This window comes from Pseudomonas sp. NFX98, from assembly GCF_047784845.1.
Taxonomy (GTDB): Bacteria; Pseudomonadota; Gammaproteobacteria; order Pseudomonadales; family Pseudomonadaceae; genus Aquipseudomonas.
In genome coordinates, this window is record NZ_JBLNNF010000006.1 from 57,672 (window position 1) to 173,014 (window position 115,343).

Here is a 115,343-nt window from a genome sequence, read left to right on the forward strand (position 1 = left end):
TCATGAGCCAGGCCGAAGAAGCCTTGAGCGTGCTGCATCAGCTCAAGCACCTGGGCGTGCAACTGGCGATCGACGACTTCGGCACCGGCTACTCGTCATTGAGCTACCTCAAGCGCCTGCCGCTGGACATTCTCAAGATCGATCAGTCCTTCGTCCGCGGCCTGCCCGATGACCCGCACGACGTCGCCATCGTGCGCGCCATCATCGCCCTTGGCCGCAGCATGCAATTCACCGTGATTGCCGAAGGCGTCGAAACCCAGGCGCAGCAACAATTCCTGGCCTATGAGGGCTGCGAGCAGATCCAGGGCTACATCGTCAGCCTGCCCCTACCCCCGGACGAATTCGCCGCGACGTTTCTTCGTACAACCGTAATGGATTTTTCGGATAGCACAGCCGCGAAACCGTCGCTATAATCCGCGACCTACTGAGGGCCTATAGCTCAGTTGGTTAGAGCAGAGGACTCATAATCCTTTGGTCCACGGTTCAAGTCCGTGTGGGCCCACCATATGAATCAAGGCCTGCAGCTCAGCTGCAGGTTTTGACGCCCCAATCAGATGTTCCCGAGGTACAGTTTCGGTACAGTCCGTACCGATCTTCCCTCGGAGAACGTATGGCAACTCTCGTAAAAACCCCCTCAGGAACATGGAAAGCGGTCATTCGCAAAAATGGCTGGCCGACGGCTTCCAAAACCTTCCGCACCAAACGTGATGCTGAAGATTGGTCGCGACGCACCGAAGATGAAATGGTCAGGGGCGTCTACATACAACGCAGTGGTTCCGAACGAATGACGCTAGAGGCTGCCCTAAAGCGCTATCTGAGCGATGTCACTCCAACGAAGAAACCCACCACCCAGCGCGGCGAAATCAGCAAAGCCAAAAAGCTCATCGAGCATTTAGGAAAATACTCGCTCGCCGCTTTGTCCGCTGAAATCATCGCTGGCTATCGTGATAAACGCCTCGGTGAGTCCGGCCATAAGGGAAAAATCAGTAACAACACAGTCCGCCTTGAGCTAGCGCTACTCAGCCATCTATTCACAGTTGCAATCCAAGAATGGGGTGTGGGCCTTACATTCAACCCCGTGCTCAACATTCGTAAGCCAAGCCCTGGTGAAGGAAGAGATCGGAGACTGTCATCCGATGAGGAGACCCGACTGATCAATGCGGTGAATTCTCATAGCAATCCAATGCTGGGATGGATCGTTCGCATAGCTCTGGAAACCGGCATGAGGGCTTCTGAGATTTCAGGCTTACGGCGACACCAAGTCGATTTAGAGAAGCGCGTGTTGAGGCTCAAGAATACGAAAAATGACTCATCGCGAAATGTGCCTCTGAACCGATTCGCTACCGAAGCCATTAAGTCAGCGATGAACAACCCCATTCGACCTATAGATTGCGATTTGGTCTTTTTCGGCGAGCCTGGTCGAGACAAAAAACGCCGCCCATATGCATTCACTAAAATTTGGGGAGCCCTGAAAGCGAAATTAAGAATGCGGGACTTCCGCTTTCATGACCTACGGCACGAAGCTGTAAGTCGGCTAGTTGAAGCGGGGCTGTCCGACCAGGAGGTGTCTGCGATCAGCGGCCATAAGTCGATGCAGATGCTCAAGCGGTATACCCATCTTCGCGCAGAGGATTTGGTTGAACGCCTCGATAGCCTACATCGAAGTCGAGGCTAAAGAAGTTTGTGCATGTACAAGTTTATCTTTCCCAAACGACGTGAGTCCGCACTGTAAAAAGTGCGGATTGAGGTACGGAGTTTAGGTGGGCTAAGAGAATTTTAGGGATCAGGGAAAAAAGGACCGTTTTTGGGGGGGCTTTTTGAACTATTGAGACATCAGCCCGAGATATCTCAATGAAGCAGTTCAATCAGCCACCAACCCCTGAGCAGAAAGAGTCGGTAGGAAAAATGGAGCGGGAGTTGACCGAGCGGTTCGGTCCACTCCTTACCGCCGTTCACCTTGCTGAGGTACTTCACCGAAGCGAACAAGGCCTGAGGTGGAGCCTGACCCAACCTGGTGAATTCGCCGACACGATCAACACCACGCGCATCAAGATTGGCCGCCGCAACTATTACCGAGCTGCAGACCTCGCTCTTTTACTCACCGGCGAGGTGACTGCATGAGATCACATATCTGGAGGCCTAAAAAATACGACATAGCGTGAGCCGCGTCGTATGGCCTGCCAACTGGATTTGTTCTGCTCTCGCACCGAAGCAGAACTATTTCATGATCACCAGCAAAGTGGCTTTTTCTCTCTACTGGTGCAGCTTCCAGAGAGGAAGTGCCAGTCGTCTCACTTATTGAGAGACCTACCGAGGGTATTGGACATGATATCCCCCAACCGTGATACCTGGATAAGCCAAGCCGAATTCACACGCCCAAATCGTCGTGTAGTCAATCTGCTCCGCATCGGACTACTGTTTGCCGATTTAGACACCTACCGCATGTCATGGGCTGCTGGCAGGACACCAGAGGAGCTGGCGTCCTCAGTGCTATACCATTGCCTGCAGGAGGGCATACCCGCGCCGTCAATTCTGATCTATAGCGGCCGGGGCATTCAGGCAAAATGGTTGCTTGACGTCGCATTGCCACGTCAAGCTTTGCCACGATGGAACGCATGCCAGAGATATTTAGTTGATCGCTTGACGATGATTGGGGCTGATCCAGCCGCAAAGGATGCCAGTCGCGTGCTGCGCCTCGTCGACACAATCAACAGCAAGAGTGGCGAAATTTGCCGTGTCGTTCACGTTGAAAATGGACACGACAGTACCCCTATTCGATACAACTTTGAGTACCTAGCTGAAACCCTGTTGCCGGCCGCACGATGGGAGATTGAGCAGCAACACAGAGCCCGTGCCGATCGCAGGCAACTTAAGTTAATTCCTGGCACTAAGACCGACAATCTAAGGGGATTCAACGGTCGACAACTTGCGTGGGATCGCCTGGAAGATTTGCGCAAACTGTCTGAGCTACGCGGTGGAGTTCCAGAAGGCGAACGTATGAAGCATTTGTTCTGGCGCCTGAATTTTTTAATGCTGTCAGGTGCCACGCACAGCGGCCAGATGTACCACGAAGCATCCGCCCTCGCCGCCGAGGTAGCGCCGGGCTGGAATTACCGTAGCAGGGAGCTCATGACGCTGTACGCGAAGGCCAAACAGTTCGAAGCCGGGGAGCGAGTGGAATTTGGAGGTAAAGAGTTTCCTCCGCTATACACGCCAAGAAATAACACCATGATCAGTCTGTTCCAGATCACAGATTTGGAACAGAGGGCGCTACGTACGTTAATCAGTGGGGAAACTGCAGCAAAGCGACATGCGGAGCGCGAGAGGATGCGGAGGCGGGCCGCGGGAGCTGTCGACCGAGCAACATATCTGGAGGCTGCAAGCAACAAGCAAATACAGGCCCAATCCCTAAAAAGAAAAGGCTTGAGTGTCCGGGCCATTGCATTGCAAATGGAGGTCTCCGCTATGGCTGTTTCGAGATACCTCAAGCCTCATTGACAAGGTGTACCAGGTCCGTGCGTATTACTAATGGCGAAGCCCTGTTTTTGAACATGGTTCGAAAAAGAGTTTGCGGCCGGCTTTCAAGTCGGCCTGCATCTTCCACATTTTGACTTTGCTGACCGACTTACGAGCCCTACTCAGGCTGCCACTCCAACTCTAGGGATCGGGGTTAAAAAAACTTGGATGGATTGTGGGGGCTACCGCCCCCGCTCTTATTTGTATGGCCCTTGCGCCTCCCAACTGCGCCGCTTGCGTTATGAAGTTTGCTTTCTGCTCGGTTGGCTCTGTCGCGTTCGTTGTCGAGCTGCTGCTGCACATCTTGGTTGTGTGCGAGCCATGCGGCCCGCTCTGCATCCAAGGCGTCTTCACGCTGCTGAATTTCCTGCCCCCGCCTAGTTAGCCGCATTTCACGCTCCGCAAACTCTGTGCGAGCCAGCCGTCGAGCATCCATCTTCGCTTGAATCGCATCATCCAGGTGCTGCTGCAATAACCTTCCACGCGTGCGCTCCCAAAGACCTATTTGTAAAAGTTCAAAAAGTACAAAGCCTATCGCGGTGCCAGCGAGGAAAATCGGCCAGCAGTAAGGCAATAGCGCCCAACCACTCACTACAAGCTGCCATGACTGACCATTTTGAATCGCCCAACCGCTCCGACTAAGTAGCGTTTCGAGGTAGTCACAGCCAACCCAGATGACGCCTCCAACAAGGGTCGGAACCATCCAATCGAATCGATCAAAGATCATCGGAGATAAACCTCTGTGATTTGTGGCCTGAAATGGCCCAGCTCTTGTGAAACGATTTCAAGTGCTTCGGGCCGGCTCAATCCCGAACGTTGGAGTTCACCCATTCGCTCCTGGGCATAACTGTGGCGCAGTCCATGCGCACCAGTTGACCAGCCAAGGACACGAGCCGAAGCCGCGCTGTAGCTACTCGACCAAGGTTGCCCGCCGGCCAGGTTGTAGGACTGCTGATAGTGGATGCCTCGGTCTATAACTAAACGAGCTACATCGAAGCGCAAGGCCTCCAACTGATCCGCCAATCGCTTGGGGATAACGACGTGACGAACAAGCCCGCCTTTGCCATGGACCGTGTAGAGCTCTCCCTGGCGACCAAGGAATTTCTCGCTACGAGTCGGTCTAGAATCGGGAGCACGCTCGTCGGCACGACGCAGCGTTAACAGTTCGTGCGCACGGAGGCCAGCGGCATATGCCAACTCAGTGGACAAAGCATTTCGCTCCTGCTGCGCCTGGGACACAAGGTCAACCTGATCGCGGGTATAGGCGCGAGATCTCAACGCCTCCTCCAGCTCAGACTTCACTACTCGGAGGGTCTGCCCCTCAGATAAGTGGCCAGTGACATGTTGAAACATGGCCTGAATGGCCTGACGCTCCATGTTGAGAGCACTCTGCCCTACTTGCTGAGCTCGCTGCTCAAGATAGTGCAGTGCTTGCTCGGGTGTCAGCCCGCGCAGACCAACAGGTATGCGCGCACCCTGAACCCATTCAGCGACGCGAGTTAGCGCTGATTGGTAATTTCTTGCAGTGCCGACAGAACTGATCACGTTGTCCCGCCCCTGCATTTTTTTAATGACAGAGGCAGACTGTTTTTTTGGGCTAGCGAATTTGGCCAATGCTCGGCTCTCCCACGCTCTGCCGATTTAACCAACGAGCTACCGTGGCATGCACCACAATGACGCGACGCTCACGCAACCAACGCTGGAGTTCTGCGATGGAAGCGCCGGCCTGACGCAATTGCAAAAGCTCACCGGTAAAGCGATCCAAGCGCGATCGCCGATAGGTAGTTTTGCGCCGCGCGCGCGTTACTGCTCGAAGTCTCTCAACCTCTTCGCGCGGGTCAAATAATTTGTCGTGCTCTGCCATGCCCTGATCTCCTGTATGCGATCAAGAAATGCTGGCAAAGCCGGGAATGGGCTGCAATCGATTGGGATGTCAAAACTGGGTTGTGCATGCGCATATGCGTGAAACTTGTAAGAACATCTGGCCAACTGATGTTGGTCTCAGCGGCTCCACCAAGAAGGTTTCACCTGTTCGCCCCCGTTAGCGCTATGCGCTGGCTCGGACTGATCTCGCCAGTGACCATTTTTCGAGTGGCCTCCCGTTGCATTTTTGACAAGTCTGCGTGACTGGCCCCACCTACTTTATTGCAGCCGGTGGAGTGGCTGTGCGTTGAGAATGAGCTCAGCGCGCCTCGTTTTTTACATGGACGGTGCCACGAACTGATTTACGTCAGTTAGCGTTGGAGAGGCCACACGATAACGCCGCATACGCGGAGGCGCTATCTGCGTTTGCAGATGTGCACGAGACATACGCGCTTGATTTTGTGCACACAGGTCGCGGAGAGTTCGTATCCCCGCTATGTGCGAGCCCACGCAGTGGGCCTGACATAGCGGGGGTACGAGCAACATACAACCTTCAGGATAAACGTGACCGCTTACGCATAGAATTCGCACAAATGCGGCATGTCATACGATGGTGACGAGGGTTTCGCCCAATAACGAGCCAATCCCGAAAATAAGTATTCCCCATTCATATGTAGGGTAATGAGTGAGCAACCAACACAAGGGCTCATAAAAAGCGCCTTGCCTCATCCCATAGCGATTGAAAATGACTGACGCATGTACTGCGGTGTGCCAGCCTCAAGGACCAACATCAACTACAGCATCAGCCATCTCTGCGGACGGCCACCTGCGCCGAAGAATCCTACATATAGCGTAAGCGGTAACGCAATGATAAAAACTGTTGTAGCCTGCCACCTCAAATCATGACTGATGTGGCCAACAATGAAGACAAAGCAAACTCCCCCCGAGCGCAGCGCCGTCTCGATTCGTCAGCAACGCTATCGCCAACAGATGGAAGAGGCGGGCTTTCGGCGGGCAACGCTTTGGCTGCACCAAAACAGCAAGCAGCAAGGCTTTGAGCGTGGCCTTCGCGGCGAGAGTTTTTCCCCTGTGCCGGAAGGACTTGATCAACTCAGTTACTGCACTGGGTGGCTCCTTGGTGCCGGGGAGCAGCAGATGCCGATATTTTGTACATGCTGCCAGAATCAGCTTGGCCATGGAGTCGCTCGCGACTACTACGATCTTTTCACCATGCGACCGTATGAGTTGAGCTGCGATGAGTGCGTTCCACTGATCAAGGCGGAAAAAAAATAGGCTTGTGACACACCTGGACCAACAACACGATTCGACCTCCCCTATCACCGCGATTTGGAGGTGTTCTGTGAATCAGAAAGTTCGTGTTTTCGGCCTGTCGTTGACTCCCTGGCGTTTTGTTGTGGTCGCAGCCTGCTTTTTTGCGTTTGCCCTATCGGCCGGTGGTGCCTGGCTTCCAATGGCCAAGCCCAATAGCAACCCGCTCAATTTGCTGTTCAGTGCCCAAGTGGTGTCGTTCGTACTCCTGATCGGCGCAGCTCTGTTTTCTTATGCCGGCGCGCTCAAAGCCCTGCCTGAGTGGAAGCGCGAAGCGATGTTGTTCAACGCGACTGTACTCGGAAGCTACGCAGGACATCAGTTGCTTCCGTTATTTCCAGGATGGAGCTGGTGACACACCCCAACCGACCTGAAGCTACAGGCTACCCATCATTAGGAGAGCCTGTATGTTTATTCACCCTCACATTGTTTCCAGCGAACTGGTGCACGAGCTCGACAGGCAACTGACCCGCCTCGGCGCCGTCGCACATGTCGCAGTGGAGCACTTTGATACCCCGATCTTGGTCGCAATAGGTCGAGGCTTCCTTGCTCCCGTTTCTCTCCATCATCCAACCATCAACTCGTTTGTTGAGGCTGAGCTGATTGCTGCCAGGCTCAACGCCTTGCAAGGGATTGGTGATCGTCAACGCATTAGGATTCTGCAGAGCATCAATGGTGCAGCAGGCCGCTGATGTAATGACTTGAACGATGGGGGAGCTTACTCGGCGAAAAATGCTTAGTCTGCGATCCGCATCGAGCAGGCCAGCTACACATGCGTTCTATGAACGCCTAGGCAACTTATCATTGGGTGATAGAAAAAAGGAAAGGAGTTTAAAGCGATGAACCCAATTAAAGGCTACTGCAACTATATGATGCGCGCAGGACGCATGAATGAACGTATGACACGTAAAGAGTTTTGGCCTTACTTTGTCTTCAATTGGGCGGTGTTGTATGTGCTTGATAAGGCACTTAAGGCGTTGGCCGCTAATAGCGGCGGCTTGCTGTTAAACATCGTGTGTTTTGTGCTGATGTTCTACATCTTTGGCCCAATGATTCAGCGTGTGAACGACGCATATTTGCGCAAAAGATTCCTCTTTGTACTGATTGTACCCTATGTCGGCCCGACGATCGTTTTGCTTATGCTCCTCCGGAAGAGCTATCCGGAGGCCACTGAGTACGGACCTTGCCGTGACTAATTAACCTTTATACCGGATAAAATTGTGGACGGGGCAGTAGCTTACTAGAGGAAATTCCTAATCAACCCAGTTGAGTTGATACATTGGGAGGAGAGAGCAATCACCCTCCCATTTTTCAAAAATTGGTCCCTCTTGCGGCGTTGTGCTTTCTAGCATTGAAATCATTACCGCATTTTGAGTGGATCATTACTAAATAAAAGTAAGCGATTGCTCAGGTGCTAGAATCTATAAAGTAAAATTTTGTTTTTCCAACAGCAGAAAAGGATACTGTTTTATCATTAACAAGTGCCTGTAAAGTGCACAGCACTTGAGTTCTCGTGAGGCCAGTTTTGCTTACAATGCTTTTCAACTGAAACTTTCCTCCACTATTCAAAAGTTCGCATACCAATGTCGCATGCTCTGCGCGAGCTGGAAGCCTATTATAGTAGTCAAGTCTAATCATGATCTTGCTCAGTAATTTGGTACGTGATAAAATGCGGGAATTTATTTTTTTGTTTACATTGCGCGGCGAAGTGATCATGAGTAGTTTAGTTCAAAAACCAACCGTTGTAAGCCTATTTGCTGGGTGTGGCGGGCTTGATGTTGGGTTTAAAGAACTTGATTACGATCTGATTTACGCTTGTGATAATGATCCTGCGGCCGTGGCTGTTTATAAAAAAAATATTGATGAGAGGGCGTACGTTAGAGACGTCACCTCTGATGAATTCCATGCTGAAATGAAAGCTCTTGGGTCGTGCGACATTATTCTTGGAGGATTCCCATGCCAAGGATTCTCGAAGGCTGGACCAAAAAAACATGATGACATTCGAAACCTGTTGTATTTGGAAATGCACTCAGCTGTAAATAGATTAAAGCCGAAACTTTTTCTTGCGGAAAATGTAGACGGATTATCGCAGAATTTTAAAGGTGCGTACCTAGAAGCGATAGTTAAAGATTTTAAAGATATTGGTTATCGCGTTGAGTACCGATTGTTTGATTCAGTTGGATTCGGGGTTCCACAACATAGAAGGAGGATATACTTTATTGGGATTAGGGATGACCTTTTATTTGATAACTTTAAATGGCCAGAATTTACACATTTAAGCCAAAGCCGAAACGGTGAAGCTGCAATTGCAGACCTCGGGGACCTTTTCTCTCAGGAAAGGCAAACCCTGCTACCGGCGAGGACTATTAGAGATTCGATAGGGGATCTAATTCAGCTTAATTCTAAGATTGCGGACCACAGGGTCACATATGCATGGAATGATGCCTGGAGTTCTATTTTTGCGAAGATTGGACCTGGCCAGAAACTTTGTAATGTTAGGCACTCTCCGACGTCTGTTTATACTTGGAATATTCCCGAATACTTTGGCCATATCAACGACACCGAAAGATGCATTCTCGAGACTATTGGAAAGAATAGACGCCATAAAAAATATGGCTCAATTCCAAATGGAAATCCTCTTTCTATCGAAGTCATAAAAGAACTTTCTGGAATAAAATCAGTAACTCGCCATATTGATAGCCTTTTGGCTAAAGGCTATTTAAAAGACGTCGATGGGAAATTTGACTTAAAAGGTGCGATGTTTTGCTCAGGATTGTACAAGCGACCAGACTGGGACACTCCATCATCTACAGTGCTGACAAATTTCCACAATCCGAGATATTTTCTTCACCCGGAGGAAAATCGTCCGTTCTCCTTGAGGGAGTGTGCCCGACTGCAAGGATTCCCTGATGATTTCTTGTTCACTTTTGGAAGTAGTGAGCGAGAACTTGTGGATGGTTATAGGCTTGTAGGTAACGCTGTGTCACCACCTGTGGGGCGCGCATTTGCAAAAGCAATTTTTAAGTACTTGTCCAAGGAAGTGAAAATTGAAGCTGGTATCAGTAGAACTTTCTCTAGAAGAGAAGTTGAGCGAGTTTGAAAGTTGGATTACTGCATCCATACAGCAGGTTAGTGAAACTGCTACCTATCGTAGCGAACTAGAAAAGATCAGCCTAATTCTGGATTCACTCGGAGCCGCCACCAGTGGATTTCAACGTGTAGAAGACTGCAACCCTGAGCAGATGGCAATTTATTGTATTGCCGAAGTAGAGAGAATTATAGCTGAATTTGACACAGTTGAACTATCACTTGCAGCGGCAATTGAGCTACTCGACTCATTGATATCAATGCTTTTTCTGGTAACTGGAAAGTCTGATAACAATATGAAGTGTCAATTTCCGGTATATCTAATTCAAAGCGAAAATAGAACTGTTTTCCCAATGGCGAGCCGCCGTGGAAGTGGACGTGTAAATTTTGAATTCGAAGAGCTAGGGCGAGTAATTAAACAGGATAAAGTTTCTAGGCTAATTGGTGAGGCACTAGTTCTTCGAGCGAGATACCACGGAACAATTGACTTAGAATCTGAAGCAGTATGGCTTCTCAAGGGTTACATTAATAGTATTCTAAATAACGATGGAAGTATTGAACAGCTTTGGGCTTTAGGGTTTAGTTACTTTACCTTAAAGGAAAGGAGTCCTGGCTTTGAAGGCAAACTGCTGGCCCCTATAGTCGCCTTTAAAGTGCGCGGATCAGTCGCAGCTCAAAGCGGACACCTGCCAGAGAAAATTCTCAGGCGCTGCATGACAACGTGGGGCTTAAAATCCGGAGTTGATTTCAATATTGATGACGTTGTAATTAGTGGCCGAGAGCTGGAAAGAGATGATCTTATAGAGGCCGCCGCTGAGCTACAAGAGAATAACAATGGCAGTCGTATTGTTGACGACTTGAGTGCCGACCCGACTAAGACGCGTGCATATGATTTTGTATTGCCTTTTAGAACGCCTGGTTGGTCACCGCGAATTTTCATTCAGGCGCAGTTTTACGCTGGCGACTCAGGCAGTGTTTCCCATAAGGTCGTTGATCAAACACGCTCATCTAGAGTATTGACTAGAGCAAAATACCCAAGCGCAATATTTGTTGAGTATTTAGACGGTGCGGGCTACTACTCGAGCCTTTATCGAGATCTCAAGCACATGCTTGAGATGCCCTCCACCGCGGACTTCATCCAAGTAAGAACAGCTCATGTTAAACTTCGTCGAACTTTACAAAATATTGGTTTTTTAACGCCTCTCGATTTTGTGCATGCACTATTTCGCGCTGAAGGATCTCTGGAACGGGCACGGTTAATCTTGATTGATGAAGGGTACTTGGAGGAGGAGATTTTACGGTGTTATAATTTCTGTATTTCAGAAAGCTTAATGTTGCAAGTATCTGGCCTCATCCAAATTTCACCAAGACTGCTTGTTAATTCAAGACGTATAATGTTATTGGATATCATTGTGGTGGAAGGGGAACGACTCCATAGAAGTGGTGGCTCTGTTGTAGTAATTGCGCCGGGGGTTGGAGCTGATAGAGGAGTTGGATTACCAGCTCTTGGAAGAATCTATGAACGACTTTTAGGCGCCACAGACTCAGGCGCAACTCGATTTAGTCTAGATCTCGGGTGGCTCAACACCAATGGCCTAGTCCAGATAAAAACTATTTGACAGTTAACACACCAAATATGACCTAACCAGTGATCTTCGATGATGCTGTCCGCCGCCGAACATGAGATGTGGGCGGCGAAGCAAATGGGGCACACTAACTGGCCCATGATAGACCGAGTATATGGAAGGTGGAGCCATCAGCAGATGGGGGTGCGAGCAACAGAGCTGAAGGGTTATGGAGTAAGAGAGTTGCCAATAACCCCTCGGCCGAATCTCGTCAGCCCAACTCAGACTGAGCTATTTCTTTTTATCCTTAGGGGACGCTTTTTGTTCAGCCTTCTTGCCGTATAGCCAGTACGCCGCGATACCATACAGACCGAGCACAGTGCCGGTTGTAGAGGTTATGAAGGTAATCAACAAAGTATCAGAGAGCTTGAACGACAGATAAGAATACTCCTTTGGGATGGGAGTAAACCACTGCCCGAACCCTTGCAAAAGCACTACAACAAAAATTACGAATATCCACAAAACGGCAAGCAGCAGCAGCAGATTGCTGTGGGAAAGTCTCATGCCATGGATTTCGTCGGCATGCTTTCGTTTCTGAGCTTGATTATAGTTGTTAGCGAAGGCCTGCATTTCCCCTGCTAACTTCGGATCAAGAAGCGGAGACTGAGCAGATGACGGGGGCGGAAGAAACTCACTATTCAGCTGCTCTTCATTATTAGCAAAAGCATTGGCTTCTTCGAGTGCGGCGGTATCAGAAAGAGGGAAGCCAGAATTTGGAGATGGTGGCAAGAATTCGCTCAATTAATCTTCAGGCGAATACTCGCCACCTCCAACTTAACTTAAAGCATCGAATGAGTTGGTTGAGCCAAGATCCAACGATAGAAACCTTCAATCATATCGTTTGAAATCACAGCATTTTTGCCTTGGTTATTCCAAGTCACACTCCAGGGAGTCCCGGGCTGATGCGTGGCTGCCGAAAGTGTAACGCCATCTGCTCGGCCATAAATCCGAGCAACGTCCTTCATGACAGCCAGCTCGTTCTGATCGAACATGACTGGTGGTGCAGGAACGCTGGTAACCGGAGATGAGCGAAAATCCCTCACGGCCTGGTAAACGCTGCGGACTACCGGACCATACTGCCAAGCTTCAACAGGCTCGTTTATCAAGGGCACGCCGTGCCTCGCAAGCATGTATCCGTGCGCAATATATACAAGCTTCAAAAGCTGCATAGGCGTTACAGCAGGATCCCCAGCCTCACGGCACTCGTTAAGGATTCGCTGGGCAACTGCACGCGCATCTCTACTCATCGTTTTGCCCTCCTTGTGAAACCAGCTAGACATCAAAATGAGGCGCGAGTCTGCCGAAGTCAAGGCCGAATGTCAAATTATCCTTGACACCTACGGCATGGCTCGTTCCTGTAAGAAAATATAACAAACAGCTGTATACATAACCAGTTAATTTGTCGTCGGATTCACGCCTAAATAGAAGTGCGTTAACTGGAATGACTGCAAAATGGCAGCCTGGAAGCTGAAAGCCTTGTGGCGTAAGGCTTAGACGGGGGTTCAAATCCCCAGTCCTCGTAATTACTAACAAAGCGTCTGCCTGGTCCATTCGTTTCAGCATGGTGGTCGCCGCTGCCAGACTATGCCGTGCCCAGCAAATTAAAAGGAGCCAGCGAGATGATGGTTATCACTCTCGGCCCGACTCAGGCATACATGCCCTTGGGTGGGATCTACCACCTCGATGGTATCGACGAAGTGCTAAAGAACGTTTGTCAGTGATTCGGCCGGAGGCAATCTGCTTAGCGAGAGGTACAGCAGCGGTACAGTGCCCAGCTTTATCCTCCTATCCAAAACTAGCCAAACCTACATGTAATCAACTGGTTAAAGGTATTGTACCCTTCCCCTACCTGCCCTAGACTTTACTTACCTCGGTACATCAGTCGGCGACTCATAATCCTTTGGTCCACGGTTCAAGTCCGTGTGGGCCCACCAAACAAGAAAGCCGCGTTTTTACGCGGCTTTTTCGTGTCTGCTCGGTCACCGTTGATACAACCCTATGTTGCTGAATCCTACCTTTCGGGTCTGTCTGAAGATAGAACTGCTAAAAATGCAGTCTGCACCTCTAGGGTTAGAGCTGAACATCAATCCACGTAACGTCATCTTCAACAGCAATAGGGTCGCTATCTGGTGATACCAACAAGCTACTTTGCTGCGATTCCGTTAATTCCGCCCAAAAGCCATCGGTTACGAACACCAGTCGTTCATCGACGACCAATTGATGAAAAACAAAGTCAGGGTCCGGGGCACGATTAGCTTTCAAACATCGAGTTATCCAGTTTCGAGCAGGGTCTCGCGCCAACTCACGGTGTGAACGGTCGCGCCTCCAGTTGGCTTTGCAGTGGGGCGGCGTGATCCACTCGATCGTACCTGCCGGTGTCACCACTCCACACGAACAGTCACCTTCATACGCAAGCGTGAGCTTTCCATGAGCAATGACGCCGAGCAGATAACACGTCGCCCCTGTCTGTTCCGCAAACAAAGTGGGATGAAGCTCGGTCAGTATCGAACAAAGCACCTGCTCCAATGCTCCATGCTCAGTGATATCGCCTCCCTGATCCAAATGCTTTTGGTAGGCTGCCAAAACGCCCCTCACGAAGTACTCAGCCAGTTGCCCACTGCCAGTCTTTGACGTTCCATCTGTGATAACGAACAGCCCTCTTTCACCATCGCAGAGAACTCCAGCACTGTCATTATTGGCTTCCCTGGCCTTTCCTATTACTGACTTGGTGTTGTATCTCATGCGTTGCCCAGGTCCTTCATTCGCATGTGGATGATTCGACCTCTACCCGGATTTGCCTGCACCGAGCCCGAACTCTCAATCACGTAGTCGATACCACTGAGCTCCGTGAGGCCTCGAATTCCAGCAGTAATGAATTCCTTGAGCTCAGAATCAGCTTGGCGAACCTCCTCCAAAAGCTCTGTACGACCATCAATCAAGATAATGATGTCTTCGACATCCTTGTGGTAAGGATCGCCCTCACCACGACCGCAAAAGGCCTCTAGTTACGTCGCAAGAAAGTAGGTCGGTTTAAATATCTGGATGACGATACCGCTGGGCAACGTAAATTTGTCAGCCTTGGCCAACCCCTCCACAAACCAACGATTGGCATATCCGAGAACCGCGGGATCAGAGGGCATCACGTCAACAACGACGTCGTTGAAGCGGAAACGACAGTTGACCTCATCCTCTCCGGTGATCTTGAAGTTCTTAGCCGCCAGGCGTTCCGTAATGTGTTGCCAAGCGCTAATACCTGCAAGTTCGATCACCAGGTCAACATCATCGGTGAAGCGAATGTCGTCCAGCACAGCAACATCAGTCACCAGCATGGCTGTTGTGCAACCACCGACAAAGGCAACTTCAGCGAGAAACGCCTCACCCAAGCCATCTGCAACAAATTCTATGAGCTCATAGTTGTGATTAGCGCTTGATGACATGTTACTTCAGCCCCATTCCTGCCTTTAGAATGTTAACCGCCACACCACACTCTCGCGGACCACCAAGACGGATCGCATCGGCAAGCGCAAGATAGTGATAAAGGGTTCTGTCCTTCTTTACCGCTTCTGGCACCGTTTTGTAGAGCGGTTCTATCGCTTGACCACGCTCATTTCCCAAGGGATCAGGCCAAACCGGAATCAGCCCGCCAGCACTCTTGATGCTTTTAGAGAGCGCTGGTGCTGCGAAACCCGTTGGGATACCACGAACCATTGCGCCCGGCTTCACAGGGAAGAAATATTTCAGAGCGTGCTCGGTGATTTTCAGCAGCTCTCGCCGATTAACTTTTGGAAGCCCGGTGTCGTAATCATTGGTAAGCATTCCGGATTCGCGACACCTCGCAATGGAGTTTGAAACCTCGCTTTTGCTTAGCCCCAAAGACGCAGACAGTGCACGCAACGAGTAGCCTTCACTCCAACTCGCCAGCGGCGCAGAAGACACTGGCTCTGACCAACCTTCCCATTCATCTTCGTCGCTGAAAGACGAGTCGAACTCTTGACGATGAAATTCAGTTTCTTCACCAGCAGAAGGGTAGGTGACTAGTGGCTGCCCCACTCGCCCCCCTGCCGTCATAAATATCGGCTGAGGTTTTAACAAGTCCTCAACGGTGTTCGAATTCGACTCAGACTCCATCACCCCATAAAGATTTTCCTCTTGGGCGTGCAGGCTGGCCATCTTGAACAGAAGCAAAATATCTTGACTCTTCATAAAGTCAAAAACTCCAAGCGTCCACATTCCATAAAACGTGGACACTTTTCTCATTTGAAATATTTCACTGTCAAGATCTTTTGAACCAGGCACGATGGGGGCGCTTCGTGACCTTACAAAAAGCCCTTCCGCAACAATCGTGAAGACCGCAGGCGCTGTGGCCGAGTGAACTCGGCGTTAGTTTTGTTTACTCAAAGTCTCGCTTTATCGGATGACGCCGTAGGACCTTGTAGGCAAACTCCGAATCTTCTATTTGGGCACTTTGATGCCTTGTTGCGCTTTTCTTTGACGGGATAGTCTCTGGACGTCGCTGACCATTCAGCGATCGGGCTTGGAAACCCGACGAAATTAAACGCAACAGATTTGCCCTTCTCATTTTTGAGTTATGGCGGCTGTGCGCGGGACGTCCTCGGACGTGCCGGTTTCCTAATTTCCCGGTTTTCCAACCTGCGCGCAGCTGCCTCCCACTCGCTTGGAAACGAATGTGGCAGCGTCTTAAAAAATTAGGAGTTTGAACATGAGTACAACAAGTACGCCCGAATCCTCAGAACTCAAAACCATCGGCTTCACCCCCTTCATCTACTGCAAAAACCAGGCGCTATTCCACGTCAGTCGCGGCGTTCCGCTGGCCGATGCATTAGCTCAAGCCTCCGATCTGTTGCATCTCGCCAAAGAACTAACCCTGGACGCCGCCTACGCCAAAGACACCGACCGCCATGCCTGGGCCGCGCATTACCTGACGGCGATGAGCAAGGCGGTGATTGATGATGTGGCGAAGGTGCTGGATCGCAGGCCAGTTCAAACGAGAAAAGAAGCGGGCTCGACAAACGCATAATCACGGCAAGGTGAAGATTCCCAAAAAGGGACCGAGCATTCCCTTTTTGGGACCGATAGCGCCAGACTCTTCGCCCCGTGATTACTTGCAGCGCTGAACAACACCACTGCAACTGTCAGTCCAAACAGGTAACGAAGGGATGACCTGCACCGCCCGCAACCGTTCCAGCATTGGCCCGGTGAGCACGACCTCATATGTATCCGCCGCCCGCCCCCACTGCTCCACGATGACCATGCCGTCCACCAGCGCTCCGGCCAATTCGGCAACCGTCTGCGCCTGATCCTCGATGATTTCTTGAGTCCGATCCCACAACCGATCGGTCATCGCTTTGAGCTCGGCGGCTATACGCTCACCCGACGTTGGAGCAGTATCCGGGTAGGCGATGTTGCGCAGCAGATACTGAAGCTCCCGGATTTTTGCGTAATCCTGTTCAGCACCCTGCTCACCTTTGAGGATGGTTGTGGCTTTTGGCTTGTCGACGCGTTTGGCGGCTGAAGGTTTTGAGGGGAGTGTCTGCGCCATTGCGCCGGCCAGGAGCACCATGATCCGGGCTTCCAAATGTTCTTTCATGGCTTCTAGCGATGAAATGGGGCGCACCAACGTAATGGAAGCTCCGCCTTGGTGACGAAAATCCTTGGTCACTGTCAGGGTCACACCGCCCGTTTCAAATCCCAGCGCACGGGCCACGACGTAGTGGCCCATTTCGTGATGGGCGATTTGCAATGCACGGCCGCGTACTGCGGTCGGTAGCTTTGTTGTCATGTCCTTCGCCTCGCACCCTCGACTGCCTCAATCCTAGCCGATTTCCACACACGCTTTTCCGCCCAAGAAAAAGCCGCGCAATAGCGCGGCTTTTCCGACTCAAGCTTCAGCCCTTATTTGGGCAAAGCGTAGGCAATCACATAATCCCCACGATCCGTCGACTGACGCGCACCGCCCACCGTCAGCAGGATGTACTGCTTGCCGGTTTTCGGTGAAACGTAGGTCATCGGCCCGGACTGGCTGCCCACTGGCAAACGCGACTTCCAGATTTCGTTGCCGTTGCCGGTATCGAAGGCGCGCAGGTAGAAGTCCTGGGTGCCGGCGAAGAACAGCAGGCCCGACTGGGTGGCGAGCGATGCGCCGAGTGTCGGCATGCCGATCGGGATTGGCAGGTGCATGCGGATGCCCAGTGGTCCGGTGTCCTGCACGGTGCCGACTGGGACTTGCCACATCAGTTTGTGGGTCTTGAGGTCGATGGCCGACATGGTGCCGAACGGTGGTTTCTGGCATGGGATGCCGACCGCGGAGAGGAAGCGTTCGCGCATGGCGCCGAACGGCGTGCCTTCCTGTGGCACCACGCCCATTTCGATGCCGCTGGCCCCGGCGCCGATCTTGTCGCGCGGGATCATGTAGTTGGCGAGGCCCAGGCGCATGTCGTTGACAAACATGTAGTGGGTGTTCGGATCGACCGAGACGCTGCCCCAGTTCATACCGCCCAGCGAACCCGGGAATTGCAGGGCTCGGTCCATGCCCGGCGGGGTGTAGACGCCTTCGTGGCGCATGCCTTTGAACTGGATGCGGCACATCAACTGGTCAAACGGCGTGGCGCCCCACATGTCGGATTCGGTCAGGGTCTTGTTGCCGATTGACGGCATGTCCACCGAGAACGGCTGGGTTGGCGAGTAGTGTTCGCCAGGCACATGGCCCTGCGGCACCGGACGCTCTTCAACGCGGGCAATCGGCACACCGGTTTCACGATTGAGCAGGAAAATCTCACCCTGTTTGGTGACTTGCGCCAGCGCTGGCTGGGTGCCGCCCTTGTCGTCCGGTACGTCGTACAGCAACGGTTGCGCCGGCAGGTCGAAGTCCCACAGATCGTTGTGGGTAGTCTGGAAATGCCAGCGTACCTGACCGGTTTTCACGTCGATGGCGACGATGGACGAGTTCCACTTGTTGTCCATCGCGGTGCGTTGACCGCCGAAGAAATCTGGCGTCGCGTTGCCGGTTGGCAGGTAAACCAGACCGAGTTTGGCGTCGTAGGACATGGCCGACCACACGTTCGGCGTACCACGGGTATAAGTCTCACCGACTGGCGGACGCTTGGTGGTGTTCGGGTTGCCCGGATCCCACGCCCAGACCAGTTCACCGCTGCGTACGTCATAGGCACGAACCACGCCCGGCGGTTCGCCAGTGGAATAGTTATCGGCCACGCGGCCACCGACGATCACCACGTCACCCGCGACCAACGGGGTCGAGGTTTGCTGGTAGTAACCGGGCTTCACTTCGCCCATGTCGGTGGTCAGGTCAACGGTGCCCTTGTTACCGAATTCTTCGCAGGGCTTGCCGGTGTCGGCATTGATGGCGATCAGGCGTGCATCGCCGGTCGGCAGAAACAGACGTTTCGTACAGGCGCTTGGCTGATTGTCCGAAGATGCCGGGGTTTCGGAATAGCCCAGGCCACGGCAACGCTGCCAGTTCGGCGCGGTGCCTTGCGGGTCAAACTTCCAGCGCTGGGCGCCAGTGTCGGCATCGAGGGCGAAGACTTTGCCGTAGGCGGTGCAGGTGTAGACCGTATCACCGATTTGCAGCGGGGTGTTCTGGTCTTCAGCGCCAGCGCCGGTGCTTTGCGGGATGTCGCCGGTGCGGAAGGTCCACGCAACCTGCAACTTGTCGATGTTGCCCTTGTTGATCTGGTCCAGCGCGGCAAAGCGGTTGCCGGCGGTGGTGTTACCCCAGTGCGCCCAGTCTTTTTGCTCGGTGCCCGGGGTGACCGGCGTTACCGCAGGCACAGTAGGGTTTTCGACGACGTGGGTCGGGACGAACATGTAGGCCATTGTCGCTACGACGCCAACACCGAGAATGCCAGCCAAACCGTAGGCGCCACGCCCGCCGGTCGCGCCCGAAGCGCGGACCAGGGTCGGATAGATCAACGCGACGACCAGACCGATCACGGCAAACGTCAGCACCCGTGAAACCAGCGGCCAATATTCGAGACCAGCATCCCAAACGGCCCAGATCGCGGTGAGGATCAGCGCTACGCCATACAGCCAGGCGCCCAGCGGCTTGCGACGAGCAATCATCAGCCCGGACGCCAGCATCGCCAGCCCCATCAGCAGGAAATACCAGCTGCCACCCAGCGCGATCAAATAGCCTCCGCCACCGACCAGACCGAGCCCGATCAGTGCAATCAGCACGCCCAGCCCTGCCAGCAACCACTTGCTGCCGGCGGCAGCCCCAGAATTATTCATGTCGAACACTTTCCCCATTTGTGACAAGGGGCGGAATAATGTACTACCTAGTTACTTATGGCAATTTGTCGCAGGTATAAATCTCCCGAACGGTACGAAGATCAGTTCGAATATCAGCCGCAAGCGTCCCTTCGAATGTGCCTGTAACATGCTGGACCATTGATCCGCGCCAATGGAGATGCCACTTTGCCTGATACCCGCCAGCCCGTTCTCGACGAAATCGACCGTCAGTTGATCGCAGCCTTGCAGATCAACGCCCGCGAGAGTGTGGCCATGCTCGCCCGGCAACTGGGCATCGCCCGCACCACGGTCACCTCTCGCCTGGCCCGGCTGGAAAAAGCCAAAGTGATTACCGGCTACGGCGTGCGGCTCGGGCAGCGCGTGGTGGATGGCGGATTGCAGGCATATGTCGGGATTACCGTGCAGCCGCGTTCTGGCAAAGAGGTTTTGCGCCGGCTGAGTGCCATGGCGCAGGTGCAGCAGTTGTGTGCCGTGAGTGGCGAATTTGATTATGTGGCGTGGTTGCGCACCGAATCGCCGGAGCAGCTGGATCAGTTGCTGGATCAGATTGGCAGTGTGGATGGGGTGGAGAAGACTACGACATCGATCATCTTGAGTAGCAAGATTGATCGGGGGCAGCCGGTTTGACAATCCAATTCAGGTTTCATGGGTGCTTGAGCTGACGCTATCGCGAGCAAGCTCGCTCCCACAGTGGTCAGTGTGCACACCATAATCGTCATATCGACCAATAAAACAGCAAAACGACGACACTTTGCGTCTTATTAACGTGTTCTGTGCTCTCTAGAATGGCTGGCATCTTTTCCTATACTCAGATGCGCATTCCGCGTCGGGTCGCCAGCAAGGTCAGCCATGAACAAGAACAATCGCCATCCTGCAGACGGTAAAAAACCAGTCACCATTTTCGGCCCGGACTTTCCTTTCGCCTTTGACGACTGGATCGAACACCCGGCCGGCCTGGGCAGCATTCCCGAGCACAATCACGGGGCCGAAGTGGCGATTGTCGGGGCAGGTATCGCTGGGTTGGTGGCTGCTTACGAGCTGATGAAGCTCGGCCTCAAGCCTGTCGTCTACGAAGCTTCGAAAATGGGTGGCCGTCTGCGTTCCCAGGCGTTCAACGGTACCGATGGCATCGTTGCCGAGTTGGGTGGCATGCGTTTTCCGGTGTCATCCACAGCGTTCTATCACTATGTCGACAAGCTGGGTCTTGAGACAAAACCCTTCCCCAACCCGCTGACACCTGCCTCTGGCAGCACCGTCATCGACCTGGAAGGTAAAACCCATTACGCACAGAAACTGGCGGATCTTCCTGCACTATTCCAGGAAGTGGCTGACGCCTGGGCCGATGCCCTGGAAGCCGGCTCGCAGTTCTCGGATATCCAGCAAGCCATCCGCGACCGTGACGTGCCACGTCTCAAAGAGCTGTGGAACACACTGGTTCCACTGTGGGATGACCGCACCTTCTACGATTTCGTCGCCACGTCCAAGGCATTCGCCAAGCTGTCGTTCCATCACCGCGAAGTGTTTGGCCAGGTCGGTTTCGGTACCGGCGGCTGGGATTCTGACTTCCCCAACTCGATGCTGGAAATCTTCCGCGTTGTCATGACCAACTGCGACGATCACCAGCACTTGGTGGTCGGCGGTGTGGAACAAGTGCCACAGGGTATTTGGCGCCATGTACCGGAACGCTGCGTGCACTGGCCGCAAGGTACCAGCCTCAAGTCGCTGCACCGAGGTGCGCCACGTTCCGGCGTGAAGAAAATCGCTCATGCACCCGATGGCCGTTTTGCGGTCACCGACAACAACGGCGACACCCGCGAATATGCGGCCGTGCTGACCACCTGCCAGAGCTGGCTGCTGACCACCCAGATCGAATGCGATGAAACCTTGTTCTCGCAAAAGATGTGGATGGCTTTGGACCGCACCCGCTACATGCAATCGTCGAAAACCTTCGTGATGGTCGACCGTCCGTTCTGGAAGGACAAGGATCCGGAAACCGGCCGTGACCTGATGAGCATGACCCTCACCGATCGCCTGACCCGTGGCACCTACCTGTTCGACAACGGCGACGACAAACCCGGTGTGATTTGCCTGTCGTACTCGTGGATGAGCGACGCGCTGAAAATGCTCCCGCACCCGGTGGAAAAGCGCGTGAAGCTGGCGCTGGATGCGTTGAAGAAGATCTACCCGAAAGTCGACATTGCCGCGCGAATCATCGGCGATCCGATCACCGTGTCCTGGGAAGCCGACCCGCATTTCCTCGGTGCATTCAAAGGCGCCCTGCCCGGCCACTACCGCTACAACCAACGGATGTACGCGCACTTCATGCAGGACGACATGCCAGCGGAACAACGCGGAATTTTCATCGCCGGTGACGATGTTTCGTGGACGCCGGCCTGGGTTGAGGGCGCGGTGCAAACTTCGCTCAACGCGGTGTGGGGCATCATGAAACACTTCGGCGGTGCAACTCACGCCGAGAATCCGGGTCCAGGAGATGTGTTCAACGAGATCGGACCGATCGCCCTGCCCGAGTAAGAGGAATCCGAAATGCGCGTAGCCCTTTACCAATGTCCACCGTTGCCGCTGGATGTCGCCGGCAACCTGCAACGCCTGCAGCAACTGGCGCTGGAGGCCAAAGGTGCCGATCTGCTGGTGCTGCCGGAAATGTTCCTGACCGGCTACAACATCGGCGTCGATGCCGTCAGCGTGCTGGCGGAGGTGCATAACGGTGAGTCGGCACAACAGGTTTCGCGTATTGCCCGAACTGCCGGAATCGCCATTTTGTATGGTTATCCCGAACGCACCGAGGACGGGCAGATCTACAACGCCGTGCAGTTGATCGACGCCAACGGCGAGCGTGTCTGCAACTACCGCAAGACGCATCTGTTCGGCGATCTGGATCACTCGATGTTCAGCGCAGGTTCCGACGAGTTTCCCATTGTTGAGCTCAACGGCTGGAAGCTCGGTTTCCTGATCTGCTACGACCTGGAGTTTCCGGAGAACGCCCGACGCCTGGCCTTGGCCGGTGCCGAGCTGATCCTGGTGCCGACCGCGAACATGATTCCGTTCGATTTCGTCGCCGATGTCACCGTGCGCTCCCGCGCCTTCGAAAACCAGTGCTATGTGGCTTATGCCAACTACTGCGGAAACGAAGGCGATATCCACTACTGCGGCCAAAGCAGCATCGCCGCGCCGGATGGCAGCCGTATCGCTCAGGCCGGCCTCGATGAAGCATTGATCGTCGGGGAGCTCGATCGTCAGTTAATGGTCGATTCCCGAGCTGCTAACCGCTACCTGCTTGACCGCCGCCCAGAGCTTTACGGCGTGCTGAACAAGCGCTGATCCACTAGCATTGGCACTTCACTGTTCTGGAAGTGCCCATGCCTGCGCTGAATCACCCTCGCCCCCAAACTGAAACCCTGGCCAACGGTCTGCGGGTGACGCTGCGTCATGTCCCGAATTTGAAGCGTTGCGCGGCAGCGTTGCGGGTCGCCGCGGGCAGCCATGATGCGCCGCTGGCGTGGCCGGGCCTGGCGCACTTTCTTGAGCATTTGTTGTTTCTCGGTACAGAGCGTTTTCCTGCGAGCCAAGGGTTGATGGCCTACGTCCAGCGCCATGGCGGCCAGGTAAACGCACGAACCAGCGAACGCACTACGGATTACTTTTTCGAATTGCCAACCCAGGCATTTGCCGGTGGGCTGGAGCGTCTGTCAGACATGCTCGCCCATCCGCGTATGAATCCGGACGATCAGCAGCGGGAACGGGAAGTGTTGCACGCGGAGTTTGTCGCGTGGTCGCAAGATCCGGTAGCGCAACAGAAGCAGGCGTTATTTGATGGGCTTTCAGAGGCTCATCCGCTGCGGGGTTTCCATGCCGGCAATCGCGATAGCCTCCCGGTGCCGCAATCCGAATTTCAGCAGGCATTGCAGGATTTTTTTCAGCGGTTTTACAAGACCGGACAGATGTCCTTGAGCTTGGCCGGTCCTCAGAACCTTGATGAACTAAGAGCGATGGCCGAAGCCTTTGGCAGCGTCATTACCGACGGCAAAAAAGTCCCACAACAATCCCCCGCACCTCTGATGACGACTTCAGACATAAGTTATCAACAGACTGGCGAGCGTCGGCTGGATTTGCTGTTTGCCCTCGAAGCGTTGCCCGAATCCTCCGCCGAGGCACTGGCGTTCCTGTGCCATTGGCTGAATGCCGAGAAACCGGGCGGCTTGCTTGCGGACTTACGCGAGCGCGGGCTGGCCGAAAAACTCAAGGCCGAGCCACTGTATCAATTCGCTGGACAAGCCTTGCTGCACATCGAATTCACATTGCCCGCCCACTCACCGGCAACCGGGATTCGCGAGCGGCTCACGGATTGGCTGAGTTTCTTCGCCCGGCAAGAATGGAGTCGGTTGCGCGAAGAATACGCCGCCCTGCTCCAGCGCCAGCAACAAGTCAGCAGCGCTCTGCAATTGGCCCGCCTGGACAGCGAACAACGCGAAGTCGGGCTATCCGAACAGGGCGTTATAACCCTCAAGCTCATCCTCGAAAAAATCGGCGCTGTGGATAACTTCAGCGGTGCATGGCAATTGCCCACGCCTAATCCGTTTCTGCATTCCGAAGCACCGGCGCCCAACGCCGGATTGATTCGCGGCCAGACCAGCGCCCACCGTGGCTTGCGCACGTTTGCCCAGGATCGCTCACGCAGCCGTCGCGAACGTTCACCGATGCAATTCACTCAGGCATGGCCGGACAACGGCGCCGAAGGAGCAATTTATCTGCGCTGGCGCCTGGACTCGACGCCCGACAGCAATCTTCAATCACGGCTGGAAAGTAACCTCCAACCGTTACGCGAAGATGCGCGCCAGGCCGGTGTGGATGTTTCCTTCAACGCGTCGGGCAGCGAATGGCTGCTGAAACTGAACGGGCTACAGGAGCCCATGCCCGCTGTCCTGGAGCATGCGCTGAAACAACTGACAGAGCCTGACGCTGCTGTCCCACAATCGGAACCGACGAGCGTTGCGTTGATACCGATTCGACAACTGCTCAAGGCATTGCCCGAACATGTCCTTGAGCACACACCGAATACGGATGACTTGCAGCAACTCTGGTCGAGCGCACGCTGGGATGGCCTGGCGATTGGCCTGTCCGCCCAGACTCAAGCGGCCATGGGTCTGGCCCTTAGCCGCATACCCGGCACGCCGGACAATCAGCTGACGCAGCCACCGTCGATCCGTTCACAACATCTGTGGACCGCCGTCGATACAGGTTCCAGCGAACAGGCGCTGCTGCTGTTCTGTCCGACACCCACTGACGAATTGGCCGACGAAGCGGCGTGGCGTTTGCTGGCACACGTCTGTCAGACGCCGTTCTATCAGCGCCTGCGGGTGGAGTTGCAACTTGGTTATGCGGTGTTCAGCGCCTTGCGCCAGATTCACGGGCAAACCGGGCTGCTGTTCGGCGTGCAATCACCGAACGTGGCAGCGGCGGATCTGCTGCATCACATTGAGCAGTTCCTCGGCGGTTTGCCGGAGTTGATCGAGGCCATTGACGACACCACGTTCATCGCCCAATGCCAAGCCTTGGCCGAGCAGTTTACCGTCGAAGCTTTGCCCACCCTTCAGGCAGCCGAATTGCTTTGGCAGGGCAAGCTGATGGGCCGTTCGTCGGATTATCTAACCCAATTACCCGAAGCCATTGAGCGGATTGACCGCGCGCAATTGCTCGCCGCCGCACAGCGGTTGAATCAGGCTGAGGGCGGCTGGCGCTGCCTGGCCAACAGCCCTGCACCCGGCTCACCTTGGCAAGCGACAAAATGATCATTACCGGGGCTGCAATGAGCTTTCTCAAACTTTCACGGGCAATCCTTTTGAAATTTTGAGTAACATAGCAACCTAACTATCTGGAACATCTCTGACCTGAGGTGGACTATACCTATAGATAGCGCTGTCCTACCCACCTGAAGGAGTTCAATTTATGGCCTGGACCAAACCTGCCTACACCGACCTGCGTATCGGCTTCGAAGTCACCATGTACTTCGCCAGCCGCTGATCTGCCCTGGCAGAAACGCAGCACAACGCCTCGGATATCCGAGGCGTTTTATTTTCAGCGTTGAAATGATGGAGCATCCATGTTCGTCCAGATTCTAGGTTCCGCCGCCGGCGGCGGTTTCCCGCAGTGGAATTGCAACTGCGTGAACTGCGCAGGTTTTCGCGATGGCAGCCTGCGGGCCAAAGCGCGGACCCAGTCGTCAATCGCGATTTCCGATGACGGCGTGAACTGGGTGCTGTGCAACACTTCCCCGGATATCCGCGCCCAGCTTCAGAGCTTCGCCCCGATGCAACCGGGCCGCGCCCTGCGTGATACCGGGATCGGCGCGATCATCCTGATGGACAGCCAGATCGACCACACCACCGGCCTGCTCATGCTGCGTGAGGGTTGCCCGCATCAGGTGTGGTGCACCGACATGGTCCACGAAGACCTGAGCAGCGGCTTCCCGCTGTTCAACATGCTCAAGCACTGGAATGGCGGCTTGAACTGGAACCGCATCGAGCTCGATCAAAGCTTCAGCGTTCCCGCCTGCCCGAACCTGCGCTTCACCCCGCTGCCACTGCGCAGCGCCGCACCGCCCTACTCGCCGCACCGATTCGACCCGCATCCGGGCGACAACATTGGCCTGATCGTTGAAGACCTGAACACCGGCGGCAAGCTGTTCTACGCACCGGGCCTGGGCAAGGTCGATGCGCCGTTGCTGGAGATCATGGCTGGCAGCGATTGCCTGCTGGTGGATGGCACGCTGTGGGACGACGATGAAATGCAGCGTCGCGGTGTCGGTACGCGAACGGGTCGCGAGATGGGCCATCTGGCGCAGAATGGTCCTGGCGGGATGCTCGAAGTGCTTGAGCAACTGCCCAAACAGCGCAAGGTGCTTATCCACATCAACAACACCAATCCGATTCTTGATGAGGATTCGCCGCAGCGCGCGGAGTTGGATCGGCGTGAGGTTGAAGTGGCGTATGACGGGATGAGTATTGTGTTGTAGCCGACGACCCCATCGCTGGCAAGCCAGCTCCCACAAAGATTTGCTTGAACACAAAATTTGTGAACATCCGATAACCCTGTGGGAGCTGGCTTGCCAGCGATGACGTCCGACCAGACACCAAAGAATCCACCGGTCCTACCCGGAGAAAAGAAATGACTGACACCCCAATGTCCCCCGCCGAATTCGAAGCCGCGCTGCGGGCCAAAAGCGCCTACTACCACATCCATCACCCCTACCACGTGGCGATGTACGAAGGCCGGGCCACCCGCGAACAGATCCAGGGCTGGGTCGCCAACCGTTTCTACTATCAGGTGAACATTCCCCTGAAGGACGCGGCGATACTCGCCAACTGCCCGGACCGCGAGATCCGCCGCGAGTGGATTCAACGCCTGCTCGACCACGACGGCGCACCCGGCGAAGACGGTGGCATCGAAGCCTGGCTGCGTCTCGGTCAAGCCGTCGGTCTCGATCCGGATCAACTGCGCTCCCAGGAACTGGTGTTGCCCGGCGTGCGTTTCGCCGTGGACGCCTACGTCAACTTCGCCCGCCGCGCCAGTTGGCAGGAAGCCGCCAGCAGCTCGCTGACCGAACTGTTCGCGCCGCAGATCCACCAGTCGCGCCTCGACAGTTGGCCCCAGCATTACCCGTGGATCGATCCCGCCGGCTATGAGTATTTCCGCACGCGTCTGGGTCAGGCGCGGCGCGATGTCGAGCACGGTCTGGCGATCACACTCGAGCACTACAAATCTCGCGAAGGCCAGGAGCGCATGCTGGAAATTCTCCAGTTCAAACTGGACATTCTTTGGAGCATGCTCGATGCCATGAGCATGGCCTACGAACTGAAACGTCCGCCGTATCACAGTGTCACTAATGAGCGGGTCTGGCACAAAGGAATCACCTTATGAGTTTCAATCGAAGCAAGACCCCGACCTGGCGTCCCGGCTATCGCTTCCAGTACGAACCGGCGCAAAAAGGCCATGTGCTGCTGTACCCGGAAGGCATGATTAAACTCAATGAAAGTGCCGCGTTGATCGGCGGCTTGATTGATGGTGAGCGTGATGTCGCGGCGATCATTGCCGAGCTCGATCGACAGTTCCCCGGCGTGCCCGAGCTGGGTGACGACATCGAGCAATTCATGGAGGTTGCCCGTGCGCAGCACTGGATCGAACTTGCCTGAATCATCAGTGCAAGTACCGCCCAAACCGGAAATCGGCCTGCCGCTGTGGCTGCTGGCCGAGCTGACCTATCGCTGCCCGCTGCAATGCCCGTACTGCTCCAATCCACTGGACTTCGCCGAGCAGGGCAAAGAGCTGAGCACCGAGCAGTGGATCAAAGTGTTTCGCGAAGCGCGGGAGATGGGCGCGGCGCAACTGGGTTTTTCCGGTGGCGAGCCGCTGGTGCGCCAGGACCTCGCCGAGCTGATTGCCCAGGCCCGCAAGCTGGGTTTCTACACCAACCTGATCACCTCCGGCATCGGCCTGACCGAGCAGAAAATCGCCGACTTCAAGAAGGCCGGCCTCGATCATATCCAGATCAGTTTCCAGGCCAGTGACGAACAGGTGAACAACCTGCTGGCCGGTTCGAAAAAGGCTTTCGCACAGAAACTGGAAATGGCCCGCGCAGTGAAAGCCCACGGCTATCCGATGGTGCTGAATTTCGTCACCCATCGGCACAACATCGACAAGATCGACCGCATTATCGAGCTGTGCATCGCCCTTGAGGCGGACTTCGTCGAACTCGCCACTTGCCAGTTTTACGGCTGGGCGCAGCTCAATCGCGTCGGGCTGCTGCCGACCAAAGAACAACTGGTGCGCGCCGAACGCATTACCAACGAATATCGCGCCAAGCTCGAAGCCGAAGGCCATCCGTGCAAACTGATTTTCGTCACGCCGGACTACTACGAAGAGCGACCAAAAGCCTGCATGAATGGCTGGGGCAGTATTTTTCTGACTGTCACACCAGACGGAACCGCGCTGCCGTGTCACGGCGCCCGACAGATGCCGGTAAAATTTCCCAACGTGCGCGACCACAGCATGCAGCACATCTGGTACGACTCGTTCGGCTTCAACCGCTTCCGTGGCTACGACTGGATGCCCGAGCCGTGCCGCTCCTGCGACGAGAAGGAAAAAGACTTCGGCGGCTGTCGCTGCCAAGCGTTCATGCTCACCGGTGACGCGAGCAACGCCGACCCGGTGTGCAGCAAATCCGAACATCATGGCGTGATCCTCAAGGCTCGCGAAGAGGCTGAGCACGCGACCCAGACCATCGAACAACTGGCCTTTCGCAATGAACGAAACTCACGCCTCATCGCCAAAAGCTGAGCCTTTCAGCGCCGCCAAAGCCGTCGCAGCGGGCATCGACTTTGCCGAACTGCAGGCCGGCCAACACGGTCTGTTCTGGAACGAATACCGACCGGAGGATGCCGCATGCCGGATCTGGCATTGGCACGACGGCGCAGCGAAATGTCTGACGCCGCCGGGGTTCAGTGTGCGCAGCCGCGTGTACGAATATGGCGGTGGTGCGTTTTGCCTGACGGATGACGGGGTGGTTTTCGTCAACGAGGCGGACCAGCAGCTGTATCGCCAATCGCTACGGGGCGAGGCGCCGCAAGTGCTGACATCTGGTGCATGTCGCTATGGTGATCTGCAGTTCGCCAATGGCCAGGTGCTGGCGGTTGAGGAAAACCGCAGCGAACACCGTTTGGTGTCGATTGATCTGGCGGATGGCGCGCGGCATTTACTCGCCGAAGGTGCCGACTTTTACGCTGCACCGACACTCAGTCCCGACGCTAGTCGACTGGCCTGGATCGAGTGGAATCGCCCGGATCAGCCGTGGACCGCGACCCGTTTGATGGTTGCCGAGCGCCAAAGTGACGGAGCCTTTGGTCCCGTCCGTTGCGTGGCCGGCGATCAGGCTCAAGAGTCGTTGCAACAACCACGATTTGATAGCACCGGCCGTTTGTTTTGCCTGACTGATCGTGGCGGCTACTGGCAGCCATGGGGGGAGTCGGACAACAATCTGATTCCATTGCCGAGCGCTGCCGCCGATCATGGTCCGGCGCCCTGGCAGCTCGGTGGCTGCACCTGGTTACCGTTGCACGAAGGCACTTATCTGGCGAGCTGGACCGAAGGCGGTTTTGGTCGATTGGGCTTTTGTGGTGATCGCAGTGAAGACTTTACCGGCGACTACAGCCGCTTCCGGCATCTGGCCGTGGATGAGCATTTTATTTACTGCATCGCCGCGTCGCCGGTCAGTTCAACCGCTGTGATCGCTATCGATCGTCAGACCCGCCAAGTAAAAGTGCTGGTTGGCGGTGTTGCCCCATTGCCCGCCGAACAGATGAGCCGCCCACAAACCCTGCGCTACCCAAGCGGTTCGGGTGAAGCCCACGGTTTCTTCTACCCGGCGATGACCGGCGAAGCAAAACCGCCGCTGGTGGTATTCATCCACGGCGGCCCGACTTCGGCGTGCTATCCGATGCTCGACCCGCGCATCCAGTATTGGGCGCAACGCGGATTCGCCGTGGCGGATCTCAACTACCGTGGCAGCAGCGGCTATGGCCGTGACTACCGCCAGGCCCTGCATTTGAGTTGGGGTGATGTCGATGTCGAAGATGCGTGCGCGGTGGTTAGCCATCTCGCCGAACGCGGCTTGATCGACGGCAACAAAGCATTCATTCGCGGCGGCAGTGCCGGTGGTTACACCACGCTGTGCGCGCTGGCTTTCCACAATGTATTCCGAGGCGGAGCGAGCCTGTATGGCGTCAGCGATCCGATCGCATTGGGCCGGGCAACCCACAAGTTCGAGGGCGACTATCTGGATTGGCTGATCGGCGACCCGGTAAAGGACGCCGAGCGCTATGCCGCGCGCACACCATTGCTGCATGCGGGAAATATCCGCGTGCCGATGATCTTCTTTCAAGGGGAACTGGACGCCGTCGTCGTACCGAAGCAGACCCGCGACATGGTCGAGGCCTTGCAGAACAACGGCATCCTGGTGGAAGCGCATTACTACGCCGACGAACGCCACGGTTTCCGCAAGGCCGGCAATCAGGCCCATGCGCTGGAGCAGGAATGGTTGTTTTATCGGCGGGTGATGGACCTGGCGCCGTAAAACTCAGCGTTTGGCGATGATGTACACCGCGTGCACGATCCCGGGAATGTAACCGCACAACGTCAGCAGAATATTCAGCCAGAACGCCCCGCCGAATCCTACTTGCAGAAACACGCCCAGCGGCGGCAACAAGATGGCGATGATGATGCGAATGAAGTCCATGGGCAGCTCCTGATTGAAGTGGGCTCATGCGAGCCCTACAGCTAATCGACCTTTGCCGTTGGTCAGGGTTCAGCCGCGATTCTTCAGGCGAGGATTTCCAGACCATGTTTCTGCACGATGCTCAGCAACTTCAGCGCCATGCCGCTCGGGTGTTTATCACCTGCCTCCCATTGCTTGACCGTCGAGGCGCTAGTGTTCAGGTAACGCGCAAACACCGGCTGGCTGACATTGTTGCGTTCGCGCAATGCCTTGATCTCTTCTGCCGCGATTGCGTCAGGGACTGTCGCGAGACACGACTCATCGAACTCACGCATGGTGGCTTTGCTGATGGCTCCGATGGCATACAAAGCACTGGCAGACTCATGAATAGACTCTGATAGATCACTTTTGAATTTTTTACTCATTCGGTATCTCCACAAACTCTTTCGTATCCCAGCAAGCGCTGAATTTCCATTTCGGTTAGCCCGCCATATGTCTTGGCCAACTCACGCAAGTCGAGCAAATGTCTTGGACTAATATTGCTCTGATTGCCTTGGCGACATTGGCATCCCTTCCCGGAAACATACCACTGAGTGGTATAGAACTCAAAGCCAACGCGACAATGACACGCTGGCATCGACACTCCCTGCCGACGCCCTCTAAAAAGCCATTGATGCGACAAATGCTCAAGCCGAATTTGCCTCTGGCAAAATCCGGCCACACAAAAACGTCCCACGGCAAAAGATCGAGCCTGGGGATGCGTTTTCCGTGAGACAGTTCAGGGATTTTTATCTGAATAAACTGGCCGCGTGAGTGCTTGAACAGCATTTCGGCACGGGATGTAACTGCGCTGATACTTTTTCGCAGGCATAAGAAAACCCCGCCGAAGCGGGGTTTTGCAGACTGTTTCCCTGACATCCATTTCACTCCGCCGTCCTGGCAGAATCCTACGTGTCCGTGTTGTTGCTTTGCGCTTCCTGCGCTACGTCCATGTGAAGTAGATTAGCTGTGGATCCAATCTGCTTCTATGGGAGATAAGCAGCACGTCATGTAAGAGAATGCTTACATGACGTTACATCATCAGAACTGTGCGGCATCCAGCAGGAACAGCGACTCGCTACCGGCTTTAACCGACGCGCTCAACGAGTGAATCCGCGGCAACAGGCGTGCGAAATAGAATCGCGCCGTACCCAGTTTGCTCGCGTAGAAATCGTCCTGCGCGTCCTTGCCGTAAGCGGCCTTGGCCATCAGTGCCCACATGTAAGCGTAAGCGACGTAGCCAAACGCTTGCAGATATTCGACCGATGCCGCGCCGATTTCATTCGGGTTGGATTTGGCCCGATCGAGCAACCACGCGGTCAGTTCATCGAGGGTCGTCACCGCATCGTTCAACGGCTTGGTGAACTCAGCCAGATCGTCGCTGGCAGTGGCCGTGAAGTGACGAATCTCGTCGGCGAACAGGTTGTAGAACGCCCCGCCGCTACCCACGATCTTGCGCCCGACCAAGTCCAGCGCCTGGATGCCATTGGTGCCTTCGTAGATCTGGGTGATGCGCACGTCACGCACCAATTGCTCCTGGCCCCATTCACGGATGTAACCGTGGCCGCCGAAAACCTGCTGGCCGTGTACCGTGGTTTCCAGGCCGAGGTCAGTCAGGAATGCCTTCGCAACTGGCGTCAACAGCGCCACCAGGTCTTCTGCACGCTTGCGGGTCGTGGCGTCTTCGCTGAACTTGGCGGTGTCCAATTGCATCGCCACGTAAGTGGAAAACGCACGGCCGCCTTCGTTCGAGGCTTTCATGGTCAGCAGCATGCGACGCACGTCCGGGTGGACGATGATCGGGTCAGCCACTTTGTCCTTGTTCTGCGCGCCGGTCGGCGAACGGCTTTGCAGGCGGTCGCGGGCGTACTCGACGGCGTTCTGGTAAGAGCGCTCGCCAGTGGCCAGGCCCTGGATACCCACGCCCAGACGCTCGTAATTCATCATGGTGAACATCGCCGCCAGGCCTTTGTTCGGCTCGCCGACCAGATAACCCACGGCTTCGTCGAAGTTCATCACGCAGGTCGCTGACGCCTGGATGCCCATCTTGTGTTCGATCGAACCGCAGTTCGCCGGGTTGCGCGCGCCCAGGCTGCCATCGGCATTGACCATGAACTTCGGTACCAGGAACAGCGAAATGCCTTTCGGACCTGCCGGCGCGTCCGGCAGCTTGGCCAGCACCAGGTGAATGATGTTTTCGGTCAGGTCGTGTTCGCCACCGGTGATGAAGATCTTGGTGCCGCTGACCTTGTAGGAACCGTCGGCCTGAGGTTCGGCCTTGGTGCGAATAATGCCCAGGTCGGTACCGGCGTGCGGCTCGGTCAGACACATGGAACCGGCCCAGACACCGGCGTACATGTTCGGCAGGTACGCGGCTTTCAGTTCTTCGCTGGCGTGGGCGTTGATCGACAGGCAGGCACCGGCGGTCAGCATCGGGTACAGACCGAACGACAGGCTGGCGGAGTTGACCATTTCTTCGACCTGAGCCGAAACAGCCTTGGGCATGCCCAGGCCGCCGTACGCCGGATCACCACCGACGCCGACCCAACCGCCTTCAGCATAAGTCTGGTAAGCCTGTGGGAAACCTGCCGGCGTGGTGACGGCACCGTCCGCCCAGTGGCAACCTTCCTCGTCAGCCGCACGGCTCAGGGGCGCGATGCTTTTGCTAGTGACTTTGCCCGCTTCTTCGAGAATGGCTTCGACCGTTTCAGCATCGACAGAATCAGCCAGTGCCGGCAACTCGGCCCAGAGTTTGGCGACCTCGAAAACTTCATTGAGGACGAAGCGCATATCGCGCAGGGGCGCTTTGTAGTCAGCCATGGCAAACCTCGCAAGATCTATACAGGTGGTTCGTAAGAATGTAGTTTTCGTTGCGTCGGAGTGTACCCCAACAACTTTTGCGACACATAGGGTCAGCTCATGACCTATTTGTTATTTTTAGTCACCAGCAAAAAAGCCCGCGCAAGGCGAGCTTCTTTTGTAACGGATGTAAATGACTAAAGCGCAAACAACTCCGCCGGCAGTTGCATCAGGCAATCGCTACCCGCTTCGATAGCGGTGCGATGCGCGGCAGTGCGTGGCAACAGGCGCTTGAAGTAGAACTCGCTAGTCGCCAGTTTTCCCCGGCAGAAATCGGCATCGCCACTACCGGCATCAAGCTGTGCCTGTGCCACCAACGCCATGCGCAACCACAAATAGCCGAGGATGATGTAGCCGCTGTACATCAGGTAATCCACTGACGCAGCGCCGACTTCATCCGGATTTTTCATCGCCGCCATGCCGACCTGAGTAGTCAATTCCCCCCACTGCCGGTTCAAATCGTTGAGCTGCGCCACGTAAACGGCCAGTTGCGGATGTGCAGCGTTCGCCGCACAGAACTTGTGAACGATTTTGGTGAAGCCGCGCAGCAGCTTGCCCTGGCTGCCGAGAACTTTGCGCCCGAGCAGGTCGAGCGCCTGAATGCCGTTGGTGCCTTCGTAGATCGGCGCGATGCGGCAATCACGAACCAGTTGTTCCATACCCCATTCACGAATGAAACCGTGGCCGCCAAATACCTGCATGCCATGGTTGGTCACTTCTAGGCCAGTGTCGGTCATGAAGGCTTTGCAGATCGGCGTGAGGAACGCCAACAGGTCTTCAGCGTCCTGGCGCGCCGTTTCATCCGCACTCAGATGCGCGACATCCAGCAACTGCGCCGTGAAGTAAGTCAGGGCGCGGTTGCCTTCGTTGAAGGCCTTCATGGTCAGCAACATCCGTCGCACATCGGGGTGCACGATGATGGGGTCCGCAGCTTTCTCCGGCGCTTTCGGGCCGGTCAGGGAACGCATCTGCAAGCGGTCGTTCGCGTATTTGATTGCGCCCTGGAAGCTCGCTTCGCCCAGACACAACCCTTGCATGCCGGTGCCCAGCCGCGCGTGGTTCATCATGGTGAACATGCAGTTCAGGCCCTTGTTCGGCTCGCCGATCAAGAAGCCTTTGGCGCCGTCGAAGTTCAGTACGCAGGTGGCGGACGCCTTGATGCCCATTTTGTGTTCGATCGAGCCGCAGGACACGCCGTTGCGTTCACCGGCGTCACCCGATGCATTGGGCAGGAACTTGGGCACGATAAACAGGGAAATACCTTTGGTCCCGGCCGGTGCGTCCGGCAGTTTCGCCAGTACCAGATGAATGATGTTGTCACTCATGTCGTGCTCACCGGCAGAGATGAAAATCTTGCTGCCGGAGATTGCGTGGCTGCCATCGGCGGCAGGTACGGCGCGGGTCTTGATGATGCCCAGATCGGTGCCGCAATGGGCTTCGGTCAGGCACATGGTGCCGGTCCATTGTCCGGCGGTGAGTTTGCTCAGGTAAGTCTGTTTCTGTTCTGCAGTGCCGTGCGCGTGAATCGCCGACATGGCGCCGTGGGTCAGGCCCGGGTACATGCCCCATGAGGTGTTACTGGAGCCGACCATTTCGCTGATGACCAACCCCAAAGAGTGGGGCAAGCCCTGGCCGCCGTAAGCCGGATCCGCCGCCAGACCATGCCAGCCGCCCTCCACGTATTGTGCGAAAGCCTGCTTGAAGCCTGTAGGCGTGGTGACCACGCCATTGTCGAAATGGCAGCCCTCTTCGTCGCCGCTGCGGTTGAGGGGCGAGAGTACGTTTTCACAGAACTTCGCGCCCTCTTCGAGGATCGCGCTGACCATGTCCGGGCTGGCGTCGGTAGCGCCCAGCGCGGCGTAGTTGCCGTGAAAGTCGAAGACATGGTCGATCAGAAAGCGCATGTCGCGCAGGGGAGCTTTGTACTCGGGCATGGTCATTTCTCCGTCAGCAGATTTCTTCAACCTACTGCCGCCGACCACGCCTCACAATCACAGTCCAGACGCTGAATGCGCCATCATCACTCAACCGTAGCGGCGTCCATGCGCACGGCGCCACGGCGGTTCTGACCAAACGCCATCACGCAGTTACGCCCGGCGCCCTTGGCGCTGTAGAGCGCCTGGTCAGCGGACTTGAGTACTTCTTCCGGGGTACGTTGCTCAAGACGTTCGGCGACGCCGATGCTGACGGTGACCGACACACTTGAAGCCGCGGAGCCCGAACGACGCTGACGGCCCTGACTGTCATCCTGGGGACGGCTGTCCTGATTGCGCAGATGAATGTTGTAGGTAGCAATGGATTCGCGGATCACTTCCAGATGCGGCATACACTCTTCGAGGGTCTTGCCTGCAAAGACCAGGGCAAATTCCTCACCGCCGTAGCGATACGCCTTACCGCCGCCGCCGATTTTTCCCAGTTTGCTGGCAACCAGTCGCAGCACCTGATCGCCGACATCGTGACCGTGGGTGTCGTTGAATTTCTTGAAGTGGTCGACGTCACTCATGGCCAGCACGTAGTTGCGACCCAGGCGTTGCATACGTTCGTTCAGCGCGCGGCGCCCCGGCAACCCGGTCAGCTCGTCGCGGAAGGCCATTTGATAGGCTTCGTGCGCGACAGCCGCAGCAATCATCAGCATCACCTGGCTGCACATGATGTTCAGGGTGAATGGCAGGATGAAAGTTTTCGGCAGCATCCAGAACAGCCCGAGCAACCCCACCAGTTGCGCGGCATGCAGCGGTCGCGGATTGCGCCAATATTGCCAGGCCAGCAGCAGGAACGCGGCGATGAACACCGGGTACGCGAGCTGGATCAGGCTCATCCAGGCACCGTGCAAGACCGGCCAACGGATCTCCGACAGCCACATCAGCAACGCCCGCGGGTAACTTTGCTCCAGCCCCAGCGCCACGCTGCCCACCGCCAGCAACACGGCGAAACGCGCCACCATGTCCTGGAACAGGTGCGTGCGCTCCTGCCACGCGGCGAACACGCCAAACAACAATGGCAGCAGCAGACAACACAAATGGAAGACCACCGCGGCGTCTTCGCGAACCTTGCCGTTGTCGCGGTAATAGTCGGTCTGTGTGTCGAGCAGGAAGTAGGCGATGTACACGGTGACCATCAGAAACAGTTCACGCTGACGTCGGTAAACCGCGCAGTAGGCACCGCCGAGCAACAGCACCAGGGTCGGCAGTACGTTGAATAGCGAAGTGAAGAATACGTTCAGGTCTTTGACGTACGCAGCCGCGAGGCCCGCCAGTAAAAGAAGTAATGACGGTAGGAAATGGCTGAAACGTACAGCGGAAGAACGCGGCAAGGGTAAAGCTCCGACCCGTCATATCAATAGATGGCATTGTGCCCACCACTGTAACGGCAGAAACCCCGACTTGCTGAGTGTTTTACTGAGGTATTTTTAAAAAAACGTCACTGGCAGCCATCGAAACCGCCAGTGACGCAAGGGGAGTCCAATCAAATGTCGTTGTTGAACGGCTGCAACGCCCCTTCCTCAGGTCTGCGACCTTCGGCACCAATCGGCTTGAGCTGAATGTTCGCGTCCAGTGCCTGGCGCGTGGTGATCTTCGGGCTGACCGGTTTTTGCGTGACAGCGTTTTCATCACCCACGTGGCCTTGTGGAAGCACCAGCGACGGATGATCGAACGGCGCCCGTTCCCACGCGACTCTCGGGTCGGTCAAGCCGACTTCCATGAACTTGACAACCGCATCAATCTCATCGGGAGTCAGATTCAGGTTGGTCATGTCCGGATCAAGGTTGGAACCGTTGTGCTGATTGGCCGACGGATGCTCGAAACCGCTGGTGTTGCTCGCATCCTCACCGCGCCGGTCACCGCCACGGTTATAGAACTCCATGACCTGCTTGAGCGTTGAACGGCTGCCATTGTGGAAATACGGCCCGGTCAGCGCGATGTTGCGCAATGTCGGCGTCTTGAAGGCGCCATCGACCGCATCACGGAAACCGACATTCGGCAGCTGCGTTGCATCACAGGGAATCGCTGCACTCAATGGTGCTTCGAAGGTGCACACGTCGACATCCAGCGGATCAGCAATCTTCCCGCCTTGCAGCACGGTGTTGTACTGACGGGTGAAGGACAACGGATTGCCCCAGGCATCCGCGCCACCGAGCGCCAGGTCTTCCGAGGTTGGACGCACGCCGGTGTTGTAGAAACCGTTGTCGTAGAGCGTGGTCAGGTTGTCCGCCATGACCATACGCTCGATGCGCTCGCGGGGATGGAACTGCAAGCGACTGGCGGCGTTGGTCAGCTCTGCGCCACCGTGGCAGTTGACGCATTTGCCCTTGCCCAGGAACAGGTTCATGCCCTGCACTTGCTGTTCGTTCATGGCTGTGTGATCGCCCTGCAAATAGGCGTCGATTGGTGCCTGGTCGGAAACCAGCGTGGCTTCATACATCTGGATCGCCAGGCCGAAGAACAGCGGGAAGTTGGCCTCCATCTGGGTGTACGGAGCGCCGCCCACCGACACCTGTTGTGTGGCGTTCCACAGCCGTGGCTGGAAAGCGTTCTTGATCAGTTCGCGGTAGGTGGGCCTGCGCGCACCGGACACCGGCGCCAGCACAGAGTCGGTGGAGGCAATCCGCTGTTGCTTGAGCATCAGCGTGTCAAGCATGCGCCGGCCGATGTCGGCGAACGTACGCCCGCCGCAGGACATTTCCACTGCGCTGCCGGGAGGCCCGACGGCTTGCGAAGCCGCCGAAGCATCGTTGAGCGCCAGCCGCACCTTGAGGGCCACGCCGCTGTTGTCTTTCGTTACATAGATCCCGGCATCCGGGTCACGGTTGCCGAAGGGCGAGAAGCCGTTGAACACATTGTTGGCCCGGCCATCCCAGAAATTGCGCACGTTGAACGCGGCGTTGATCACCGACGGCGCGTTGCGCCCGGTGCTGCGGCGCACGTTGATGCCACCGACCTGGAAGATTCCGTCCGGTTGCTGCGTGCATTTGTCGAAGCGCGGCTGGTTGGGTTTGACGAAGTTGGCGTCGAACACGCCCTGGGACCCGATCACGTCGTCGGTGGAATAGACAATCGCCGAATTTCGATCCAGCGGATTGGCCAGCACATGAGTCGGGAAGTCGGTTTTCTTCAGCAGGTAGTTCGGCCCGCCCTTGCCCCCGGATTTGGTCGTATAGGACGGCACGTCGCCGGGAATGTCAGAGGCCATGAACGGCTTGTTGAAAATCGATGCGACGTTGGCGTTGGTGTGGGCCTGGCCCGGGTTGATCTGGTTGGTGGTCCGGTGATCGACGCCGGCGTGGTAGTGGCAGGATGCGCAAGCAGTGTTGCTGTCGCTGCCGACCTCCATGTCCCAGAACAGGGCCTTGCCCAGCAGAACCGCTGCCGAGCGATTGAGCACGTAATCGGTCATCAGATCGACCTTGCGCCCGCCTTCGGTACCGGAAGGGTCCGGCGGCATCATGCCGCGCAATGATTGCAGGCTCGGCACTTCGGGGACGGGCGGTTCGACTTCTTCAGGCGTAGCCGCCATTGCAGCGACGGCAGAGAAAATGATGGATAACCAGACGGTCAAACGAACAAGTCGGCAGATGTTCATGTGCTTCACCCTGACTGTTGTTGTTATGAGTTCGCCGGGCGAGAGCGTCATTGAACAAGACAGGATTTCTCGTTAGCGCCGGTTAACCAGCGCAGTGCAATTAATTTGCCATCCACCTAGTAACATTTTGCATCAATAAATTCGGGAGTCAGGTGGCGCATGAACACCCGTTTCTGCTGGGGAATTGCCCCCGTAGTTGGGGTTAAACGCAAAAAAACCGCCGTTCCCGAAAGAGCGGCGGTTTTTGTGAAGAACTGCGTTAGGACTTAGTAGCCCAGTGCGAAGTCTTCTTCTTTCATGTCCATCAGGTTGTTGGCGCCCGACAGCATCGTTGCAACGTGAGTGCGGGTACGCGGCAGGATGCGCTGGAAGTAGAAGCGCGCAGTCTGCAGCTTGGCGGTGTAGAACGCCTCTTCGGTGGTACCGGCAGCCAGCTTCTCGGCAGCCAGGCGCGCCATGTCAGCCCAGAAGTAGGCCAGGCAGGCGTAACCGGAGTACATCAGGTAGTCCACGGAGGCCGCGCCGACTTCTTCGCGATCCTTCATGGCGGCCATACCGACCTTCATGGTCAGTTCGCCCCATTCCTTGTTCAGTGCAGCCAGCGGCGTGACGAACTCTTGAACCGCTTCGTTGCCTTCGTTGGTCTGGCAGAACTTGTGGACGATCTTGGTGAAGCCTTTGAGAGCCTCGCCTTGGGTCATCAGCACTTTACGGCCCAGCAGGTCGAGTGCCTGGATGCCGGTGGTGCCTTCGTACAGCATCGAAATGCGGCTGTCGCGAACGTTCTGCTCCATGCCCCACTCGGCGATGAAACCGTGGCCGCCGTAGATTTGCACGCCGTGGTTGGCCGATTCGAAACCGACTTCGGTCATGAAGGCTTTGGCGATTGGCGTCATGAAGGCCAGCAGTGCGTCGGCTTTCTTTTTCTCTTCTTCGTCCACGCCGTACTTGACGATGTCGACTTGCTTGGCGGTGAAGTAAACCATCGCGCGGTTGCCTTCGGCGAATGCCTTCATGGTCAACAGCATGCGGCGTACGTCTGGGTGCACGATGATCGGGTCAGCGGCTTTGTCCGGCGCTTTCGGGCCAGTCAGCGAGCGCATTTGCAGGCGATCGCGAGCGTATTTCAGGCCACCCTGGAAGCCGATTTCGGCGTGGGCCAGACCTTGCAGCGCGGTGCCCAGACGTGCGGTGTTCATGAAGGTGAACATGCAGTTCAGGCCTTTGTTCGCCGGGCCGATCAGGAAACCGGTCGCGCCGTCAAAGTTCATCACGCAGGTGGCGTTGCCGTGGATGCCCATCTTGTGTTCCAGGGAACCACAGGCCACTGCGTTGCGCTCACCGATCGAACCGTCTGCGTTCGGCATGAACTTCGGCACGATGAACAGGGAAATGCCTTTGGTACCGGCCGGTGCATCCGGCAGGCGGGCCAGCACGATGTGGACAATGTTGTCGGCCATGTCGTGTTCACCGGCCGAGATGAAGATCTTGGTGCCGGAAACCTTGTAGGAACCATCAGCCTGAGGTTCGGCCTTGGTGCGCAGCATGCCCAGGTCGGTGCCGCAGTGCGGTTCGGTCAGACACATGGTGCCGGTCCATTCGCCGGAAACCAGTTTGGTCAGGTAGGCCTCTTGCTGCTCAGGCGTACCGTGCTCGGAGATGGTGTTCATCGCGCCATGGGACAGGCCCGGGTACATGCCCCACGACCAGTTGGACTCGCCAACCATTTCGCTGATGGCCAGACCCAGGGATTCCGGCAGGCCTTGGCCGCCGTGCTCGACGTCGTGGGCCAGGCTTGGCCAGCCGCCTTCGACGAATTGCTTGTAGGCTTCTTTGAAGCCGGTCGGAGTCTTAACGCCGGACTCGCTCCAGGTGCAGCCTTCGAGATCGCCCACGCGGTTCAGCGGAGCCAGTACCTGCTCACAAAACTTGGCGCCTTCTTCGAGAATGGCGGCAACCATGTCCGGAGTTGCGTCTGCGCAAGCCGGAAGGCTCTGATAATGCGCTTCGTAGCCGAGCAGTTCGTCACGTACGAAGCGAATATCACGCAAGGGGGCCTTGTAGTCAGGCATAGCGATAAACCTCTGCTGATGTAACCGGGAATGAGCGACCGTGTTGATTTGTTCTGACGGTCAAACAGTTGTTTGAAACATACGTTTACGCCCAAATCTTGTCAAGCGTCGATCTTTTGCCGTTCGTCATCGCCCAGCGCAATGCGGATGCGCACCGCTACGCCGCGTCGTCGCACAAGCAACACGCAGTGTAGGAAAGAATAGTTTGCAGAGAAGGACTTACGCAGAAAAACGCCGCGAATGATCGCGGCGTCAGCGGTGCGGGTTCAGCGCAGAATCAGGCGAAGGTATCGATCAACGTTCCGAGCACTTCATCGGATGCCTTGGCGACTTTGGCGCCCAGCTCCACCTGAAATTTGCCCTGGGCCATTTCCACCATGTTGCTGGCCACATCCGATTGCTGGCTGCGGTCGACAGAACGCAGGCGATCGGCCTGCATCTCGGAAGACTGGCTGGTGACCGAGCGCTCGATCGTATTGTTGGCGATTTGGCCGGCGGCTTGATCGACACGGTTCTGCCCTGTCTGAATCGTGCTCAGACCGGCATAAAAAGCGGTGTTTCCTGAGATTTCCATGGGAGAACTCGTCCTTCTGAAGGATCAACAGCGGCCATTGAAGCAGACCCGCCGGTAAAACGCCCGTCAAAAACACTAATGGCACAGTGCCTTGTCATAGGCAAACTCTAGTCCAGCAGATCCAGTTGAAGATGCTCTGCCACCGCTTCGGCCGTCACGACCTTGAGTTTCGGCACCCGTCCCAGGCATGGCGCCGGGATGCGTTCGGCCAGCGTTGCCAGGTTTTCCTCAAGGCGCGAGGTCTTCGGTTCGATGATGTTGGCCACCCACCCCGCCAGTTGCAAACCGTCCTGGGCAATCGCCTCGGCCGTGAGCAACGCGTGGTTGATGCAGCCAAGACGCACGCCGACCACGAGAATCACCGGCAGATCCAGCGCCATCGCCAGGTCCGACAGATTGTCCTGATCTGCCAAAGGCACGCGCCAACCTCCAGCCCCCTCGATCAGTGTGAAATCGGCATTCATCGCCAGAATGTCGCGCATCGGCGCCAGCAGTGATTGCACGGTCAACGCCACTCCCGCCTCGCGTGCCGCCAGGTGCGGAGCGATGGGCGGTTCGAAGGCAACAGGATTGACCTGTGCATAAGTCAACGGCACCGAACATTCCGCCAGCAGCGCCAGCGCATCGGCGTTGCGTAAGCCCTTGGGCGTCACATCGCAACCGGAGGCGACCGGTTTACCCGCCGCCGTGCTCAGGCCCGCCGACCGTGCCGCGTGCAGCAAACCGGCGGCCACTGTGGTTTTACCGACATCAGTATCGGTGCCGGTGATGAAATAGGCTGCGCTCATAAGGGTTTCTCCATAACGGCGTACACCACTTGATAAGTCGCCGGCAGGCCTTGGGCCTGTCGAAACTGCTCGTAAGCCTCTATCAAACCCAAAATCCGCGCCCGACCCGTCAGACCGCCCGGCCGCCCCGGATTAAGATTGTGTGCACCCAGCGCCTTCAGTTCATGGGTCAGGCTGCGCACATCCGGGTAATACAGCACATGAGGACGGGTTTGCAGACTGATCGTCTGCAAGCCGCTGGCCGCACAGAGCTGTTGATAAACGGCAAACTCGCGGAAGCGGTTGACGTGCACCATGCCGTCCACCTGCCGCCAGCTATCACGCAGTTCAACCAACGTGCCCACGCACAGACTAGCAAACGCGAAAATTCCGCCAGGTTTCAGCACGCGATGAGCTTCGCTGAGCACCGACGTGAAGTCCGCACACCACTGCACCGCCAGGCTGGAGAAGATCAAGTCGCAGGTTGAGTCGCGCAATGGCAAACGCTCGGCATCACCGGCGACAAAATGCGTGGCGCCGCCCAATGGCCGGGCGTGATTGAGCATGCCTTCGGCGATGTCCAGCGCCACCCCGTGTCCTGTCGGAAACCGCTCAGCCAACTCGCGACTGAAATGCCCGGTGCCGCACCCCAGGTCCAGCCAGCGTCCCGGCACGAAATCATCCGGCAAACGACCAAGCAATTGACTGCCCACATCGCGCTGCAACTCGGCCACGCTGTCGTAGCTCGCTGCCGCGCGAGAAAAAGACGCCGCTACCTGGCGTTTGTCAGGCAAACCGCCGGGCAGGTTGGGGAGAGATAAATCAGTCATCGCCGGACTCATGTAAAAAAACCTGGATCGCCCCCGCCACACCGTGCGGGTCTTCCAGAAGAAACGCGTGGCTGGCCTGTTCGATCAGACCGATTTCGATATCCGGGGTCAATGCGAACAACTCGCCTGCCGCCTCGGCGGGAACCAGTCCATCAAGACCACCGAACAGATGCAGTTGCGGACCGCGAAAGGCCTGCAAGGCGTGCCGGGTATCCAACTTCGCGAGCAATTCCAGGCCGTTCATCAATGCCGGCGCCGCCGTGTGTGGCGCACCACCGAGCAACAACCGCGACAGGCCGCGCGGGTCTTCGGCACCCTGCGCACAAAGCAGCGAAAACCGTTTCAATGTCGTGCGCGGATCGGCAGCGCAACCCGCCAAAAACGCATCAAAGGTTTCCCCGGGCATCGCGCTCGGCCATTGCTCATGACTGACAAAAGAAGGATTGCTCGCAAGCGTCAACAAACCACAGCAACGATCACCACGACGCGCCGCCAACTCGGTTGCAAGCATGCCGCCCAACGACCAACCGCCGAGCCAGGCGTCTTGCGGCACCGTCGAATCGAGCTCATCGAGCCACTCTTCGAGATCGCTCGATTCCAGCTCCGGCAGCGGCTCGATTTCCACACGCAAGTGCTCGTCCAGGCCGCGCAAGGCTGCTGCCAATGGTTCCAGCGGCGAAATTCCGAGGCCCCAACCGGGCAGCAGAATCAGTCGATCACGCATGGCTCGGCTCCGGTCCCAGTTGTTCGAAACAATCGGCCAGTCCTTCTAACAATAGCTGCACCTGCGCCTCGCTGTGCGCGGCGGTCAGGGTGACCCGCAGTCGGGCGCTGCCGGCCGGCACGGTTGGCGGGCGGATCGCCGTCACCATCAAACCGCGTTCACGCAACATCTGCGACAAACGCACCGCTCGCCCGGCGTCACCAATCATGATCGGCTGGATCGGCGTGAAGCTGTCCATCAACTCCAGACCGATCTGCTCGGCGCCGTGGCGGAACTGGCGGATCAACGTTTGCAAATGTTCACGTCGCCAGTGTTCGCTGCGCAGCAACTCCAGGCTTTTGAGTGTTGCGCAGGCAAGCGCCGGTGGTTGGCTGGTGGTGTAAATGTAAGGCCGGGCGAACTGGATCAGGCTCTCGATCAGCTCTTCGCTGCCGGCGACAAACGCGCCCGCCGTGCCGAACGCCTTGCCGAGGGTGCCGACCAGCACCGGCACGTCTTCCATGCTCAGGCCGAAATGCTCGACGATGCCGCCACCGTTGGCGCCCAGCGGACCGAAACCGTGCGCGTCATCGACCATCAACCACGCGCCTTTGGCCTTGGCTTCCCGCGCCAGAGCCGGCAGATCGGCGATGTCGCCGTCCATGCTGAACACGCCATCGGTGACCACCAGCGTATTGCCGATGGCTTTCTCAAACCGTGTGGCCAGACTCGCCGCATCATTGTGCAGATAACGATTGAACCGCGCGCCGGACAGCAGCCCCGCGTCCAGCAGTGATGCGTGATTGAGCCGGTCTTCCAGCACCGTATCGCCCTGCCCCACCAATGCAGTGACTGCGCCGAGGTTGGCCATGTAACCGGTGGTGAACAGCAAGGCGCGTGGGCGACCGGTGAGGTCAGCCAAGGCCTCTTCGAGTGCGTGATGCGGACCGCTATGGCCGATGACCAGATGCGAAGCTCCGCCACCGACACCCCACTTCGAAGCACCGGCGCGCCAGGCTTCGATCACTTGCGGATGATTGGCCAGGCCCAGGTAGTCGTTGTTGCAGAACGCCAGCAACGGCTGGCCGTCGACCACCACCTCGGGGCCTTGCGGGCTTTCGAGCAGCGGACGCTGGCGGTAAAGGTTTTCGGCACGACGGGCAGCCAGGCGTGCGGCGAGATCGAAAGACATGCAGGCCTCGCGAGTAGGAAAGAGAGACAAGCCTCTGTAGGAGCTGCCGCAGGCTGCGATCTTTTGATCTTGCCCTTAAAAACAAAATCAAGAGATCGCAGCCTGCGGCAGCTCCTACAGAAAATCGGTGAAGCGATCAAACAGCCGCGTTATAGAACTGCTCGCTGCTCTTCTGCTCCACCAGCGCCTGCTCAATGGCGGCCTGATGCACCTCGTCGGCGTGCTCTTCGCGAGCTTCCGGCAGGATGCCCAGGCGCGAGAACAGTTGCATGTCCTTGTCGGCCTGCGGGTTGGCGGTGGTCAGCAGTTTTTCGCCGTAGAAAATCGAGTTGGCGCCGGCGAAGAACGCCAGGGCCTGCATCTGTTCGTTCATCGCTTCACGGCCAGCGGACAGGCGCACGTGGGATTGCGGCATCAGGATCCGCGCAACGGCGAGCATGCGGATGAAGTCGAACGGGTCGATGTCCTCGGCATTTTCCAGCGGCGTACCGGCGACCTTCACCAGCATGTTGATCGGCACCGACTCCGGATGCTCCGGCAGGTTGGCCAACTGGATCAGCAGGTTGGCGCGGTCGTCCAGCGACTCGCCCATGCCGAGGATGCCACCGGAACAGATCTTCATCCCCGACTCACGCACGTAGGCCAGGGTTTGCAGACGCTCGCTGTAGGTGCGGGTGGTGATGATGCTGCCGTAGAACTCGGGCGAGGTGTCGAGGTTGTGGTTGTAGTAGTCGAGGCCGGCCTTGGCCAGCGCTTCGGTCTGATCCTGATCCAGGCGACCGAGGGTCATGCAGGTTTCCAGACCCAGCGCTTTCACGCCTTCAACCATCTTCAGCACGTACGGCATGTCTTTGGCCGAGGGATGCTTCCACGCCGCGCCCATGCAGAACCGGGTCGAACCGATGGCCTTGGCGCGAGCGGCCTCTTCGAGGACCTTCTGCACTTCCATCAGTTTTTCTTTTTCCAGGCCGGTGTTGTAGTGACCGGACTGCGGACAATATTTGCAATCTTCCGGGCACGCACCGGTTTTGATCGACAGTAAGGTCGACACCTGAACGCGGTTGGCGTCGAAATGCGCGCGGTGCACGGTCTGCGCCTGGAAAAGCAGGTCGTTGAACGGCTGTACGAAGAGTGCTTTGACCTCGGCCAAAGTCCAGTCATGACGCAAGGTTGCAGTGGTGCTGGCGCTCATGGGCGGTTCCTTGATTTATGCTTGGCAAGCGACCGCAGGGATGGAATACCCACAGGCGCGACACGGATGTTTGGCATGTTTAAGGAAGAGCGATGCGCTGTCAACCTCGTTACACCGGACCGGTTTACATCTGGTCAAAAAACAAACAGCACTGTTTGCTCTGCGATGAAGCCGCCGACGGCTCCACCCCCATCTGCATGGCCTGTGAAACCGACCTGCCCTGGCTCGGCGATCACTGCGAGTGCTGCGCCTTGCCGCTGCCCGCTGCGGGCCTGACGTGCGGTCAATGCCTGAACCAGCCGCCAGCCTTCGAGCGAGTCATCGCACCCTGGACCTACAGCTTCCCGGTCGACAGCCTGATCACCCGCTTCAAACACAGCGCGAAGTGGCCGTTTGGCCACCTGCTCGCCGAACTTCTCAGCCAAGCCCTGCAACATCTTTCGACGATGATCTGCCGCGTCCCGAATTATTGGTGCCCGTGCCACTGGGTAATCGACGACTGCGTCAACGCGGATTCAATCAGGCTGCGATGCTGGCGCGCTGGATCAGCGCGAGCCTCGACATTCCTTGCGATGAACGGCTGTTATTGAGAATTCAGGACACCGATGCACAACAGGATCTCAATGCAGAAGCGCGTAAAAAGAATCTGCGTAACGCCTTCGCCCTCACACCCAAAACTTCGTTGAAGGGCCGTCACCTGGCACTGATCGACGACGTCCTGACCACCGGCGCCACCGCACAAGCACTCGCCCGCCTGCTGATGGACGCCGGCGCGGCACGGGTCGATGTCTATTGCCTGGCCCGCACACCCAAACCTGGCGAGTCCACCTGACTTGACTAGCGCGCCCCGAGCAGCCAACGTCCTTACCACCGTCACAGCCCAAAGCGCCTTGCCATGTCCCTGCCTACGTTGTTATCCCAGCACATTGTCCGCCGCCCGCAGCGCATTGCCCTGCTGCAACACATCGCTGAGCAGGGCTCGATCACCCGCGCCGCAAAAAGCGCGGGGCTGAGTTACAAGGCGGCGTGGGACGCCATCGATGAGCTGAACAACCTCGCGCAAAAACCGCTGGTGGAACGCAGTGTCGGCGGCAAGGGCGGTGGCGGCGCCAAGCTGTCCAGCGAAGGCGAGCGAGTATTGCGCCTGTATCAAAAGCTGCAAGCGTTGCAGGCTCAGGTGCTGGAAGCGGCTGAAGACGCCAGTGACCTGGACCTGCTCGGTCGACTGACGCTGCGCACCAGCGCGCGCAACCAATTGCACGGCAAGGTCGCAGCGATCGAGCCTCAAGGGCGAAACGACCTGATTCGCCTGGAAGTCGCCGAAGGCCTGATCGTCGACGCGCAGATCACCCACGACAGCACCGAGCGACTGGAGCTGCAAATCGGCACCGAAGTCGTGGCCCTGATCAAGGCCGGTTGGCTCGACGTGATGGCGATCGACTCTACAGAGACACCCGGAAACAATTGCTTGAAGGGCATCATCGACAAGATTCTCGACGCCGAAGACGGCCCCAGCGAAGTGCGGATCACACTGCCCAACGGCTTGACCCTGTGCGCTTTGGCCGAGCCGTGGCACCTGCAAGACCTGGGGCTGACCAACGGCAAACCGGTACGCGTCGAATTTTCGCCGTCCAGAGTTCTGCTCGGCACGCCGCTGTAAACGCACTGCAACAAAACCTTCATCGCCCGCCATTAAGGTGACTGCAAAAATCGCAGGGAGCCTGATGTGAGCCTATTAGAAGAAAACCAACGTACCGACCTCGAACAGATGGTCGGCCTCAGCCGTCGTGGCTTTATCAGCGCAGGTGCCCTTTGTGGCGCCGCGATGTTCCTCGGTGGCAACCTGCTCAGCCGCAACGCGCTGGCCGCCAGTGTCAGCGCCGGCAACAGCAAACTGCTCGGCTTTGATAGCATCCCCGCCGCCACCGCGGATAGCATCAGCCTGCCGCCAGGCTACAAATCTTCAGTGCTGATCAGTTGGGGCCAGCCCCTGCACAAAAACGGCCCAGCCTTTGACCCGAGCGGCAATGGCACTGCCGAGCAGCAGGAAGTCCAGTTTGGCGACCACACCGACGGCATGAGCCTGTTCGCCTTCCCCGGCGACAACAATCGCGCGCTGATGGCGATCAACAACGAATACACCAATTACCGCTACCTCTACCCCCACGGCGGCATGCCGCAATCAGCCGAAGAGGTGCACAAGGCACTGGCCTGCGAAGGCGTGTCGGTGATCGAAGTGCAGCGCAAGAATGGCCACTGGCAATTCGCTCAGGACTCGCGCTACAACCGACGCATCCACGGCAATTCACCGATCAACCTGAGCGGCCCGGCCGCCGGTCACGACTTGCTGAAAACCAGCGCCGATGCGCACGGCAAGACAGTCCTCGGCACGTTCCAGAACTGCGCCAACGGCAAGACGCCGTGGGGTACTTATCTGACCTGCGAAGAAAACTTCACCGATTGCTTCGGCAGCAGCAATGCCGAGCAGAAATTCAACGCCGCACAGAAACGCTATGGCGCAGTGGTGACCAGCAAAGAGATCAACTGGCACCAACACGATCCGCGCTTCGACCTGGCGAAGAACCCCAACGAACTCAACCGACACGGCTGGGTGGTGGAGATCGATCCGTTCGATCCGCAATCGACTCCGGTCAAGCGCACTGCACTGGGCCGCTTCAAACATGAAAACGCCGCCCTGGCGGAAACCCGCGACGGCCACGCCGTGGTCTACATGGGCGACGATGAGCGCGGCGAATTCATCTACAAGTTCGTCAGCCGCGACAAGATCAACCACAAAAATCCCAAGGCCAACCGCGACCTGCTCGATCACGGCACTTTGTACGTAGCGATTTTCGACGCAGGCGACGGCAACGCCGACCACCCGAAAGGCCAGGGCGAATGGATCGAGTTGACCCACGGCAAAAACGGCATCGACGCCAGTAGCGGTTTTGCCGATCAGGCTGAAGTGCTGATCAACGTGCGACTGGCGGCCAGCGTGGTGAAAGCCACGCGCATGGATCGCCCGGAATGGATCGTGGTCAGCCCCAAGGATGGTCAGGTTTACTGCACGCTGACCAACAACGCCAAACGCGGCGATGACGGGCAACCGGTGGGGGGGCCGAATCCGCGGGAGAAAAACGTCTACGGGCAGATCCTGCGCTGGCACACCGACCGTGAGGATCACGGGTCGAAAACCTTTGCCTGGGATTTGTTTGTAGTGGCCGGCAACCCGCAAGTGCACGCCGGTACGCCGAAGGGCGGTTCGTCGAACATCACCCCGCAAAACATGTTCAACAGCCCCGATGGCCTGGCGTTCGATGATGCCGGGCGGTTGTGGATTCAAACCGACGGCGACGCCAGCAATGCCGGTGATTTTGCCGGCATGGGCAACAACCAGATGCTCTGCGCAGATCCTGTGACCGGCGAAATTCGCCGCTTCATGGTCGGGCCGATTGGATGCGAAGTGACAGGCATCAGTTTCTCGCCGGATCAGAAGACGTTGTTTATCGGGATTCAGCATCCGGGTGAATTCGGTGGTTCGACCTTCCCCGAGCATTTGCCCAATGGCAAACCGCGTTCTTCGGTGATTGCGATTACCCGGGAGGATGGTGGGATCGTCGGCGCCTGATCGGGCCTCATCGCTAGCAGGCTAGCGCCCACAGGATTGGCGCGATTTCAAAACTGACACATGACCTGTGGGAGCGGGCTTGCCCGCGATGGCGTCAGCACAGTCACCACCTAACTGCGTCCGTCTGCGCTAACATGCCTGGCCGGACGCAGCAGCCTGCTGCGCGCAGGAGTCAGCATGGCCCACCCGTTTGAAACCCTCACCCCAGACCTCGTGCTCGATGCCGTCGAAAGCATCGGATTCCTGAGCGACGCACGCATTCTGGCGCTCAACAGCTACGAGAACCGTGTTTATCAAGTCGGCATCGAAGACTCCGAGCCGCTGATCGCCAAGTTCTATCGTCCGCAGCGCTGGACCAACGAAGCGATTCTGGAAGAACACCAGTTCACCTTCGAACTCACCGAGGTCGAGGTGCCGGTGGTTGCGCCGATGATCCATAACGGTGAAACCCTCCACGAACACAAAGGTTTCCGTTTCACCCTGTTCCCCCGCCGTGGTGGCCGTGCGCCGGAGCCGGGTAATCTCGATCAGCTGTATCGCCTGGGGCAATTGCTCGGTCGCCTGCATGCAGTAGGCTCGACCAAGCCGTTCGAGCACCGCGAAGCATTGGCGGTGAAAAACTTCGGTCATGATTCGCTGACGACCTTGCTCGAAGGCAATTTCATTCCCCGCAGCTTGCTCCCAGCCTACGAGTCTGTTGCCCGTGATCTGCTCAAGCGTGTCGAAGATGCCTACAGCAACACGCCGCACCAGAACATCCGCATGCACGGCGATTGCCACCCCGGCAACATGATGTGTCGCGACGAGATGTTCCACATTGTCGACCTCGACGACTGCCGCATGGGCCCGGCGGTGCAGGACATCTGGATGATGCTGGCCGGTGACCGTCAGGATTGCCTGGGGCAGTTATCGGAACTGATGGACGGCTACAACGAATTCCACGACTTCAATCCGCGGGAACTGGCGTTGATCGAACCGTTGCGCGCCCTGCGCCTGATGCACTACAGCGCCTGGCTCGCCCGCCGCTGGGACGACCCGGCCTTCCCGCGCAGCTTTCCGTGGTTCGGCACCGAGCGTTATTGGGGCGATCAGGTGTTGGCGTTGCGTGAGCAATTGTCGGCGCTGAATGAAGAGCCGCTGAAACTTTTTTAATTCAAGATCAAAAGATCGCAGCCTTCGGCAGCTCCTACAGGTGTACTCCATTCCCCTGTAGGAGCTGCCGAAGGCTGCGATCTTTTAACTTTCAGAAGCGACACTTCTATACAACCGCCCTACAATCCCTTCTTTGTTAGCTGCCTAAGCAAGGATTCTGCATGCAAGCCGCCAACCCGCGCCGCGGGTACATATTGGGCCTGAGTGCCTACATCATCTGGGGACTTTTCCCGCTCTACTTCAAAGCCATCGCCAACGTGCCCGCCGTGGAAATCATCATCCACCGCGTGCTGTGGTCGGCGCTGTTTGGCGCCTTGCTGCTGATGGTCTGGAAGCACCCGGGCTGGTGGCGCGAATTGCGGGATAACCCGAAACGACTGGCGATCCTGGCCTTGAGCGGCACATTGATCGCGGCCAACTGGCTGACCTATGTCTGGTCGGTGAACAACGGGCGAATGCTCGAAGCCAGCCTTGGTTACTACATCAACCCGTTGGTCAACGTGCTGCTGGGGATGCTGATCCTCGGCGAACGGTTGCGGCGCATGCAATGGATTGCGGTGGGCCTGGCAGCCGTCGGCGTAGCGCAACAGGTTTGGCAGGTTGGCAGTCTGCCGTGGGTGTCGCTGGTGCTGGCGCTGACTTTCGGTTTCTACGGGCTGATTCGCAAGCAGGCACCGGTCAAGGCGCTGCCGGGGCTGGTGGTGGAAACCTGGATGCTGGTGCCGATCGCCATTGCCTGGTTGCTGTTCAATCCGACGGCCCACAGTGCCCAGGCCGAATTCTGGACCACGTCCGAAGCCTGGTGGCTGGTGGCGGCCGGGCCGGTCACGCTGGTGCCGCTGGTTTGTTTCAACGCCGCTGCCCGGCATTTGCCCTACACCACGCTCGGATTTCTCCAGTACCTGGCGCCAACGTTGGTGCTGCTGCAAGCCGTGCTGCTGTTTAACGAGCACTTGTCGTCCAGTACGCTGGTGGCCTTCATGTTTATCTGGGCCGGCCTGGCGGTTTACAGCGTCGATGCGTGGATAAGTCTGCGCCGCCGCAGCTGATCAAAAAACGCACAAACCTCTACAAGCCACGTTTCCCGTGGCCTGTAGAGTTCCTTCCAAAGGTTATCCACAGCGTGATCCCCGGCGTTTGTGCGCAAGTTACTGAAACTGCTGGTTTTTTGATCAAATCCTGAAAAGCCCCGGCCGACGTGGCCTGGCGGGCTGTCTCTACAGGTTATCCACAGGCAGGTGCACGTTTAACTTGGATAACCCGATCAGGGTTCACTGCGCAGCACCAACTCCACCATGAGATCATCCGCCAGGGTTTCCAGGCGCGATTGCAAAACGTCCAACGACAGTGTCAGCGGCACCGCGAGAATCGCTTCGGCGTGAAACAGCGGTTCGCTGCTCATCGGCGCCGGGCGCACTTCCGTCACCAGCCGTTCCAGGTTGACGCCCTGCTCACTCAGCAGGCGGGTGATATCGCGCACGATGCCGGGACGATCATTGCCCACCAACTCCATGGCGATTGGTTTCCAGGTGCAGGATTGTTCGATGCCGCTTTCGGCGATCAATACACGAATGCCATGGGCGGACAACGCCTGTAGGGCATCGACAAGTGCGTCGTAGGATTCGGCCGGCACCCCCACCCGAAGAATCCCGGCAAATTGCCCGGCCATGCGCGACATGCGGCTTTCCAGCCAGTTGCCGCCCTGCTCGGCAATGCATTGGGCAATGCGCTCGACCTGCCCTGGCTTGTCCGGTGCGAATACGGTGAGTACGAGGTGGTCCATGGCGCAGCCCTCTGGTCATGACTTTTGTTATAGAAAACCAAGTATAGGCAAGGGGCCGGATTCGGTGCCCATAGCAGCGCCGCGGATTTTATGTGTACAACTTCTTATATTTAACTGGAACAATCTGGTGGTTTTTTGAGAACATCACGCACCCCACCGTGACTGCAATGCGTCATGGGGTCGCAGAACGACGTTATTAGTCTGATTTTCACAAGCGCAATTCATCATGTAGTATGCCGCAGCGCGCACTACATAACGTTGGATCGATGTCTGCCACAGGCGCAGTCGCATCCCTGAAAGCCCCGTCAGCAAGGCCCTCAAGCCGTTGATTGGTCCCCACCCAGCCGTCAGAAATGGCATGTACTGGTCGCAGGGTTTGTGGTTTAAATGGCCAGAGGCTTCATTGTTAAATTGAAGAGCTGAAAAGCGAAATAGCTGAGCAGAGTGAGGCAAGCAATGACTGAACACGTTCAAGTCGGTGGCCTGCAGGTCGCCAAAGTCCTGTTCGACTTCGTGAACAACGAAGCCATTCCCGGTTCCGGCCTCACCGCCGACAAGTTCTGGGCTGGCGCCGACAAGGTCATTCATGACCTGGCGCCGAAGAACAAAGCCCTACTCGCCAAACGCGATGATTTCCAGGCTCGTATCGATGGCTGGCACCAATCCCGTGCCGGTCAGGCGCACGACGCCGTGGCCTATAAAGCCTTCCTGCAAGACATCGGTTATCTGCTGCCAGAAGCGGCCGATTTCCAGGCAACGACGCAAAACGTCGATGAAGAAATCGCCCGCATGGCCGGTCCACAGCTCGTGGTGCCGGTGATGAATGCCCGCTTCGCTCTCAATGCTTCGAACGCCCGCTGGGGTTCGCTGTACGACGCGCTTTACGGCACCGACGCCATCAGCGAAGCTGACGGCGCGGAAAAAGGCAAAGGCTACAACAAGGTTCGCGGCGACAAGGTCATCGCCTTCGCCCGCGCCTTCCTCGACGAAGCGGCGCCATTGGCGGCCGGCTCCCACGTCGACTCCACCAGCTACAAGATCGTCGACGGCAAACTGGTGGTCGCCCTTAAAGGCGGCAGCAACACTGGCCTGCGTAACGACGCGCAACTGATCGGCTTCCAGGGCGATGCTTCGGTACCGACCGCGATCCTGCTGAAAAACAACGGCCTGCATTTCGAAATCCAGGTCGATGCCAGCACCCCGGTCGGCCAGACCGACGCAGCCGGCGTCAAAGACATCCTGATGGAAGCTGCGCTGACCACCATCATGGACTGCGAAGACTCCGTTGCCGCCGTCGATGCCGATGACAAAGTGGTGATCTACCGCAACTGGCTCGGCCTGATGAAGGGCGACCTGTCGGAAGAAGTCGCCAAGGGTGGCAAGACGTTTACCCGCACCATGAACGCCGACCGCACCTACACCGGTGTCGACGGTAACGCGGTGAACCTGCACGGTCGTTCGCTGTTGTTCGTGCGCAACGTCGGTCACCTGATGACCATCGACGCGATCCTCGATAAAGACGGCAACGAAGTGCCGGAAGGCATCCTCGACGGACTGGTGACTTGCCTGGCGGCGCTGCACAACCTCAATGGCAACACCTCGCGCAAAAACACCCGCACCGGTTCCGTCTACATCGTGAAACCGAAGATGCACGGCCCCGAAGAAGCGGCGTTCACCAACGAGTTGTTCGGCCGCATCGAAGACGTGCTGGGCCTACCGCGCAACACGCTGAAAGTCGGGATCATGGACGAGGAGCGCCGCACCACGGTCAACCTCAAGGCCTGCATCAAGGCTGCCAGCGAGCGCGTTGTATTCATTAATACCGGTTTCCTCGACCGCACGGGCGACGAAATCCACACCTCCATGGAAGCCGGCCCGATGGTGCGCAAGGCCGACATGAAGGCGGAAAAATGGATCGGCGCCTACGAGAACTCCAACGTCGACATTGGTTTGAGCACCGGCCTGCAAGGTCGTGCGCAGATCGGTAAAGGCATGTGGGCCATGCCCGACCTGATGGCGGCGATGCTCGAACAGAAAATCGCTCACCCACTGGCCGGCGCCAACACCGCTTGGGTACCTTCGCCAACCGCCGCTGCACTGCACGCGCTGCACTACCACAAGGTTGACGTGTTCGCCCGTCAGGCCGAACTGGCCAAACGTGCTCACGCGTCGGTGGACGACATCCTGACCATCCCGCTGGCGGTAAATCCGCAGTGGACCGCCGAACAGATCAAGAACGAACTTGACAACAACAGCCAGGGCATTCTTGGTTATGTAGTGCGTTGGATCGACCAGGGCGTCGGCTGTTCGAAAGTGCCGGACATCAACGATGTCGGCCTGATGGAAGACCGTGCAACGCTGCGTATTTCCAGCCAGCACATCGCCAACTGGCTGCGTCACGGCATCGTCACCGAAGAGCAAGTGATGGAAAGCCTCAAGCGCATGGCGCCGGTGGTTGACCGTCAGAATGCCAACGACCCGCTGTACCGCCCGCTGGCACCGAACTTCGACAGCAACATCGCCTTCCAGGCAGCCGTCGAACTGGTGGTCGAAGGCACCAAGCAACCGAACGGTTATACCGAGCCGGTCCTGCACCGTCGTCGTCGCGAGTTCAAGGCTGCCAATGGCCTGTAACTGAGCATTTGCGCCGGACATGAAAAAGCCCTGATCGAAAGATCAGGGCTTTTTTTGTGGATCAAAAGATCGCAGCCTTCGGCAGCTCCTACATGGGATTTGCGTTTCCCTCTAGGAGCTGCCGAAGGCTCGGGCCGCGTTCGGACGATCTTTTTAGGGGCTCACAGATCCATCCCCAACTCATGCTTGACCAACCCCAGCAACTTGTCGGTATCGATTGGTTTGAGCAGGAAATCCACCACGCTCAAATGCATCGCGGCAATCGCGTCTTCCAGATCGGCATCGCCGGAAACGATGATGAACGGCATTGCCGCCCGCACTGACTCGCGCACTTGGCGGATCAGGTCCAGGCCATCTACGTTTCGCATCCGCAAATCGGTAATCACCAGGCCAATCGAAGGTTTCTCTGCCAGCATCTTGAGTGCGGTTTCGCCGCTGGCCGCTGTCATGCAACGAATGCCGTCCAGCGCCAGAATTTCCGACAGCAACTCTCGCGCGTCCTTATCGTCGTCGACGATCAGCACCCGCTGCGGCGGCAGGTCGGGTTCCTGCATGACGGCACTCAGCGCTTCGCGCTCGGCGTCACTCAAAATATCGTGGTCGGACATGGCGTTCTCTACATGTTCAATTCAGTTCCCTGGCACAGTGGTGAGACATCGCTGGACAGAGCTTCAATGTGCACTTCGTCGGATATTTTTCCAATAGCAGAATAGAGCGATTTTTCTCTCATTTGCGTCAGGCTTTTCCGACATTCCATCACACTGATTGCCTACCTAGACTTACGTCCAATGGGCACCCTGACCGCAGGGGTCGACCATGGGTGAGTCATCCGACAACAACAAATCCAAAAAGACTGCGGTAATGGTTATGAGTAAAGCGGACGCCTTCACACAGGCAGGGAAAACCGCGGTGTTGCAGAACATCCAGGGCACTTTGCAATTCCTTCAGCGTTTCCCGCCCTTCAATCAGATGGAGCACGCGCACCTGGCGTACCTGGTTGAGCAATGTCAGCTGCGTTTTTATGCGCCCGGCGAGAGCATCATCAAACCTGCCGATGGCCCGGTTGAGCACTTTTACATCGTCAAACAGGGTCGGGTGGTGGGCGAGCGTCCGCATTCGGCCAAGGGCGGCAACGAAACCACTTTCGAAATCACCACCGGCGAATGCTTTCCTCTTGCCGCATTGCTGGGTGAACGGGCGACCCGCACTGAACATCTGGCGGCCGAAGACACCTTTTGCCTACAGCTCAACAAGCTGGCGTTCATCAAGCTATTCGCCATTTCCAACACCTTTCGCGACTTCGCCCTACGTGGCGTGAGCAGCCTGCTGGATCAGGTCAACCAGCAAGTCCAGCAAAAAGCCGTAGAAACCCTCGGCACCCAGTATTCGCTCAACACCCGCCTGGGCGAATTGGCCATGCGTCATCCGGTGATGTGCAGCCCGGCCACGCCCCTGCGTGAAGCCGTGACCCTGATGCATGAGCAGCAGGTCGGCAGCATTGTGGTGGTCGACGAACACCAGGCGCCGCTGGGGATTTTCACCCTGCGCGATTTACGTCATGTGGTGGCCAGCGGCACCGGTGATTTCAAAGAAGCCATCGAGCGGCACATGACCCGGGCGCCGTTTTACCTCACGCCCGATCACAGTGCGTTCGATGCAGCGATCGCCATGACCGAGCGGCACATCGCCCACGTCTGCCTGGTCAAGGATCAGCGCTTGTGCGGCGTGGTCTCCGAACGCGATCTGTTTTCCCTGCAACGGGTGGATCTGGTGCATCTGGCGCGAACTATCCGCAATGCGCCGCGGGTGGAAAACCTGGTGGCGATCCGCGGCGAGATCGGCCAATTGGTCGAACGCATGTTGGCCCACGGTGCGTCCTCGACCCAGATCACTCACATCATCACCCTGCTCAACGACCACACCGTGTGCCGGGTGATCGAACTGACCCTGGCGGAAAAAGGCGACCCTGGCGTGCCGTTCAGTTGGCTGTGTTTCGGCAGCGAAGGTCGCCGCGAACAGACGCTGCACACCGATCAGGACAACGGCATTCTGTTCGAAGCCCGGGACGCGGCACACGCGGCCGAGATTCGCGGCAAATTGCTGCCCATCGCCCACCAGATCAACCACAGCCTGGCGCTGTGCGGCTTCACCCTGTGCAAGGGCAACATCATGGCCGGCAACCCCGAGCTGTGTTTGTCCCGCGTCGAATGGGCCCGTCGTTTTGCCGCGTTCATCCGCGAGGCCACGCCGGAAAATCTGTTGGGCTCGAGCATCTATTTCGATTTGCGCGTGGTCTGGGGCAGCGAGCAAGGCTGTGAACAATTGCGTCGCGGGATTCTCGATCAGGTCAGCGACAACCGTCTTTTCCAGCGCATGTTGGCCGAAAACGCATTGCGCAATCGCCCGCCCGTAGGACGTTTCCGCGAGTTCGTACTGGCGAAGAAAAATGGCGAGAAAGCCACGCTGGATCTGAAGATTCAGGGCCTGACGCCCTTCGTCGACGGCGCCCGGCTGCTCGCCCTCGCCTATGGCATCGAAACCAACAACACTCTGGAGCGCTTTCGCCAACTGGTGGACAAAGAGATCATCGAGCCGCTGGACGGCGCCGCGTACGAAGAGGCGTATCACTTCATCCAGCAAACCCGTATGCAGCAACATCAGCTACAGACCCGGGAGAACTTGCCTTACTCCAACCGCGTCGATCCGGACAGCCTCAATCATCTGGACCGGCGGATCCTGCGTGAATCCCTGCGCCAGGCGCAACGCCTGCAAAGCAGTCTGGCGCTGCGGTATCAATTATGAGCCATCAACTATGAGTCTGTTCTCATGGCTGCGTCCCGCCGGCCCGAGCCTGTCCGGTGAATTGCAACAACGTCTGCAACGCTTGCTACCCGCGAGCGGGCTGAGCGAATGCAGCCTGCGTGAGCAGCGCTGGATCGTGCTTGACCTGGAAACCACCGGGCTGAATTTGAACAAGGACCGGGTGCTGTCGATTGGCGCGGTAGTGATCGAGGATGGCGCCATCGATTTCAGCCAGCAGTTCGAACGGACCCTGCAATGCACCGAAGTCAAACTGGGTCCCAGCGTGTTGATTCACGGCATCGGCCCCAGTGCGATTGCCGCCGGCAGCGATCCTGCCGAGGCGCTGCTCGATTTCATGGAGTTCGTCGGCGACAGTCCGTTGCTGGCGTTTCATGCACCATTCGACCAGCACATGCTTGGCCGGGCGCTGAAAGACCATCTCGGCTACAAACTGCAGCATACCTTTCTGGACGTGGCGGACATCGCCCCGCTGCTCTGCCCGCAGGCGAACATCCGCGAGGCTGGACTGGACGAGTGGATCGACTGGTTCAAGCTGGAAGTCTTCGAGCGCCACAACGCCAGCGCCGATGCCCTGGCCACTGCCGAACTGGCGTTAATCCTGTTCAGCCGTGCACGGCAGCAGCAGATTCATAGCCCGTTGAATCTGCAGCAGCGGTTGAGTCAGTGGAAGCGTAGGCAGCAGACGCCGTCCTTCTAATAGCGATGATGCCTGCGTAGGAGCTGCCGAAGGCTGCGATCTTTTGATCTTAAAAATCAAAGTCAAAAGATCGCAGCCTTCGGCAGCTCCTACAGGGTTCTGCGCCAATCCAAACCACCCGACCAATGCCAATTGCTTTCCCTTCCTCGCCTCTGCCACAATCGCGAACAATTCTCGTTAGTTAACACTTCCCAATCGGTGATGCTGCGTGTCGTCAGTCCCAAGCCCTCAAAGTGAGCTCGTCGGTGCGTTATATCGCGACCATCGCGGTTGGCTATTGGCCTGGCTTCGTCGCAATGTCGCCTGCCCGCAACGGGCCGAGGACCTGAGCCAGGACACCTTCGTGCGCTTGCTGGGCCGTGAAGAACTGAAAGAACCGCGCGAGCCACGGGCATTCCTGGTGGCAATCGCCAAGGGCCTGCTGTTTGACTATTTCCGCCGCGCCGCGCTGGAACAGGCCTATCTCACCGAACTGATGCTGATCCCCGAAGCCGAGCAACCGTCGGTGGAAGAGCAGCAAATGATCCTCGAAGACCTGAAAAACATCGATCGCCTGCTTGGCAAACTGTCGAGCAAGGCGCGAGCGGCGTTTCTCTACAACCGTCTCGATGGCATGGGCCACGCGGAAATCGCCGAACGCCTCGGTGTGTCGGTGCCTCGCGTGCGCCAGTACCTGGCCCAGGGTGTGCGTCAGTGCTACATCGCGTTGTACGGTGAGCCGACATGAGCCCGGTCAGTTCCAAACCGGTGTCGGCGCAAGTGCTGGATGCGGCGATCGCCTGGCAATTGTCTCTGGACGCCGGCAACCCGGTGGAGCGCGAAGAGTTCACCAAATGGCACGCCGCCCACGAAGAACATGCCCGCGCGTGGCGCCAGTTGGGCATGCTCGATCAGCGTTTCAGCGTCGCCAGCGGCCCAGCCCGCACCGCGCTGCTGCAATCGCGCGAAGGCATTCGCCGCCGGGTGCGCAAGCTCGGCAGTGGTCTGGCCAGCGTGGTCGCCGTGATCGGCCTGGCGTTGTTTGCCGGTGAGCACTATTTGCCGGTCGACTATTGGCTGGCCGACCAGCGCACCGCGACCGGCGAACAGCGCACCATTCGCCTGTCCGACGGCACGCTGATCAACCTCAATACCCACAGTGCCGTGGACGTGCGCTTCGACGAAAACCAGCGGCTGGTGGTCCTTCAGGAAGGGGAAATCCTCGTCGAAACCGGTCATGGCGATGCCCGGCCGTTTATCGTCGAGACCCGCGAAGGCAGCATGCGCGCACTGGGCACGCGGTTTTTGGTCAAGCGCGAGGAAGAAGGCACACGCCTGAGCGTGTTGCAGTCGGCGGTGGCCGCCCATCCGCAATCGAGCCCCGACGAACAGATTCTGCGCGAAGGCCAGCAAGTGCTGATTCGCAACGATGGCCTGAGCCAGGTCACGGCGCTCAACCTCGGTGCCGATGCCTGGACACGCGGCATGCTGGTGGTGGACAACGCACGGCTGAAAGATCTGGTGCATGAACTCGGCCGGTATCGCCGCGGGCATCTGGGTGTGGCGCCGGAAGTGGCCGACCTGCGGATCACCGGCAGCTTCCCGCTGCAAAACACCGACCTGGCCCTGAGCGCCCTGCTGCCGACGTTGCCGGTGCAGATTGAACAGCACACGCAGTGGTGGGTGACGGTGGCAGCCAAGACAGACGCCAAGCCCTGAGAGGTGTGGGGTCAATAAACCCGCCATCGCGGGCAAGCCTTGCTCCTACAGGGTTTGTGTTGTTCGTTAATAATGGGAACGACACAAAACCCGTAGGAGCAAGGCTTGCCCGCGATGGGGCCTTTAGCTTCATCGCATTTACTGAATCGAAATTATTTTCATCCAGCCCTATCACTTTTTGATTCTCGTCCGGCACCTAGGCAATTGAGAAGTATTCCCTTTCAGGAGCCGCTGTATGTCCCGTTCGCTAGACACCTTGTTGCGCCCCAGTTTGCTGGCGGTTGCCATTGCCTTTTGCACCCCTTTGGTGAGCAGCCAACTGATCGCCGCTGAACAGGCGTCCAGCGTTCGCGCCTACAACCTGCCGGCCGCGCCATTGGCCAGCACGCTGAACCAGATCGCCAGCCAGGCCGGTCTGGCGCTGTCGTTGAATCCAACATTGGCTGCGGGCAAGACTTCGGCACCGGTCAACGGTCAGTTCGATGCAGCCACCGCCCTGCGCCAGGCCTTGCAAGGCACTGGTTTGCAATTGGAGCAAAGCGGCACCGGCACGTTCAGCCTTGCCCCAGTGCCTGAAGGCGCGATGGCCCTGCCTGCCACTAGCGTGATTGGCACTGAAAACGTCGAAAATGCCTGGGGCCCGGTGGAAGGCTATGTTGCCACTCGCACCGCTGCTGGCACCAAGACCGACACACCGATCGTCGAAGCACCTCGTTCGATGTCGGTAATCACCCGCGCGCAGATGGAAGATCGCGGCGTTCAAAACCTCGATGACGCCGTACGTTACATGCCGGGCGTGATCGCGAGCAGCTACGGCAGCGATTCTCGCGCCGACTGGCTGCGCGTACGTGGCTTCGAACCGACTCAGTTTCTCGATGGCCTGCCGCTGCCAAAGGGCTCCTACGCCAACCCGAAAGTTGAAACCTGGGATCTGGAACGCATCACCCTGCTGCGCGGCCCAGCCTCTTCGGTATACGGCCAGACTCCGCCGGGCGGCATGCTCGACATGGTCAGTCGCCGTCCCGATGCCATTGCCAGCAACGAAGTGCGCGCAGAAGTCGGCAGCAACAACCGCAAGCAGATCAACTTCGACAGCACCGGCAAGCTCGATGATGAAGGTCAGTTCCTGTACCGCGTCGACGGCGTGGTTCGCGACAGCGGCATGCCGGTCGACCATACCGACGACAAACGCTACAACATCGCGCCGAGCCTGACCTGGAACATCGACGACGACACGCACCTGACCTTCCTCTCTCAGTACACCCGCGACGATACCGGGGTCTCCGGTCAGTTCCTGCCGCTGCAAGGCACCAAGACGTATTCGGATGCGGGCAAGATCTCTCACCACAAGAACCTCGGTGATCCGGATTCCGATCACTACGACCGCACTTACTACGCGCTGGGTTACGCTTTCGATCATCGCCTGAACGATGTCTGGCAGTTCAAGCAAAACCTGCGCTATACCAAGAGCGATCTGGAGTTCCAGCAAGCCTATGCGTCGTTCGGCAACTCAGTCTCGCCAGATGGCACCCTGGCTCGTCTGGTCGACAAGGTTGATGAAGACATAAGCCAGTTCGCCGTGGACAACAATTTCCAGGCCGACTTCCAGACCGGACCGCTGAACCATGTCGTGTTATTGGGCCTGGATCACCAGCGCACCAACACCAACTACAAATGGCTGGAAGGCAGTGCACCTCCGAGCAACGTGATCAACCCGATTCGCGGCGTGGATTTCTCCAACGTTGCCTACGCCACCTTCTATGACTACAACCAGAAGACCAACCAGACCGGCCTCTACGCTCAGGATCAAATCTCCCTGGACAAATGGCGCCTGACCTTGGGCGGTCGCGAAGACTGGATCCACACCGCAACGCAGTTCAATAACCAGAACGATGCCACCAACACCCAGCGCGACAAGGCTTTCAGCGGCAACGCCGGCCTGAGCTACGTGTTCGATTCGGGGATCACTCCATACATCTCCTACACCGAATCGTTCCAGCCATCGATGGGTGCTGATGCCAACGCTACCAGCTCGTTCAAACCGACTGAAGGCAAGCAGACCGAAGTGGGCGTGAAGTACATGCCACCGGGCAGCCGTACTTTGTTGACCGCTGCGGCATTTGATCTGCGCCAGCAAAACGTTTCGGTTACGCAAAACAACGTCACCAGCCAGATTGGTGAACTGAAAGTACGCGGCATCGAACTCGAAGCCACATCGGACGTCACCGACAACCTGAAACTGGTGGGTTCCTACACCTACACCGACACCGAAATCCTCAAGGGCGCCGACAAGGGCAACCGGATGAAACTGGTGCCACGCAACCAGGCGTCGTTGTGGTCTGACTACACCTGGCATGCCGGTTTCCTCGACGGCTTTGGCGTAGGTGCAGGCGTCCGTTATGTCGGTGACACCTATGGCAGCACCAGCAACACCGACAACTCGCACGTAGGGTCATACACCGTGTACGACGCCGCCGTGCACTACGACTTGAGCCGTCTCAATTCGGCGCTGGCAGGAGTTTCGGTCGATGTCACGGCGAAGAACCTGCTCGACAAGGACTACATCTCCACTTGCGACGGTTTCTGGTGTTACTACGGTGACGAGCGCAGCGTCATTGCCGGCGTGAACTACAAGTGGTAATGGCTTGATCTGACACGCCCAGTACCCAGGCCGTCCATCAAGGACGGCTTTGGTATTTCTGAGGGTCATGAAATGAAAAGTAAAACAATTCGCCGCTGGTCCTTCGTCCATACCTGGACCAGCCTGATCTGCACAGTCTTCCTGCTGATGCTGGCGCTGACCGGCCTGCCATTGATCTTCCACCACGAGATCGACCATCTGCTGGGCGATGCCGCCGAGTTGAAGGTCATGCCGGCGGACACCCCACAGCTGAACTTGCAGCAACTGGTTCAGGCGGCTGAAAAGCATCGCCCTGGCGAGGTCATGCAGTACTTCGGTTTCGATGAAGACGAACCGAATGCCGCCATTGCAATCATGGCGGCCACGGCGGGCACCGAGCCCAATTCGTCGCACACCTTCATGCTCGACGCCCGCACCGGCGAAGCGCTGGAAATGCCATCGGCCAATGGCGGTTTCATGATGGTCATGCTGCGCCTGCACGTGGACATGTTCGCCGGCCTGCCGGGCAAGCTGCTGCTGGCGTTCATGGGTTTGTTGTTCGTTGTCGCGATCGTGTCCGGCACGGTGTTGTACCTGCCGTTCATGCGGCGCTTGAAGTTCGCCACCGTGCGCCAGGACAAGTCCACCCGCCTGCGCTGGCTCGACCTGCATAACCTGATCGGCGTGGTGACGTTGACCTGGGCCCTGGTGGTCGGCGTGACCGGCGTGATCAGCGCCTGTGCCGACCTGCTGATCGCCGCGTGGCGCAATGACAGCCTGAGCGCGATGGTCGCGCCGTACCGCGATGCACCGCCGCTGACGCAACTGGCGCCGGCCACGCGCTTGCTCGACATTGCCAAGGAAGTTGCGCCGGGCATGCAACCGGACTTCATCGCCTTCCCCGGTACGCGGTTTTCCAGCGAGCACCATTACGCGGTGTTCATGAAAGGCAGTACGCACCTGACCTCGCACCTGCTGACGCCGGTATTGATCGACGCCAGCACCCTGCAAGTCACCGCCGTGGCGGAGCGCCCTTGGTACATGGATGCCATGGGCATGTCGCAGCCGCTGCACTTCGGTGACTACGGCGGCATGCCGATGCAAATTCTCTGGGCGACGCTGGATGTGCTGACCATCATCGTGCTCGGCAGTGGCGTGTATTTGTGGGTGGTGCGGCGCAAGGCCGCCAAACCCGTGCTGGAAAAAGCGGAGAGCGTGGCATGAAGCCTCGGCAGTCGAATTTCTGGAAGGTATTTGCCGCGCCCACTGTGATTGCTTTGCTCAGCGCGGCGGGGTTGTTTGCCGCGTTGCTGGGTGATGGCGTATGGGATTCGCTGAGCTGGTTGGGCCTGGGCATTCCGGCCATCCTCGGGCTGCGCGGCCTCCTGCAACGCCGCTGACCCCTGTAGGAGCTGCCGAAGGCTGCGATCTTTTGACTTTGAGTTTTCAAGATCAAAAGATCGCAGCCTTCGGCAGCTCCTACAGGAACTATCAAAACTCGACGTCATACGATGACCGAACCTCCCCGCCCGTCGCCTCACCTCGCAAAATCTCTGACATATCTGTTGACACTTTCCCCCTTGCACTCCTATAAAGACTCATGTTGTACGACAACCTACAACAACTGCAGCACCAAAAATAAATCCAAGAAAAAAGACGGTGAAGTGATGAAAGTCAAAGGCATCCGCTGGTGGATGGTCGGTCTGGTGACGGCCGGCCTGATGGTCAACTACCTGGCTCGCAATACCCTCTCAGTGGCCGCTCCGACCCTGATGAGCGAAATGAACATCACCACCGAGCAGTACTCGCACATCGTCGTCGCCTGGCAGGTGTGCTATGCGTTGATGCAACCGGTGGCGGGCTACATCATCGATGCCATCGGCACCAAAATGGGCTTCGCCATTTTCGCCTTCGCCTGGTCGATTGCCTGCGCACTCGCGGCATTCGCCAGCGGCTGGCAAGGTCTGGCTTTTTTCCGGGGCCTGCTCGGGCTGACTGAAGCGGCGGGCTTGCCAGCAGCGGTCAAGACTTCCACTGAATGGTTCCCGGCCAAAGAGCGCTCGGTGGCGATCGGCTGGTTCAACATCGGTTCGTCGATTGGCGCGGTGCTGGCGCCGCCGCTGGTGGTCTGGGCGATTCTGCACAGCGGCTGGGAACTGGCCTTCCTGATCGTGGGCGGTCTCGGTGTGGCCTGGACGTTCTTGTGGATGGTGCTCTACAAACACCCGCGCAATCAGAAACTGCTGGGTGACGAAGAGCGCGACTACATCCTCAGCGGTCAAGAAGATCACTTCAAAGACCCGGCCACCAAGAAAGGTAGCTGGAAGAAAATCATCGGCAGCCGCAACTTCTACGCCATTGCCAGCGCCCGGATTCTCTCCGAGCCGGCCTGGCAGACCTTCAACGCGTGGATTCCGCTATATCTGATGACCGAACGGCACATGAACATCAAAGAGATCGCGATGTTCGCCTGGCTGCCGTTCCTCGCCGCCGATCTAGGCTGTGTACTCGGCGGTTACCTCAGCCCGTTCTTCCACAAATACTGCAAAGTGTCGCTGTTCACCTCGCGCAAAATGGTCTTGCTGTTCGGTGCCTCATGCATGATCGGCCCGGCGTGCATCGGTCTGGTCGCCAGCCCGTACACGGCGATTGCGCTGCTGTGCATCGGCGGCTTCGCTCACCAGACGTTGTCCGGCGCGCTGTATGCGATCACCTCGGACTCGTTCGGCAAAAACGAAGTGGCCACCGCCACCGGCATGGGCGGCATGTTCGGCTACCTCGGCGCGGCTGCGTTTACCTTGGTGTTTGGCGTGATGGTGACCAAGATCGGCTACAGCCCGCTGTTCGTGGTGCTGGCGATTTTCGACATCGTGGCGGCGTTCATTGTCTGGACGGTTGCCCGTGAGCTGAAGCCTCAACAGGCCGCCCCGAATCTTCAAGCTGCAGTTCCAGCCAGCTAAACCACAAATCCTGTAGGAGCGAGCCTGCTCGCGATAGCGGTCTGTCAGCCAACGCTGCGCTGAATGTCAGGCCGCCATCGCGAGCAGGCTCACTCCTACAGGGGTGTTTGTGATCTTGAGCTATCGGTTCAACACGCTATGCTGCCCGACACCACCACCGACCGAGTCGTTGCCATGTCCGCCCCGAGCATGACCCTGTACCACAACCCCCTTTCCCCCTTCGTCCGTAAAGTCATGGTGCTGCTGCACGAAACCGGTCAGCAGAACCGCGTGGCCCTGCAGAACTGCGTGCTCACCCCGGTCGATCCGGACCTGGCGCTGATCGATGACAACCCCCTGAGCAAAATCCCCGCCCTGCGCCTGGCCGACGGCAACGTCATCCACGACAGCCGGGTGATCCTCGACTACCTCGATCACCAGCACGTCGGCAACCCGCTGATCCCTCGCGAAGGCTCAGCCCGCTGGCGCCGCCTGACCCTGGCCTCGCTGGCCGACGGGATCATGGACGCGGCGGTACTGGTGCGCTACGAAGTCGCCCTGCGCGCCCCGGAAAAACACTGGGACGCGTACCTCGACGGCCAACGCGACAAGATCCGCCGCGCCCTGGCGCTGTTGGAAAAAGATGCCATCGCCGAGCTGACCAGCCACTTCGACGTGGCCGCGATCAGCGTGGCGTGTGCCTTGGGTTACGTGGACTTGCGCCATCCTGATCTGGACTGGCGCACGGCGAATCCGCAATTGGCGGCGTGGTATTTCGAGGTGAGTCAGCGGCCTTCGATGATCGCGACGATGCCTAAGGTTTGAAGCTCCACTATCAGTTCTGCTAGTAGGCAAACGCTGGAAAAACTCCGATGCTCAAGATCCTGCCATATGGACCTTGCTCGGAGTTCAACCATGCCCAGTTCATCTCGAGAAACCGTACTGTGTCGCTACCACTACGATCCCCTGGATCGCCAGAATGGCTGCACAGTGCCGCAACAGCCTCCCATCCAGCAATTTCACAACAAAGACCGGCTAACCACCGAGATCCATGGCGCGAGCCGATGGAGCTTTTTTCAGCATGACGAACAGTTGCTCGCGCAACGAATGCACCAAGACGCCAACGCCACCACTGTCTTGTTAGCCACCGACCAACAGCGTTCGGTATTGAATGTCCTCGACACCACTCAACCTAATCCCCTCGCCTACACGCCCTACGGCCATCGCCCAGCGGAAAATGGCCTGCTCAGCCTGCTCGGATTTAACGGCGAACGGCCGGATCCGCTGACCGGGCATTATCATTTGGGGAATGGGTATCGACAGTTCAATCCGGTGTTGATGCGGTTTAACAGTCCGGATAGTTGGAGTCCGTTTGGGGAGGGCGGGGTTAATGCGTATGCCTATTGTGAAGGAAACTCTATAACTCGCACCGACCAATCAGGACATGCATGGTACAGTTCAATATTTAGAGCATCTAGAATATTTAGAATATTTAGAATATTTAGAAAAGCACCAAAAACCAAAAAAACGCAACAGAACTTGTTTAAAAAAACAGCGACAGCTGCATCAACACAAACACCAAAAACAGGCTCTCCAAAAATGAGCCGCACACGCATACTTGAAAATATAGAGAACCCCGATAGGCCGAAATGGCAAAAACGTGGATTTAATTCAGAAGACGCATTCGAAAACTCTCGGAAACTAAATTCCAAAAAAAATATCTCAACAATAAATCCCCAGAAAACTTCAGCGCCCCCCCTCAAGCTCAACTAAAAAAGACGTTATCACCTGAATCGAGATTAATCATTGAAAAAGCGCTCAAGAAAACAGAAAAAGAACTAGCCAGGATGCCCACGGGGGGGCGTGCATACCCCGAAATTGATAATATCACGGGCCTTGAAAACGAACGCGACACGCTTCGGGCGATGCTCCGAAATTAAAACACTAGTGACAAATGGGGACGGATCTATAAATAAATCCGTCCCTATGCCTCACGCTATACCCTACCTCTTTTTGATTTCCTGCCAAGCGAAAAACAACTTCCCGACCCGCATCGCCAGCAACCGCCCCTCCCGCTGATCTTCCCGCAACCCTACCGACCGGCTCATTTCACAGCTCCAACATCAAAATCCAACGGTTTCACCGTTTTTTGCCCAAACCCATACCAATCCAACCTACGCGTCAGCACCATAAACACGCCCAGCAACCCAAACAGCAACAACGACCCCATCAACAACGCGTAATCTTCGGCACTCAACAAGCCATAAAGCAGTCCATATAACGCTGCCAATCCCGCAGAAAAACTCAAGCCATGCCGCACGCTGCGCAGCACGTGGCAGACGTAGAACCCGATCAACAACACACAACCACTGGCCGACAATAGATAAGCCAGAGCAAAACCAATGTGCTCGGACAACGACAGCAACAACAGGTAGAAAAACGCCAGGGCCACGCCCACCAACGCATATTGCACCGGGTGTACTGCGAGGCTTTTCAGCACCTCGAAGAGGAAGAAACCGGCGAAGGTCAGGACGATGAACAGCAGCGCGTATTTGATCGCCCGGTCGCTCTTCAGGTACTGGTCCACCGGATCGATGAAGCTCACACCGAAGCTGCGGCCGAACAGTGCTTCACAACCGCCGCGAGACACGCAGCTATTCAGGGTTTCTTGCAGGTTGGTGGAGAAAAACGATGTCTGCCAGTTGGCGGTGAAGCCCTGATCGGTGATTTCGCGCTGGGCCGGCAGGTAATTGCCAATGAAGCTGGGATGCGGCCAGTTGGCGGTCAGCGAGACCTTGCTGGTCTTGCCCACCGGCAGTATTTGCAACTGGCCGGTACCTTGCAGTTTCAGGTCGAAACCGAAGGCCAGTTCCGTGGCTTGTTTGGTGTTTATTGCCGGGAGAGTTACGTGGACGCCCTCGCCCAGCCAGCCGACCTGACTGCCAGGGATGAAGTCCAGACTCTGGTCATTGAGCTCTAGCTTCAACGCGTTTTCGATGCCGCGAATGTCGCTGATGCCGACGGCGAGAAACGGCTGGTCGAACTGATAATCGCCGAAGTCTTCCTTGATACCCAGTTGTGCGGGTAACGAAAAATGGCCGCTGATGCGGTTGTCGGCGTGGAATAGCCGCGCCTGATAAATACCCCGGGAGCGCAGTTCGGTCTGCACCGCACCGTCCAATTCAAAGCGCTCCGGCAGAAAGTATAAACGCCCGCGCTCTTCTCCGATCTCTTGATAGCGCTCGTTGGTTTTTTCGTGGGTCTTCCAGGTGCGCACCACTTTGCGGTACGGCACCACCATCAGCGGCCCGCTCAATTGTTGGCTGTAACTGGAGCTGCGCGCGATGTCTTCGAGCACGCCGTCGCGCAGTTGCTGGCGGTCCTGGATCACGCCGTTGATCATCAGCAACGGGATCAGCAATAACAGAATCAGCAGGGCGATCGCCCCGAGTTTGAGGGTAAGGCTGCGGTTCATGGGACTCTCCCTGTTTTGGATGGGGAAAGTCTGATTGGGCTGTGTGGGGGATTTGTGGGAGGAATGTGGAGAGTTTGTGGAGTTCGGAAAAGATCGCAGCCTTCGGCAGCTCCTACAGAAGTACATCGATCCGAGTAGGAGATGCCGAAGGCTGCGATCTTTAGCGTATTGAAGGCAAATGCAAACTGACCTGCACACCGCCATCGACATTGCCAATGCTCATCGCCCCACCATGCAACTTGACCACTTCCTCGACAAAGTTGAGCCCAAGCCCGGTGCTCTTGCGCCCACTGTCGGGGCGCGGCAATGAGTAAAAGCGCTCGCTCAAACGCGGCAGCGCATAGTCGGGAATGGGCTCGGCCTGATTGAACAGTTTGAACTCGATCTGCTCACCGAGCTGTATGGCGGTGAATCGCAATACACCTTGAACCGGAGTGAAATCCAACGCGTTTTCCAACAGATTGCCCAGCGCCTGACGCAACAGAAACGGCTCGCCGATCAGCGCCAGGTTCGACGCAATGGCTTGCTCTACGCGTAACTTTTTGCCTTCGATCCGCGCCGATTGCGCGTTCAACAGCACATCCACCAATGCCGCTAATGGCACCGCCACGCGCTCCTCAAGCCCTTGGCGCTGTTCGACCTGCGCCAGATTCAACAACCGCTCGATCAACTGCTGCATACGTGCACTTTCGCTGTCGATGTTGCCGACAAACCGCTGCTGTTGCGCCAACGGCATCTCGCTTTGCAGCAACTCCGCCGCACCGCGAATCGCCGCCAACGGACTTTTCAGCTCATGGGTCAAGGTGTGCACGTAACGCTCGACGTAGGCCTTGCCTTCGAGTTGCGTGCGCATCTGTTCCACCGCCGTTGCCAATTGCTCCAGCTCGCCGCCGCGATAGTGCGGCACTTCGACCCGGCGCCCTTCGCTCACAGCCTGGGCATAAGCGGTCAACCGTCGTAGTGCCCGACTCAACCACCACGACAACAACGCGCCAAACAGCAAGCCGAGGCCGATCAGTCCGGCGCCGTAAGCGAGCAATCGTCGTTCAGTGCGATCCACATACGGCTGCAATGAGCTGTTGGGTTTGGCCACGGTGACCACGCCGATGATCCGCCCGTTGTCGCGAATCGGCGCGCCGACGTGCATCACCGAAGACGTCGCATCATTGGGATCGCTGCGGGTCGAGCGGGCGCCATATTCGCCGCGCAGAGTCAGGTAAACGTCGTTCCAGCGTGAGTAATCCTGACCCACCGCCACGCCGCTGGAATCCAGCACCACGATGCCTTTGGCGTCGGTGACGTAGATTCGGTGGTTGACCTGATTCTTCGGCAAACCCCAGATATTCGCCGCCGGTTGTCGCTCACCGTAGGCCTTGAGCAAATCCGGCCAACGATTCTGGTCGAGGGTTCCGGCCTTGAAGTCATCGCGCAGGATTTCCGCCATCAGGTTGGCGGTATCGACCAGGGTTTCTTCGGTGGACTGGCGCACGCCGGGGCGGATTTCTTCCATCACCGTGCTGAGCACGAAGTAGCCGGTCAGGCCGATGAACAGCACGTAGACCAGGAAAATCCGGATCCCCAACGGCATCAGCTGTGTCCCGGACTGTAGCTGTAGCCGAGCCCGCGATGGGTCTGGATCGGCTCGGCGTCCACCTTCACCAACCGCAACTTCGCGCGCACGCTCTTGATGTGGCTGTCGATGCTGCGCTCGTATCCGGCATCGGCGGCCACCCCCAGCGCGTCGAGTAACTGTTCGCGGCTGAAGACGCGCTCGGGTTGTTCGAGCAGACATTGCAACAGACGGAATTCGTGGCGGGTCAGGCTCAAGGCTTGGCCGCGATAGGTGATTTGCACGCGTTCGTGGTCGATACGAAACAGTGCCGGCGCAGTCTCGGCCAGGTTTTTCGGCCCAACACGCTTGAGAATCGCCCGAACCCGCGCCGCCACTTCACGGGGGCTGAACGGCTTGACCACGTAATCGTCGGCACCGATCTCCAGTCCCACGACACGGTCGATTTCGCCATCCCGCGCACTGAGAAACATCACCGGCACTTCGCTGAAACGCCGCAACTGCTTGCAGGTTTCGAAGCCACTGATGTCCGGCAGGCCGATGTCGAGGATGATCAGATCCGCCGGGGTCTGCCGCTGATGTTCCAGCGCAGCCGCACCCAGGGTCAGCCAAGTGGTCGTGAAGCCCTCGCCCTGCAAGGCGAAAATCAGGGTGTCGGCAATCGCCGCTTCGTCTTCGACAATCAGGATATGAGGCATGGCGTCCGGGCGTGGGGGTTGAGTGGGCGAACGGTGACTCAAGCCTTACCTCACGTCAATGAGACCACTTCAGCAGTCCGGCTTATCCGCCGTAAACCTTCTAGCCGGATTCACCGCCGCACCAAACTCACGCAAAGCCTTGGCACCAATCAACAGCGGATAATTAAAGCTGCTCCGGTCAGTCAAATTGACCTCGACCGTGCGCTTGACGTTGCCCAGGCACAACTCCAGATCGACTACCGGGCGCTTGGTGGGTGCGGCGGTGTCTTCATCTTCGTCTTCTTCGGAGCGGGTCTTGATCTTGCTGATCCGCGCGACCTTGTGTTCGTAGACCTTGTTGCTCGCGTCCTTGGTGGCTAGGCGGAAGCGTACCCAGTCTTCGCCGTCACGGGTGAAGGTTTCGATGTCTTTCGCCGACAGCGACGCCGTCAGGGCGCCGGTGTCCATTTTTGCCTTGAGCACTTCACCGCCGATTTCCGGCAGCGCGATGTATTCGTAACGGCCGTACAGGGTCGGCTCGGCGGCCATGACCGGCAGGGCGATGAGGGAAAGCAGTGCAAGGAGGGATTTCACGTAATGGGCTTCCATGAGAAGTGAGCAGCGGGATTTTAGACCGTTGTTCGCATGATCGTTCCCACGAGGTTAGCGGCACCCAGGTGAAACATTCGTCAGCACCGATTTGGCCTGCCGCCCGAAGCTGCTTATCATGGCGCGCCCAAACGCTTTCAAGAGTTGCCTATGCGCCGCCTGCTCACCGGCTGTTTCGTTACCCTGCTGCTGTTGCTCAACACCCTGGCCCTGATTGGGCCCTTGATGGTGTTTGCCCTGCTCAAACTGGTCCTGTCCGGCCGCTTTCGTGATTACGCCTCTACGGCGGTGATGTGGATCGCCGAGACCTGGTCGGAAATCGACAAGCTGATCTTCCGTTTATGCATCCCCACCCAATGGGACATTCGCGGTGGCGACGATCTGCGGCGCGACACGTCGTATCTGGTGATCAGCAACCACCAATCCTGGGTTGATATCCCGGCATTGATCCAGACGCTGAACCGACGCACGCCGTTCTTCAAATTCTTCCTCAAGAAAGAACTGATCTGGGTGCCGTTCCTGGGCCTGGCCTGGTGGGCGCTGGACTACCCGTTCATGAAGCGCTACACCAAGGCGTTCCTGGCGAAGCACCCGGAGCTGGCCGGCAAGGATCTGGAGATCACCAAACAGGCCTGCGAACTGTTCAAGCGGCAGCCGGTGACGGTGGTCAATTATCTGGAAGGCACGCGTTTCACCGCCGCCAAAAGCGCTCAGCAGCAATCACCGTTCACTCACCTGCTCAGGCCAAAGGCTGGCGGCGTGGCGTTTGTGCTGGCGGCGATGGGCGAGCAGCTGGATGCGATTCTCGATGTGACGGTGGTTTACCCGCAGCAGAAAATTCCGGGGTTCTGGGACTTGATCAGCGGCAACGTGCCAAGGGTCATCATCGACATCAAGACCCGCGACCTCGACCCGGCGCTGTGGCAGGGCGATTACGAAAACGATCCGCGGTTTCGTGAAACGGTCCAGAACTGGGTCAATCAGCTCTGGACCGAGAAGGACCAACGCATCGACGCGTTGCGCGCCGAAAGCCGCTGATCAGCTACCGGTGACGCCGGTGCCCCAGATCCCTCCCAGGCTTTGCAGCAGCGAACCGCCAACGCCTTGCTGACCGAGGTATTGCAGGATCACCGGGGCAAACTGGCCGATCATGCCGCTGTCCATGCCCAAGGCGCTGAAGGCATTGTTCAGGTCATTAGTGTCCTTGACGTTGCCCAGGGCATTGTCCAGCCCGGCGGCCTTGCCGCTGGAACCGAGTAAACCAGCCAGTGCGCCCAACTCGCCGCCGCCCGACAACTTGTCGATGCCCGGCACACTCTTGGCCAGTTCCGAATAGTCGGTCGAACTCAACTGATTCTTCGCCAACCCCAGCATTGCCCCTGTGCCGCCAACGGCTTGTTGCGGGGTCACGTTCAGTTGGCTGAGTGCGCCCAACAGGTCCGCTGTTTCCGAGGTTGGTGCCGCGCCGGTCGCCGCGTTGCCACCCTTCATGCCTGCAATGGCATTGGCCGCATCGCCCAAGCTGAACTGGGCAAAGACCGGGCTGGCTGCCAGAGTCATGAGCGATGCCAGTGCAAAACCGCGTGAAATCTTCATCAGACATCCTCTTGTGTCATGAAAAACGCCCGGTTGAGGGCGCAAAGCTGCCGATTTGACCGGGTCGGCGCGGGCATGTTCCTCAGGCCCGCGTGCATTTCCTACCCACTCGTTACAAAGCGGTCCGGAGGATGGCGACCCCATCAGATCTGTTAGTAGGAAACTTTGCCCGGTTGTACCAAAGTAACCCTGAATTGACGAACTCATTCAGGAAGATCGGCCATGCGCCCCAAACGCGAAAAGTTGCTCTGCCGCTACAGCTACGACCCTCTGGATCGATTGGTAAATTGCACTCCCACGGCGCTCGCTACTACCCAGCGTTTTTACCTGAAAGATCGCTTGGCCACTGAGATTGAAGGCGCGGTGCAGCGTTCCATCATGCAGCACGACGATCAACTGCTGGCTCAGCAACACCGTCAGACTGGAGCCATGGAAGCGCGGTTGTTTGCCACTGATCAACAGCGTTCGGTGTTGAATGTACTTGATGCCACTAGGCCACACCCCCTCGCCTACTCACCCTATGGTCATCGCCCGGCAGAAAACGGGTTGATCAGCCTGCTCGGCTTCAACGGTGAAAGGCCAGACCCCGTGACGGGGTGTTATTTGCTGGGGAACGGTTATCGGGCGTTTAACCCGGTGTTGATGCGGTTTAACAGTCCGGACAGTTGGAGTCCGTTTGGGGAGGGTGGGTTGAATGCGTATGGGTATTGCGGCGGGGATCCGGTGAATCAAATGGATTCAACGGGACACGCCCCAGCATTTTTGGTAAAGCTTTTGGGTGTTTCCGATGCTCTCTCCTCTGGAAACTCCAACCCGAATCTTCTCAAAGGCTTTTGGACAACCACGAAACAATCACTGCGGCGAAATTCAACGCCTACAACTGAACCAATCTCATTGGCAAGACAACACGTGGATGACGTAGTCAGTAACGTTATTGACCCTGAACCCTTCGTTCAACGGCTAGCAACTGTTAATGCGAACCTGGCCAGTCATGGAAGTCACACCCTATCTATGAAACATGCAATGCAGTATGAAGAACTCGTCCATCAGGTGAGCTCTAGACAGATCAGTAACACTGCCGCCCATGCTTCATCCGCAAGTATGTGGGCAGAGAAATACGTTCAAGACCGAAGACCCAGCGGCATCGTCGGTGTCGTTTTCAATGGGTTGGGAGGGACTTTATTGAGTGGTGTCCATGATCACTCGCTTCAAAAAACGGGTAAGGCACTACGCCAACAATTACCTTAATGACTGTTTCATCCTATACAAAAAGGGCGACATCAAGTCGCCCTTTCCTTGCAGCAAATACCTTTACGCCGCACTAAACAACTTGTGCGGATCAATCACAAATTTCTTCGGCACGCCCGCATCGAATTCGCCGTAACCTTCCGGCGCCTGATCCAGACTAATGACCTGTACCCCCACCACTTCAGCAATGTTGATGCGGTCCCACATGATCGCCTGCATCAGTTGGCGGTTGTACTTCATGACCGGGGTCTGACCGGTGTGGAAGCTGTGGGATTTGGCCCAGCCCAGACCGAAGCGGATGCTCAGGCTGCCCATTTTCGCAGCAGCGTCGACGGCACCTGGATCTTCGGTAACGTACAAGCCAGGGATACCGATCTTGCCTGCCACACGCACCACGCCCATCAGCGAGTTGAGTACGGTGGCCGGGGCTTCGTGTTTGACGCCGTCATGGCCGTGGCCGCGGGCTTCGAAGCCGACGGCGTCGACGGCGCAATCCACTTCCGGTTCGCCCAGCAGCGCGGCGATTTGCTCGTGCAGCGGGGTGTCGAGGGACAGGTCGGCGATTTCGAAACCCTGGGCCTTGGCGTGTGCCAGGCGGACGGTGTTGACGTCACCGACGATGACCACTGCGGCGCCCAACAGACGAGCGGAAGCGGCAGCCGCCAGACCGACCGGACCGGCACCCGCGATGTACACGGTGCTGCCCGGGCCGACGCCGGCGGTCACGGCGCCGTGGTAGCCGGTTGGCAGGATGTCGGAGAGGCAGGTCAGATCACGGATTTTTTCCATGGCGCGATCGCGATCAGGCAGTTTCAGCAGGTTGAAGTCGGCGTACGGCACCAGCGCGTATTCGGCCTGGCCGCCGGTCCAGTCGCCCATGTCGACGTAACCATAGGCACCGCCCGGACGCGCCGGGTTAACGCTCAGGCACACGCCGGTGTGCATTTCCTTGCAGGAACGGCAGCGCCCGCAAGCCACGTTGAACGGTACGGACACCAGATCGCCGATTTGCAGGTTTTCGACGTCGCGGCCCTTCTCGATGACTTCACCGGTGATTTCGTGACCCAGGACCAGACCGGTTTGAGCGGTGGTACGACCGCGCACCATGTGTTGGTCGGAACCACAGATGTTGGTGGAGACCACACGCAGGATGACGGCGTGCTCGATCTTCCTGCCGCGCGGGTCCTGCATTTTCGGATAGTCGATTTTCTGTACTTCGACCTTGCCAGCGCCGAGATACACCACACCACGATTGCCAGACATGCTTTCACCTCGCTGTTGTTTTTATGGAACCGCGTTGCCCAGGCAGGCAGCGCGTTAAGTGCTCGGGTACAGATGCTGAATCTTGTGTTGCCTGTTAGGGCCTCATCGCGGGCAAGCCTTGCTCCTACAGGATCGAGGTCGGTCGCAGCAATGAGACAACCTCACTCCTGTAGGAGCAAGGCTTGCCCGCGATGGGCCGCGAAGCGACCCCAAAAATCTAAAGAACGACGGTGCGATTGGCGTTCAAAAACACTCTTCTCTCGATGTGATACCCAACCGCCCGCGCCAGAGTCAGGCCTTCAATGTCGCGCCCCTTGGCAATCAGGTCTTCCGGATAATGACTGTGATCCACCACCTCGACGCCTTGGGCAATGATCGGCCCTTCATCGAGGTCGTTGTTGATGTAATGCGCCGTCGCGCCGACCAGTTTCACGCCCTTGTTGTATGCCTGGTGATAAGGCTTGGCGCCCTTGAAACCGGGCAACAGGGAGTGGTGAATGTTGATCGCCTTGCCGTCGAGTTTGCGGCACAACTCCGGTGACAGGACCTGCATGTAGCGGGCAAGAATCACCAGTTCAGCGCCAGCCTCTTCGATCACCTGCAACACTTGACGCTCTTGCGACGGCTTGTCGTTGGGGTCGAGCGGGAAGTGGTAGTACGGAATCTGGTGCCAGTCGGCCAACGGCTTGAGGTCCGGGTGGTTCGAGACCACGGCGGCCACGTCCATCGACAATTGGCCGATGCGCTGGCGGTAAAGCAAATCGTTGAGGCAGTGATCAGCCTTGGAGACCATGATCACCACTTTCGGCCGATAGTGCGGCGGGGTCAGTTCGAAGATCATGCCGAACGATTCACCACGCTCCTGCAAACCGGCGCGGAACGACTGCTCGTCGAAGCCATCCGGTTGGCGAAATTCCACGCGAATGAAGAAACGGCCCGAGAGCCGGTCATCGAACGAGTGGTGTTCGGTGACGTAACAGCCCTGCTCGAACAGAAAGCGGGTCACCGCGTCCACCGTGCCGAGCACGCTGGGGCAGTCGGCGGTCAAGATCCATGTGTCTGGGGCGCGGCTCATAGTGCGGTGACTCCTTTGAAGTCGGTAAATGCCTACTGTAGGAGCGAGCTTGCTCGCGATGGAGGCCAACGATGACGCGTGCTTGCTGATTTAACGCGCCGCTCTTGAGTCCATCGCGAGCAAGCTCGCTCCTACAGGAAGGCGGTGATCAGGCCTGAACGCTGAGGCCGAATTCAGCCGCTGCATCCTGCAACCACAACCACCAGTAATCCGAGAAGCTGCGACGGATCAGCAGTTCCCAGGTGTCTTCGCCGGTATGGCGGATCACCAGTTGCGACTTGGCGAACACCGTGCCGACAGCCTTGCCCACCGGAAAGCTGTTTGGGTGCACGTCGTAGCTGGTGGATTTCATCAGCACCTGGCGCACGTTCGGGCCGCTCAGTTCGAGGATCTGCTGACCGCCGCTGACGTTGACGATCTGGATGTGCAGATCGCCCAGCGCTTCACGCAGTTTTTGCTCGGCGGCGAACTCTTCGCCGGTCGGCACGATCAGCAGCCATTCATCCGGCCCCATCCATTGCAGGCTGGTTTCGCCTTTGACGATGACGGTCAGCGCACCCGGCAATTCGATGCCGAGCGCCTTGTGCACGCCGGCGGCAAACGCGGCATCGTGGCCATCGCCACGAATGGTCAGGTGGCCGAGGAGTTTTTTCTCACGCACGGTCACACCGGCGTTCTTGCGACCCTTGCCCACCAGGCTGGCGAGGTCGGCATGCTGCAGCGACGACTCGGCCTTGGCCCCGGTGGTTGGGCGTTGTTGGTAAACATTGGCTGCGGTCATAAAGCACCTTTCCTGAATTCTGTGTTCCCTGTGGGAGCTGGCTTGCCAGCGATAGCGTTGTATCAGTCACTGTTGTGTTGTCTGGTCTGACGCCATCGCGGGCAAGCCCGCTCCCACAGGTACTGTGGTGTCACACGTTCTGGCGATCACCTTTCGGATCGAAGAACACCGAAGAAACAATCTCCGCCTCGATCACGCTGCCATCCGCCAACGGTGCAAACACGCGTTCGCCCATGCGGTTCAGGCCGCCCTTGACCACGCCCATGGCAAACGAATAGCCGAGGGAGTTGTGGGCGTAGCTGGAGGTCACGTGGCCGACCATGGTCATCGGGATCGCCTGCTTGGTGTTGAACACCAGTTGCGCACCTTCCGGCAGCCATTTGTTCGGATCGATCGGCTTCAGGCCCACCAACTGCTTGCGCTGATCACGCACGCAGTCTTCACGGTTCATGCCGCGCTGACCGATCCACGAGAACGGTTTGGTGCGGCCAACACACCAGCCCATGTTCAGGTCGTCCGGGGTCATCGAGCCGTCAGTGTCCTGGCCGACGATGATGAAGCCCTTCTCGGCCCGCAGGACGTGCATGGTTTCGGTGCCGTATGGGGTCAGGTTGTACTTCTTGCCGGCGTCGACGATTTTCTCGAGCACGCCCATCGCGTAGTCGGCCTGCACGTTGACTTCGTACGACAGCTCACCGGTAAACGAAATCCGGAACACCCGCGCCGGTACGCCGCCGACCAGACCTTCTTTCCAGGTCATGAACGGGAACGCTTCGTTGCTCAGATCGATGTCGGTGACTTCGCTGAGCAGCTTGCGGCTGTTCGGCCCGGACAGGGTCATGGTTGCCCAGTGATCGGTCACGGAGGTGAAGTACACCTTCAGGTCTGGCCATTCAGTCTGCTGGTAGATTTCCAGCCATTGCAGCACGCGTGCAGCGCCGCCAGTGGTGGTGGTCATCACGAAATGGTTGTCGGCCAGGCAGGCGGTCACGCCGTCGTCGAACACCATACCGTCTTCTTTGCACATCAGGCCGTAACGCGCCTTGCCCACGTCGAGCTTGGTCCAGGCGTTGGTGTAGATGCGGTTGAGGAACTCGCGCGCATCCGGGCCCTGAATGTCGATCTTGCCCAAAGTCGAAGCGTCCAGCAGGCCGACGCTATCGCGCACGGCTTTGCATTCGCGCTTCACGGCGGCATGCAGGTCTTCACCGGATTTCGGGAAGTACCACGGACGTTTCCACTGACCGACGTCTTCGAACTCGGCGCCGTTTTTCAGGTGCCAGTGATGCAGTGCAGTGAAACGCACAGGTTCGAAGATGTGCCCACAGTGACGACCGGCCACGGCGCCGAATGTCACCGGCGTGTAGTTCGGGCGGAACATGGTGGTGCCCATCTGCGGGATGGTCACGTTCAGCGAACGGGCGGCGATGGCCAGGCCGTTGACGTTGCCGAGCTTGCCCTGATCAGTGCCGAAGCCCAGCGCGGTGTAGCGTTTTACGTGCTCGACCGACTCGAAGCCTTCGCGGGTCGCCAGTTCGATGGCGGCGGCGGTGACGTCGTTTTGCAGGTCGACGAATTGCTTCGGTGCCCGTGCAGTGTTCTTTTCATGGGGCACCTGGAACAGCGCCAGAGTCGGCTCTTCCAGACGTGCCAGGGCTTTCGGCAAGGTCGCTTCGACCGGACCGAAACCGGCTTCGCTGGCTGCGCGAACGCCGCCTTCAAAACCGTCGGCCAGCGAATCGCCCAGACCGTAGACGCCGTTGATACCACCGACGCACACGCGTTTCTGCGGTGCTTCGCCCGGTACGAAACCGAGGATGTCTTCACGCCAGGTTGGCTTGCCACCCAAGTGCGAAGCCAAGTGAACGACAGGGCTGTAACCACCTGAACTGGCGATCAGATCGCAGTCGAGCCATTCGCCCGGGCTGGTGACTTTGTGTCCTTTCACATCGATGGCAGCGACGCGAGCAGCCGTCACGTGCTTGCTGCCACGGGCCTCGATCACGGCACTGCCGGTGAGGATGCGGATGCCTTTGGCGCGTGCTTCTTCCACCAGCGCACCGCGCGGGTTGCTCCGGGCGTCGGCGATCGCCACCACTTGCAGGCTGGCATCGAGCCAATCCAGCGCAACGCGGTAGGCGTGATCGTTGTTGGTCGACAGCACCAGTTTCTTGCCCGGCGCCACGCCGTAACGGCGCACGTAAGTCGAGACAGCACCGGCCAGCATGTTGCCCGGCACGTCGTTGTTGCCGTAGACCAGTGGACGCTCGTGAGCGCCGGTCGCCAGCACCACACGCTTGGCGCGAACCCGGTGGATGCGCTGACGCACCTGGCCAATCGGTGCGCGGTCGCCGAGGTGATCGGTCAGGCGCTCGTGAATGGTCAGGAAGTTGTGGTCGTGGTAGCCGTTGACCGTGGCGCGCGGCAACAGCAGCACGTCCGGGGTGTTCTTCAGTTCGGCGATGACACTGGCGACCCACTCGGTCGCAGGCTTGCCGTCGAGGCTTTCGCGGGAGTCGAGCAGGCTGCCGCCGAACTCTTCCTGCTCGTCAGCCAGGATCACACGGGCACCGCTGCGCGCAGCCGCCAGTGCAGCGGCCAAACCCGCAGGGCCGGCGCCGACGATCAGCACGTCGCAGTGCTGGTTCATGTAGTCGTAGGTGTCCGGATCGTTCTCGGTCGGCGAACGGCCAAGACCGGCAGCCTTACGAATGTACTTCTCGTAAGTCATCCAGAACGATTGCGGGTACATGAAGGTTTTGTAGTAGAAACCCGGTGGCATCAGCTTGCCGCCGACCTTGCCGAGAATCCCCATCATGTCGTTGTTCACGCTCGGCCAGCCGTTGGTGCTGGTGGCGACCAGACCCTGGTACAGCGCTTGTTGCGTGGCGCGTACGTTCGGAATTTGCGTGGCTTCAGTGGCGCCGATCTGCAGCACCGCGTTCGGCTCTTCAGCGCCGGCGGCGAAGATGCCGCGCGGACGGGAATACTTGAAGCTGCGACCGATGATGTCGACACCGTTGGCCAGCAGTGCAGCGGCCAGCGAGTCGCCTTCAAAGCCTTTGTAGCTCTGGCCGTTGAAGGTGAAGCTCAAGACTTTGTTGCGGTCGATCCGTCCGCCGTTGGACAGGCGATTGATCTGGCTCATACCTTCTCTCCCAGAGCCGTGCTGGCCGCTTTCGGGCTATCGGTCTTGTCGGTGAATTGTGGCTTGGTGCCGATCTTGTAGGTTTCGAGAATCTCGTAGGTCACGGTGTCGCGGGTGGCGTTGAAGTACTGACGGCAACCGGCGGCGTGAATCCACAGTTCATGGTGCAGACCGCGAGGGTTGTCGCGGAAGAACATGTAGTCGCCCCACTCCTCGTCGGTGCAGCTGTTCGGATCCAGTGGACGCGGAATGTGCGCCTGGCCGGATGCGTGGAATTCCTCTTCGGAGCGCAACTCGCCGCAGTGAGGACAGAAGATATGCAACATGGGGATTTCTCCTGTTAGTGGGCAACCGCAGCAGCGCCGTGTTCATCGATCAACGCACCGTTGTGGAAACGGTCGATGGAGAAAGGTGCGGCCAATGGGTGCATTTCACCCTTGGCCAGGCTCGCGGCAAATACGTTGCCCGAGCCAGGTGTCGCCTTGAAGCCGCCGGTGCCCCAACCGCAGTTGAAGAACATGTTCGGCACCGGGGTTTTCGAAATGATCGGGCAGGCATCCGGCGTGGTGTCGACGATGCCGCCCCACTGACGGTTCATGCGTACGCGGGACAACACCGGGAACATCTCGACGATGGCCTGGATGGTGTGCTCGATCACCGGGTACGAACCACGCTGGCCGTAGCCGTTGTAGCCGTCGATACCGGCGCCGATCACCAGGTCGCCCTTGTCGGACTGGCTGATGTAACCGTGCACGGCGTTGGACATGATCACGCTGTCGATAATCGGTTTGATCGGCTCGGACACCAGCGCTTGCAGCGGGTGGGATTCGATCGGCAGACGGAAACCGGCGAGCTTGGCCATGTGCCCGGAGTTACCTGCGGTCACTACGCCGACGCGCTTGGCGCCGATGAAGCCCTTGTTGGTTTCAACGCCGATGCACACGCCGTTTTCCTTGCGGAAACCGATCACTTCGGTCTGCTGGATCAGGTCCACACCGAGGGCGTCGGCCGCACGGGCAAAGCCCCAGGCCACCGCATCGTGACGAGCCACGCCGCCGCGACGCTGGACGGTCGCGCCCATCACCGGGTAGCGAGTGTTCTTCGAGCAGTCGAGGTACGGAATCTCGTCGGCGACTTGCTTGGCATCGAGCAGTTCGCCGTCGACGCCGTTGAGGCGGTTGGCGCTGACCCGACGCTCGGAATCACGGATGTCCTGCAGGGTGTGGCACAGGTTGTAGACGCCGCGCTGGGAGAACATCACGTTGTAGTTCAGATCCTGGGACAGGCCTTCCCACAGTTTCATCGCGTGTTCGTACAGGTGCGCCGATTCGTCCCACAGGTAGTTGGAGCGAACGATGGTGGTGTTGCGCGCGGTGTTACCGCCGCCCAGCCAGCCCTTCTCGACCACGGCCACGTTGGTGATGCCGTGTTCCTTGGCCAGGTAGTAGGCGGTCGCCAGACCGTGCCCGCCACCGCCGACGATGATCACGTCGTAGACCTTTTTCGGGGTCGGCGTGCGCCACATGCGCTGCCAGTTTTCGTGGTGGCTGAGGGAGTGTTTGAAGAGGCCGAAGCCCGAATAGCGTTGCATAGTCATTTACTCCAAAACCGCGCTCAGCGATAAACCGGGAAGTCCGCGCACAGTGCCGACACTTGCTGGGCAACATTGGCCTCGACATCGGCATCGCCGAGGTTGTCGAGGATGTCGCAGATCCAGCCGGCCAGCGTCACGCACTGGCTCACCTTGAAGCCGCGCGTGGTCACCGCCGGGGTGCCGATGCGCAGGCCGGAGGTCACGAACGGCGACTGTGGATCGTTCGGGACAGCGTTCTTGTTCACGGTGATGTGGGCGCGACCGAGTGCTGCGTCCGCCTCTTTGCCAGTGAGGCCCTGACGGATCAGGCTGACCAGGAACAGGTGGTTGTCGGTACCGCCGGACACTACATCGTAGCCGCGTTTGATAAACACGCTGGCCATGGCCTGGGCGTTGTCGATCACTTGTTGTTGGTAAGCCTTGAAGCCTGGCTCCAGCGCCTCTTTGAAGCACACGGCTTTACCGGCGATGACGTGCATCAGCGGGCCGCCCTGGGCACCGGGGAATACTGCTGCGTTGAGCTTCTTCTCGATTTCTTCATTGGCCTTGCACAGGATCAGGCCACCACGTGGACCACGCAGGGTCTTGTGGGTGGTGGTGGTGACCACATCGGCGTACGGGAGCGGATTCGGGTACAGACCCGCGGCGACCAGACCGGCAACGTGGGCCATGTCGACGAACAGCAGCGCGCCAACCTTGTCGGCGATCTGACGGAAACGTGGGAAGTCCAAAGTCTTCGAGTAAGCCGAGAAACCGGCAACGATCATCTTCGGCTTGCACTCGACGGCCAGGCGCTCGACTTCGTCGTAATCGATCAGACCGGTCTTGGTGTCGATGCCGTACTGCACGGCGTTGTACAGCTTGCCCGAGGACGACACTTTGGCGCCGTGGGTCAGGTGACCGCCGTGGGCCAGACTCATGCCCAGGATGGTGTCGCCAGCTTGCAGCAGGGCCAGGTACACGGCGCTGTTGGCCGAGGAACCGGAGTGTGGCTGGACGTTGGCGTAATCGGCGCCGAACAGTTGCTTGGCGCGCTCGATGGCCAGGGCTTCAACCTTGTCGACGTGCTCGCAGCCACCGTAGTAGCGCTTGCCCGGATAGCCTTCGGCGTACTTGTTGGTCAGGCCGCTGCCTTGCGCTTCCATCACGCGCTTGCTGGTGTAGTTCTCCGACGCGATCAGCTCGATGTGATCTTCCTGACGTTGCTCCTCGGCATTCATCGCCGCCAGCAGTGCATCGTCGTAACCCTGGATCTGGTCTTGCTTGCTGAACATCGCGTCTCTCCCAGCGGCATCTGTGCGCCATTCGTCTCGGTAAGGCACCGGTGTTTCGGCAGTGCCCTTTGATAGCGATGGTATGACTGGCTTGGAGAGATCAAATGCCTACGGGCGCCACGCAAAGGTGCGTTTACGACATGGCGGGAAATGGCTTGCCGCACCCAACCCTCAATTCATCGAGAAACCCTGTGGGAGCTGGCTTGCCAGCGATGACGTCACCACATCCGGCATTGATGGCGGCTGGTCCACCGTTATCGCTGGCAAGCCAGCTCCCACAGAGTCATGCAACGATCTGGCGGAGAAGCAACAACATGAGGAAATGCACGGGATACAGCGCATACGCCCACCGCCGCATCGGTGGTGGTTTTACGTCACGCAGGTGTCGCAACAAGAACAGCCCCAGCCATGGCGCAATCAGACAAGTGGCGACTGCCGCCATCGCCACGTGATTGCCTAATCGAACGGAGTAATACAGCACCTGCCATTGATTGGCGGCGAGACAAACCACTCCCGGCAGCAGTGCGAAGTACCACGGACGACGGATCACCAGCAGCGTCACCCACGGCAGCAACACGCCAAAGAAACCGAACATCAATCGCTGAGAGAAAAACGCCGCCAACACCAGAGCACCGACTGCCAGCAATCGCGATTGCATCGCCGGTTGCTGCCAGCCCCGCGCCACCAACAGACCAAGGGCCAGTGTTGGAAACACATTGAGCGTGTCGGGATTGGGAAGGAACATCCGGTAGGGAATTTCGCTGGCCGCACTGAACAGCAACATCCAGCCCAGATAACGCCACTGACCGCTTGTCGCGACTACCGACGCCCGCGCCAGGTTCGCCGCCATCGCCAGGCAAAACCACGGAAACGCCAACCGCCCCGGCACATACAGCCAATCGGCGGAGTAACCGACATATCGCAGGTGATCGAGGACCATGCTCAGCAACGCCAGCCACTTGAGCAGATCCAGTGCACCGTCACGCTGTCTCACGTGCATAATTGGCCGGCATCCTTGTATTTTTCTGACAGCGACATCCCGTGTGCTCCCCGGATGATCTTCGGTAAAGTGCGCACCATCATTGACCACGGGACGCTTCACCATAAGCGCCCCGACCACGGAAGCAGGCCATGACCGATAAGAGCCAACAATTCGCCAGCGACAACTATTCCGGCATTTGCCCTGAAGCCTGGGCCGCCATGGAACAGGCCAACCATGGGCATCAGCGCGCTTACGGCGACGACGAGTGGACCGCCCGCGCGTCCGACGATTTCCGCAAACTGTTCGAAACCGACTGCGAAGTGTTCTTCGCCTTCAACGGCACCGCCGCTAACTCGCTGGCCCTGTCGTCGCTGTGCCAGAGTTACCACAGCGTGATCTGCTCGGAAACCGCCCACGTCGAAACCGACGAATGTGGCGCACCGGAATTCTTCTCCAACGGCTCCAAGCTGCTGATCGCCCGCACTGAAAACGGCAAGCTGACGCCGGAATCGATCCGCGAAGTTGCGCTCAAGCGCCAGGACATCCACTATCCGAAACCGCGCGTCGTGACTCTGACCCAGGCCACCGAAGTCGGCAGCGTCTACACCCCGGACGAAATCCGCGCCATCAGCGCCACCTGCAAAGAGCTGGGCCTGAACCTGCACATGGACGGCGCGCGCTTCTCCAACGCCTGCGCATTCCTCGGCTGCACCCCGGCGGACCTGACCTGGAAGGCCGGCGTCGACGTGCTGTGCTTCGGCGGCACGAAAAACGGCATGGCGGTGGGCGAGGCGATCCTGTTCTTCAACCACAAACTCGCTGAAGACTTCGATTACCGCTGCAAACAGGCCGGGCAACTGGCGTCGAAAATGCGCTTCCTGTCGGCACCATGGGTCGGCATCCTGGAAAACCACGCCTGGCTCAAATACGCCCGCCACGCCAACAACTGCGCGCAATTGCTGGCGGAACTGGTCAGCGACATTCCAGGCGTGGAACTGATGTTCCCGGTACAGGCCAACGGTGTGTTCCTGCAACTCTCGGAACCGGCCATCGCCGCTCTGACCGCCAAGGGCTGGCGCTTCTACACCTTCATCGGCAACGGCGGCGCACGCTTCATGTGCTCGTGGGACACCGAGGAAGAGCGCGTACGGGAATTGGCTCGCGACATCCGTGAAGTGATGACCGCCTGACCCGATCCCGTAGGAGCTGCCGCAGGCTGCGATCTTTTGATTTGGCTTTTTCAAGATCAAAAGATCGCAGCCTTCGGCAGCTCCTACAGGAAACCTTCGCACCTGAAGACTTCGTCTACATTGTTTGTCGAGCCGACCCGCTCACATAACAATCAGGAGCGTACGCATGTCATTGCAAGGCAAAACCCTGTTCATCACCGGCGCCAGCCGTGGCATCGGCCGCGAGATTGCGCTGCGCGCTGCGCGTGATGGGGCGAACATCGTGATCGCCGCCAAAAGTGCCGAACCCCACGCCAAGCTGCCGGGGACGATTTTCAGTGTGGCGCAGGAAGTCGACGCCGCGGGCGGCAAGGCGCTGGCCTTGCAAGTGGACGTGCGTGATGAAGTCGCCGTGCGTGAGGCGCTGGCCCAGGCCAATGAACATTTCGGCGCGATCGATGCGCTGGTCAACAACGCCGGGGCGATCAAGTTGACCGGGGTTCAGCACATCGAACTCAAGCGCTTCGACCTGATGCACCAGATCAACACCCGCGCCGTTTTGCTGTGCAGTCAGGCGGCGTTGCCGTATCTGAAGAACTCCAGTGGACACATCCTCAACCTGTCCCCACCGCTCAACCTCGCCAACAAATGGTTCGCCCAATACAGCCCGTACACCGTGACCAAATACGGCATGAGCATGCTGACCCTGGGCATGAGCGAGGAATTCAAGAATTACGGGATTAGCGTCAACTCGCTGTGGCCGCAGACGATGATTGCCACGGCGGCGATCGAGTTTCAGTTGGGGTCACGGGAGTCGTTCAAGCATGCACGTGCGCCTGCGATCATGGCGGATGCGGCGCATATCATCCTGAGCAGCCACGGGCGCAGCCTGACCGGGCGCTTGTTGATTGATGAGGAAATTTTGCGGGAAAGCGGAGTGACGGCGTTCGAACACTATCGGTTCGCGCCGGACAGCAGCGAAAAACTGATGACCGACTTGTTTATCGACTAAACACCCTCCCCTGTAGGAGCGAGCCTGCTCGCGATGAACCTGAGAACGCCGCGGGGTGTCAGGTTGCCAACGTTATCGTTGACGTCCATCGCGAGCAGGCTCGCTCCTACAGGGGATCGGTGTTGATCAGAACTCGATCCGCACATCGCCCTTCGGCACGCTGCAGCACGACAGAATGTACCCTTCGGCTTCGTCTTCTTCGGTGATCCCGCCGTTGTGTTCCATTTCCACTTCACCGCCCAGCTTCAATACCTTGCAGGTGCCGCAAATGCCCATGCCGCAGGCTTTCGGGATCAGCAAGCCAGCCTTCGCTGCCGCCGCGTGAACGGTTTCACCCGGCGCAATGCGAATGCTTTTCCCCGACGCTGTGAATTCGACCTGATGCAGATCCGCCAAGTCGAGTTCCGGTGCGTCGGCCGCCTGCTCGGCGTGTTCCACTGCATCGGCGCGCGCTTCCGGCGGAGTCGCGCCGAAGGATTCCTCGTGGTAACGCGACATGTCGAAGCCAGCGGCTTCCAGCAAGCGCTTGACCGCATTCATGTACGGCGTCGGGCCGCAGCAGAACACTTCGCGCTCAAGGAAGTCCGGCGCCATCAATTCGAGCATCCGGTGGTTGAGGTAGCCGCGATAACCGGCCCACGGCTCACCCATGCCGTGCTTCTCGCAGATCAGGTGCAGGCTGAAGTTTTCGATCCGCGATGCCATGTGCTCCAGCTCGCGGTGATAAATGATGTCCTTGGGCGAACGGGCGCTGTGGATAAACACCATGTCGACATTGCCGTTGGTGTCGTAGAACCAGCGCGCCATGGACATGACCGGTGTGATACCGACGCCGCCGCTGAGGTAAAGCACCTTAGGCGCGGTGAAGTCCATGGCATTGAACAGCCCGACCGGCCCGTGCACCGCCAGCTCCTGGCCTTCGTGCAGGGTGTCGTGCAACCAGTTGGAAACCTTGCCGCCCGGCACGCGCTTGATGGTCACCGAAAAGCTGTACGGTACCGACGGCGAGCTGGAAATGGTGTACGAGCGCATGATCGGCTGGCCTTCGATTTCCAGCTCCAGGGTGACGAATTGCCCCGGCTTGAAGAAGAACAGGATCGGCTGGTCGGCCATGAAACAGAAGGTGCGCACATCCCAGGTTTCCTGGATGACTTTGACGCAACGGACGATGTGTCGACCATTGGCCCAGGTCTGGGTGGTTACCGGGTTCAGGAAGCTGTTGGACATGCTGATCTCCACGGCCGACTGTCGGCCTTCATGTTGGCGATTCTGCGTATAGCGCGAACCACCCATTTACCTATCTGCGACATTCACATGCTTATCGCGACCAGCCCGCAACTACCGGGGGTTGCGCGTCGGGAACAGATTGCATCATGTCGCCCATGGATAAGGTTCTGGCCAGCGCCGGCCCCACACTCGCCTCAACAGATAACTGCTGTTTTTTGTCTTGCGTCGCACAACCGTAGCCACTTTCGCCGGCCACACAGAATGGCCTTGAGGATTAAACGATGGACGTCACTACTACCCTGAGCCTGGGCGATCCGCTGGAACCCGCACGCAAGGCCACCGCGCAAATGCTGCAAGAGCGCGAGCGCACGTTCTCGCTGCCGCAGCCGTTTTACTCGGACGAGCGCCTGTTTGATATCGACATGCAGGAAATCTTTCAGAAAGAGTGGTTGATCGCCGGCATGACCTGCGAAATCCCGACCAAGGGCAACTACCTGACCCTCCAAGTGGGCAAGAACCCGATCATCGTCATTCGCGGCGCCGAAGGCGTGGTGCATGCGTTCCACAACGTCTGCCGCCACCGTGGCTCGCGCCTGTGCACCAGTGAAAAAGGCAAGGTTGCCAAACTGGTCTGCCACTACCACCAGTGGACGTACGAGCTCGACGGTCGCCTGCTGTTCGCCGGCACCGAGATGGGTGCCGACTTCGACATGAAGCAATACGGCCTGAAACCGGTCAATGTGAAGACTGCCGGCGGCTACATCTTCATCAGCCTGGCGGAGAACCCGCCGGCCATCGATGACTTCCTGTCGACGCTCAGCCATTACATGGAACCGTACGACATGGAAAACACCAAGGTGGCGATCACCACCACCTTGATGGAAAAGGCCAACTGGAAACTGGTGCTGGAAAACAACCGCGAGTGCTACCACTGCAACGCGTCGCACCCGGAACTGCTGAAAACCCTGCTGGAATGGGACGACGTCACCGACCCGCGCGCCGATCAGGCGTTCAAGGACCACGTCGCCGCCTCCGCCGCTGCCTGGGAAGCCGAGAAGATTCCTTACGCCCACGCCAGCTTCGGCCTGCGTAACCGCATCGTGCGCATGCCGCTGCTCAAGGGCACCGTGTCCATGACCCTGGATGGCAAGCAGGGCTGCGCCAAGCTCATGGGCCGCATCAAGAACCCGGACCTGGGCTCGATGCGCATCCTGCACCTGCCGCACTCCTGGAACCACTGCATGGGCGACCACATCATCGTGTTCACCGTGTGGCCGATCAGCGCCCAGGAAACCATGGTCACCACCAAGTGGGTCGTGCACAAGGACGCCGTCGAAGGCGTGGACTACGACGTCGACCGCATGCGCCAGGTCTGGGACGCCACCAACGACCAGGACCGTCGCCTGGCCGAAGAGAACCAGCGCGGGATCAACTCCACCGCTTACCAACCGGGCCCTTACTCCAAGACCTATGAGTTTGGTGTAGTGAACTTTGTGGATTGGTACAGCGAGCGTTTGCTGAGCAACCTGGGCGCCGAGCCTGCGCCGTACCTCAAGGGTGTTCCGGTCCAGGGTTAATCAGAACAAAAGATCGCAGCCTGCGGCAGCTCCTACAGAATCACACGATCCGTGTAGGAGCTGCCGCAGGCTGCGATCTTTTATTCGCGATACCTCGATCAATTAGAACTGTACGAAATATGATCTATTTCGTTCCACGCTATACCCCCCGCGCCTTCCAGCCTTCCGCAAACAAGTTATCCACACCTCCACCCACAGCAAATGGGGACAACTGTGGAAACACGCAAAGTTTTCTGCACAGAAATCAAAGAAAATCCGTGACTTATCCAAATGCATGATTTTCAACGGTGTCTGTTCATTTATTGAGCAATCCCCTGCGAGCCACGTATTACATGGCCTGTAGCGTATGACAAACACCTTATCCACAGATGCGCCAACAGACTTTGGGGGCAACTTTCATAGTGCTGTGGAAAACCGCTGCAAGCCGCGAGTTTTCTGCTTTTGAGCGTGGGATGACGGGTCAAAACGATGTTTTGGTCATTTATTAACCAGAAGCTAGAAAGCCACGGTCTATAAGGCCTTCAGCGGTAAGCGAACATCTTATCCACAGAGGCGCCAACAGAGATTGGGGGCAACTCTTGGTTTCTGTGTGGACTAATTCTCTGAAAAAAGCTTTGTAAAACCGGAAGTTACACTGATTGTTTTTTGATCTAACGGCTACAGCCCCCTATTTCCATGGGCTGCAGCAATGGGCAAACATGTTATCCACAGAAGCGCCAACAGGGATTGTGGGTAAACACGGTCAAACCTTGTTAAAACACGACCGCCCCGCCTCGATATCCAGGTTCAACTCAAAGTCGTCGAATGCACGCCACCCGAGCAAGATCGATGGCACGTAGCGCCCAAGCAACATGGACGCAGGAATGGTGAACCCCGGATAGTATTTGTAAGTGAGCGCCAAGGTGTTGCCCGGCAACTTCAACACGCCTTTGAAGGTTTGGTAATGCTGATCGGCTGTATTGGTCGGTGAGTTGCCCGGGGTCATCGACGTGACGACATTGACCTGGGGCCCGGGCGCAGCCGAGGTCAGGTAATCGACATTGCCGGTATCGACAATCGCAAACGTCGCCCGGTGGTCCAGCCGCGCGGGAATGGTCAGCCGTTGATTGATATCCAGGCGGGTGTAGGTAATCGGCGAATCGCATCGCACGGCGCGCGCGGGGTTGAGCTCCAGAGTTTTTCTGGTGAGTTTCAGCGGCCCGAGCTTGCTGATCAGATCGAGCCCCAGCAAGTTATCGCGATCACTGACGAACACCAGAACGTTCCTGAACTCACTTGTACCGATACTCAAGGAGTCAAGGACGCCAAGTTTGGCAGCCAGGTCGCTCTCGCCATAAAACGTGCTGTAGGCGTAGTGGGAGTCAGTCAGTAGCCTGATCCCCATCAGTTTGGCGGTGGTGTAGTTGATCCGGGTTTGCGGGGCGCCAGTATCGACAATGAATCGTACCGAGTGACCGTTTGCCGCCTTAACGTCGATGAACGGCAGCACCTCGTCGGAGACGAAATGTTCGCTGGAGTACGGGTGAATCGTCAGCACTTCACGCTGCCGGCTTCTTCTCACCGAGAAATCGCCGGTCGCTCTCAGCGTCGACAGCGATTCATTGCCGAACATGGAAAACAGCATTTTCAGCTCGGCATTGGCTTCGATTGCCCGGGCGTGTTTGCGCCGGGTTGCCACGAAGTAGTCGGGAAGCTGATTGGCCGCTTTGAGCTCGAACATCCGGGCAACCACCGACACGGAGCAATTGAGGTTGTTGGCCGCATCCAGTACTTGCTCACAGCGCTGGCGTACCTGCGCCAGCGAGGCCTTCTGCCCCGCCTCTGACGCCAGCCACCGATCAAAATCCTGCTCAGGCGCTTCCGTCCGGGAAGCAGACATCAATCCCGAAGACGCGCACATGGCGCATGCTAAGAGCAGCAAAGACCGACAGACAGCCTTCATATTCAACCCATTCATAAAAACCGAGTTTTATGAGCAAGCGCTGAATGTCTGAAATCCCGGAACCGTGCTGCACCCTTAAACAGCGCACTGAAAACTGTAGCTCACCGACAGGCGAGCCGAGAGATTGTGGATAACGTTGCTTGTTCAATACCTGAAGCAGGATCAGGGCCTGTGCATAAGATAGGCGTCACCCGCGACGCGGATCAATGGATGAGGTGCGACCTGGCAGGTCTTGGCGTACGGCGCCAGTACCGGGTCGGTGGTTGGCACAGCCTCAGGATCGTGGCGCATCACGTAGCTGTGCAGCATGCCGATGACTTGACCGTCAGCCTCGGCAATCAGGCGTTCTGGTAAGAGAAATCCACGTCATCGCGGGCGTATCTAATAGTGCCCACATCCAGCAAGTCCTGGCCGGGTTCCGCCAATTGGCTCCAGATGTAGTCTGAAGCGCCTTCTGATGAGATTTGGAACAGACGCGCGATCTCTCGCGCATCTGTCCGTACTGCCGAGCGAAACACGACACTCATTATTTTTTCTCTGCCAGGTTATACATTCCACCTGTAGGAGCTGCCGCTGGCTGCGATCTTTTGACTTTGATTGTAAAAAACAAGATCAAAAGATCGCAGCCTGCGGCAGCTCCTACACAACGCGTCAGCGAACCACGCCTTCTTCAATCAGCAACTTGAGAATCGCCTCCGCCCCGGCTTGCGCCGTGACGCCTTTGAGCACTTGCCCACCACCGCCACTGGCTTTCGCGGTTGCAGCTTTCATACGATCGGCGCCGCTCTTGGCCTTGATCACCTTCAAGCGTTTTGGCCGTGGCTTGGCAGGTTGCAAGGTGGCGACCGCCAACAGTTCATCGTCGACGACTTCCACGTCATCAGCCTGCAACACCCCGCGCCGAGCCGGGCCGTAAGCACTCTGCCGAGGCTTCGGCGCAGCGTTATCCACAGTCGCCAGAAACGGCAGCCGCACTTTCAAACGACGACGCTGACCACGGGGCAAGGCTTGCAGCACCAGCGCCGAACCACCGTCGATGGACTCGACCTGCGCCAGCCCCACCACCAGCGGCCAACCGAGGCTTTCCGCCAGCAGAAACGGCAACATGCCCGAGCCTTCACCGGTTTCGGCCTGACTGCCGGTCAGCACCACTTGTGCCCCGGCGTCACGCAAATACGCGGTCAACGCCGGCAGCGCGTCGGCGCCTTGCAGTTGCTCCAGCACGTGGAGTTGTTCAAGACCCATGCCCAGATAGGCACGCAGTGCCGGCTCGGCAACATCACCGGCATGCAGCACCTGCAAGTTATCCCCAGCCAGTTGCAGACCCAGTTCCACCGCCCGCGCATCCTGCTCCGCGCGGCGTGGCCGACCGGAAGTCGGGTGGGCGCCGATGGACACCAGGCTGATGATTTTCGTGCTCATAACCCTTTCCTTCCCTTAAGCCGCATCGCGCTTGGCGTCGTTGCGGTAAGCCTCTACCGCCGCGATCAAGGCTCGAAGAATCTCGGCGCTCTCGCCGATCACCGACAGGTCGGCACGTTTGATCATGTCGCAGCCAGGATCGAGGTTGATCGCCACCACCTTGTCGCAGGCACCGATGCCTTGCAGGTGCTGGATCGCCCCGGAAATCCCCACCGCCACGTAGACCCGTGCAGTGACCCAGGTGCCGGATGCACCGACCTGACGGTCGCGGGCCATGAAACCATCGTCCACCGCCACCCGCGACGCACCTTCGGTGGCGCCGAGGGCCGCAGCCGTCTGGTGGAACAACTCCCAATCCTTGACCCCGTTGCCACCGGAGAAGATGAACTCGGCTTCGGCCATCGGAATCGCCGCCGGGTCCACTGCCACTGCGCCCAGATCCTCGATGCGCGAGAGACTGCGCGCCACGGTTGTGGATAACTCCACCGGCAACGCTTCGTGACGGGTTTCACTGACCGGCTCGGCACATTCCACGGCGGCCAGAATCAAGCGCGCAACTGGTCGAGCCAAGTCTTGCAGACCCGCACCGGCGCGGCCGATGCATTCCTGATCCTTGACCTGCCAGACCCGCGTGGCCGGGCGTTCGCCCAGTGCGGCCGCAAAGCGCCGGCCCAATTCGCCGCCACCGCTGCGGCTGTCGGGCAGCAACCAGTGAGGCGGGCTGAACTGGTTATCCACAGCCCGCAAGCCCTGGACACGTTGCTCCGGTGCATAACCGCTGAATTCTTCGCCATCGAGCACCAGCAAGCGATCGACGCCGGCGGTGGCGAATGCACTTTCCTTGTGTTCACCGAAGACCACGGCCAGCACCGCACCGTCCTTGCCGGCCAGTTGATGAGCCAGGCCCAGCAGGTCGCGGTCGTGGCTGCCCAAGCGGCCACCGACCATGTCCGGCACCACGCAGATGTAGAACGCCGGTGCAGGCACTTGATGCAGCGGCAATTGCACTTCAACGGCGGCGGTGCGCTTGGTGGCTCCGCCCTGTTGAGCGCCGCTGCGGTCAATGCGCTTGATGCCGTTGGGGCCGATAAAACCGATGCCGTGCAGGTTCTTGCGGATGACACCGTTCGGCCCCATCCAGCTGTGCTGCGCCGACTGCATGGCCGCGTGAAGCGGATGCAAGCGGTTACGGGCGATCCATTCGGCGCGGGGGTCGCGGCGGATAATATCGCTCATCAATGCACCTCCGCAGGTTCACGTTTGGCCGGTGTAGACGGCTTGGGCATTTCGTCTTCAAGCAATGCATCGGCCACCAGTTCGGCGATGTCCTTGATCAGCGGCCGAGGTTCGACCACGCCTTCGAGCATCGCTGTGCATTGCGGGCAACCCACGGCCACCAGTTCGGCGCCGGTCTCGCGGATGTCTTCCATGCGCATGTCGGGAATCCGCTGCTTGCCCGGAATGTCGGTGATCGGCGCGCCGCCACCACCGCCGCAGCAGCGCGAGCGGAAACCGGAACGTTGCATCTCTTTGACTTCAATCCCCAGCGCGCGCAAGACCTGACGCGGTGCCTCGTATTCGCCGTTGTAGCGGCCGAGGTAGCACGGGTCGTGATAGGTCACGCTATCGCCTTTGTGCTGGCCGAGGTTCAGCGCACCGGCCTCGATAATTTCGGCCATGTAGGTGCTGTGGTGCTGCACCAGGTAGTTGCCGTCGAAGGCGCCGTATTCGTTTTTCAGCACGTGGAAGCTGTGCGGATCGCAAGTGACGATGCGGTTGAAGTTGTACTTGGCCAGGGTCTGGATGTTGCGTTTGGCCAGCAACTGGAAGGTCGCTTCGTCACCCAGGCGTCGCGCCACGTCACCGCTGTCGCGCTCTTCCAGGCCAAGCACGGCGAAGTCGATTTTCGCTGCTTTCAACACTTTGACGAACGCGCGCAAGGTGCGTTGGTTACGCATGTCGAAAGCGCCGTCGCCGACCCAGAACAGCACGTCGGTGGATTTCTTTTCGCTCAACAGATTGAGGTTCAAGTCCGCCGCCCAGTTCATCCGCCCGCCCGGCGCAAAGCCGCCCGGGTTGTCGGTGGCGATCAGGTTTTCCAGGACTTCGGCGCCCTTGTTCGGGGTCGCGCCTTTTTCCAGGGTCAGGTGACGACGCATGTCGACGATGGCATCGACGTGCTCGATCATCATCGGGCATTCCTCGACGCAAGCGCGGCAAGTGGTGCACGACCACAGGGTTTCGGCATCGACCAGACCGTTGACGATCGGTTGATGCGGATTGCCAGCGTGTTCGCCGATGGCCTTGCCTGGATACGGACTGCCAGCGAACTTGGCATCGGTACCGCCAGCGAGGCCGACGACCATGTCCTGAATCAGCTTTTTCGGGTTCAACGGCTGGCCGGCGGCGAATGCCGGGCACGCGGCTTCGCATTTGCCGCACTGCACGCAGGCGTCGAAACCGAGCAACTGGTTCCAGGTGAAATCCTTGGGTTTTTCCACGCCTAACGGCGCGGTCGGGTCGTTGAGGTCCAGCGGTTTCAAACCGGTGGAGCGACCGCCGCCAAAGCGTTCGGCGCGACGGTGCCAAGCCAGGTGCAAGGCACCGGCGAAGGCGTGTTTCATCGGCCCGCCCCAGGTCATGCCGAAGAACAGTTCCGACACGCCCCACAACACGCCAACCCCGAGAATCGCCGCCAACAGCCAGCCACCAAAGTTTTCCGGCAGGATCCCGGCCACCGGCAGAGTCAGCAGGAAAAACGATGCCGAGAACGCCAGCAGGCTTTTCGGCAGGCGCATCCACGGGCCTTTCGACAGCCGTGAAGGCGGGTTGCGTCGACGCAGGTAGACGAAGATCGCGCCGACGAACATCACCGCCGACATCAGCAACAGTGCATAACCGAGGATGCGGTTATGCAAACCGAAACCATGCACCAGAATCGCCAGCACGATGGACGCCACCGCGCCGCCAGCGGTGGCGACGTGGGTGTTGGCGATGTATTTGTCCCGCGCCACCACGTGGTGCAGGTCGACCATGTAACGCTTGGGCATGGCGAACAGGCCGCCGATCAGGTCGACTTTCGAAGCCCGGCCCCGGCGCCACATGGCTGCCCGCCGCAACGCGCCCAGAACCGCAAGGCCCAGGGCAGCGAACAACAGGATTGGAAGAAGGGTGTTCAACATGGTGAAGCTCCCACCAGTACATCTTGGAGAAACACGGTCGGCGTAGGAGCTGCCGCAGGCTGCGATCTTTTGATCTTGATCTTGAAAAGCAAAATCAAAAGATCGCAGCCTTCGGCAGCTCCTACAGGGGGTTTGCCGGACTTAGAAGTCTTTGCATAACCGCAATGCGTCATAGATCGCCGCATGCACGTTCCGCTGCGCCACGCAGTCGCCGATGCGGAACAGCAGGTAGCCGTCGCCGCTCTGCTCCAGGCAAGGTTGCGGCTTGATCGCGAACAAGGCTTCGACGTCGATCTGGCCTTTGTTGCGCGAGTCTTCCTTCAGCGCGTAGTAGATTTCCTCATCCGGGCGCACGCCGTTTTCGATGACCACCTGGTCCACCACCCGCTCCTCTTTGGCGCCGGTGTATTCGTTTTCCAGCACCGCCACCAGCTTGTCGCCTTCGCGGTAGACCTTCTCCAGCATCATGTCGCCGGTCATGATCACTTCTTTCGGGTACATGCTGCGGTAGTAAGTCGGGAACGACGTACCGCCAATGGCCACGCCCGGTTTGATGTCGTCTGTGACGATCTCGACCTGGCTGCCCTTGTCCGCGATGAAGTCGGCGGTCGACATGCCGGTGAATTCGCAAATAGTGTCGTACACCAGCACGTTCTTGCCTGGCGCCACCTTGCCATCGAGCACGTCCCAACTGCTGACCACCAGGCCTTCAGCCGCGCCCCAGTGTTCGTTCTGCTCGATGAACGGATGACCACCGACGGCCAGCACCACCACATCCGGACGCAGGTCCATGATGGTCGGCGCATCCGCCGCAGTGCCCAGCCGCAGGTCGACTTTCAGGCGTGCCAGTTCCAGCTGATACCAGCGGGTGATACCGGCGATCTGGTCCCGTTGTGGCGCTTTCGACGCCGTAGTGATCTGCCCGCCGATGAATTCTTTCTTCTCGAACAGGGTCACGTCGTGGCCACGTTCAGCGGCAACGCGAGCGGCTTCCATCCCCGCAGGGCCGGCGCCGACCACCACAACCTTGCGTTTCACGCCGGTGGTTTTTTCGATGATGTGCGGCAGGCCCATGTATTCACGGGAGGTCGCCGCGTTCTGGATGCACAACACATCCAGGCCCTGATACTGACGGTCGATGCAGTAGTTGGCGCCGACGCACTGCTTGATCTGGTCGATCTGGCCCATCTTGATCTTGGCGATCAGATGCGGGTCAGCGATGTGCGCGCGGGTCATGCCGACCATGTCGACGTAACCGCCTTCCAGAATGCGCGTGGCCTGGTTCGGGTCCTTGATGTTCTGCGCGTGCAGCACCGGAACCTTCACCACTTCCTTGATCCCGGCCGCCAGATGCAGGAACGGCTCCGGTGGATAACTCATGTTCGGAATCACGTTGGCCAGGGTGTTGTGGGTGTCGCAACCCGAGCCGACGACGCCGAGGAAATCGAGCATACCGGTGTCGTCGTAATACTTGGCGATCTGCTTCATGTCTTCATGGGACAGACCGTCCGGGTGGAACTCGTCACCGCAGATGCGCATGCCCACGCAGAAATCGTCACCGACTTCGGCGCGCACGGCCTTCAAGACTTCCAGGCCGAACTTCATGCGGCCTTCAAAAGTGCCGCCCCATTCGTCGGTACGCTTGTTGACCCGCGGGCTCCAGAACTGGTCGATCATGTGCTGGTGCACGGCCGACAATTCCACACCGTCCAGGCCACCGGCCTTGGCGCGGCGTGCTGCTTGCGCGTAGTTGCCGATCACCCGCCAGATTTCTTCCGGCTCGATGGTTTTGCAGGTCGCACGGTGCACCGGCTCACGCACGCCGGACGGCGACATCAGCGTCGGCCAGTTGAAACCGTCCCAACGCGAGCGACGGCCCATGTGGGTAATCTGGATCATGATCTTGGCGCCGTGCTTGTGCATGGCGTCGGCCAGATTCTGGAAATGCGGGATGATGCGGTCGGTGGACAGGTTCACCGAGCTCCACCATTCCTGCGGGCTGTCGATCGCCACGACGGACGAACCGCCGCAGATCGCCAGGCCGATCCCGCCCTTGGCCTTCTCTTCGTAATACTTGACGTACCGGTCGGTGGTCATGCCGCCGTCGGTCGCATAGACCTCGGCGTGCGCGGTGCTGAGCACGCGGTTGCGGATGGTCAGTTTGCCGATCTGGATCGGCTGGAACATTGCTTCGAAAGCCATGGCGGGTTCCTCGACTTACAACGGCTTGACGGTGAACAAGCCGTCTTCATGGCCCTCTTCGGAGCCACCGTAGACTTGCTCGGCCACGGTGCGGATCTTGCTGCCGCGAGCGGCGAGGATCTGATCCATCGCACCGGCAAACCAGCCGGTGAACATGTAATCGACCTTGCGCCCGACCTTGCCGTACACGTAGACGAATGCCGAGTGTTCGAGCTTGACGCTGGCGGTGCCTTTGTCGAGGTCGATGTCCTGGATCTTGAATAGGCCCCAGCCGCGCTGCGACAGGCGCTTCATGTAGTGCTCGAACACCGCGACGCCTTCCAGGCCGTGGCATTCGGCTTCTTTTTCACACCAGTGCCAGGCGGACTTGTAGCCGGCCTTGTAGAGGATCTCGGCATAGGCGTCGGCGCCCAGAACCTCTTCGATGCCCATGTGGTTGTTGACGAAGAAATGGCGCGGTACGTACAGCATCGGCAGGGCGTCGGAGGTCCAGACACCAGTTTCGCTGTCGACTTCGATAGGCAATTGCGGGGCGATCTTGGCCATGGAAACTTAACTCCAGAAAATTCGTTGTGTTGTCGTGTCGTCCTGTAGCAGCTGCCGAGGCACGAGGCTGCGTTGTGGTCCGCAGGACCGCCCTCGGGGGCCGCTTCGCAGCCCATCGCAGCCTCGTGCCTCGGCAGCTGCTACAGGTTTCGTTTTGTGGAAGTCGGGTTACTCGCCCCAAACATCCTTGAGGACGTTCACCCAGTTCTCGCCCATGATCTTGCGCACCACGCGCTCGGAGTGGCCGCGCTTGAGCAAGGTTTCGGTCAGGTTCGGGAACTCGCCGACGGTGCGGATGCCCAGCGGGTTGATGATCTTCCCGAAGCTGGTCAGACGACGGGCGTAGCCCTTGTCGTGGGTCAGGTATTCGAAGAAGTCCTGGCCGTGACCCTGGGTGAAGTCGGTGCCGATGCCGATGGCGTCTTCGCCGACGATGTTCATGGTGTATTCGATGGCTTCGGCGTAGTCGTCGATGGTCGAATCGATACCTTTGGCCAGGAACGGCGCGAACATGGTCACACCGACGAAACCGCCGTGGTCGGCGATGAACTTCAGTTCTTCATCGGATTTGTTGCGCGGGTGAATTTTCAGGCCCGACGGCAGGCAGTGGGAGTAGCACACCGGTTTTTTCGATTCGAGGATGACTTCTTCGGAAGTCTTGGAGCCGACGTGGGACAGGTCGCACATCACGCCAACGCGGTTCATCTCGGCAACGATTTCGCGACCGAAGCCCGACAGGCCGCCGTCACGCTCGTAGCAACCGGTGCCGACCAGGTTCTGGGTGTTGTAGCACATCTGCACGATACCGACGCCAAGCTGCTTGAAGACTTCGACATAGCCGATCTGGTCTTCAAAGGCGTGGGCATTCTGGAAGCCGAAGAGGATGCCGGTCTTGCCCTGCTCCTTGGCTTTACGGATGTCAGCGGTGGTGCGCACCGGAATGACCAGGTCGCTGTTCTCGCGGATCAGCTTCTGGCTGGCGGCGATGTTGTTGACGGTGGCCTGAAAGCCCTCCCACACCGACACGGTGCAGTTGGCCGCGGTCAAACCGCCCTTGCGCATGTCTTCGAACAGCTCGCGGTTCCATTTGGCAATGATCAGACCGTCGATAACGATGCTGTCGGCGTGTAATTCGGCTGGGCTCATCAGGCGTCCCCTTATTGGCGATTCATGCGCCGAATCGTCTGCCGGCGCTTTGGGGCCAGCATATGCCTCGGTGCAGGGGCAGCCGGGTGCAAAAACGACAGGGGAATTGCCGAAAGCGTCAATCCGCGACAAAGGGTCGTCGCCAGGCACTATTGGCGACCTGTTCAAGCCCGTCCGCTTGGGCCAGAATTCGCCCCATCACTGGAATAGAGCGGCGACCTGAATGAAATCCATCCTTCTGGCTTTGGCACTGATTGCGACCGGCGTACACGCAGCGGACGAGTCCGACGACAACCCCTGCGACAAAGTCGAAAACGACATCCAGACCCTGGAATGCTCGGCCTTCAGCAAAACCACCGCCGAAGACCTGCTGAGCGAAAACCTCAAAAGCCTCAACGAGCGCATGCAGTCGCTCTACGGCAAGAACCCGACGCAATTGGCCGACATCAGCGCCAAAATCAAAGCCGCCCAAGCCCAATGGCTGAAAACCCGCGACGCCGACTGCGCCGTGGAAGCCTTCCCGGCTACAACCGGCAGCAAGGCGTTCACCATGGCGCAGAACGATTGCGTAGCACGGATGAGTGATGAGCGGTCGGAGTTTTTGGAGTCGATTGGGCAGGAGTAATGCAATGGTCAGTCAACTTGAGCTGTAAGCTGCACGCAATCAGCCAGTCAAGGGATTCAACATGAAAGTCTGCGGCATCGAAATCAAAGGCAGTGAAGCGATCATCGCCGTGGCGTCCCTCGACGGTACGGCCCTGAGTCACGCCGCCCTCAATACCAAGAAAATCGCCCTCGACGATGATGACGAGGCGGCTAACGTCAAACTGTTCGCCGCGCAGGTTGCGTCGTTCGTGCGTGAGAACTCCATCGACCGCATCGCGATCAAGAAGCGCGGCAAGAAAGGTGAATTCGCCGGTGGGCCGACCACGTTCAAGATCGAGGGTGTGTTCCAGTTGCTGGAGAATTGCGAGGTGACGTTGTTGTCGCCGCAGACGATTACGGCGCAGTGCAAGAAATTCAGTGTCGAGCTGCCGGAGACGCTGAACAAGTATCAGCATGAGGCGTACAAGGCGGCGTGTTCGGCGTTGGTGAAGAGGTAAGTTTAGGCACCGCTGTAAAACTGTAGGAGTGAGCGTGCTCGCGATAGCGGTCTATCAGTCGACATGAATGTGTTTGACAGACCGCTATAGCGAGCAGGCTCACTCCTACAAGGTTTTCGGGTATTTCATGCTTTTGCGGTCCGTCGGTCCTCCCGCGGGCAGCGCTCATACTTCGCCCTATAACTGCGGGTGAAATACGACGGCGATTCAAAGCCGCAGGCGATGCTCACCTCCAGCACGCTCATGTCGGTCTGCCGCAGCAATTGCCGGGCTTTTTCCAGCCTTAGTCGCAAATAGAAATTGCTCGGTGTGTCGTTCAGGTGCAAACGGAACAGGCGCTCCAGTTGCCGTCGCGTCACCTTGATCGATTCCGCCAGTGCCAGCGTGCTCAGCGGCGGCTCGCTGTGTTGCTCCATTTCCCCGATCACATGAACAAGCTTCTTGTTGCTGATGCCATAACGCGTGGCAACCTCCATGCGTTGGTGGTCTTTACGCGGGCGGATGCGGCCGAGCACGAATTGTTCGCTGACCTGGATCGCCAGCTCCGGACCGTGGCCCTGGGCGATCAGATCCAGCATCAAATCGATGGACGCGGTGCCGCCGGCGGAGGTGATGCGCCGACGGTCGATCTCGAACAGTTCCTGGGTGACGCTGAGCTGTGGATAGGATTCCTTGAAGGCGTCGATGGCTTCCCAATGCAGGGTCAGGCGATGGCCGTCGAGCAGGCCCGCTTCGGCGAGAATGAAGCTGCCGGTGTCGATGGCGCCGAGGGTCACGCCTTCATTGTCCAGTCGGCGCAGCCAGTGCTCCAGCGCCGGGGTGGCGAACTTCAGCGGCTCGAAGCCGGCGACCACCAACAGCGTCGCGCCTTTTTTCAGCGGCTCCAGCGCCGCATCGGCGTTGACCGACATGCCATTGCTGGCCAGCACCGCCCCGCCATCCGCGCTCAATACATGCCAGCGATAGAGCTCGCCGCGAAAGCGATTGGCGACCCGCAACGGCTCGATGGCCGAGATAAATCCAATGGCCGAAAAACCCGGCATCAACAAGAAATAGAAATCCTGAGACATGGAGCGCACTCGATGGCTGGTAGCGAGAGGACGGGTAGCGTGAGGATGTAGATACGCCACTTGCAACAGGCATTCAAGAGGTCAGGTCGCTGCAGTGCAAGAGCTGGTCGCCGCAGTGCGCTTTCATGGCGGCTTAGCTGCGTAACTTGGCATCACCGGCGCACAAAGATGTCCGGACCCACAATAATGAAACTGCCGAGGAACCTGAGAATGAAACGACTGATCAGCAGCTGTGTTCTTGCACTCAGTGGTACCGCTTTGCTGAGCGCCAGCGTCATGGCCGCCGAACCCGCCTCTTGCCAGAATGTGCGCATGGGCGTGGTGAACTGGACCGACGTAATCGCTACCAGCGCGATGACCCAGGTATTGCTCGACGGCCTCGGCTATAGCACCAAACAAACCAGCGCCTCCCAGCAAATCATCTTCGCCGGGATCCGCGATCAGCGCCTGGACCTGTTCCTGGGTTACTGGAACCCGCTGATGACCCAGACCATTACCCCATTCGTCGACGCCAACCAGGTCAAGGTGCTTGAAGCGCCGAGCCTGAAAGATGCCCGCGCCACCCTGGCCGTGCCGACCTACCTCGCCGACAAAGGCCTGAAGACTTTCGCCGACATCGCCAAGTTCGAAAAAGAGCTGGGCGGCAAGATCTACGGCATCGAGCCTGGCTCGGGCGCCAACACCCAGATCAAGGCGATGATCGCCAAGAATCAGTTCGGCCTTGGCAAATTCCAACTGGTCGAATCCAGCGAAGCCGGCATGCTCGCCGCCGTCGATCGCGCCGTGCGCCGCAAAGAGGCCGTGGTGTTCTTCGGCTGGGCGCCGCACCCGATGAACGTCAACGTGCAGATGACCTACCTCACCGGCAGCGACGACGCCCTCGGCCCGAACGAAGGCATGGCGACTGTCTGGACCGTCACCGCGCCGAAGTACGCCGATCAATGCCCGAACATCGGTCGCCTGCTGAGCAACCTGACGTTCACCGCCGAAGACGAGAGCCGGATGATGCAGCCGTTGCTGGATCACAAGGACGCTTTCGAATCGGCCAAGCAATGGCTCAAGGATCACCCGCAAGACAAGCAGCGCTGGCTTGAAGGTGTGACCACTTTCGACGGCAAACCGGCTGCTGAAAACCTGAAACTGACCAGTAAGTAATCCGCTCTTTTTTCTGAACCGAACCACCGATTCGCAGCCCGACAGGGCTGCGGACGGCACCACTACGCCTGCAATCTCCCCTGTAAGGAACCGCCAAATGAACCACGACGTCATCATCACCTGCGCACTCACCGGTGCTGGCGACACGACCGCCAGGAGCCCACACGTTCCGGTCACCCCGAAACAAATTGCCGCTGCCGCCGTGGAAGCCGCCAAGGCCGGTGCCACCGTGGTTCACTGCCACGTTCGCGACCCGCAAACCGGCAAGTTCAGCCGTGACGTGGCGCTGTACCGCGAAGTGATGGAGCGCATCCGCGAAGCGGACGTCGACATCATCGTCAATCTCACCGCCGGCATGGGTGGTGATCTGGAAATCGGCGCCGGTGAGAACCCGATGGAGTTCGGTCCGAACACTGACCTGGTCGGCCCGCTGACCCGTCTGGCCCACGTTGAAGAGTTGCTGCCGGAAATCTGTACCCTCGATTGCGGCACCCTGAACTTCGGCGACGGCGACACCATTTACGTGTCCACCCCGGCCCAGCTGCGTGCTGGTGCCAAACGCATTCAAGAGCTGGGTGTGAAGGCCGAGCTGGAAATCTTCGACACCGGTCACCTGTGGTTCGCCAAGCAGATGATCAAGGAAGGCCTGCTCGACAACCCGCTGTTCCAGCTGTGTCTGGGCATCCCGTGGGGCGCCCCGGCTGACACCACCACCATGAAAGCCATGGTCGACAACCTGCCGGCCGATGCGGTCTGGGCTGGCTTCGGCATCGGTCGCATGCAAATGCCGATGGCCGCGCAAGCGGTGCTGCTGGGCGGCAACGTGCGGGTCGGTCTGGAAGACAACCTGTGGCTGGACAAGGGCGTACTGGCCACCAATGGCCAACTGGTCGAACGCGCCAGCGAAATCCTCAGCCGCCTCGGTGCCCGCGTGCTGACCCCGGCGGAAGGTCGGGCAAAAATGGGCCTGACCAAGCGCGGTTGAGATCAAACAAAAAACCTGTAGGAGCTGCCGCAGGCTGCGATCTTTTGATGTTGCTCTAAAAACAAGATCAAAAGATCGCAGCCTGCGGCAGCTCCTACAGGGATCATCGAACTCTTCAGGAAGTCACCATGAGCTTTATCACCGAAATCAAAACCTTCGCCGCGCTGGGTAGCGGTGTCATCGGCAGCGGTTGGGTATCCCGCGCCCTCGCCCACGGCCTCGACGTAGTGGCCTGGGACCCGGCGCCCGGTGCCGAAGCCGCGCTGCGCAAACGCGTCGCCAATGCCTGGGGCGCACTGGAGAAACAAGGCCTGGCACCCGGTGCCTCGCAGGATCGTTTGCGCTTCGTCGCCACCATCGAAGAATGCGTTCGCGATGCTGACTTCATCCAGGAAAGTGCTCCGGAACGCCTTGAGCTGAAACTGGAACTGCACAGCAAAATCAGCGCGGCGGCCAAGCCCAATGCACTGATCGGCTCCAGCACTTCCGGCCTGTTGCCGAGCGAGTTCTACGAGAGCTCGACCCACCCGGAACGCTGCGTGGTCGGTCACCCGTTCAACCCGGTTTACCTGCTGCCTTTGGTGGAAGTGGTCGGCGGTAAAAACACTGCGCCCGAAGCCGTGCAAGCGGCGATGAAAGTCTACGAATCCCTCGGCATGCGCCCGCTGCACGTGCGCAAGGAAGTGCCTGGGTTCATCGCTGACCGCTTGCTTGAAGCGCTGTGGCGTGAGGCGTTGCACCTGGTCAACGACGGTGTGGCAACCACTGGTGAAATCGACGACGCGATCCGTTTTGGCGCCGGTCTGCGCTGGTCGTTCATGGGCACGTTCCTGACCTACACTCTGGCCGGCGGTGATGCCGGTATGCGCCACTTCATGGCCCAGTTCGGTCCGGCATTGCAGTTGCCATGGACCTATCTGCCGGCGCCGGAACTGACCGACAAACTGATCGACGATGTGGTGGACGGCACCAGCGATCAACTGGGCAAACACAGCATTTCGGCGCTGGAACGCTATCGTGATGACTGCCTGCTGGCGGTGCTAGAGGCGGTGAAGACCACCAAAGAGAAGCATGGGATGGCGTTCAGCGAGTAATCGACTATCAGGACTGGCCCCATCGCGAGCAAGCTCGCTCCCACAAGGGATCTGCTGAGTGACATAGATTGTGTTACTACTGCAAATCACTGTGGGAGCGAGCTTGCTCGCAATAGCGGCAGTCCAGTCACCCTACAAATCGGATCAGAAATCATGCCCACCCTCACCACTTACCAAACCAGAATCATCCCCGACTGGGTCGACTACAACGGCCACCTGCGCGACGCCTTCTACCTGCTGATTTTCAGCTACGCCACCGACGCCCTGATGGATCGCCTTGGCATGGACAGCAACAACCGCGAAGCCAGCGGCAATTCGCTGTTCACCCTGGAGCTGCACCTGAATTACCTGCACGAAGTGAAGCTCGACGCCGACGTTGAAGTGCACACACAAATCATCGCCCACGACAGCAAGCGCCTGCACCTCTATCACAGCCTGCATCTGGTCGGTGACGACAAGGAACTGGCAGGCAACGAGCAAATGCTGCTGCACGTGGATCTGGCCGGTCCTCGTTCCGCACCGTTCAGCGAAGCAACCCTGGGCAAACTGCAAGCCATCGTCGCCGAACAAACCGACCTGCCAACCCCCGAATACATCGGCCGAGTGATCGCGTTACCACCAAAAAAATAACAAGGAGATCGCCATGAACACCGCCGCCGCTTTTGCCGACTTCCGTACTTATCCGTTGATCAGCGCGCTGACAGGCGTGCAGGCCTTGGCGGATCGTGTTCTGGTGAAGTGGGCCGATAACCGCGTCAGCCCTTTCCACCATCAATGGCTGCGGGACAACTGCCCGTGCCCGCAATGCGTCTACACGGTGACCCGCGAACAAGTTCTGGAAATCGTCGACGTACCTGAGAACCTGCTGCCCGCCGAGACCAGTGTCGACGCAGAGGGTTGCCTGTGCGTTCAATGGCAGGACGGCCACCTCAGCCGCTTCGATCCAGGTTGGCTGAGGGCGCACGCCTATGACGACGATTCCCGCGCCGAGCGTCTGGCAGGCAAACCCAAAGCCAGGCTTTGGCACAGCGATTTGCAGTTGCCGGTATTCGAATATCACGCACTGATGAACGACAACGACGCCTTGCTGCAATGGCTGCTGGCCGTGCGCGATACCGGTTTGACCCAGGTCCGTGGCGTGCCCACCGAACCCGGTTCGTTGAAGCTGATCGCCCAGCGGATTTCCTTCATCCGCGAGAGCAATTTCGGCGTGCTGTTCAACGTGCAATCCAAGGCTGACGCCGACAGCAACGCCTACACCGCGTTCAACCTGCCGCTGCACAGCGACCTGCCGACCCGGGAGTTGCAACCGGGGCTGCAATTTCTGCATTGCCTGGTGAACGACGCCGAGGGTGGCGAGAGCATTTTCGTCGACGGTTTCGCGATTGCCGATGCGTTGCGTCGGGAAGATCCGGAGTCGTTCAACAGCCTCTGTGAAATCCCCGTGGAGTTCCGCAACAAGGACCGCCACAGCGACTATCGCTGCCTCGCGCCGATCATCGCTTTGAATGCCTTGGGGCAAGTGTCGGAAATCCGCATGGCGAACTTTCTGCGCGGTCCGTTCGATGCGTCGGTGGAGCAGATGCCCAAGCTCTATCACGCCTATCGTCGGTTCATTGCGATGACCCGCGAGCCCCGCTTCAGGCTGATGCAGCGGCTCAATCCGGGTGAGCTTTGGTGCTTCGACAACCGCCGCACCCTGCATGCGCGCAATGCGTTTGATCCCGCCACGGGGGCACGGCATTTCCAGGGTTGTTATGTCGACCGGGATGAGTTGTTGTCGCGCATTCTGGTGTTGCAACGTTAAACCGCTAAAAGATCGCAGCCTTCGGCGGCTCCTACAAAAGCGTGATGGTACGCGCCCCCGTAGGAGCTGCCGAAGGCTGCGATCTTTTGCTTTCCACCAGCCAAAAAAAGCCCCGATCAAGCCGTGACAGGATCGAGGCAGAGGGTACTGTTGAGGAGCTGCCGAGCGAGGGTGACCAAACCTTCGTGAAGCGAGCTGGGTCCAGTGTGCCCACTCCTCCTCGCGGCAAGTTAGCCGAAAACGACCTGTTCATAGCCATTGCGGCCATTGCGACAAATCGCCCTTGCCGACACCCGGCACCCCCACCAGAATCGAGTCACGACACCGTTCCCTGAAGAAGGATTGCGTCATGATGTACGCCGATTTGATAGACCAGGAAGACCTGTTGGGCCAGCTCAAGGCATTGGGATTTCAAGTGCCCGTTGGCGCCACCGCCGAGCAGGCGTGCGAGTGCGCCGTAAGAGGCCTGGACGATGCCCGGGCGTATGAACTGCGCAAGATGGTCAAGGAGATGTACACCAGCAGCGCGACGATCCTGCCGGCCGTGCGCCAGGCCATCGACAAGCAATTATTGCCAGCGTTGTCGGATTACCAGCAAAGCCATACCACCCGTTAAATCCAACCGCGGGCAAGCCCGCTCCCACAGGTTTTCAGGTTGGATTGCAGATTTGTGATCCAACCAGGGTCCCTGTGGGAGCGGGCTTGCCCGCGATGAATGCAACTCGGTTTTAGAGCCTTACGCTAGCGAACGTCGACTCATTACGCGCCTGACTCAGCGCCGACAACGGCCCGGACAACGGCGACAGCACCAAGGCTTGCGGCAACGGCATCATCGCCACTTGCTGCGTGGTGTTGGACCCTACGCGTTCGTCACGCGGCGGAATACCGAAGTATTCGCGGTAGCACTTGGAAAAGTGCGGCGTGGACACGAAGCCACACACCGACGCCACTTCGATGATCGACATCGGCGTTTGCTTGAGCAACTGCCGCGCACGGATCAGGCGCAGCTTCAGGTAGTAACGCGACGGCGAACAATGCAGGTACTTCTGGAACAGCCGCTCCAGCTGACGACGGGACACAGCGACATACACCGCCAGTTCGTCGAGGTCGATCGGCTCTTCCAGGTTGGCTTCCATCAGTGCAACGATTTCCTGCAACTTCGGCTGATTGGTGCCGAGCATGTGCTTGAGCGGCACGCGCTGGTGATCCTGCTCGTTGCGGATGCGCTCGTAGACAAACATCTCCGAGATTGCGGCGGACAGTTCGCGACCGTGATCACGGCTGATCAAGTGCAGCATCATGTCCAGCGGCGCGGTGCCACCGGAACTGGTGAAACGGTTACGGTCGAGGGTGAACAGGCGAGTGCTCATGGCCACACGCGGAAACGCTTCCTGCATCGCCGCCAGGCATTCCCAGTGCACGCTGCAATCGAAACCGTCCAGCAGGCCCGCACAGGCCAGGGCCCAGCTGCCGGTGCAGACCGCACCGAGGCGACGGGACTGACGCGCCTGGCTTTGCAGCCAAGACACGTGTTCGCGGGTAACCGTACGTTGAATACCGATACCGCCGCAGACAATCACGGTGTCCAGAGGTGGCGCTTTGTGCATGGAGGCGTCAGGGGTGATTTGCAGACCATCACTGGCCCAGACTTGACCGCCATCGACGGTGAGGGTGGTCCAGCGATACAGCTCACGACCGGACAACTGGTTGGCCATGCGCAGTGGTTCCACTGCGGACGCCAGGGAAATCAGCGTGAAATTGTCCAGCAGCAGAAAGCCGATGGATTGAGGCGCACGGTTCTGGGGTTGGGCCCCGGAGTTGAACGACGTCATCGCGGTATCTCCTCACACAAAGCGGGTGATGGCCTCAGGCGGAGGCTCTTGTTATTGCCATCGTTCTCGCGTGGGAGACGGGCTTTGTAATGACAGAGCAATTGCCGTGCCTAAATTTGAATGCGCGTTCAATAACTCCTAAAAACGACGTCGGAATGTGTCTGTATATGACACGCAGTGAGTAAGGATTTAAATGGCCATCAGGACTGGCAAGTGCCCGGCCCACAAGCGGTGAGCAAATCGGTAGCACTTGTGGGAACAGGGCTGCGAGCAGCCGGGGAAGAGTGTCACCGCAAGCACGGGTGACGGACGGTCGGCCCTTGGATGGGAGCCGACCATCGGTGAGACGAGTTATCTGTTAGCGACGCGCCAAAAGGTGGCGCGGTCTAAACCGGGTGTTCACTTAGCGCGCAGTTTTGACTGGTCTGGCGCAATCGCTGGCAAGCCAGCTCCCACAGGGATCGAGGCGAACAAAATTTTTGTGATCGACACAAAACCTGTGGGAGCTGGCTTGCCAGCGATTGGGGTTGACTCAGTCTCAACACTCAACCGCACTAACCGCCAACCCACCCCGCGATGTCTCCTTATATTTGTCATGCATGTCGGCACCCGTATCGCGCATCGTGCGAATCACCCGATCCAGCGAAATGAAGTGCTGCCCATCACCGCGCAAAGCCATCTGCGCCGCGTTGATCGCTTTCACTGCTGCAATGGCGTTGCGCTCGATGCAAGGCACTTGCACCAGGCCACCCACCGGGTCGCACGTCAGGCCGAGGTTGTGTTCCAGGCCGATTTCCGCCGCGTTGCACAACTGCTCCGGCGAAGCACCGAGGATTTCCGCCAGCCCCGCCGCTGCCATCGCGCAAGCCGAGCCGACTTCACCCTGGCAACCGACTTCGGCACCGGAGATCGAAGCGTTCTTTTTACACAAAATCCCGACTGAAGCAGCACCCAGGAAGTAGTCGACGACATTGGCGTCGGTTACGTCTTCGCTGAATTTCATAAAGTAGTGCAATACCGCCGGAATGATCCCCGCCGCACCATTGGTCGGTGCCGTGACCATGCGCCCGCCGGCCGCGTTTTCTTCGTTGACCGCCAGGGCGAACAGGTTGACCCATTCCATTGCGCTCAGTGTCGAGCCGATCACGTTGGGCTTGTTCAGCTCCTGCAAACTGCGATGCAGCTTGGCCGCACGCCGGCGCACATTCAGGCCACCGGGCAAGATGCCTTCGTGCTTGAGGCCTTGCTCGACGCAATCCTGCATGGCGCGCCAGAGCGTCATCAGGCCGCTGCGGATTTCTTCTTCGCTGCGCCAGACCTTCTCGTTGGCCAGCATCAATTCAGCGACGCGCAAGTTGTGTTTTTTGCACAGCGCCAGCAGCTCCGCCGCGCTGGAGAAATCGTACGGCAACACCGTGCGATCCAGGTCGACCACGCCGCTGGAGGCTTGCGACTCATCGACGACAAAACCGCCGCCGACCGAATAGTAGGTGTCGCGATGAAGTTCGCCGTCATCGCCTTCGACAATCAGGGTCATGGCATTCGGATGGAATGGCAGGTTTTCGTCGATCAGACGCATGTCCCTGTTCCAAACGAACGGCACCGACAAACGACCATCAAGCAGCAGGGTGTGGGTTTCACGCAGGGTGGCGATGCGAATGCCGATTTGCGACGGATCGATCGCATCCGGCCACTCGCCCATCAAGCCCATGATCACCGCGTTGTCGCTGCCGTGACCGATGCCGGTGGCCGACAACGAACCATAGAGCTGTACTTCGACGCGCCGCACTTGCTCAAGCAATCCGCGCTCACGCAAACCCTGTACGAACAGCGCCGCCGCCCGCATAGGCCCTACGGTGTGCGAACTGGAAGGGCCGATGCCGATTTTGAACAGGTCGAAAACACTGATAGCCATTACTGCCGAACTCCTGGATGAGCCAACTCCAGACGCAAAAGCGCCCGGTGGCGGAGCTGCTACGCTCAAGCTGCAATCCGCCGAGATGGCCGCATCATCAGCCTTTTGTCATGTCGTTCGACGTCTCACACCGACGCACTCATGCCCAGTAACGCCGTGTGCGTTTTGCGCCATGTTTTCGCCGTTTTTTTGCGGCGCAGAGGGGAAAAAGGGACTGAAAAAATCTGTAAACGACGTCACTGACACTGGATGCGACCATCCCTGTACTGGTTACGACGCACCCTGTAGGCGTCAGATTTTCACTGGTACATGATCATATCGACTCGATTGCAAGGCGCCGTGGTAGAGCTGTCTCCAAAACGCCATCCAACCGCAACCTATAAGTGCGGTGGTCCAGTCGGAACACTGCCAAAAAAAACACCAAGGAGTCCATCCATGAAAGGTTCCCCGTCGTTGTTGTTGGCCGCCATGCTTAGTCTGCCGGTTCTGGCGCAAGCCGCCGAACCGGCCCAATGCAGCACCGTAAACTTCTCCGATGTCGGCTGGACCGATATCACCGCGACTACCGCGACCACCAGCGTTGTCCTCAATGCCCTCGGCTACAAGACCAAGACCACCATGATTTCCGTTCCCGTGACCTACAAGTCCCTGGCCGACGGCAAGAACATGGACGTGTTCCTGGGTAACTGGATGCCGACCATGGAAAACGACATCAAGGCGTATCGCGATGCCGGCACCGTGGAAACCGTGCGCACCAACCTCAAGGGTGCCAAGTACACCCTCGCCGTGCCACAAGCGCTGTACGACAAGGGGCTGCATGACTTCGCCGACATCGCCAAATTCAAGAAAGAACTCGACGGCAAGATCTATGGCATCGAGCCTGGCAACGACGGTAATCGCCTGATCCAGAGTATGATCGACAAGAACGCCTTCGGCCTTAAAGACGCCGGTTTCAAAGTGGTCGAGTCCAGCGAAGCCGGCATGCTGTCGCAGGTCGACCGCGCCCAGAAACGCGACACCGCCGTGGTCTTCCTGGGCTGGGCCCCCCACCCGATGAACAAGCGCTTCAAGATTCAGTACTTGACCGGTGGTGACGATTTCTTCGGCCCGGACTTCGGTGCCGCCACCGTGGCGACCAACACCCGCAAGGGTTACGCCGAGGAGTGCAGCAACGTCGGCCAGTTGCTGAAGAACCTGGAGTTCACCGTCGACATGGAAAGTGAACTGATGGGCAACATCCTGGACGACAAGATGAAGCCTGACGCGGCCGCCAAGGCCTGGCTGAAAAAGAATCCACAGGTGCTCGATACCTGGCTCGCTGGCGTGACCACCATTGACGGTAAACCAGGCCTGGAGGCCGTGAAAGCCAAACTGACGCCTTGAATTAGGGAGCATCGCTTATGCCGGACGGCTCACGCCGTCCGGGCTGTTTATTTCCTTGCATGCGGACGTTCACTACCATGCTGATTGATCAGAAAATACCTTTAGGCCAGTACATCGCAGGCTTCGTTGAATGGTTGACGCAACACGGCGCCAACACCTTCGACGCAATTGCCGTGTCACTGGAAACGATGATCCACGGCGTGACGTTTGCGCTGACCTGGTTCAACCCGCTGGTCTTGATCGGCCTGATCGCAATACTGGCGCACTTCATCCAGCGCAAATGGGGACTGACCGTCTTCGTTATCGCTTCCTTTCTGCTGATCCTCAACCTGGGGTACTGGCAGGAAACCATGGAAACCCTCGCCCAGGTGTTGTTCGCCACCCTGGTCTGCGTGGTCATCGGCGTACCGTTGGGTATCGTCGCCGCGCACAAACCGATGTTCTACACCATGATGCGTCCGGTGCTCGATCTGATGCAGACCGTACCGACCTTCGTATACCTCATTCCTACCCTGACCCTCTTCGGTCTGGGTGTGGTCCCGGGTCTGATCTCGACGGTGGTGTTCGCGATTGCCGCGCCCATCCGCCTGACCTACCTGGGCATCCGCGATGTCCCGCAAGAATTGATGGACGCCGGCAAGGCCTTCGGCTGCTCGCGCCGTCAGCTGCTCTCACGCATCGAACTGCCCCACGCCATGCCAAGCATCGCGGCGGGCATCACCCAGTGCATAATGCTGTCGTTGTCGATGGTGGTGATCGCGGCACTGGTAGGCGCCGATGGACTCGGCAAACCGGTGGTCAACGCACTGAACACTGCTGATATCGCCCTGGGCTTCGAAGCGGGCCTGGCGATCGTACTGCTGGCGATCATGCTCGACCGTATCTGCAAACAACCCGACGCCAAAGTAGGGGGTGACGCATGAGCATTATTCGCTTTGAAGACGTCGATGTGATCTTCACCAGGGATCCGCGCGAAGCCCTGAAGCTTCTCGATCAAGGTTTGACCCGCAGCGAGATCCTGAAAAAGACCGGGCAGATCGTTGGCGTGGAAAAGGCCAGCCTGGATGTCGAGAAAGGTGAAATCTGCGTACTGATGGGCTTGTCCGGCTCGGGCAAATCCAGCCTGCTGCGCTGCATCAACGGCCTCAACACCGTCAGCCGCGGCAAGCTGTTCGTCGAGCACGAAGGCAAGCAGATCAACATTGCTTCCTGTACCCCGGCCGAACTGAAAATGATGCGCACCAAGCGCATCGCGATGGTGTTCCAGAAGTTCGCCCTGATGCCTTGGCTGACGGTGCGCGAAAACATCAGTTTCGGTCTGGAAATGCAGGGTCGTCCGGAGAAGGAACGCAAGAAACTGGTCGATGAAAAACTCGAACTGGTGGGCCTGACCCAATGGCGCAACAAGAAACCCGATGAGTTGTCCGGCGGCATGCAGCAGCGTGTAGGCCTGGCCCGTGCGCTGGCGATGGACGCCGACATTTTGCTGATGGACGAACCGTTCTCG

100 protein-coding genes, 1 tRNA gene and 3 pseudogenes (2 of these 104 cut by a window edge) are annotated in these 115,343 nt (G+C 58.3%); 54 read left to right on the forward strand and 50 right to left on the reverse strand.

The genetic code is table 11. The features are described 5' to 3' along the window. The 5 genes from ACM110_RS09445 to ACM110_RS09465 form a co-directional block, all read left to right on the forward strand. On the forward strand, positions 1 to 413 hold the 3' end of the coding sequence (locus ACM110_RS09445) for a bifunctional diguanylate cyclase/phosphodiesterase (protein WP_416127554.1). It extends 3,334 nt beyond the left edge of the window; only the last 413 of its 3,747 coding nucleotides appear in the window; its start codon lies off the left edge, out of view; its stop codon occupies positions 411 to 413. 15 nt (positions 414 to 428) lie between these two features. Next, a tRNA-Ile gene (locus tag ACM110_RS09450) sits at positions 429 to 505 on the forward strand. A gap of 105 nt (positions 506 to 610) precedes the next feature. Then, positions 611 to 1,675, forward strand: a complete 1,065-nt coding sequence (locus ACM110_RS09455; protein ID WP_416127555.1) for a tyrosine-type recombinase/integrase — start codon at positions 611 to 613, stop codon at positions 1,673 to 1,675. A 176-nt stretch (positions 1,676 to 1,851) separates the two neighbouring features. Further along, positions 1,852 to 2,121 (forward strand): hypothetical protein, encoded by a 270-nt coding sequence (locus tag ACM110_RS09460; protein ID WP_416127556.1) that lies wholly within the window; start codon positions 1,852 to 1,854, stop codon positions 2,119 to 2,121. A 51-nt stretch (positions 2,122 to 2,172) separates the two neighbouring features. Further along, the gene (locus ACM110_RS09465) at positions 2,173 to 3,498 is read left to right on the forward strand and encodes a replication protein (RefSeq protein WP_416127557.1); all 1,326 of its coding nucleotides are present in this window, start codon (positions 2,173 to 2,175) and stop codon (positions 3,496 to 3,498) included. Between the two features lie 172 nt (positions 3,499 to 3,670). Here ACM110_RS09465 and ACM110_RS09470 read toward each other — a convergent pair whose 3' ends face one another. The 3 genes from ACM110_RS09470 to ACM110_RS09480 are packed head-to-tail and all read right to left on the reverse strand — an operon-like array spanning position 3,671 to position 5,380. After that, positions 3,671 to 4,243 (reverse strand): hypothetical protein, encoded by a 573-nt coding sequence (locus tag ACM110_RS09470; RefSeq protein WP_416127558.1) that lies wholly within the window; start codon positions 4,241 to 4,243, stop codon positions 3,671 to 3,673. Beyond that, positions 4,240 to 5,130 carry a site-specific integrase gene (locus ACM110_RS09475; RefSeq protein ID WP_416127559.1) on the reverse strand — a complete coding sequence of 297 codons (891 nt, stop codon included), beginning with the start codon at positions 5,128 to 5,130 and terminating at the stop codon, positions 4,240 to 4,242. Before ACM110_RS09475 ends, ACM110_RS09470 begins: the two co-directional genes overlap by 4 nt. Beyond that, the gene (locus tag ACM110_RS09480; protein ID WP_416127560.1) at positions 5,114 to 5,380 is read right to left on the reverse strand and encodes a hypothetical protein; all 267 of its coding nucleotides are present in this window, start codon (positions 5,378 to 5,380) and stop codon (positions 5,114 to 5,116) included. Before ACM110_RS09480 ends, ACM110_RS09475 begins: the two co-directional genes overlap by 17 nt. Before the next feature lie 920 nt (positions 5,381 to 6,300). Here ACM110_RS09480 and ACM110_RS09485 point away from each other — a divergent pair. From ACM110_RS09485 to ACM110_RS09510, 6 genes are all read left to right on the forward strand, one after another. Beyond that, the gene (locus ACM110_RS09485; RefSeq protein WP_416127561.1) at positions 6,301 to 6,672 is read left to right on the forward strand and encodes a hypothetical protein; all 372 of its coding nucleotides are present in this window, start codon (positions 6,301 to 6,303) and stop codon (positions 6,670 to 6,672) included. Between the two features lie 67 nt (positions 6,673 to 6,739). After that, positions 6,740 to 7,063, forward strand: coding sequence for a hypothetical protein (locus ACM110_RS09490; protein ID WP_416127562.1), 324 nt, complete (start codon positions 6,740 to 6,742; stop codon positions 7,061 to 7,063). Between the two features lie 52 nt (positions 7,064 to 7,115). Beyond that, complete coding sequence (locus tag ACM110_RS09495; RefSeq protein WP_416127563.1) at positions 7,116 to 7,400, forward strand: hypothetical protein; 285 nt, start codon at positions 7,116 to 7,118, stop codon at positions 7,398 to 7,400. A 147-nt stretch (positions 7,401 to 7,547) separates the two neighbouring features. After that, positions 7,548 to 7,904, forward strand: coding sequence for a DUF805 domain-containing protein (locus tag ACM110_RS09500; RefSeq protein ID WP_416127564.1), 357 nt, complete (start codon positions 7,548 to 7,550; stop codon positions 7,902 to 7,904). 518 nt (positions 7,905 to 8,422) lie between these two features. After that, complete coding sequence (locus ACM110_RS09505) at positions 8,423 to 9,808, forward strand: DNA cytosine methyltransferase (protein ID WP_416127565.1); 1,386 nt, start codon at positions 8,423 to 8,425, stop codon at positions 9,806 to 9,808. Then, positions 9,756 to 11,414 (forward strand): hypothetical protein, encoded by a 1,659-nt coding sequence (locus tag ACM110_RS09510; RefSeq protein WP_416127566.1) that lies wholly within the window; start codon positions 9,756 to 9,758, stop codon positions 11,412 to 11,414. The genes ACM110_RS09505 and ACM110_RS09510 overlap by 53 nt, the downstream gene beginning before the upstream one ends. A gap of 237 nt (positions 11,415 to 11,651) precedes the next feature. Here ACM110_RS09510 and ACM110_RS09515 read toward each other — a convergent pair whose 3' ends face one another. From ACM110_RS09515 to ACM110_RS09535, 5 genes and pseudogenes are all read right to left on the reverse strand, one after another. Continuing rightward, complete coding sequence (locus tag ACM110_RS09515; RefSeq protein WP_416127567.1) at positions 11,652 to 12,161, reverse strand: hypothetical protein; 510 nt, start codon at positions 12,159 to 12,161, stop codon at positions 11,652 to 11,654. A 38-nt stretch (positions 12,162 to 12,199) separates the two neighbouring features. Further along, a complete protein-coding gene (locus tag ACM110_RS09520) occupies positions 12,200 to 12,667 on the reverse strand; it encodes a Panacea domain-containing protein (protein WP_416127568.1) in 468 nt (155 codons plus the stop codon). Positions 12,668 to 13,490: 823 nt separating this feature from the next. Next, the gene (locus ACM110_RS09525) at positions 13,491 to 14,162 is read right to left on the reverse strand and encodes a PP2C family protein-serine/threonine phosphatase (RefSeq protein ID WP_416127569.1); all 672 of its coding nucleotides are present in this window, start codon (positions 14,160 to 14,162) and stop codon (positions 13,491 to 13,493) included. Continuing rightward, positions 14,159 to 14,857 (reverse strand): annotated as a pseudogene (locus ACM110_RS09530) (hypothetical protein). The gene ACM110_RS09525 and the pseudogene ACM110_RS09530 overlap by 4 nt, the downstream one beginning before the upstream one ends. Position 14,858: 1 nt before the next feature. After that, positions 14,859 to 15,623 (reverse strand): MarR family transcriptional regulator, encoded by a 765-nt coding sequence (locus ACM110_RS09535; protein WP_416127736.1) that lies wholly within the window; start codon positions 15,621 to 15,623, stop codon positions 14,859 to 14,861. A 517-nt stretch (positions 15,624 to 16,140) separates the two neighbouring features. On the opposite strand from ACM110_RS09535, the gene ACM110_RS09540 reads away from it, so the two are divergent. Beyond that, on the forward strand, positions 16,141 to 16,458 hold the full coding sequence (locus ACM110_RS09540; protein ID WP_416127570.1) for a DUF3077 domain-containing protein: 318 nt from the start codon (positions 16,141 to 16,143) through the stop codon (positions 16,456 to 16,458). A gap of 81 nt (positions 16,459 to 16,539) precedes the next feature. Here ACM110_RS09540 and ACM110_RS09545 read toward each other — a convergent pair whose 3' ends face one another. Together ACM110_RS09545 and ACM110_RS09550 are read right to left on the reverse strand one after the other, a co-directional pair. Then, complete coding sequence (locus tag ACM110_RS09545; RefSeq protein ID WP_416127571.1) at positions 16,540 to 17,220, reverse strand: peptidase M41; 681 nt, start codon at positions 17,218 to 17,220, stop codon at positions 16,540 to 16,542. Positions 17,221 to 17,333: 113 nt separating this feature from the next. Beyond that, positions 17,334 to 19,688, reverse strand: coding sequence for a glucose/quinate/shikimate family membrane-bound PQQ-dependent dehydrogenase (locus tag ACM110_RS09550; RefSeq protein WP_416127572.1), 2,355 nt, complete (start codon positions 19,686 to 19,688; stop codon positions 17,334 to 17,336). A 186-nt stretch (positions 19,689 to 19,874) separates the two neighbouring features. On the opposite strand from ACM110_RS09550, the gene ACM110_RS09555 reads away from it, so the two are divergent. The 10 genes from ACM110_RS09555 to ACM110_RS09600 all read left to right on the forward strand — a co-directional run bounded on the left by ACM110_RS09555 (position 19,875) and on the right by ACM110_RS09600 (position 30,852). Further along, entirely contained in the window at positions 19,875 to 20,336 is a 462-nt protein-coding gene (locus ACM110_RS09555) for an Lrp/AsnC family transcriptional regulator (protein ID WP_416127573.1), read from the forward strand. Positions 20,337 to 20,558: 222 nt separating this feature from the next. After that, on the forward strand, positions 20,559 to 22,241 hold the full coding sequence (locus ACM110_RS09560) for a flavin monoamine oxidase family protein (protein WP_416127574.1): 1,683 nt from the start codon (positions 20,559 to 20,561) through the stop codon (positions 22,239 to 22,241). Between the two features lie 12 nt (positions 22,242 to 22,253). Beyond that, positions 22,254 to 23,048, forward strand: a complete 795-nt coding sequence (locus ACM110_RS09565; protein WP_416127575.1) for a carbon-nitrogen hydrolase family protein — start codon at positions 22,254 to 22,256, stop codon at positions 23,046 to 23,048. Between the two features lie 38 nt (positions 23,049 to 23,086). Next, positions 23,087 to 25,516, forward strand: coding sequence for a pyrroloquinoline quinone biosynthesis protein PqqF (pqqF, locus tag ACM110_RS09570; RefSeq protein WP_416127576.1), 2,430 nt, complete (start codon positions 23,087 to 23,089; stop codon positions 25,514 to 25,516). A 157-nt stretch (positions 25,517 to 25,673) separates the two neighbouring features. After that, complete coding sequence (gene pqqA / locus ACM110_RS09575) at positions 25,674 to 25,748, forward strand: pyrroloquinoline quinone precursor peptide PqqA (RefSeq protein ID WP_003444522.1); 75 nt, start codon at positions 25,674 to 25,676, stop codon at positions 25,746 to 25,748. Between the two features lie 79 nt (positions 25,749 to 25,827). After that, positions 25,828 to 26,739 (forward strand): pyrroloquinoline quinone biosynthesis protein PqqB, encoded by a 912-nt coding sequence (gene pqqB, locus ACM110_RS09580; RefSeq protein ID WP_416127577.1) that lies wholly within the window; start codon positions 25,828 to 25,830, stop codon positions 26,737 to 26,739. Positions 26,740 to 26,891: 152 nt separating this feature from the next. Continuing rightward, positions 26,892 to 27,644, forward strand: coding sequence for a pyrroloquinoline-quinone synthase PqqC (gene pqqC / locus ACM110_RS09585; RefSeq protein ID WP_416127578.1), 753 nt, complete (start codon positions 26,892 to 26,894; stop codon positions 27,642 to 27,644). Continuing rightward, a complete protein-coding gene (gene pqqD / locus ACM110_RS09590; RefSeq protein ID WP_416127579.1) occupies positions 27,641 to 27,916 on the forward strand; it encodes a pyrroloquinoline quinone biosynthesis peptide chaperone PqqD in 276 nt (91 codons plus the stop codon). Before pqqC ends, pqqD begins: the two co-directional genes overlap by 4 nt. A 7-nt stretch (positions 27,917 to 27,923) precedes the next feature. Continuing rightward, the gene (pqqE, locus tag ACM110_RS09595) at positions 27,924 to 29,060 is read left to right on the forward strand and encodes a pyrroloquinoline quinone biosynthesis protein PqqE (RefSeq protein ID WP_416127737.1); all 1,137 of its coding nucleotides are present in this window, start codon (positions 27,924 to 27,926) and stop codon (positions 29,058 to 29,060) included. Continuing rightward, entirely contained in the window at positions 29,026 to 30,852 is a 1,827-nt protein-coding gene (locus ACM110_RS09600) for a S9 family peptidase (protein WP_416127580.1), read from the forward strand. The genes pqqE and ACM110_RS09600 overlap by 35 nt, the downstream gene beginning before the upstream one ends. Positions 30,853 to 30,855: 3 nt before the next feature. On the opposite strand, the gene ACM110_RS09605 is transcribed toward ACM110_RS09600, so the two are convergent. The 13 genes from ACM110_RS09605 to bioB all read right to left on the reverse strand — a co-directional run bounded on the left by ACM110_RS09605 (position 30,856) and on the right by bioB (position 46,801). Then, positions 30,856 to 31,014: a YqaE/Pmp3 family membrane protein gene (locus ACM110_RS09605; protein ID WP_003228885.1), complete on the reverse strand. Its 159-nt coding sequence runs from the start codon at positions 31,012 to 31,014 to the stop codon at positions 30,856 to 30,858. A gap of 83 nt (positions 31,015 to 31,097) precedes the next feature. Continuing rightward, a complete protein-coding gene (locus ACM110_RS09610; RefSeq protein ID WP_416127581.1) occupies positions 31,098 to 31,418 on the reverse strand; it encodes a helix-turn-helix domain-containing protein in 321 nt (106 codons plus the stop codon). Positions 31,419 to 32,073: 655 nt separating this feature from the next. Continuing rightward, the gene (locus ACM110_RS09615; RefSeq protein ID WP_416127582.1) at positions 32,074 to 33,852 is read right to left on the reverse strand and encodes an acyl-CoA dehydrogenase C-terminal domain-containing protein; all 1,779 of its coding nucleotides are present in this window, start codon (positions 33,850 to 33,852) and stop codon (positions 32,074 to 32,076) included. A 176-nt stretch (positions 33,853 to 34,028) separates the two neighbouring features. Continuing rightward, the gene (locus ACM110_RS09620) at positions 34,029 to 35,825 is read right to left on the reverse strand and encodes an acyl-CoA dehydrogenase C-terminal domain-containing protein (protein ID WP_416127583.1); all 1,797 of its coding nucleotides are present in this window, start codon (positions 35,823 to 35,825) and stop codon (positions 34,029 to 34,031) included. A gap of 86 nt (positions 35,826 to 35,911) precedes the next feature. Further along, positions 35,912 to 37,204 carry a GGDEF domain-containing protein gene (locus ACM110_RS09625; protein WP_416127584.1) on the reverse strand — a complete coding sequence of 431 codons (1,293 nt, stop codon included), beginning with the start codon at positions 37,202 to 37,204 and terminating at the stop codon, positions 35,912 to 35,914. Between the two features lie 152 nt (positions 37,205 to 37,356). After that, on the reverse strand, positions 37,357 to 39,471 hold the full coding sequence (locus ACM110_RS09630; protein ID WP_416127585.1) for a cytochrome-c peroxidase: 2,115 nt from the start codon (positions 39,469 to 39,471) through the stop codon (positions 37,357 to 37,359). Between the two features lie 266 nt (positions 39,472 to 39,737). Continuing rightward, complete coding sequence (locus ACM110_RS09635) at positions 39,738 to 41,543, reverse strand: phenylacyl-CoA dehydrogenase (RefSeq protein ID WP_416127586.1); 1,806 nt, start codon at positions 41,541 to 41,543, stop codon at positions 39,738 to 39,740. 277 nt (positions 41,544 to 41,820) lie between these two features. Beyond that, entirely contained in the window at positions 41,821 to 42,117 is a 297-nt protein-coding gene (locus ACM110_RS09640) for a pyrroloquinoline quinone biosynthesis protein PqqE (protein ID WP_416127587.1), read from the reverse strand. A 107-nt stretch (positions 42,118 to 42,224) separates the two neighbouring features. Beyond that, the gene (gene bioD, locus ACM110_RS09645) at positions 42,225 to 42,905 is read right to left on the reverse strand and encodes a dethiobiotin synthase (RefSeq protein ID WP_416127588.1); all 681 of its coding nucleotides are present in this window, start codon (positions 42,903 to 42,905) and stop codon (positions 42,225 to 42,227) included. Continuing rightward, positions 42,902 to 43,714, reverse strand: coding sequence for a malonyl-ACP O-methyltransferase BioC (gene bioC / locus ACM110_RS09650; RefSeq protein WP_416127589.1), 813 nt, complete (start codon positions 43,712 to 43,714; stop codon positions 42,902 to 42,904). Before bioC ends, bioD begins: the two co-directional genes overlap by 4 nt. After that, positions 43,707 to 44,438: an alpha/beta fold hydrolase gene (locus tag ACM110_RS09655; protein WP_416127590.1), complete on the reverse strand. Its 732-nt coding sequence runs from the start codon at positions 44,436 to 44,438 to the stop codon at positions 43,707 to 43,709. The genes bioC and ACM110_RS09655 overlap by 8 nt, the downstream gene beginning before the upstream one ends. Beyond that, positions 44,431 to 45,609 carry an 8-amino-7-oxononanoate synthase gene (gene bioF / locus ACM110_RS09660; RefSeq protein WP_416127591.1) on the reverse strand — a complete coding sequence of 393 codons (1,179 nt, stop codon included), beginning with the start codon at positions 45,607 to 45,609 and terminating at the stop codon, positions 44,431 to 44,433. The genes ACM110_RS09655 and bioF overlap by 8 nt, the downstream gene beginning before the upstream one ends. A gap of 136 nt (positions 45,610 to 45,745) precedes the next feature. Continuing rightward, positions 45,746 to 46,801: a biotin synthase BioB gene (bioB, locus tag ACM110_RS09665; protein ID WP_150703870.1), complete on the reverse strand. Its 1,056-nt coding sequence runs from the start codon at positions 46,799 to 46,801 to the stop codon at positions 45,746 to 45,748. A gap of 92 nt (positions 46,802 to 46,893) precedes the next feature. Between bioB and ACM110_RS09670 the strand changes: the two are divergent. From ACM110_RS09670 to rarD, 5 genes and pseudogenes are all read left to right on the forward strand, one after another. Further along, positions 46,894 to 47,633 (forward strand): annotated as a pseudogene (locus ACM110_RS09670) (ComF family protein). Positions 47,634 to 47,696: 63 nt separating this feature from the next. Continuing rightward, positions 47,697 to 48,461 carry a TOBE domain-containing protein gene (locus ACM110_RS09675; RefSeq protein WP_416127592.1) on the forward strand — a complete coding sequence of 255 codons (765 nt, stop codon included), beginning with the start codon at positions 47,697 to 47,699 and terminating at the stop codon, positions 48,459 to 48,461. A 66-nt stretch (positions 48,462 to 48,527) separates the two neighbouring features. Further along, positions 48,528 to 50,429, forward strand: a complete 1,902-nt coding sequence (locus ACM110_RS09680; RefSeq protein WP_416127593.1) for a PhoX family protein — start codon at positions 48,528 to 48,530, stop codon at positions 50,427 to 50,429. Positions 50,430 to 50,606: 177 nt separating this feature from the next. Then, positions 50,607 to 51,581 (forward strand): serine/threonine protein kinase, encoded by a 975-nt coding sequence (locus ACM110_RS09685; RefSeq protein ID WP_338583555.1) that lies wholly within the window; start codon positions 50,607 to 50,609, stop codon positions 51,579 to 51,581. Positions 51,582 to 51,742: 161 nt separating this feature from the next. Continuing rightward, positions 51,743 to 52,630 (forward strand): EamA family transporter RarD, encoded by an 888-nt coding sequence (gene rarD / locus ACM110_RS09690; RefSeq protein ID WP_416127594.1) that lies wholly within the window; start codon positions 51,743 to 51,745, stop codon positions 52,628 to 52,630. 215 nt (positions 52,631 to 52,845) lie between these two features. Here the strand turns inward: rarD and ACM110_RS09695 are convergent, their stop codons facing one another. Beyond that, on the reverse strand, positions 52,846 to 53,364 hold the full coding sequence (locus tag ACM110_RS09695) for a glycine cleavage system protein R (protein WP_075946199.1): 519 nt from the start codon (positions 53,362 to 53,364) through the stop codon (positions 52,846 to 52,848). A gap of 456 nt (positions 53,365 to 53,820) precedes the next feature. Between ACM110_RS09695 and ACM110_RS09700 the strand changes: the two genes are divergently transcribed. Then, positions 53,821 to 55,998: a malate synthase G gene (locus tag ACM110_RS09700; protein WP_416127595.1), complete on the forward strand. Its 2,178-nt coding sequence runs from the start codon at positions 53,821 to 53,823 to the stop codon at positions 55,996 to 55,998. Between the two features lie 161 nt (positions 55,999 to 56,159). Here the strand turns inward: ACM110_RS09700 and ACM110_RS09705 are convergent, their stop codons facing one another. Continuing rightward, positions 56,160 to 56,606, reverse strand: a complete 447-nt coding sequence (locus tag ACM110_RS09705) for a response regulator (RefSeq protein ID WP_416127596.1) — start codon at positions 56,604 to 56,606, stop codon at positions 56,160 to 56,162. Positions 56,607 to 56,859: 253 nt separating this feature from the next. On the opposite strand from ACM110_RS09705, the gene ACM110_RS09710 reads away from it, so the two are divergent. The 10 genes from ACM110_RS09710 to ACM110_RS09755 all read left to right on the forward strand — a co-directional run bounded on the left by ACM110_RS09710 (position 56,860) and on the right by ACM110_RS09755 (position 68,548). Beyond that, positions 56,860 to 58,800 carry a putative nucleotidyltransferase substrate binding domain-containing protein gene (locus ACM110_RS09710; RefSeq protein WP_416127738.1) on the forward strand — a complete coding sequence of 647 codons (1,941 nt, stop codon included), beginning with the start codon at positions 56,860 to 56,862 and terminating at the stop codon, positions 58,798 to 58,800. A 10-nt stretch (positions 58,801 to 58,810) separates the two neighbouring features. Beyond that, positions 58,811 to 59,518, forward strand: coding sequence for a PolC-type DNA polymerase III (locus ACM110_RS09715; protein WP_416127597.1), 708 nt, complete (start codon positions 58,811 to 58,813; stop codon positions 59,516 to 59,518). A gap of 208 nt (positions 59,519 to 59,726) precedes the next feature. After that, positions 59,727 to 60,245 carry an RNA polymerase sigma factor gene (locus ACM110_RS09720; protein ID WP_416127598.1) on the forward strand — a complete coding sequence of 173 codons (519 nt, stop codon included), beginning with the start codon at positions 59,727 to 59,729 and terminating at the stop codon, positions 60,243 to 60,245. Further along, the gene (locus ACM110_RS09725) at positions 60,242 to 61,216 is read left to right on the forward strand and encodes a FecR domain-containing protein (protein ID WP_416127599.1); all 975 of its coding nucleotides are present in this window, start codon (positions 60,242 to 60,244) and stop codon (positions 61,214 to 61,216) included. The genes ACM110_RS09720 and ACM110_RS09725 overlap by 4 nt, the downstream gene beginning before the upstream one ends. 235 nt (positions 61,217 to 61,451) lie before the next feature. Continuing rightward, complete coding sequence (locus ACM110_RS09730; RefSeq protein ID WP_416127600.1) at positions 61,452 to 63,857, forward strand: TonB-dependent siderophore receptor; 2,406 nt, start codon at positions 61,452 to 61,454, stop codon at positions 63,855 to 63,857. A gap of 72 nt (positions 63,858 to 63,929) precedes the next feature. Then, positions 63,930 to 65,060 (forward strand): PepSY-associated TM helix domain-containing protein, encoded by a 1,131-nt coding sequence (locus tag ACM110_RS09735; RefSeq protein ID WP_416127601.1) that lies wholly within the window; start codon positions 63,930 to 63,932, stop codon positions 65,058 to 65,060. After that, complete coding sequence (locus tag ACM110_RS09740) at positions 65,057 to 65,236, forward strand: hypothetical protein (RefSeq protein ID WP_416127602.1); 180 nt, start codon at positions 65,057 to 65,059, stop codon at positions 65,234 to 65,236. Before ACM110_RS09735 ends, ACM110_RS09740 begins: the two co-directional genes overlap by 4 nt. A gap of 267 nt (positions 65,237 to 65,503) precedes the next feature. Continuing rightward, positions 65,504 to 66,796 carry an MFS transporter gene (locus tag ACM110_RS09745; RefSeq protein WP_416127603.1) on the forward strand — a complete coding sequence of 431 codons (1,293 nt, stop codon included), beginning with the start codon at positions 65,504 to 65,506 and terminating at the stop codon, positions 66,794 to 66,796. A gap of 174 nt (positions 66,797 to 66,970) precedes the next feature. Further along, entirely contained in the window at positions 66,971 to 67,600 is a 630-nt protein-coding gene (locus ACM110_RS09750; protein ID WP_338583571.1) for a glutathione S-transferase, read from the forward strand. 90 nt (positions 67,601 to 67,690) lie between these two features. Then, complete coding sequence (locus tag ACM110_RS09755; RefSeq protein ID WP_416127604.1) at positions 67,691 to 68,548, forward strand: RHS repeat-associated core domain-containing protein; 858 nt, start codon at positions 67,691 to 67,693, stop codon at positions 68,546 to 68,548. Positions 68,549 to 68,879: 331 nt separating this feature from the next. Here the strand turns inward: ACM110_RS09755 and creD are convergent, their stop codons facing one another. From creD to ACM110_RS09775, 4 genes are all read right to left on the reverse strand, one after another. Further along, positions 68,880 to 70,250 carry a cell envelope integrity protein CreD gene (gene creD / locus ACM110_RS09760; RefSeq protein WP_416127605.1) on the reverse strand — a complete coding sequence of 457 codons (1,371 nt, stop codon included), beginning with the start codon at positions 70,248 to 70,250 and terminating at the stop codon, positions 68,880 to 68,882. Between the two features lie 160 nt (positions 70,251 to 70,410). Next, on the reverse strand, positions 70,411 to 71,838 hold the full coding sequence (gene creC / locus ACM110_RS09765) for a two-component system sensor histidine kinase CreC (RefSeq protein WP_416127606.1): 1,428 nt from the start codon (positions 71,836 to 71,838) through the stop codon (positions 70,411 to 70,413). Further along, positions 71,838 to 72,518 carry a two-component system response regulator CreB gene (creB, locus tag ACM110_RS09770; protein WP_416127607.1) on the reverse strand — a complete coding sequence of 227 codons (681 nt, stop codon included), beginning with the start codon at positions 72,516 to 72,518 and terminating at the stop codon, positions 71,838 to 71,840. Before creB ends, creC begins: the two co-directional genes overlap by 1 nt. Before the next feature lie 69 nt (positions 72,519 to 72,587). Then, complete coding sequence (locus tag ACM110_RS09775) at positions 72,588 to 73,091, reverse strand: ATP-dependent zinc protease (protein ID WP_150705254.1); 504 nt, start codon at positions 73,089 to 73,091, stop codon at positions 72,588 to 72,590. Between the two features lie 165 nt (positions 73,092 to 73,256). On the opposite strand from ACM110_RS09775, the gene ACM110_RS09780 reads away from it, so the two are divergent. Further along, a complete protein-coding gene (locus tag ACM110_RS09780; protein ID WP_416127608.1) occupies positions 73,257 to 74,144 on the forward strand; it encodes an acyltransferase in 888 nt (295 codons plus the stop codon). On the opposite strand, the gene ACM110_RS09785 is transcribed toward ACM110_RS09780, so the two are convergent. Beyond that, positions 74,145 to 74,702, reverse strand: a complete 558-nt coding sequence (locus ACM110_RS09785) for a DUF2780 domain-containing protein (protein ID WP_416127609.1) — start codon at positions 74,700 to 74,702, stop codon at positions 74,145 to 74,147. Between the two features lie 222 nt (positions 74,703 to 74,924). On the opposite strand from ACM110_RS09785, the gene ACM110_RS09790 reads away from it, so the two are divergent. Next, complete coding sequence (locus tag ACM110_RS09790) at positions 74,925 to 75,950, forward strand: RHS repeat-associated core domain-containing protein (RefSeq protein ID WP_416127610.1); 1,026 nt, start codon at positions 74,925 to 74,927, stop codon at positions 75,948 to 75,950. A gap of 63 nt (positions 75,951 to 76,013) precedes the next feature. On the opposite strand, the gene fdhA is transcribed toward ACM110_RS09790, so the two are convergent. From fdhA to ACM110_RS09830, 8 genes are all read right to left on the reverse strand, one after another. Next, complete coding sequence (fdhA, locus tag ACM110_RS09795) at positions 76,014 to 77,213, reverse strand: formaldehyde dehydrogenase, glutathione-independent (RefSeq protein ID WP_338583580.1); 1,200 nt, start codon at positions 77,211 to 77,213, stop codon at positions 76,014 to 76,016. A gap of 217 nt (positions 77,214 to 77,430) precedes the next feature. Further along, entirely contained in the window at positions 77,431 to 78,288 is an 858-nt protein-coding gene (purU, locus tag ACM110_RS09800) for a formyltetrahydrofolate deformylase (protein ID WP_338583581.1), read from the reverse strand. Between the two features lie 148 nt (positions 78,289 to 78,436). After that, on the reverse strand, positions 78,437 to 79,069 hold the full coding sequence (locus ACM110_RS09805) for a sarcosine oxidase subunit gamma (protein WP_416127611.1): 633 nt from the start codon (positions 79,067 to 79,069) through the stop codon (positions 78,437 to 78,439). Between the two features lie 130 nt (positions 79,070 to 79,199). Further along, a complete protein-coding gene (locus ACM110_RS09810) occupies positions 79,200 to 82,217 on the reverse strand; it encodes a sarcosine oxidase subunit alpha (RefSeq protein ID WP_416127612.1) in 3,018 nt (1,005 codons plus the stop codon). After that, positions 82,214 to 82,543, reverse strand: a complete 330-nt coding sequence (locus ACM110_RS09815; RefSeq protein ID WP_047534309.1) for a sarcosine oxidase subunit delta — start codon at positions 82,541 to 82,543, stop codon at positions 82,214 to 82,216. The genes ACM110_RS09810 and ACM110_RS09815 overlap by 4 nt, the downstream gene beginning before the upstream one ends. A gap of 14 nt (positions 82,544 to 82,557) precedes the next feature. Further along, positions 82,558 to 83,808 (reverse strand): sarcosine oxidase subunit beta, encoded by a 1,251-nt coding sequence (locus tag ACM110_RS09820; protein WP_416127613.1) that lies wholly within the window; start codon positions 83,806 to 83,808, stop codon positions 82,558 to 82,560. A gap of 23 nt (positions 83,809 to 83,831) precedes the next feature. Continuing rightward, on the reverse strand, positions 83,832 to 85,085 hold the full coding sequence (glyA, locus tag ACM110_RS09825) for a serine hydroxymethyltransferase (RefSeq protein WP_416127614.1): 1,254 nt from the start codon (positions 85,083 to 85,085) through the stop codon (positions 83,832 to 83,834). A 283-nt stretch (positions 85,086 to 85,368) separates the two neighbouring features. Further along, positions 85,369 to 86,085 (reverse strand): TraX family protein, encoded by a 717-nt coding sequence (locus tag ACM110_RS09830; protein WP_416127615.1) that lies wholly within the window; start codon positions 86,083 to 86,085, stop codon positions 85,369 to 85,371. A gap of 131 nt (positions 86,086 to 86,216) precedes the next feature. Between ACM110_RS09830 and ACM110_RS09835 the strand changes: the two genes are divergently transcribed. Continuing rightward, complete coding sequence (locus ACM110_RS09835) at positions 86,217 to 87,257, forward strand: low specificity L-threonine aldolase (RefSeq protein WP_416127616.1); 1,041 nt, start codon at positions 86,217 to 86,219, stop codon at positions 87,255 to 87,257. A gap of 166 nt (positions 87,258 to 87,423) precedes the next feature. Then, positions 87,424 to 88,248 (forward strand): SDR family oxidoreductase, encoded by an 825-nt coding sequence (locus ACM110_RS09840; protein ID WP_416127617.1) that lies wholly within the window; start codon positions 87,424 to 87,426, stop codon positions 88,246 to 88,248. Between the two features lie 126 nt (positions 88,249 to 88,374). On the opposite strand, the gene gbcB is transcribed toward ACM110_RS09840, so the two are convergent. After that, positions 88,375 to 89,475: a glycine-betaine demethylase subunit GbcB gene (gbcB, locus tag ACM110_RS09845; protein WP_338583588.1), complete on the reverse strand. Its 1,101-nt coding sequence runs from the start codon at positions 89,473 to 89,475 to the stop codon at positions 88,375 to 88,377. A gap of 281 nt (positions 89,476 to 89,756) precedes the next feature. On the opposite strand from gbcB, the gene gbcA reads away from it, so the two are divergent. Then, complete coding sequence (gene gbcA / locus ACM110_RS09850; RefSeq protein WP_338583589.1) at positions 89,757 to 91,052, forward strand: glycine-betaine demethylase subunit GbcA; 1,296 nt, start codon at positions 89,757 to 89,759, stop codon at positions 91,050 to 91,052. A 742-nt stretch (positions 91,053 to 91,794) separates the two neighbouring features. Here the strand turns inward: gbcA and ACM110_RS09855 are convergent. From ACM110_RS09855 to ACM110_RS09890, 8 genes and pseudogenes are all read right to left on the reverse strand, one after another. Further along, positions 91,795 to 92,994 (reverse strand): retropepsin-like aspartic protease, encoded by a 1,200-nt coding sequence (locus tag ACM110_RS09855; RefSeq protein WP_416127618.1) that lies wholly within the window; start codon positions 92,992 to 92,994, stop codon positions 91,795 to 91,797. 162 nt (positions 92,995 to 93,156) lie between these two features. Next, a pseudogene (locus tag ACM110_RS09860) lies at positions 93,157 to 93,521 on the reverse strand (hypothetical protein). Positions 93,522 to 93,645: 124 nt separating this feature from the next. Further along, entirely contained in the window at positions 93,646 to 94,416 is a 771-nt protein-coding gene (locus ACM110_RS09865; RefSeq protein ID WP_416127619.1) for an electron transfer flavoprotein subunit beta, read from the reverse strand. 15 nt (positions 94,417 to 94,431) lie between these two features. Continuing rightward, positions 94,432 to 95,652: an electron transfer flavoprotein subunit alpha/FixB family protein gene (locus ACM110_RS09870; protein ID WP_416127620.1), complete on the reverse strand. Its 1,221-nt coding sequence runs from the start codon at positions 95,650 to 95,652 to the stop codon at positions 94,432 to 94,434. Beyond that, the gene (gene dgcB / locus ACM110_RS09875) at positions 95,652 to 97,598 is read right to left on the reverse strand and encodes a dimethylglycine demethylation protein DgcB (protein ID WP_416127621.1); all 1,947 of its coding nucleotides are present in this window, start codon (positions 97,596 to 97,598) and stop codon (positions 95,652 to 95,654) included. Before dgcB ends, ACM110_RS09870 begins: the two co-directional genes overlap by 1 nt. 141 nt (positions 97,599 to 97,739) lie before the next feature. Beyond that, a complete protein-coding gene (gene dgcA, locus ACM110_RS09880; protein ID WP_416127622.1) occupies positions 97,740 to 99,800 on the reverse strand; it encodes a dimethylglycine demethylation protein DgcA in 2,061 nt (686 codons plus the stop codon). 15 nt (positions 99,801 to 99,815) lie between these two features. After that, positions 99,816 to 100,346, reverse strand: a complete 531-nt coding sequence (locus ACM110_RS09885) for a DUF5943 domain-containing protein (protein WP_060542338.1) — start codon at positions 100,344 to 100,346, stop codon at positions 99,816 to 99,818. A gap of 168 nt (positions 100,347 to 100,514) precedes the next feature. After that, positions 100,515 to 101,492, reverse strand: coding sequence for a dipeptidase (locus ACM110_RS09890; protein WP_008033250.1), 978 nt, complete (start codon positions 101,490 to 101,492; stop codon positions 100,515 to 100,517). Positions 101,493 to 101,715: 223 nt separating this feature from the next. Between ACM110_RS09890 and ACM110_RS09895 the strand changes: the two genes are divergently transcribed. Both ACM110_RS09895 and ACM110_RS09900 read left to right on the forward strand, forming a co-directional pair. Continuing rightward, on the forward strand, positions 101,716 to 102,117 hold the full coding sequence (locus ACM110_RS09895; protein WP_416127623.1) for a lysozyme inhibitor LprI family protein: 402 nt from the start codon (positions 101,716 to 101,718) through the stop codon (positions 102,115 to 102,117). Between the two features lie 61 nt (positions 102,118 to 102,178). Continuing rightward, positions 102,179 to 102,595 carry a DUF3010 family protein gene (locus tag ACM110_RS09900; RefSeq protein ID WP_416127624.1) on the forward strand — a complete coding sequence of 139 codons (417 nt, stop codon included), beginning with the start codon at positions 102,179 to 102,181 and terminating at the stop codon, positions 102,593 to 102,595. Positions 102,596 to 102,720: 125 nt separating this feature from the next. Here the strand turns inward: ACM110_RS09900 and ACM110_RS09905 are convergent, their stop codons facing one another. Further along, positions 102,721 to 103,665: a GlxA family transcriptional regulator gene (locus ACM110_RS09905; protein ID WP_416127625.1), complete on the reverse strand. Its 945-nt coding sequence runs from the start codon at positions 103,663 to 103,665 to the stop codon at positions 102,721 to 102,723. A gap of 210 nt (positions 103,666 to 103,875) precedes the next feature. On the opposite strand from ACM110_RS09905, the gene ACM110_RS09910 reads away from it, so the two are divergent. The 6 genes from ACM110_RS09910 (at position 103,876) to ACM110_RS09935 (ending at position 109,322) form a co-directional block, all read left to right on the forward strand. Then, a complete protein-coding gene (locus ACM110_RS09910) occupies positions 103,876 to 104,820 on the forward strand; it encodes a choline ABC transporter substrate-binding protein (protein WP_338583597.1) in 945 nt (314 codons plus the stop codon). Positions 104,821 to 104,917: 97 nt separating this feature from the next. Beyond that, positions 104,918 to 105,805 (forward strand): 3-keto-5-aminohexanoate cleavage protein, encoded by an 888-nt coding sequence (locus ACM110_RS09915; RefSeq protein WP_008008106.1) that lies wholly within the window; start codon positions 104,918 to 104,920, stop codon positions 105,803 to 105,805. A 128-nt stretch (positions 105,806 to 105,933) separates the two neighbouring features. Beyond that, on the forward strand, positions 105,934 to 106,899 hold the full coding sequence (locus tag ACM110_RS09920) for an L-carnitine dehydrogenase (RefSeq protein ID WP_007985952.1): 966 nt from the start codon (positions 105,934 to 105,936) through the stop codon (positions 106,897 to 106,899). Positions 106,900 to 107,052: 153 nt separating this feature from the next. Continuing rightward, the gene (locus ACM110_RS09925) at positions 107,053 to 107,529 is read left to right on the forward strand and encodes a thioesterase family protein (RefSeq protein WP_416127626.1); all 477 of its coding nucleotides are present in this window, start codon (positions 107,053 to 107,055) and stop codon (positions 107,527 to 107,529) included. A gap of 13 nt (positions 107,530 to 107,542) precedes the next feature. Continuing rightward, positions 107,543 to 108,706 carry a gamma-butyrobetaine dioxygenase gene (locus tag ACM110_RS09930; RefSeq protein ID WP_416127627.1) on the forward strand — a complete coding sequence of 388 codons (1,164 nt, stop codon included), beginning with the start codon at positions 107,543 to 107,545 and terminating at the stop codon, positions 108,704 to 108,706. Between the two features lie 349 nt (positions 108,707 to 109,055). Beyond that, positions 109,056 to 109,322, forward strand: coding sequence for a hypothetical protein (locus tag ACM110_RS09935; RefSeq protein ID WP_416127628.1), 267 nt, complete (start codon positions 109,056 to 109,058; stop codon positions 109,320 to 109,322). A 112-nt stretch (positions 109,323 to 109,434) separates the two neighbouring features. Here the strand turns inward: ACM110_RS09935 and ACM110_RS09940 are convergent, their stop codons facing one another. Next, the gene (locus ACM110_RS09940) at positions 109,435 to 110,538 is read right to left on the reverse strand and encodes a GlxA family transcriptional regulator (RefSeq protein WP_047534337.1); all 1,104 of its coding nucleotides are present in this window, start codon (positions 110,536 to 110,538) and stop codon (positions 109,435 to 109,437) included. A 538-nt stretch (positions 110,539 to 111,076) separates the two neighbouring features. Further along, complete coding sequence (locus tag ACM110_RS09945; protein WP_416127629.1) at positions 111,077 to 112,453, reverse strand: L-serine ammonia-lyase; 1,377 nt, start codon at positions 112,451 to 112,453, stop codon at positions 111,077 to 111,079. A gap of 435 nt (positions 112,454 to 112,888) precedes the next feature. Between ACM110_RS09945 and ACM110_RS09950 the strand changes: the two genes are divergently transcribed. The 3 genes from ACM110_RS09950 to choV form a co-directional block, all read left to right on the forward strand. Beyond that, a complete protein-coding gene (locus ACM110_RS09950; protein ID WP_015097149.1) occupies positions 112,889 to 113,836 on the forward strand; it encodes a choline ABC transporter substrate-binding protein in 948 nt (315 codons plus the stop codon). A gap of 77 nt (positions 113,837 to 113,913) precedes the next feature. Beyond that, positions 113,914 to 114,759: a choline ABC transporter permease subunit gene (gene choW / locus ACM110_RS09955; protein ID WP_416127630.1), complete on the forward strand. Its 846-nt coding sequence runs from the start codon at positions 113,914 to 113,916 to the stop codon at positions 114,757 to 114,759. After that, positions 114,756 to 115,343, forward strand: the 5' portion of a protein-coding gene (gene choV, locus ACM110_RS09960; protein WP_416127631.1) for a choline ABC transporter ATP-binding protein. Its footprint extends 591 nt past the window's final position; only the first 588 of its 1,179 coding nucleotides appear in the window; the start codon lies at positions 114,756 to 114,758; the stop codon falls past the right edge of the window. Before choW ends, choV begins: the two co-directional genes overlap by 4 nt.

Excerpts from the sequence above, each read along its gene's own strand:
- ACM110_RS09455 (WP_416127555.1), top strand. The coding sequence starts at position 611 with ATGGCAACTCTCGTAAAAACCCCCTCAGGAACATGGAAAGCGGTCATT.
- ACM110_RS09460 (WP_416127556.1), top strand. The coding sequence starts at position 1,852 with ATGAAGCAGTTCAATCAGCCACCAACCCCTGAGCAGAAAGAGTCGGTA.
- ACM110_RS09465 (WP_416127557.1), top strand. The coding sequence starts at position 2,173 with ATGGCCTGCCAACTGGATTTGTTCTGCTCTCGCACCGAAGCAGAACTA.
- ACM110_RS09470 (WP_416127558.1), bottom strand. The coding sequence starts at position 4,243 with ATGATCTTTGATCGATTCGATTGGATGGTTCCGACCCTTGTTGGAGGC.
- ACM110_RS09480 (WP_416127560.1), bottom strand. The coding sequence starts at position 5,380 with ATGGCAGAGCACGACAAATTATTTGACCCGCGCGAAGAGGTTGAGAGA.
- ACM110_RS09485 (WP_416127561.1), top strand. The coding sequence starts at position 6,301 with ATGAAGACAAAGCAAACTCCCCCCGAGCGCAGCGCCGTCTCGATTCGT.
- ACM110_RS09495 (WP_416127563.1), top strand. The coding sequence starts at position 7,116 with ATGTTTATTCACCCTCACATTGTTTCCAGCGAACTGGTGCACGAGCTC.
- ACM110_RS09500 (WP_416127564.1), top strand. The coding sequence starts at position 7,548 with ATGAACCCAATTAAAGGCTACTGCAACTATATGATGCGCGCAGGACGC.
- ACM110_RS09505 (WP_416127565.1), top strand. The coding sequence starts at position 8,423 with ATGAGTAGTTTAGTTCAAAAACCAACCGTTGTAAGCCTATTTGCTGGG.
- ACM110_RS09520 (WP_416127568.1), bottom strand. The coding sequence starts at position 12,667 with ATGAGTAGAGATGCGCGTGCAGTTGCCCAGCGAATCCTTAACGAGTGC.
- ACM110_RS09525 (WP_416127569.1), bottom strand. The coding sequence starts at position 14,162 with ATGAGATACAACACCAAGTCAGTAATAGGAAAGGCCAGGGAAGCCAAT.
- ACM110_RS09535 (WP_416127736.1), bottom strand. The coding sequence starts at position 15,623 with ATGAAGAGTCAAGATATTTTGCTTCTGTTCAAGATGGCCAGCCTGCAC.
- ACM110_RS09540 (WP_416127570.1), top strand. The coding sequence starts at position 16,141 with ATGAGTACAACAAGTACGCCCGAATCCTCAGAACTCAAAACCATCGGC.
- ACM110_RS09545 (WP_416127571.1), bottom strand. The coding sequence starts at position 17,220 with ATGACAACAAAGCTACCGACCGCAGTACGCGGCCGTGCATTGCAAATC.
- ACM110_RS09550 (WP_416127572.1), bottom strand. The coding sequence starts at position 19,688 with ATGAATAATTCTGGGGCTGCCGCCGGCAGCAAGTGGTTGCTGGCAGGG.
- ACM110_RS09560 (WP_416127574.1), top strand. The coding sequence starts at position 20,559 with ATGAACAAGAACAATCGCCATCCTGCAGACGGTAAAAAACCAGTCACC.
- ACM110_RS09565 (WP_416127575.1), top strand. The coding sequence starts at position 22,254 with ATGCGCGTAGCCCTTTACCAATGTCCACCGTTGCCGCTGGATGTCGCC.
- pqqF (WP_416127576.1), top strand. The coding sequence starts at position 23,087 with ATGCCTGCGCTGAATCACCCTCGCCCCCAAACTGAAACCCTGGCCAAC.
- pqqB (WP_416127577.1), top strand. The coding sequence starts at position 25,828 with ATGTTCGTCCAGATTCTAGGTTCCGCCGCCGGCGGCGGTTTCCCGCAG.
- pqqC (WP_416127578.1), top strand. The coding sequence starts at position 26,892 with ATGACTGACACCCCAATGTCCCCCGCCGAATTCGAAGCCGCGCTGCGG.
- pqqD (WP_416127579.1), top strand. The coding sequence starts at position 27,641 with ATGAGTTTCAATCGAAGCAAGACCCCGACCTGGCGTCCCGGCTATCGC.
- ACM110_RS09600 (WP_416127580.1), top strand. The coding sequence starts at position 29,026 with ATGAACGAAACTCACGCCTCATCGCCAAAAGCTGAGCCTTTCAGCGCC.
- ACM110_RS09605 (WP_003228885.1), bottom strand. The coding sequence starts at position 31,014 with ATGGACTTCATTCGCATCATCATCGCCATCTTGTTGCCGCCGCTGGGC.
- ACM110_RS09610 (WP_416127581.1), bottom strand. The coding sequence starts at position 31,418 with ATGAGTAAAAAATTCAAAAGTGATCTATCAGAGTCTATTCATGAGTCT.
- ACM110_RS09615 (WP_416127582.1), bottom strand. The coding sequence starts at position 33,852 with ATGGCTGACTACAAAGCGCCCCTGCGCGATATGCGCTTCGTCCTCAAT.
- ACM110_RS09620 (WP_416127583.1), bottom strand. The coding sequence starts at position 35,825 with ATGCCCGAGTACAAAGCTCCCCTGCGCGACATGCGCTTTCTGATCGAC.
- ACM110_RS09630 (WP_416127585.1), bottom strand. The coding sequence starts at position 39,471 with ATGAACATCTGCCGACTTGTTCGTTTGACCGTCTGGTTATCCATCATT.
- ACM110_RS09635 (WP_416127586.1), bottom strand. The coding sequence starts at position 41,543 with ATGCCTGACTACAAGGCCCCCTTGCGTGATATTCGCTTCGTACGTGAC.
- ACM110_RS09640 (WP_416127587.1), bottom strand. The coding sequence starts at position 42,117 with ATGGAAATCTCAGGAAACACCGCTTTTTATGCCGGTCTGAGCACGATT.
- bioD (WP_416127588.1), bottom strand. The coding sequence starts at position 42,905 with ATGAGCGCAGCCTATTTCATCACCGGCACCGATACTGATGTCGGTAAA.
- bioC (WP_416127589.1), bottom strand. The coding sequence starts at position 43,714 with ATGACTGATTTATCTCTCCCCAACCTGCCCGGCGGTTTGCCTGACAAA.
- ACM110_RS09655 (WP_416127590.1), bottom strand. The coding sequence starts at position 44,438 with ATGCGTGATCGACTGATTCTGCTGCCCGGTTGGGGCCTCGGAATTTCG.
- bioF (WP_416127591.1), bottom strand. The coding sequence starts at position 45,609 with ATGTCTTTCGATCTCGCCGCACGCCTGGCTGCCCGTCGTGCCGAAAAC.
- bioB (WP_150703870.1), bottom strand. The coding sequence starts at position 46,801 with ATGAGCGCCAGCACCACTGCAACCTTGCGTCATGACTGGACTTTGGCC.
- ACM110_RS09675 (WP_416127592.1), top strand. The coding sequence starts at position 47,697 with ATGTCCCTGCCTACGTTGTTATCCCAGCACATTGTCCGCCGCCCGCAG.
- ACM110_RS09685 (WP_338583555.1), top strand. The coding sequence starts at position 50,607 with ATGGCCCACCCGTTTGAAACCCTCACCCCAGACCTCGTGCTCGATGCC.
- rarD (WP_416127594.1), top strand. The coding sequence starts at position 51,743 with ATGCAAGCCGCCAACCCGCGCCGCGGGTACATATTGGGCCTGAGTGCC.
- ACM110_RS09695 (WP_075946199.1), bottom strand. The coding sequence starts at position 53,364 with ATGGACCACCTCGTACTCACCGTATTCGCACCGGACAAGCCAGGGCAG.
- ACM110_RS09700 (WP_416127595.1), top strand. The coding sequence starts at position 53,821 with ATGACTGAACACGTTCAAGTCGGTGGCCTGCAGGTCGCCAAAGTCCTG.
- ACM110_RS09705 (WP_416127596.1), bottom strand. The coding sequence starts at position 56,606 with ATGTCCGACCACGATATTTTGAGTGACGCCGAGCGCGAAGCGCTGAGT.
- ACM110_RS09710 (WP_416127738.1), top strand. The coding sequence starts at position 56,860 with ATGGTTATGAGTAAAGCGGACGCCTTCACACAGGCAGGGAAAACCGCG.
- ACM110_RS09715 (WP_416127597.1), top strand. The coding sequence starts at position 58,811 with ATGAGTCTGTTCTCATGGCTGCGTCCCGCCGGCCCGAGCCTGTCCGGT.
- ACM110_RS09725 (WP_416127599.1), top strand. The coding sequence starts at position 60,242 with ATGAGCCCGGTCAGTTCCAAACCGGTGTCGGCGCAAGTGCTGGATGCG.
- ACM110_RS09730 (WP_416127600.1), top strand. The coding sequence starts at position 61,452 with ATGTCCCGTTCGCTAGACACCTTGTTGCGCCCCAGTTTGCTGGCGGTT.
- ACM110_RS09735 (WP_416127601.1), top strand. The coding sequence starts at position 63,930 with ATGAAAAGTAAAACAATTCGCCGCTGGTCCTTCGTCCATACCTGGACC.
- ACM110_RS09740 (WP_416127602.1), top strand. The coding sequence starts at position 65,057 with ATGAAGCCTCGGCAGTCGAATTTCTGGAAGGTATTTGCCGCGCCCACT.
- ACM110_RS09745 (WP_416127603.1), top strand. The coding sequence starts at position 65,504 with ATGAAAGTCAAAGGCATCCGCTGGTGGATGGTCGGTCTGGTGACGGCC.
- ACM110_RS09750 (WP_338583571.1), top strand. The coding sequence starts at position 66,971 with ATGTCCGCCCCGAGCATGACCCTGTACCACAACCCCCTTTCCCCCTTC.
- ACM110_RS09755 (WP_416127604.1), top strand. The coding sequence starts at position 67,691 with ATGCCCAGTTCATCTCGAGAAACCGTACTGTGTCGCTACCACTACGAT.
- creD (WP_416127605.1), bottom strand. The coding sequence starts at position 70,250 with ATGAACCGCAGCCTTACCCTCAAACTCGGGGCGATCGCCCTGCTGATT.
- creC (WP_416127606.1), bottom strand. The coding sequence starts at position 71,838 with ATGCCGTTGGGGATCCGGATTTTCCTGGTCTACGTGCTGTTCATCGGC.
- creB (WP_416127607.1), bottom strand. The coding sequence starts at position 72,518 with ATGCCTCATATCCTGATTGTCGAAGACGAAGCGGCGATTGCCGACACC.
- ACM110_RS09780 (WP_416127608.1), top strand. The coding sequence starts at position 73,257 with ATGCGCCGCCTGCTCACCGGCTGTTTCGTTACCCTGCTGCTGTTGCTC.
- ACM110_RS09785 (WP_416127609.1), bottom strand. The coding sequence starts at position 74,702 with ATGAAGATTTCACGCGGTTTTGCACTGGCATCGCTCATGACTCTGGCA.
- ACM110_RS09790 (WP_416127610.1), top strand. The coding sequence starts at position 74,925 with ATGCGCCCCAAACGCGAAAAGTTGCTCTGCCGCTACAGCTACGACCCT.
- fdhA (WP_338583580.1), bottom strand. The coding sequence starts at position 77,213 with ATGTCTGGCAATCGTGGTGTGGTGTATCTCGGCGCTGGCAAGGTCGAA.
- purU (WP_338583581.1), bottom strand. The coding sequence starts at position 78,288 with ATGAGCCGCGCCCCAGACACATGGATCTTGACCGCCGACTGCCCCAGC.
- ACM110_RS09805 (WP_416127611.1), bottom strand. The coding sequence starts at position 79,069 with ATGACCGCAGCCAATGTTTACCAACAACGCCCAACCACCGGGGCCAAG.
- ACM110_RS09810 (WP_416127612.1), bottom strand. The coding sequence starts at position 82,217 with ATGAGCCAGATCAATCGCCTGTCCAACGGCGGACGGATCGACCGCAAC.
- ACM110_RS09815 (WP_047534309.1), bottom strand. The coding sequence starts at position 82,543 with ATGTTGCATATCTTCTGTCCTCACTGCGGCGAGTTGCGCTCCGAAGAG.
- ACM110_RS09820 (WP_416127613.1), bottom strand. The coding sequence starts at position 83,808 with ATGCAACGCTATTCGGGCTTCGGCCTCTTCAAACACTCCCTCAGCCAC.
- glyA (WP_416127614.1), bottom strand. The coding sequence starts at position 85,085 with ATGTTCAGCAAGCAAGACCAGATCCAGGGTTACGACGATGCACTGCTG.
- ACM110_RS09830 (WP_416127615.1), bottom strand. The coding sequence starts at position 86,085 with ATGCACGTGAGACAGCGTGACGGTGCACTGGATCTGCTCAAGTGGCTG.
- ACM110_RS09835 (WP_416127616.1), top strand. The coding sequence starts at position 86,217 with ATGACCGATAAGAGCCAACAATTCGCCAGCGACAACTATTCCGGCATT.
- ACM110_RS09840 (WP_416127617.1), top strand. The coding sequence starts at position 87,424 with ATGTCATTGCAAGGCAAAACCCTGTTCATCACCGGCGCCAGCCGTGGC.
- gbcB (WP_338583588.1), bottom strand. The coding sequence starts at position 89,475 with ATGTCCAACAGCTTCCTGAACCCGGTAACCACCCAGACCTGGGCCAAT.
- gbcA (WP_338583589.1), top strand. The coding sequence starts at position 89,757 with ATGGACGTCACTACTACCCTGAGCCTGGGCGATCCGCTGGAACCCGCA.
- ACM110_RS09855 (WP_416127618.1), bottom strand. The coding sequence starts at position 92,994 with ATGAAGGCTGTCTGTCGGTCTTTGCTGCTCTTAGCATGCGCCATGTGC.
- ACM110_RS09865 (WP_416127619.1), bottom strand. The coding sequence starts at position 94,416 with ATGAGCACGAAAATCATCAGCCTGGTGTCCATCGGCGCCCACCCGACT.
- ACM110_RS09870 (WP_416127620.1), bottom strand. The coding sequence starts at position 95,652 with ATGAGCGATATTATCCGCCGCGACCCCCGCGCCGAATGGATCGCCCGT.
- dgcB (WP_416127621.1), bottom strand. The coding sequence starts at position 97,598 with ATGTTGAACACCCTTCTTCCAATCCTGTTGTTCGCTGCCCTGGGCCTT.
- dgcA (WP_416127622.1), bottom strand. The coding sequence starts at position 99,800 with ATGGCTTTCGAAGCAATGTTCCAGCCGATCCAGATCGGCAAACTGACC.
- ACM110_RS09885 (WP_060542338.1), bottom strand. The coding sequence starts at position 100,346 with ATGGCCAAGATCGCCCCGCAATTGCCTATCGAAGTCGACAGCGAAACT.
- ACM110_RS09890 (WP_008033250.1), bottom strand. The coding sequence starts at position 101,492 with ATGAGCCCAGCCGAATTACACGCCGACAGCATCGTTATCGACGGTCTG.
- ACM110_RS09895 (WP_416127623.1), top strand. The coding sequence starts at position 101,716 with ATGAAATCCATCCTTCTGGCTTTGGCACTGATTGCGACCGGCGTACAC.
- ACM110_RS09900 (WP_416127624.1), top strand. The coding sequence starts at position 102,179 with ATGAAAGTCTGCGGCATCGAAATCAAAGGCAGTGAAGCGATCATCGCC.
- ACM110_RS09905 (WP_416127625.1), bottom strand. The coding sequence starts at position 103,665 with ATGTCTCAGGATTTCTATTTCTTGTTGATGCCGGGTTTTTCGGCCATT.
- ACM110_RS09910 (WP_338583597.1), top strand. The coding sequence starts at position 103,876 with ATGAAACGACTGATCAGCAGCTGTGTTCTTGCACTCAGTGGTACCGCT.
- ACM110_RS09915 (WP_008008106.1), top strand. The coding sequence starts at position 104,918 with ATGAACCACGACGTCATCATCACCTGCGCACTCACCGGTGCTGGCGAC.
- ACM110_RS09920 (WP_007985952.1), top strand. The coding sequence starts at position 105,934 with ATGAGCTTTATCACCGAAATCAAAACCTTCGCCGCGCTGGGTAGCGGT.
- ACM110_RS09925 (WP_416127626.1), top strand. The coding sequence starts at position 107,053 with ATGCCCACCCTCACCACTTACCAAACCAGAATCATCCCCGACTGGGTC.
- ACM110_RS09930 (WP_416127627.1), top strand. The coding sequence starts at position 107,543 with ATGAACACCGCCGCCGCTTTTGCCGACTTCCGTACTTATCCGTTGATC.
- ACM110_RS09935 (WP_416127628.1), top strand. The coding sequence starts at position 109,056 with ATGATGTACGCCGATTTGATAGACCAGGAAGACCTGTTGGGCCAGCTC.
- ACM110_RS09940 (WP_047534337.1), bottom strand. The coding sequence starts at position 110,538 with ATGACGTCGTTCAACTCCGGGGCCCAACCCCAGAACCGTGCGCCTCAA.
- ACM110_RS09945 (WP_416127629.1), bottom strand. The coding sequence starts at position 112,453 with ATGGCTATCAGTGTTTTCGACCTGTTCAAAATCGGCATCGGCCCTTCC.
- ACM110_RS09950 (WP_015097149.1), top strand. The coding sequence starts at position 112,889 with ATGAAAGGTTCCCCGTCGTTGTTGTTGGCCGCCATGCTTAGTCTGCCG.
- choW (WP_416127630.1), top strand. The coding sequence starts at position 113,914 with ATGCTGATTGATCAGAAAATACCTTTAGGCCAGTACATCGCAGGCTTC.